The sequence below is a fragment of the Pseudomonas sp. RIT623 genome (genome assembly GCF_004519305.1).
In the GTDB taxonomy this organism is placed as follows: Bacteria; Pseudomonadota; Gammaproteobacteria; order Pseudomonadales; family Pseudomonadaceae; genus Aquipseudomonas.
In genome coordinates this window covers 1-106,651 of sequence record NZ_SOZA01000016.1, presented here as the reverse complement: position 1 = coordinate 106,651, position 106,651 = coordinate 1, and the positions used below count along the sequence as shown (strand labels likewise).

Sequence of the window (106,651 nt, the reverse complement as noted above, 5' to 3'; positions counted from 1 at the left end):
ACTTAGAAGCAAAAGCAACAGCAACAGCAACAGCAACAGCAACAGCAACAGCAACAGCAACAGCAACAGCAACAGCAACAGCAACAGCAACAGCAACAGCAACAGCAACAGCAACTTATATTTTCATGAAACTCGGAGTTGGCCGGGGGGCCGCCCAGGCAATAAAAATGAACGCTCGTATGCCCGCCAGCGTCTGCTGAATATCACCGACCTGAGGAGGCCCCGCCAATGCACGACTTCCACTCCACAACGGATGCACCGCAACCCAATGTCCACGGCCTGGAACGCATCAGCTCTCTGGCCGGGGGCGCGTTGATGATCAGCAAGGGCCTGCGCCATGGCGGCCTGCTGGGCATGCTGCAAGTGGCCGTGGGTGGCCTGGCCCTGGCCCGAGGCCTGAGCGGGCATTGCTCGACCAAGGCCTGGTGGCAACATCATCGCGCCGAGTACCTGCGCCTGCACCGCGACATCGAACGCGGGGCGCAGGAGCTCAAGGCCCTGCAGGCCAGCGCCGAAGCGGCGACCCGTACCGCGACGATAACAGGCGGTTGAATGCATCGCAGGCACAGGGGCTAACACGTGGGAGCGGGCTTGCCCCGCGAACAAAGACCCGCGCCTAGCGCAACACCTTGCCCTGCAACACCTCGGACTGGCGGCCAAGCACGTTCTCGCTGATCTGCACGAACTCTGCGGTGCTGACGCTGGACAGCCGCATCAGCGCCCTGGCGACATCGTCCAGCGAGCGCTTGTCGTGGTTGTGCAGGCGGATCTCGCGGTCCAGCGCCTGCAACAGCAGCACGCCACGAGCCACCTGCGCGGGGCTGGCCTTGGCGCCCTTGAGGTGGTTCACCTTGTCGCCCAGCTTGTGCAAACGCGCCTGCGCCGCCTCATAGCGGTCATCACTCATGCCGCCGGCACGGCGCAACAACTCGGTGGCGTAATAGTCGGCCAGGCTCTCGCCCAGCCAATCGCTGCCATCGCGGTCGTTGATCTGGGCGAACAACTGCACCAGCTCGCGCAGCACCGGGCTGCTGCCGTTCTCGCTGACCAGCGGCCGGCCACTATGCAGGTACAGCGAGTTGTTGCCTGGCAGCACGCCACGCCACATCTCGTCACGGGCACCAACCAGCAGCAACTTGGACGGATTGCGCGGGAACACCGCCTGCAACTGCGGCCAGACGAAAGTCAGCAAGGTCAGCGTGTCCATGCGCCGCATGCCCTGCCCTTGCGGCGCGGCGACGGTCACCTCGGTATCGCCCAGGCGCGCGCGGCGGCTGCCGAGGTTGCCGGCCAGCATCCAGCCGGTGGGGCGGTCGAACAGACGCGAGACATCATCGATGCGAAATTTTTGCCGGCCAATGCGCGGCCAGGCCGTCTCGACGCTCTTCCAGCCCGCCGGCAGGTCGAAGGCCAGGCGCGACACCAGCTCGGTGCCGTCCTGCTGGTCAAGGCGCGCCGGCGGCACCAACTGGTCGCCACGAAACAGTGCCCAGTGCGCGGTGATCCGCGCCTCGTGGGCGCCGCCTTTGGGTTGCTGGTCGAGCACTACCCGATAGCTGAGGCTGGTCTTGCCCGGTGCCGGACGCCAGACGCCACGGCCGTTGTGCACCTGCCACTGGCCGTCGGCGAGAAAATCGCTGTAGGCGCCGCTCTTGCCCAGGTCGAAGTCCAGGCTGCGCACCGCGCTGCCCTCGGCCAGGGTCATGCGCACCTCGGCCTGGCCACTCTGCGGCAGCAGTCGTACCTGGTAATCGAGGTCGACTTTCTTCGCCAGCGCCTGCGTACTGAGCAGCAGGACAAACACCATCAACAGCGGGCGACGCATAGCGAAACTCCTTGTAGCCGCGAGGCTCAACCCGCGCGAAAGATCAGGTGGTCTTCCCAGTCGTCTTCATCCACGTCCTTTTCACTGAGCATCCGCCCTGACCGGGAAATGCGTTGCTCATGCACCTGCTGGCGATCCCCGCACACCAGGTGATGCCAGGCCGGCAGGTCCTGGCCTTCGCTGACCAGGCGATAACCGCAGGTGGGCGGCAACCACTTGAACTGGTCGGCCTTGCCCGGGGTCAGCTGGATGCAGTCGGGCACCTGCTGGAAGCGGTTGGGGTAATCGCTGCACGCACAGGTGGTGAGGTCGAGCAGCTTGCAGGCGATGCTCGTGTAATAGACGCTGTTGTCCTCTTCGTCCTCGAGCTTCTGCAAACAGCACAGGCCACAGCCGTCACACAGCGACTCCCACTCCTGGGCGTCGAGCTGCTCGAGGGTCTTGCGCCGCCAGAAGGGCGCGGTATCGGCGATCATCACACGGTTTCCTGCAGTCAACTTCAATCCGCGGCACGCGGCGGCGCCAGTCTAGAGGCAGTCCGGCGGCAACGCCAGACCGCTTGTCAGTGCTCGCCGGACACAGTAGCGTGCGGTTTTTGACCCCGCCCTTGCAGGAGCAGCCATGAGCGCCACCCCACGCATCGCCGACTATGCCATCAACGAGCAGTTCATCAACCGCTGGTCGCCCCGCGCCTTCAGCGACGAGCCGATCAGCCAGCAGACCCTGCTGAGCTTCCTCGAGGCCGCGCGCTGGGCGCCTTCGGCCTACAACTCGCAGCCGTGGCGCTTCCTCTACGCGCGCCGTGACACGCCGAGCTGGGCGCGCTACCTGGATATCCTCAACGAATTCAACCGCAGCTGGGCGCAGCACGCCTCGGCGCTGGTGCTGATCCTCTCCAAGACCACCTTCGCCGCGCCCGGCTCCGATGAAGAAAAACCCGCCCTGTGGCACACCTTCGACACCGGCTCCGCCTGGGGCCACCTGGCGCTGCAAGCCAGCATCAGCGGTTGGCACACCCACGGCATGGCCGGCTTCGACCAGGACCTGGCCCGCCGCGAGCTGAAGATCCCCGAGGGCTACGCGCTGCACGCCATGGTGGCGATCGGCAAGCTGGGTGACAAGGCGACCCTGGCCGAAGCCCTGCAGGCTCGCGAAATGCCAAGCCCGCGCCGGCCGCTGAGCGAGCTGGCTGCTGAAGGCGAGTTCAGCTTGTAACGCGATCTCTGTAGGAGCCGGCAGCGCCACGGCCGAAGCCATCCAACACGGCGCTTGCTGCGCCAGCAACGCTGGCTCCTGCAGGTGGCGGCTTGCCCTCAATAACCGCGGGCGAAATCCACTTCGCCACGCAACCCCTGCCCCGCCGCGTACGCCTGCGCATTCTCGACGAACAACCGTGCCATCGCCACCGGCGAGGTCGGCGCCGAGCTGTGCCCGGTCAGCAGCAGCCCCCAGGCGGTCCAGAACGGATGGCGCTGCGGCAGCGGCTCCTGGCGGCAGACATCGATCACCGCCCCGGCCAGGTGCCCCTGCTTGAGCGCCTCGACCAGGTCGGCATCGACCACCGCCACGCCACGCCCGGCATTGATGAACAGCGCGCTGGGCTTGAAGCACTTGAACAGCGTCGCGTCATACAGATCGTGCGTGGCCGGGGTATCGGGCAGCAGGTTGAGCACGTAGTCGACTTCACCGACCAGACGCGGCAGTTGCTCGAGCCCGGCCACCTCGACGAACGGCGCCTGCTCGCGGGCGGTACTGGCCACGCCGTACAGCTCGACGCCGAAGGGTTGCAGGAACTCAGCCACCCGCTGGCCAATATCGCCGGTACCGACGATCAGCACCCGACGCCCTTCCAGGGTGCGCCCTGGGCGGTCATCCCAGCGCCGCTCGACCTGGCTGACCAGGCGCGACAGCACTTCGCGCTCATGGCTGAGCATATAGGTGAGCATGTATTCGGCCATCACCTGGCCGAAGATACCCACCGCGCGGGTCAGGCGATAATCACACGGCAAGCCATCGGCCAACAGCGGGGTGATACCGGCCCAGGTCGACTGCATCCAAACGGGCTTGTGGCCCTGGCGCAGCAGGCTGGCCAGCAGGTCCGGCTGGCCCAGCCAGACCGGGCATTCGGGGGCGAAGCGCGCCAGCTCGGCGGAATCGCCGCTGGTCAGGACCTCCAGGTCCGGTGCCAGCTCGCCCAGCAGGCGAGCATAGTGGGCATGATCCTGTTCAGCGATCAGAACACGCATGTGCAAACACAACCTTGGCAAACAACGAAAGCGGCCCGCCAGGCGGGCCGGGGGAGAGGCGCGAGGCCCGGCTCAGGCCGGGTCGTTGCGGCGCAGCAACTCTTCGGGCAGGTGCTCGATGTAGTCGTCTTCCGGCGGCGGCATCTGCAGGTGGTAGCCCTGGCTGTCGAGATTTTCCAGGACCTTGGCGATGTCCTCGCGGGCCAGCTTGCGCTCCGGGGTCAGCACCAGGTCGAAGGCGTGCAGCGGCGTGCCGAAGAACGGCAGCAACGCCTCGGGCACGCGGGCCAGGCCGTCTGCCTTGAGCACGTAGAGGTACATCTCGTTCTTGCGTGGGCTTTTATAGATGGAGCAAATGCGTTTCATCGGGAATCTCCGGCACCCGCCAGGTCGTCCAGCAGGGCCTGGCCCATGCGCTCGCGGCGCCAGCCGCGCAGGGCATCGGGCAGTTGATAGGGGCCGTTGGGGTAGCCGCTCTTGAGCAGCGCTTCGAGGGCTTTTTTACGCAGCATCAGCTCCGGGGCGATGCCCAGGCGCTCGCCTTCGGCCTGGCCGATGGCGCGCAGGCGCTTGAGGATGCCGGCGGCCTCGATCGGCAGCGGCTCGGGCAGCGGCGCTGGCCACTGTTCCTGCGGCAGCGCGGCGGCACGCTTGATCAGCTGGATGAGCTGTTCGCCGTCCTGGCGGATGGTTCGTGGATGCATCTCGTCGATTTTCGCCAGGGCCGACGGCGAATCGGGCTGGTTCTTGGCCATGGGCCACAGCGAGTGCTCCTTGAGGATACGGTTGCGGGGCACATCGCGGCTGCGGGCTTCACGCTCGCGCCAGGCACATAGCTCGCGCAGCACCGCCAACTGCTGGCGGCCCAGCTTCCAGGCCAGCTTGACATCGCGGTACAGGGTCTCGGGCTCGACTTCGCGACGCAGCGCAGCGACCAGTTCGGCTCCGTCCTCAAGGACCCAGGCGTACTTGTCATCGGACAATCGCGGGCGCAGGGCGTCGAACAGCTCGGCCAGGTGCACGGCATCCTCGGCGGCGTAGCTGACCTGGGTGTCCGACAGCGGGCGTTGCAGCCAGTCGGAGCGGGTCTCGCCCTTGGGCAGGTCGATGCCCAGCACGTCCTGGACCAGGCGCGAATAGCCCATCGAGAATCCGATGTTCAGGTAGCCTGCTGCCAGTTGCGTGTCGAACAGTGGTTGCGGCAGCTTGCCGGTCAGGCGCAGCAACACCTCGAGGTCTTCGCTGCAAGCGTGCAGCACCTTGACCACGCCGCTATCCTCAAGCAGCCCGGCCAGCGGTTGCCAGTCGCGGATCAGCAACGGGTCGATGAGGAAGGCCCGCTGGCCGTCGCCGATCTGGATCAGCCCGGCCTTCGGGTAAAAGGTATCGACCCGCATGAATTCGGTGTCGAGCGCCACGAAAGGCAGTTCGCGCCAGCTTTGGCAGTGCTCGGCCAGGGTCTGGTCGTCACGGATCCAGTGAATATCGATGGCCACGAGGCTCTCCCACTAACATTGGCGCGCAGTATATACGGCGCGGGCGCTCTGGGTGAAACCTCGCAAGCCACGCCATCCTTGGTACCGACCGCGGTGGCGGTCAGCGATCGACCGCCAGCCAGGGGCGGCAGCCGGCAAACATGTCCAGCGACTGCTGGTAGACCCCGGTGCGCACCTGCAACAGGCCGAGCATCGAGTGGAACAGGTTGTCCTGGGACAATGGCGCATCACGCAGCTTGGCCAGGCAACCGGTGTCGAGGCCGAAGTCCTGCTGATAACTGTCGGAGAACCAGGCCAGCAGCGGCACATGCTTCTGCTGGTCCGGCGCCATCATGTACGGCGTGCCGTGCAGGAACAGGTTGTATTCGCCCAGCGACTCGCCATGGTCGGACAGGTAGATCATCGCGGTGTCTACCTTGTCCTGCTTGTTGCGCAGGGTGTCGATCAGCGACGCCAGCACCTTGTCGGTATAGCTCAAGGTGTTGTCATAGCCATTGACGATTTCCTGTGTGCTGCACTGGTTCAGCGCATTGCTGCGACATACCGGGGTGAATGGCTCGGCACCAGCCGGGTAGCGCTTGAAATACTCGGGGCCGTGGCTGCCCATCTGGTGCAGCACCAGCACGGTGTCCTGGTCGAGGTTGTCGATCAGCTCGCCAAGGCCCTGCAGCAGGATCTCGTCATGGCATTCGCCGCTGGCGCACAGGGCCGGATCCTTGCGGTTGCTGACATCGATGAACTGCACGCGATCGCAGGTGCCCTTGCAGCCGCTCTGGTTGTCACGCCACTGCACGGCCAGGCCAGCGCGCTGGAGGATATCGAGCAGCCCCTCGCGGTTCTTCGCCACGCTCGGCACATAGTCCTTGCGGCCCATGCCGGAGAACATGCATGGCACCGACACCGCGGTCTCGGTGCCGCAGGAATGCACGTCGGTGAAGCTCAGCAAGCCCTGTTCCCTGGCCAGTCGCGGCGTGGTATCGCGGGCATAGCCAAGCACGCCGAAGTTATCCGCCCGGGCACTCTCGCCCACCACCAGCACAGTCAGCGACTTGCGCGCATGGTGCTGCCAGGCGGCATCGCGGCGAGCATCTTCGCCATAGGCCAGGAAGGGCTGGGCGGCGCTGCCGATCTGTTCACGAACGTAACCGAACGAAGCACCGACGATATTGCTCGGGGTGAGCATCAGGCGCAGTTCATGGTGGTTGCGCAACAACGAGGCAAGCCCCTGGTAATTGACCAGCGCCACCGAGCCCAACGCCACCACGCAGGCGCCGCTGACCACCAGCTTGCCCAGCAGCTCGCGGTGCCAGGGCCGATAGGCGATGTTGGCCTTCCATACCAGCAGCGACGGCAATACGCCGAGCAGCAGGATATACAGGACAAACTTCAACGACAGCAAGTCGCGGACTTCCGCGGCATTGGTTTCGGCGACATTGCGAAACATGCCGGCATCTATAAGCACGCCGTATTGGTTCATGAAGTACGCGACCGCCGCGCCGCCCATGAACAATACAATCAGCACCGGTTTCAATACATAACGAAATGCCAACAAGGTGAGAATAAGATTGAACGCGAACAGCATCATTACCGCGAATGCCAAGCTCAGCCACAGCCCCACCATGCCGGGTGGCACAATGGCTTCCAGGTGCTCCCAGAGAAACAGGTTCATGCCGATCAGCAGGTAAAGACTGGCCAGCAACGTGACCCATTCAGTCCGCAGGGGTTTAAGTGTGAGCATGGCGTTCGCATTAAGGGTTCAACAGCGGCCAACACGCCCGCATGGGCAGGTTGGAAAGTTGCGCGAACTTTAGGAATGCGAGCATCAATTTTTTGTGAAAAAGACGCCAACGAATCGCTGGATTGACGTCTTTCATGGATTAAACAACTTTCATTCAGCCGCCATTCAGCCAGGCAGGCGACGCTTGGCGTACGGCGCACGGTCGATATCCAGCACTTCCACGCACAGCTGAATGTCCAGCCCGACCTGGGCGGGGATCGCCTCGTGCAGCACCTCGAGCAGGCTGCTGGACAGCTGCTGCTTGACCTGCTCGGAACGGCCGCTAAGGATCGCCAGGCGCACATGGGCGAATGCCCGCTCGCCCGGCGCGGTGCCGACGCGATACTGGGCGAAAGCCTGGGCGCGGCTCTTGATGTCCAGTTCCTCGGCGAACTGGCCGCTACCGACCAGGGCGTGGTTGAGGCGCAGCAACAGCACGTCGACATTGAGGTCGCGCAGGTTGTCGCTGTATTCGAGGTTCAAGTGAGGCATGGCGCAGGTTCCAGTTACGCGAGGGATGTGCGACAGCCTACCCCAGTCCCGCAATGGGGCAAAGGCGGCTATCCTCAGGACTCAGGCTCGTTCGACAACCCGCCAGAGAGGTGAAGAAATGCCCGTCCCGCATGATTTGCTCGCAGACCTGCATGTGACCGCCGACCAGTTCCAGGCCCTGATCGACAAGGACCACGACCTGCACAAGTTGCACAAGGAATACAACGCCAAGGACAAGGAAGTGGTGGCCGCCGAAGGCAACGGCACCAATGACGACACAGTCAACCTGCTACGCAAGGAACGCTTGCTGCTCAAGGACAAGATCGAAAGGATCGTCCATCCGCCCAAATCCTGAATCGACTCCTGCAAGGGGCGCATCCCCCTGTAGGAGCCGGCCTTGCCGGCGAACGCCGGCAAGGCCGATGCCGCCCGACGATCACGCCTGGGCCGAGGCCTTCAGTGCCGTCTCCAGATCCTCGATCAGATCGCGGTAGTCCTCGATCCCCACCGACAACCGCAGCAGGTTCTCGCTGATTCCCATCACACCCTTCTGCTCCGGGCTCAGCGAATTGTGCGACATGCTCCAGGAGTGGTTGATCATGCTCTCCACCCCGCCCAACGAGTCGGCCAGCACGAAGATCGACAGCGCCTCGACCAAACGGTTGACCGCCGCCCGACCACCCTTGATGCGCAACGCCACCACCGCGCCGCCGGTGCGCATCTGGCGCTTGCTCAGCTCATGCTGCGGATGGCTTTCCAACCCCGGGTAGTAGACCTGCTCGACCTGCGGGTGCTGTTCGAGGAACTGCGCCACGCGCAGGGCATTGGCGCTCTGGCGCTCCATGCGCACATCGAGGGTCTTCAGCCCGCGCAATGCCAGGTAGCAGTCGAACGGCCCCTGGATGGCGCCGACCGCCATGCTGATCTTGCGCAGGCGCCCCAACAGCTCCGGGTTGGCCGCCACCACCACGCCACCGGTGAGGTCGGAGTGGCCGCCGATGTATTTGCTCGCCGAGTGCATCACCAGGTCCACGCCCAGGGTGATCGGCTGCTGGTTCCACGGCGAGCAGAAGGTGTTGTCGATGCAGGTCAGCACACCGCGAGCGCGGGCCAGGTCGCACACCGCCTTGATGTCCACCAGGTGCAGCAGCGGGTTGGTCGGCGATTCGATCCAGATCAGTTGAGTTTCGGGGCGGATCGCAGCGGCCACGGCGTCGATGTCATTGAGGTCGACATAGGTAGTGGTCAGGCCCGAGGTGCGTCCACGGTAGTCTTCCAGCAGGCGGAAGGTGCCACCGTAGACGCCGTTCATCACCACCACATGGGCATCCTTGGACAACAGCTCGAGCACCGTGGCGGTGGCACTGACGCCCGAGGCGCAGGCGACAGCGCCGACACCCTCCTCCAGTGCGGCCACGCAGGTTTCGTAGGCATGCCGGGTCGGGTTACTGACCCGGCTGTAGGCATATTCGGGGTTGTCGTCCAGACCGCGCTTGATGAACGAGCTGGAGGTGACGATGGCCGGGAAGATGGCATTGTCGGCGACGCTGGACTGCTCGCCGGCGTGGATGGTACGGGTGGCGAAATTGCGCGGCTTGTCGGACATGTTCGGGCCCATGGGCTAAGGGTGGAAAACCGCCACTATCGCATATCCGCCCCGGCCCGGCGCTATCGGAACGTTCCTGCCGCTCGGCATGGGATTACAGTTCCAATGATGTGTCCTAGCGACTACTCTCGGGAAACTTTTTCTCTTTTCAGGCCACAGCACACAATGGACAGTTTCGACCAGCATATTCTTACCCTGCTCCAACGTGACGCCTCGATCTCGCTCAAGGACCTGGCCGAAGCGGTCAACCTGTCGACCACGCCGTGCTGGAAACGGGTCAAGCGCCTGGAGGAAGACGGCTACATCAAGGGACGTGTCGCCTTGCTCGACCCTGTGCGCCTGGGCCTGGGGCTGACGGTGTTCGTCCAGCTCAAGACCCAGCGCCACGACAGTGACTGGCTGGCGCGGTTCGCCGCCACGGTGACGGCGTTCGAGGAGGTGATGGAGGTGTACCGCATGTCCGGCGACTGGGACTACATGCTGCGCGTGGTGGTGGGCGACATCGGCGCCTACGACCGCTTCTACAAGAAGCTGATCACCAGCACCGACGGGCTGTCGAACATCACTTCGAGCTTTGCCATGGAGCAGATGAAGTACACCACGGCGTATCCGGTGCATCGCTAACACCGTGCGGCGTGCCCCCCTGTGGGAGCGGGTTTACCCGCGAACGCCGGCATAACCGGTGCCAGGCAGCGCGTCACCTGGTTCGCCAGCAAGGCTGGCTCCTACAGTTTGTATACCGGCGCAGCTCCTCACTCCCCGGCGGCCATCACCTCGATACGATTGCCGGCCTGGGCCTTCTCCAGCTTGATCGCCACGAACTTCGAGGTTGGCGTGTAGGTGCCTTCGCCGTAACTGTCCAGCGGCACCAGCGGGTTGGTCTCTGGGTAGTACGCCGCCGCCTGCCCCTGCGGCACGTCATAGGCCACCAGGCGGAAGCCCGACACCCGGCGCTCGCGACCATCCTCCCACAACGACACCAGGTCCACCTGCTCGCCCGGCTCGAAGCCCAGGCGGCGGATATCGGCCTCATTGACGAAAACCACCTCGCGCAGGCCGAACACACCGCGGTAGCGGTCGTCCAGGCCGTACAGCGTGGTGTTGTACTGATCGTGGGAGCGCAAGGTCTGCAGGATCAGGTCCGGCGTGTCACCACGCGCCAGCACCGCTTCGTTGATCAGTTGCACCGGCAGCTCGCTGGCGCTGAACCGCGCCTTGCCAGTGGCCGTACGGAAGTTGCGGTCCGCGGCGTTGTTGCCCAGGTGGAAACCGCCTGGATGCTGCAGGCGCGCGTTGAAATCAGTGAAGCCCGGGATTACATCGGCGATCAGGTCGCGAATGCGGCCGTAGTCGGCGATCACATGGTCCCAGTCGATCGGCCGGTTGCCCAGGGTGGCCTGGGCCATGCCGGCGATGATCGCCGGCTCCGAGCGCAGGTGCGGCGAACGCGGCTGCAACTGGCCGTGGGAAATGTGCACCATGCTGAAGGTGTCTTCCACGGTGACGCCCTGCGGGCCTTCGGCCTGCAGGTCGATCTCGGTGCGGCCCAGGCACGGCAAGATCAATGCATCGCGTCCGGTCACCAGGTGCGAGCGGTTGAGCTTGGTGGAAATCTGTACGGTCAACTCGCAGTTGCGCAGCGCCGCGTGGGTGCGTGGGGTATCCGGCGTGGCCTGGGCAAAGTTGCCGCCCAGGCCGATGAACACCTTGGCCTGCCCCTGTTCCATGGCCTTGATCGCCAGCACCGCGTTGTGCCCGTGCTCGCGAGGCACGCTGAACTGGAAGCGCCGCTCGATGGCATCGAGCAACTGCGCCTTGGGCTTCTCGTCGATGCCCATGGTGCGGTCACCCTGCACGTTGCTGTGGCCACGTACCGGCGACAGGCCGGCGCCCGGCTTGCCGACGTTGCCGCGCAGCAACTGCAGGTTGACGATTTCCTGCACGGTCGGCACCGAGTGGCGGTGCTGGGTGATGCCCATGGCCCAGCACATGATCACCCGCTCGGCCTTGCGGTACATGCGCGCGGCCAGCTCGATCTCGGCCTTGCTCAGGCCGGACTGCTCGATGATATGGGGCCATGGCGTGGCATCCACCAGTGCCAGGTAATCCTCGACGCCGCTGGTGTGCTCGGCGATGAAGGCATGGTCGAGCACCGGCGGCTCGTTGTTCAGCTGTGCCTCGCGCTCCCACTGCAGGAGGAACTTGGCGATGCCGCGCATGGCCGCCATGTCGCCGCCCAGGGCTGGACGGAAGTAGGCGGTGTTGGTCGGTTCGGAGCCATTGCTGAGCATCTCGAACGGGTGCTGCGGATGCTGGAAACGCTCCAGGCCACGTTCCTTGAGCGGGTTGAAGCAGACCACCTGGGCGCCGCGCTTGACCGCCTCGCGCAGCGGTTCGAGCATGCGCGGATGGTTGGTGCCGGGGTTCTGGCCAATGACGAAGATCGCATCGGCCAGCTCCAGGTCGTGGAACACCACGGTGCCCTTGCCCACGCCAAGGGTCTCGGCCATGCCCACGCCGCTGGCCTCGTGGCACATGTTCGAGCAGTCGGGGAAGTTGTTGGTGCCGAAGGCGCGCACGAACAACTGGTAGAGGAACGCCGCCTCGTTGCTGGCCCGGCCAGAGGTGTAGAACTCGGCCTGGTCGGGCGACTCGAGACGGTTCAGGTGGCGGGCGACCAGGGCGAAGGCTTCTTCCCAACTGGTCTGGACGTAATGGTCGGTGGCCGCGTCATAGCGCATCGGATGGGTCAGCCGGCCCTGGTACTCGAGCCAGTAGTCGGTCTGTTCGCGCAACGCACTGACGCTGTACTTGGCGAAGAACGCCGGATCCACCGAGCGACCGGTGGCCTCCCAGTTCACCGCCTTGGCACCGTTCTCACAGAATTTGACCATGTCGCTTTCCGGCGACTCGCCCCAGGCGCAGCCCGGGCAGTCGAAGCCACCGTTCTGGTTGGTCTTGAGCATGGCCCGCAGGTTCTTGAAGGCGTTCTCGCTGCCCAGCCAGCTCTTGGTCACACTCTTGAGCGCGCCCCAGCCGGCGGCCGGCCCCTTGTAGTCCCTGATGTGTTCGTCCTGGCTCATGCTGTGAAAATCTCGCGCGGTGTTTTTTTCAGCCTAAGAAGTGCGCCCCAGACGCGTCCAATCGATATGAGTGAAAGCGTGATAAACGCCGTCGATCATGGCCTGCAGCCCTCGCCTGGCGGGGCCTTGAGCCGTGATAGAGGAGACTGATCGAATAGTCGGGCAAAGCAATTTGACGGCACTGGACGCAGGTTATAGCTTGAACCTTGTCTGCGGCCTTGCGCCGCCCCACCCTCTTCAATGTCGAGCGCGAACGTGGAAAAGAACCCCCAGGCCCTGATCGACGGTTTCAACCGCAAAGTCGACTACCTGCGGATGTCGGTCACCGACCGCTGCGACTTCCGCTGCGTCTATTGCATGGCCGAGGACATGCAGTTCCTGCCGCGCCAGCAGATCCTCAGCCTCGAGGAGCTGTACCAGGTTGCCGAGCGCTTCGTGGCCCTGGGCACCCGCAAGATCCGCCTGACCGGCGGCGAGCCGCTGGTACGCCAGGGCATCGTCGAGCTGTGCGGGCGCATCGCCGCCCTGCCCGGCCTGCGCGAACTGTGCCTGACCAGCAACGGCTCGCAGTTGGGCCGTCTGGCCCAGCCGCTGTTCGACGCCGGCGTGTCGCGCCTGAACATCAGCCTCGACAGCCTCGACCGCGAACGCTTCCGCGCCCTGACCCGCACCGGTGACCTCGACCAGGTGATCGCCGGCATCGATGCCGCCCGCGCCGCGGGCTTCCGTCGCACCAAGCTTAATGCCGTGGTCCTCAAGGGCCGCAACGACCATGAGATCGTCGACCTGGTGCGCTTCGCCATTGACCGAGAGCTGGACATCTCCTTCATCGAGGAAATGCCCCTGGGCGTGATCAGCGAGCACGAACGCGGCGAGTCGTTCTGCTCCAGCGACGATGTGCGCGCGCGCCTGGCCGAGCACTTCACCCTGGTCGAGTCGGCCGAGTCGTCCCAGGGCCCTGCGCGCTACTGGCGCCTGGCCGAGGCGCCGAACACCCGGGTCGGTTTCATTTCCCCGCACAGCCACAACTTCTGCGCCACCTGCAACCGCGTGCGGCTGACCGTCGAAGGCCGCCTGTTGTTGTGCCTGGGCAACGAGCACTCGGTGGACCTCAAGCAGGTCCTGCGCCAGCACCCGGGCGAGCGCGAGCGCCTGGAGCAGGCGATCCGCGACGCCATGCAGCTCAAGCCCTACCGCCACCACTTCGAGGTCGGTGGCGAGGTGCAGATCCTGCGTTTCATGAACATGACCGGCGGCTGATCGGCTGCCTCTGGAACCGCCTTGATCGTCCATCCACGCCCCGACATGCTGCGCGTGCTGTTCACCCTCAAGGGCTCGATTATCCAGCGCATCGCCTTGCGCTGCCTGGGGGTGACCCTGCTGGCGGCCTTGATCGTGCTGATCGAGCGGCACTACCCGGCGCTGTTCTACCCGGTCAGTGCCACGCCGTTCACCTTGCTCGGCCTGTCGTTGTCGATCTTCATGAGCTTTCGCAACAACGCCTGCTACGACCGCTGGTGGGAAGGTCGCAAGGCCTGGGGGCGGTTGATCATCGAGGTGCGTTCGTTCACCCGCGAAAGCGTGGTGATCAAGGACCCGCACCTGCGCACGCTGCTGCTGCGCAACCTGTGCGGCTTCGCCCACGCACTCAACGCCCGGTTGCGCAACGAGGACGAACTGCGCGCCGCCCGGCCCTGGCTGGGCGAGCAGGCGCTAATCGTCCGCCACAATGTGTGTGACGGCATCCTGCGCGAGGTGGGCGAACACTGTTCACGGCTGGCCGAACAGGGGGCGCTCAGCGAGTTCCGCTATACCAGCCTGGCGCAGCGCCTGGCGGGGCTCTCGGAGGTGCAGGCCACCTGCGAACGGATCAAGAGCACGCCATTGCCGTTCCCCTACACCCTGCTGCTGCACCGCACCATCTATATCTTCTGCCTGCTGCTGCCGTTCGCCCTGGCCGAACCCTTGGGCTGGCTGGCGCCGTTGTTCACCACCATCGTCAGCTACACCTTCTTCGGCCTGGATGCGATCGGCAACGAGCTGGAAGACCCGTTCGGGCGCGACGAGAACGATTTACCCACCGATGCGCTGGTGCGCAGCCTCGAACGCGATGTGCTGGCGGCGCTGGGGCACGAGCCGCTGCCGCCGGCGCTGGAGCCGGTGGATCATGTGCTGAGTTGAAGGCCCGTCGCGGGGCAAGTCGCAGCGGCGCACCGCCTCTGCGACTCGCCCCGCGATGGGGTTCCTGAGGTCAACCGCGGCTTGCGCAGGCCCCGATGGGTTTAAGGTGCGCGACGAAATTACACGGCCGATGCCGGGCATCCAGCTGTTCGGCCAAGATCCCCTCCCAGGCCGTGCGGCAGGCACCGGTCGAGCCCGGCAGGCAGCACACCAGGGTGCCATTGGCCATGCCGGCCAGCGCCCGGCTCTGCACCGTGGAGGTACCGATGTCGAGAATCGACAGGGCACGGAACAGCTCGCCGAAGCCATCGATGTGCTTGTCCAACAGGCAGTTCACCGCTTCCGGCGTGCTGTCACGTCCGGTGAAACCGGTGCCGCCGGTGATCAGCACCACCTGCACCTGCTCGTCGGCGATCCAGGTGGCGACCTGGGCGCGGATCTTGTACAGATCGTCCTTGAGCAACTCGCGCGCCACCAGGCGATGGCCGACGCCGACCGCGCGGCTGGCCAGCAGCTCGCCAGAGGTATCGTTGTCGAAGGAACGGGTGTCGCTGACGGTCAGCACGGCGATGTTCAGTGGCACGAACACCGCATCGGGTTTCACGCTCATGGGAACTGCTCCGGAAATGGGCTCGCGGCCACGTTAGAGGCAACCCCAGGCAGCGTCCAATCGATAGCGCATACCGCATGATCGACGCTTTCTATCGCCGGCAAGCACCTGCTGCAGGCGCGGGCTCGTGCGGCGAACCGCTGGCGCCAACAGCGCAGAGCACTTGCCGGCGAGCTGAAAAATGTGCACTATACTGCGCACTGTGAGGACGACCTTACGACGCTGTGCGTGACCATCCCGGGGACGGCCCCATCCTTGAAACGATGGAGAGACACCATGTCCTGGATCATCCTGTTCTTCGCCGGCCTGTTCGAGGTCGGCTGGGCTGTCGGCCTCAAGTACACCGACGGCTTCACCCGCCCCCTGCCCACCGTGCTCACCGTCGGCGCCATGGTCATCAGCCTCGGCCTGCTGGGCCTGGCCATGAAAGAGCTGCCGCTGGGCACCGCCTATGCCATCTGGACCGGCGTCGGCGCGGTCGGCACGGTCATCGCCGGCATCATCCTGTTCGGCGAATCCATGGCCCTGGTGCGTTTGGTCAGCGTTGCCCTGATCATCTGCGGCTTGGTCGGCCTGAAGGTCAGCGCCAGCTGACCTTCGCTTGCACCGCCTTAACGTAGCGCGCCGCGCAGCAGGCTCACCTGTTCGCGCAGCGCTTCAGGCTGCGCCGCCTCCGCCGGGATGGCGGCGCCAGCCACGATGGTCACCCGCGACCACAGGCGCTTGAAGAAGCCCTTGTTCGGATCGCGACTGAAGAAACTCCCCCACAGCCCCTGCAACGCCAACGGAATCACCGGCACTGGCGTTTGCTCCAGGATACGGCTGACCCCACCCTTGAACACATCGATCTCACCATCCGAACTCAGCTTGCCCTCGGGGAAGATGCACACCAGCTCGCCGTCAGCCAGGTACTGGGCGATGCGAACGAAGGCTCGCTCGTAGGTCGCCTCGTCTTCGCCACGCCCGGCGATCGGGATGGCTCCGGCGGTGCGGAACACGAAGTTGAGCACCGGCAGGTTGTAGATCTTGTAGTACATGACGAAACGGATCGGCCGGCGGATGGCGCCACCGAGCAATAGCGCATCGACGAACGAGACATGGTTGCACACCAGCAGCGCCGCGCCTTCGTCGGGAATACGCTGCAACTCGCGGTGCTCGACCCGGTACATCGAATGGCTGAGCAGCCAGATCAGGAAGCGCATGGTGAATTCCGGCACGATCCGGAAGATATAGGCGTTGACCGCGATATTGAGCAGCGACACCACCAGGAACAACTGCGGGATACTCAGCTTGGCCAGGCTCAACAGGACGATGGTGATGATCGCCGACACCACCATGAACAGCGCGTTGAGGATGTTGTTGGCGGCGATCACCCGGGCCCGCTCGCCCTCTGCGGTGCGGGCCTGGATCAAGGCGTACAGCGGCACGATGTAGAAGCCGCCGAATACCCCAAGGCCCACGATCGAGAGCATGATCCACCAGGCCTGGCTCATGCCCAGCAGGGCCAGCCAGTCATGGGGCGTCGCCGCAGCAGGAACGTCCCCGGAGTGCCACCACCAGAGCAGGCCGAACAGGGTCAGGCCGAACGAGCCGAACGGCACCAGGCCGATTTCCACCTTGCGCCCGCTGAGGCGCTCGCACAGCAGCGAACCGACGGCGATGCCCACCGAGAACAGGGTCAATACCAGGGTGACCACTGTCTCGTCGCCATGCAGCCAGTCCTTGGCATAGGCCGGGATCTGCGTGAGGTAGATGGCGCCGACGAACCAGAACCACGAGTTGCCGACAATCGAGCGCGACACCGCCGGGGTCTGCCCCAAGCCCAGGCGCAGGGTGGCCCAGGACTGCTTGAAGATGTTCCAGTCCAGCTTCATCTCGGGTGCGGCGGCGGCGGCGCGGGGGATCCAGCGGCTGGCCAGGTAGCCGAGCACGGCGGTACCGACCACGCCCGCCGCGGCCAGCGCCGCATAGCTGGATGACGACATCAGCACGCCAGCGCCGATGGTCCCGGCCAGGATCGCCAGGAAAGTCCCCATCTCCACCAGGCCGTTGCCGCCCACCAGTTCCTCCTCCCGCAGGGCCTGGGGCAGGATCGAATATTTCACCGGGCCGAACAGCGCCGAATGGGTGCCCATGGCGAACAACGCCAGCAGCATCAACTCCAGGTGATGGGTGACGAAACCGGTCGCGCCGATGGCCATGATGGCGATCTCGGCCAGCTTGATCGCGCGGATCAGCCGGTCCTTGGCGAATTTCTCGCCAAACTGCCCGGCCAATGCCGAGAACAGGAAGAACGGCAGGATGAACAGCAAGGCGCAGAGGTTGACCCAGATCGAGCGGTCGCCTTCCAGGCTCAGCTTGTAGAGGATCGCCAGGATCAGCGACTGCTTGAACAGGTTGTCGTTGAAGGCGCCCAGCGACTGGGTCATGAAGAACGGCAGGAAACGCCGTTTGCCGAGCAGGGTGAATTGCGAGGGGTGACTCATCGTCCGTGTACCTGATTGGGCTTTTTCATTGGAGGCGCGCACGGCGCGCCAAGCCACAAATCTGCACGGGAACAGGCCAGAAAGGCAACCCGCCGAGCAGGCTGCGCGCATAACAGCTCATCGGCGCACTTGCTCGCACAGCGCAACTTCAAGCTCAGGCGTCACGAAGGCCTGGCCGATCTCGGCATGCTGGACTGCCTGCACGCTCATGCCGAAGCGCGCAAACAGCGCGCTCAACCAGCCGGGATGGTAGGCATAGGTATGTAACCCCAGAGCGTCATGGAACAACTCGCCGCGTTCATCGCGGCTCAAGGTCAGAGGGTTGTAGCCACACGCGGCATAATAGGCAAAACGCGCCAGCAACGCCGCAGGTGTCGTCTGGTAGGAACTGAGCAACAGCGCACAACCGCTACGCGCGATACTACGCACCGCAGACTCGACCTCGGTGATGTTGCCAAAGCAGTTGAACGGAATGAACAGCAGTATGTCGCTGGGCGCAATGCCTGCCAGTTCGCGGGCGATGAGTTCATCGACCTGCTCCGCGCGTCCCACCACCAACGTGCAGCGTTGCTGGTCAGCCTCGGCGAGCCGGGCGCGGCCGCGCTGGATATAGCGTTCGACCGGGTCGATACCGAGGTAGCGCTTGCCTGCGGCGCGACACCAACCCGCATGGGTGCCCTCATGGCAGCCGATTTCGACGATCACCTGCCGAGACCGTGCCGCCACCGCTAGCAGCATCCGCTCAGAGTGCAGAAAGGCATTGATCGCAGGCGGAAAGTGCGCATCACTGAACAGTTGGTCGCCAGCGCCGCAGGCATAGAAGCCGGCAGCGGAATCATCATGTGCAAGGGATTGCGGCCCGGTCGTCATTGGCAAACTCCCATGTTGCAGGCAACCAGCGAGTACGAGTAGCAGTCATGCAGCAGTGCGCTGGCATCGCCCTGGACCGTCAGTGGATTGACCTCGTCACTGGCGTAGAAGAACAGCATCAACAGCGCCTGGCTTTGCGCACCCACGCAGGTTCGCCGGGAGTCGGCGTGCAGGCTACCGAAGTAGCCCTGCGTGTCGCGCACCGCCGGCATTCCCCCAAGCTTGATGGTCTTGTCGGCAATACCCTGGTAGCTCGCCTGCGGCTCACCCACGGTGCAGACGATCGGCCCCTCCAGGCAAGCCATGTCGTAGGACCCGACACAGACGCCGTAACGCAATGAAATGCAGTTGCCGATATCCACCACGGCGTTGACGCTTGCCAATGGCTTGCCCCCCGCCACCCGACGACTGAGCGCATCGCAGGAAGGCCGGTAGCGTGACGGGTCGGCACCGCATGCCTTGAACAGGCGCCGGGCACTGTCAATGTTCTGTTGCGCGACCGCATCAGGCTCGCCAGCCCCCAACGCTGGCAAGCGCCCATCGTCGACCGTGCCAGCCAGCTGACAGTAGAGAAAACCCACCCGCAGGGACGGCCAGGCGGTGGACAGCGCGGAAGCTACTTCGATCATGGAAGCTCAAGCCTCAGACAATGTTATTGAGTTGCTGGTAGAGCCCGTCCAGCTCCGTGAGCTCGGCCAGGCTGGCCATGCTCACCCCGGGCATGCAATAACGCGTGGAAGCCTCACCGAAGACCCGGGAGATGATCGGCGCACGGGGGTCGTCGGCATCGATGGCCCACTCCAGGTAGTGGTGCCGATTGCCCTGATCCTGGCGCAACGGATGCTGCACCGCCCAGTTCATGCTGATGCATTTGGGTTGCCCCAGCTCGCGCTGCCAAGCGCCTATCCGCTCGAGCAAGGCGATGCGCTGGGCATGCTTTTCACCAAGGCCGAACAGTAGCGACAACCCACAGTCGATGCCGACACCAGCCAGGAAACGCAGGGCCTGTTCGCTCCTGTGCACCCAGCCGCTGGATGCCGCGTCACTGCATAGCAGGTCGCCCTTGAGGCTGGCCTTGGCGGCCCCACGGTTCTTGTGCATGGTTGCCGCGAGCGCCTCGTCCGGCGTCTCCAGCCCCATGAAGAGATAGCGCAGACCATTGCCTGCCAGCCGTGCAATCTGCGCCTGGCGATTGGGATCGTTGACCATGTCCACGGTCAATTGCCCACCAAAGACCATGCCCAGCCCCTGTGCTTCGATCAGGTCGGACAAGCGCGCGAGCGAAATCGCGTTGCCCTGCAGCAGGATGGAGTCTTCGACGAAGGCGCTGACCGTCCCGCCACCCGGCAGCCCAGGCGCCAGGCTGGCGATAGCGCGCAATTGCCGATACAAGCGCTGGTGCGCGCTCGCCATGCCATGCAACTTGCCATTGATGGCCTGGGCTTCGCTGCAGAAGTCGCACGAATAGATGCAGCCCTTGCTGGTATCGCTATAGGCATGAGCCGTCAGTTTGGTAGCAAAGACCGGAAACGCCGAGGTGATCGGGAACAAGGTCGCGGGCACGGGCAGATGGTCATAATCCAAGGGCAACTGCGCACTGCCTAGATGCATGACACGGTCCTCCTCCAGCCAGGCGGCCGTCCAGTCGCCACGAACCTCATCGCGATCCGCCAGGAATGTGGCGATGCTGGAAGCGTTCAGCTCCGAGGCGGGCAGGCCGGCCACCGCAACGCCAATCTCGCGTATCAGTGCCTCGCCATCCCCGGAAATCACCAGGTCGAAGAGGCGCCCAATATCCCCCCGAAGCATGGCCGCGATTGGCGAACCGGGGTGCACCCGCAGCTTGCCGTTCACCAGGTAGGTGGTCTCTATCGCGTGCTTGCCGCCGATCACCACGATCGCCTGAGGCCCCAGCACCTGCTTGACACGCGCCGCCACAGCGACGGCGCCAGGAAAGGAAATCGACATCGCGCCGATCAATACAAGGTTGGGTCGAACACTGGCCAGCGCCCGGTCCAGCCAGGCCAGCGTCTCATGCAGGTAGTCCGACATGAACACCGCCTCGGCCAGCCCCTGCGTGCTGTGCCAATTGCTCCGCCCCCATGCACCGATACCCTCGCGGGCCTCATGGGCACAGACCCTGATCGCATTATGCAAACTGAAAGGCGTGCTGCTGTTCAGGTGTTGTTCGTGGCCTGCAGGAGCAAACTGCCAGTGGGGAGCACTGACTGCCAGCACTCTGAGCATAGAGATATCCTTATCAAGTGTATTACGGCCGAACACCCTGTTCAGGCCGTCAGCGAGCGCCGAAAGTGGCCACCAGGGTGCCTGCGACGATCAACCCAGCCGCGGCCATCAGCCGCAGATCGAGGGTCAGCACGCCTGCCAGCACCAGGAGCAAGGTCGAGATCAAGGGGGCCAGGTATGAAACCGCCCCCAGGAACTCGGCATTGCCGCTCTTGGTGGCGTAGTCCCAGGCGAAGAACGCCAGCCCGACCGGCCCGAGCCCCAGCAGCACGATCGCCAGGCAGCCTCGGGCGTCAGGGATCACCGTGTCTTCCAGCAGCAGGTGACAGATGAACCCGGCCAGCGCGACCAACCCGCAGATCCCGCCAATGACACCTACCGGCGCGCCTTCATGGCGCTTGTTGAACACCGAATAGCTCGACCACACCAACGCGCAACACAACGCAGCGGCATAGCCGAGCAAGGTGCGCGTGGTGAGCACACTGCTCTGTGGTTGCAAGATCAAGGCTGTGCCGGCCAGGCCCAGGCAGGCGCCCAGCAGGCACAGGCGGTTTAGGCGCCCCCCACCCTGCATGGCACTGAACAGCACGATCAACAGCGGCCACAGGTAGGCGATCATGCTGGCCTGCGCGGGCGGAGCGGCCTTGAGGGCAAAAAAGTAGAAGGCGTGGTACAGGAAGATCGCGGCGAATCCGGAACACCAGACCCCCACCGGCTGTCGCCAGGCCCGCAAGCCACCCCGCCAGCCACCCAGCGCGGCCAGGCAGGCAAGGCCGAAAGGAATGCAAAATGACAGAAACAGCAACTGAAAAGGCGGGATTCCCTGGGTCTGGGTGGTCAACAGCGCCAGCGCCGCCCACATCAGGATCGCCAGCAAGCCGCAGGCGTTGGCGGACTTCTTCAGGCTGGCGGGTGCAAGGGAGTTACCGTGCAACGCTTCGGACATGGGACGCTCGTAACCCGTCGAGGTGGTGAGCGAAACGTACGCCAGCCGTCATGGGCCCGGCTTGCAGGATCCGGCAATTTTTTTGTTGCCGCCTGCAAGGCCAGGCAGGTTGCGCCAGGGCGATCAGGCGCTGGCGCGTCGCAACCTGGCCGGGGTGATGTCACGGGCGCGCTTCAGCGCATGGGTCAACGCGCTCTGATCGGAAAAGCCGCAGGCCCGCGCAATGTCACTGATGGGCAGTCGGCTGCCGGAGAGCAGGCCAATCGCCCGTTCGATGCGCAGTTCCAGCAAGTAGGCATGGGGCGTCATCCGCAGTGACTGGTTGAACAGGTAGTTGAGCTTGCGTTCGCTGACGCCGGCAGCAACAGCCACATGCTTGCAGGTGATCGGCTGGTCAAGGTTGGCCCGCATGAACGTCGTGGCCTTGGCCAGCGGCGTGTACTTCGCGTCCGTGACCGACGCAGCCTGCCCGGAGATGGCGCTCAAGGCCAACCTGAGCCAGGCGCCGGTGTCGACGGCGCGCTGCTCCTGAACCGCCCCTCTGAGAAAGGCAATCAGGTGGCAGAACGACAAGGGCACGCTGAAGAAACGTTCGTCGAGCAGGCGCAGCGCCCCCACCTGACGGCCATCGGCCAGGCGGAAGTCGATGGGGATGTCGGCAACCACATACTGGCTACCCGAGGAAGCATTGAAGCGATGGTGGCTGGCGGCGGGGATCAATATGCCCCTGGCATTGGTCAGATGCCCTTGCGTGCCATCGACCTCTATTTCCATGGTGCCGTGGGTGGGAATGACCAACTGGTGGAAGTCGTGCACATGAAGGCTGACGCCTTCGGCATAGGACTTGAGCGAAACGATCGAATTCAGCTCCATTAAGGCGCTCCTTGCCCGCTTGTTCTTGTTGTCCGCGCCCTGCCCTCCAGACACAGATAACCGCATCCATGCGTCTTCGCCAAGCGAGCAAGCCCGACAGTACTGCCGGGCCTTCGTGCTGTCCAGCTACGCCTGTGCAATACACGGCGACACGAACAGCTCACCTCGCCACGCCCCACGCAGGGTGCGACTGGCCACCACCGCCCAGAGCAGGGCCAGCGCCACCACCAGCACCAGGCCGAACACGCTGAAGAAATCGAGCGACAACCAGGCAGCCAGCTTCAACGTCGCCAGGCAGTACACCCCCAACGGGAAGGTGAACCCCCACCAGCCCAGGTTGAACGGCATGCCCTGGCGCATGTAGCGCAAGGTGATCAGCACCGCGGTCAGCAGCCACCAGAGCCCCGCGCCCCACAGCACGATCCCGGCCACCAGCCCCAAGCCGCGCGCCACCTCACCCAACCCGCCCAGGCCATTGGCGGCGAACACTGCCGGCGCATCGCCACCCAGCACCAGCATGCCCAGCGCGCCAGTACCGATCGGGCCCAACGCCAACCAGCTGGAAGCGGCCATGTTGGCCGGCGGCAATTTGTGCAGGGCCATGCGCAGCATGAGGATGGTCAGGATGCTGAACGCCACCGGCAGCGACACCGCCCACATCACGTAGCTGGTCACCACCACCAGGAACTGCTGGTGGGCGTCGGCCAGGTGCGGGGCCAGCAGGCCACCACTGGCCGCGGCGACTTCCGCTGCCACCACCGGCAGCAGCCAGACCGCGGTCATCTGGTCGATGCTGTGTTCCTGGCGGGTGAACATCAGGTAGGGAATAGCCACCCCGCACAGCAGCGCCAGGCCCACGTCCAGCCACCACAAGGCCTCGACCCAGGGCACCACGGCCTCGCCCCAGCGCGCCATGCCGAACACCAGGGCGCCATTGAGAATGGTGGCCAGCCCCATGGGAATGGTGCCGAAGAACATCGACACGGTGGAATGGGCGAAGATGCGCCGGGCTTCGTCGAAGAACAGCAGCCAACGGGCGCCGTACAGGACACAGAACAGGGTGAACAGGCCAATGGTCAGCCACCACAGCCCTTCGGCCACGCGGTCCAGCACCGGCACCTGGAGCTGGTGAAACGCCAAGGCCAGCACGCCGGTGCCCATGGTTGCGGCGAACCAGTTGGGGGTGAACTGGCGAATCACCTCGCGCGGGTGCGCCAGATGGCTGAGCGGGCGCCAGCAGGGCGCGTGGGTCTGGGTGCATGGCATGAACGTTTCTCCTGGCCTTGGGTAAGGTAGGAATATCTTATGCCCGTGAAGAATATCTATATAACGGGTAATTTCTCTATCTGTTATCGATTTTACATATATAGCGTTCGATCAGCCGCCTGGCATATGCTTGGCCGCTAACAATGACAAGGACCCGTCGATGCTCCGTGCCCTGAAAAACTATCCATCCGCCGTGCGCCTGTTGCTGTTCACCACCTTCACCTTGACCATGGCCCGGGCGATCACCCTGCCCTATCTGGTGGTGTACCTGTCGGCGCACATGGGCCTATCGGTCGGCCACACCGGCCTGCTGGTGGGTGGCGCCATGCTTCTGGCCTCCATGCTCAGCCTCTACGGCGGGCACCTGGTCGACACCCTGCGCAGCCACACGCTGATCGTCGCCTGCACGCTGCTGTTCGCCCTGGCCTTCATTGGCATCGTGAGCAGCACCTCGGCGCTGCTATTCTTCTGCTTCCTGGTGGTGGCCTACCTGGCCCAGACCGTGGTCGACATTACCGCCAAGGCCGGGTTCTGCGCCCTGCTGCCCGAAGACCGGCGCGGCGAAGCGTTCGCCATCAAGTACACGTTCAACAACATCGCCTGGGCCGCAGGGCCGATGCTCGGAGTGCTGTTGATCGAGGCCGACGACCACCTGCCGTTTCTGCTATCGGCGCTGATCGGCAGCGGTTTGAGCCTGGCTTATTACTGGCTGGGCGAGCGCAACCTGCTGGGCCTGCGCGAGGACGGGCCCGCGGCGGGCTTCGCCCAGGTTGCCCTGGGCATGCTGCGCGACCGCCGGCTGGTCTGCTTTACCCTGGGCGGCGTGCTCAGCGCCGTGGTGTTCGGCCAGTTCACCGCCTACTTGTCGCAATACCTGGTGGTGACCCTGCAGGACCCGGCCCAGGTCGCGCGGCTGGCGGGCTACCTGGTGACCACCAACGCCGTCACGGTGATTGCCCTGCAGTACGTGATCGGCCGGCGCATCGGCCGCCAGCAGCTGATGCCCTGGCTGATGGCCGGCATGGCCATGTTCATCGCCGGTTTGCTGGGGTTTTCCGTGGCGGCTTCGGCGCCAGCCTGGTGCCTGGCGATGCTGGTGTTCACCCTGGGCGAGATCATCGTGATTCCGGCCGAATTCATGTTCATCGACCTGATCGCACCGGAACACCTGCGCGGGGTTTATTATGGCGCGCAGAACCTGTCCAACCTGGGCGGCGGGCTGGGGCCGATCCTGGTAGGCCTGGCACTGGGGTATCTGCTGCCGGCGGCGGTGTTCTACCTGCTCATCGGCTCGGTCATGTTGGCGGCGATGTTCTATTGGCTGGGCACGCGTCGGCGGGTGGAGTAGGCGCCGGCCCTGCGACGTCCTGCCACTGCGACCATGGTCTGCGCTGACGCGGCGCCCGCTGCGTGCCAGACTGATTGATCGGGACCGCGTTTTCTTTTTCTGCTCCGGAGTTTGCATGTCGTTGTCCAGCGGGCTGATCGCCGTGGTCGCCCTGGCCTATATGGCCATCATGTTCGCCATCGCCTTCTACGGCGACCGCCGCAGCACACCGTTGCCGCCGCGCCTGCGCGCCTGGGTGTACAGCCTGTCGTTGGCAGTGTATTGCACCAGCTGGACCTTCTTCGGCGCGGTCGGCCAGGCCGCCGAGCAGCTCTGGGCGTTCCTGCCCATCTACCTGGGCCCGGTGCTGCTGCTGATCTTCGCACCTTGGGTGGTGCAGAAGATGGTGCTGATCAGCAAGCAGCAGAACATCACCTCGATCGCCGACTTCATCGCCGCGCGCTACGGCAAGTCGCAGACCCTCGCCGTGGTGGTGGCGCTGATCTGCCTGGTCGGCGTGCTGCCTTATATCGCCCTGCAGCTCAAGGGCATCGTGCTGGGCGTCAACCTGTTGATCGGCGCCAGCGCCGATGCCACCGGCAGCCGGGTGCAGGACACCGCCCTGGTGGTATCGCTGGTGCTGGCGCTGTTCGCCATCGTGTTCGGCACCCGCAGCCTCGATGTCACCGAACACCACCGCGGCATGGTGCTGGCCATCGCCTTCGAATCGCTGGTCAAGTTGCTGGCCTTCCTCGCGGTAGGCGTGTTCGTGGTGTTCAACCTGTACGACGGCTTCGACGACCTGTTCACCCAGGCACGTCAGTCGGTGCACCTGGACAGCTATTGGCAGGAGACCATCAACTGGCCGTCGATGGTGGTGCAGACCGCCGTGGCGATGATGGCGATCATCTGCCTGCCGCGGCAGTTCCACGTTACCGTGGTGGAGAACATCGAACCCCAGGACATGCGCCTGGCACGCTGGGTGTTCCCGCTGTACCTGGCCTTGGCGGCGCTGTTCGTGGTGCCGATAGCCCTGGCCGGGCAGATGCTGCTGCCGGGCACGGTGATCTCCGACTCCTTCGTCATCAGCCTGCCATTGGCCGAGGCGCACCCGAGCCTGGCCCTGCTGGCCTTCATCGGCGGCGCCTCGGCGGCCACCGGCATGGTCATCGTCGAGGCCGTGGCATTGTCGACCATGGTCTCCAACGACATGCTGCTGCCCTGGCTGCTGCGGCGCAACAACGCCGAACGGCCGTTCGAGGTGTTCCGCCACTGGATGCTCTCGGTGCGTCGGGTGACCATCGTGGTGATCCTGCTGCTGGCCTACGTCAGCTACCGCCTGCTGGGCTCCACCGCGAGCCTGGCCACCATCGGCCAGATCGCCTTCGCCGCGGTCACCCAACTCACCCCGGCGATGCTCGGCGCGCTGTACTGGAAGCAGGCCAACCGCCGCGGCGTGTTCGCCGGCCTCGCCGCAGGCATCTTCCTGTGGTTCTACACCCTGGTGCTGCCGATCACCGCCCATAGCCTGGGCTGGTCGCTGCAGCTGTTCCCGGGCCTGGCCTGGCTGCACGGCAATCCGCTGAACCTGCCGATCACCCCACTGACCCAGGGCGTGGTGCTGTCGCTGGCCGGCAACTTCACCCTCTTTGCCTGGGTCTCGATCCTGTCGCGCACGCGGGTTTCCGAGCACTGGCAGGCCGGGCGCTTCATCGGGCAGCAGACCAGCGCCCGCCCCAGCAGCAAGCCGCTGCTGGCAGTGCAGATCGACGACCTGCTCAAGCTGGCCGCGCGCTTCGTCGGCGAGGAACGCGCCCGGCAGAGCTTCATCCGTTTCGCCTACCGCCAGGGCAAGGGCTTCAACCCCAACCAGAACGCCGACGGCGACTGGATCGAGCACACCGAACGGCTGCTGGCCGGCGTGCTCGGCAGCTCCTCGACCCGCGCGGTGGTCAAGGCCGCCATCGAAGGCCGCGACATGCAGCTCGAGGACGTGGTACGCATCGCCGATGAGGCCAGCGAGGTGCTGCAGTTCAACCGCGCGTTGCTGCAAGGCGCCATCGAGAACATCAACCAGGGCATCAGCGTAGTGGACCAGAACCTGCACCTGGTGGCCTGGAACCGTCGCTACCTTGAACTGTTCAACTACCCCGACGGGCTGATCAGCGTCGGCCGACCGATCGCCGACATCATCCGCTACAACGCCGACCGCGGCCTGTGCGGCCCGGGCGAGGCCCAGGTACATGTGGCGCGGCGCCTGCACTGGATGCGCCAGGGCCGCGCCCATTCCTCCGAACGGTTGTTCCCCAATGGCCGGGTGATCGAGCTGATCGGCAACCCGATGCCGGGCGGTGGTTTCGTCATGAGCTTCACCGACATCACCCCGTTCCGCGAGGCCGAGCAGGCCCTGCGCGACGCCAACGAAGGTCTCGAGCAGCGGGTCGCCGAACGCACCCGCGAACTGTCGCAGCTCAACCAGGCGTTGATCGAGGCGAAAAGCCGCGCCGAAGCCGTCAGCCAATCCAAGACGCGCTTCCTCGCCGCCGTCAGCCACGACCTGATGCAGCCGCTGAACGCCGCGCGGTTGTTCTCCGCGGCGTTGTCGCAACAGGCCGAAGGCATGAACGACGAAGCCCGCCAACTGGTCCAGCACATGGACAGCTCGCTACGCTCGGCCGAGGAGCTGATCAGCGACCTGCTGGATATCTCGCGCCTGGAAAACGGCCGGGTCACCCCGGACGTCAAGCCCTTCGCCCTCAACCAGTTGTTCGACACCCTTGGCGCCGAGTTCAAGCTGCTGGCTGCCGAAAAAGGCCTGGAATTCCGCTTGCGCGGCAGCCGCCTGCGGGTCGACAGCGACATGAAACTGTTGCGCCGGGTACTGCAGAACTTCCTCACCAATGCCCTGCGCTATGGCAAGGGGCCGATCCTGCTCGGCGTGCGCCGCCAGGGCGAACGCCTGTGGCTGGAGGTGTGGGACCGTGGCCCAGGTATCGCCGATGACAAGCTGGCGGTGATCTTCCAGGAGTTCAAGCGCCTCGACAGTCACCAGACCCGCGCCGAGAAAGGCCTGGGCCTGGGCCTGGCGATCGCCGACGGCCTGTGCCGGGTGCTCGGCCACCAACTGGAAGTCCGCTCCTGGCCGGGCAAGGGCAGCGTGTTCCGGGTGGGCGTGCCCGTCGCCCACAGCGCCGCCCCCGCCGCACCGGCGCCCGTGGAGCAGGCTGGTCAGCCGCTGGCCGGACTGCAGGTGCTGTGCGTGGACAACGAGGACAGCATCTTGATCGGCATGAACAGCCTGCTCAGCCGCTGGGGCTGCCAGGTATCCACCGCGCGCAACCAGGCCGAATGCGAGGCGCTGCTGGCCAAGGGCTTGCGCCCGCACCTGGCGCTGGTGGACTTCCACCTCGACGACGGCGAGACGGGTACCGGGCTGATGGGCTGGCTACGCGCGCGCCTGGGCGAACCGGTGCCGGGGGTGGTGATCAGCGCCGATGGTCGCAACGAGACCATCGCCATGGTCCATGCCGCCGGCCTGGACTACCTGGCCAAGCCGGTCAAGCCGGCGGCCCTGCGCGCCCTGCTCAACCGCCATCTGAGCCTGGTTCAGTAAGCGCTTCGTCGCTCAGCGCGCGCTCGATCAGCTCGGCCGGCAGGCTCTTGCTGGCCCGGGCGCCGAGCAGCTTGAGCTGCTCGCTGCGGCTGACCAGGTTGCCACGCCCCTCGCACAGCTTGTTGCGCGCCGCGGCATAGGCCTTGTCGACCTGGGCCAGGCGCGCGCCCAGTTCGTCCAGGTCCTGGATGAACAGCACGAACTTGTCGTACAGCCAGCCGGCGCGCTCGGCGATCTCCCGGGCGTTCTGGCCTTGGCGCTCCTGCTTCCACAGGCTGTCGATCACCCGCAGGGTGGCCAGCAAAGTGGTGGGGCTGACGATCACGATCTGCCGGTCGAAGGCCTCCTGGAACAGGTTCGGTTCGGCCTGCAACGCCGCCGAGAACGCCGCCTCGATAGGCACGAACAACAGTACGAAATCCAGGCTGTGCAGGCCTTCGAGGCGGTTGTAGTCCTTGCTGGACAGCCCTTTGACATGGTTGCGCAGCGACTGCACATGCTGCTTGAGCGCCGCCTCGTCGTTGTTGCCGACGAACTGCTGGTAGGCGGTGAGGCTGACCTTGGCATCGACCACCACCTGCTTGTCGCCCGGCAGCATGATCAGCACATCGGGCTGGAAACGCTCGCCATCGGCGCTCTTGAGGCTGACCTGGGTCTGGTATTCGCGGCCCTTCTCCAGGCCCGCGTGCTCCAGCACCCGCTCGAGGATCAACTCGCCCCAGTTGCCCTGGGTTTTCTGGCCCTTGAGCGCCTGGGTGAGGTTGGTGGCTTCGTCGGACAGGCGCAGGTTGAGCTGCTGCAGGCGCTCGAGTTCCTTGCCCAGCGAGAAGCGCTCGCGGGCCTCTTGCTGGTAGCTTTCCTCGACGCGTTTTTCGAAGGCCTGGATGCGCTCCTTGAGCGGGTCGAGCAACTGGCCCAGGTGCTGCTGGCTGGTCTGGGCAAAGCGTTGCTCGCGCTCGTCGAAGATCTTCGTGGCCATGTCGGCGAACTGCGCGCGCAGGGTCTCGCGAGCCTCCTGCAGGTCTTCCAGGCGTTGCTGGTGGCTTTCCTGCTGTTCACGCAGCTCGGCTTCCAGACGCGCGGTCTGGGCCTCCAGGCGGCGCAGCTCGGCTTCGCGATTGGCCCGCTCCAGGCTCCAGGCATGGGCGGCGTCGCGGGCGTTGTCGCGGTCGATCTGCAGCAGTTCCAACTCACGGCCCTGGGCCGCCAGTTGGGTCTGCTTGACGGTGTTGGCCTCGCCAAGGTCGCTGATTTCATCGCGACTGGCCTCCAGCTGCGCCTGCAAGCCGGCCTGGGCCAGTTGCGCGGCATTCAGACGCTCTTGCAGCAAGGCCTGCTCGGCCTTGCGCGCGCCCTGCCCGCGCTGCACCTGCATGACCCAGCCCAGGCAAGGCACCGCGCCTGCCACCACGCCCAGCAGGACGCTGGTCAGATCCACTGTCATGCTAACCCCGAACGAACATTGACGATTGCCGTGCAGCTTATCAGTTCAACTGCCCGCCACCACGTCTGCCTGTAGCAACCAGCCTTGCTGGCGAACCGCCCAGCGCGTAGTAAAGGGCCAGAACCGGACTATAACTGCCGCAGCAACCGCCGAGCCTCCTGCGACCCCTGCCCCGCCGCCAGCTCCAGCCAGTAGCGGGCCTGCTCTGGCTCCGGGCATAGGCGGCCATATTCCAACTGCGCCCGCCGATCGCCGGCACGGGCAGCCTGGCGCAACAGCTCATGGCCGATGCGCCGGTCCCGGGCATTGCCGCAGTCGCGGCAGAGCATCTGCCCCAAGCGGCTCTGGGCCACCACCACGCCTTGGCGCGCCGGCTGCTTGAGCATGCGCCCAGCCAGATGCTTGACGCTGGGCTTGTCGCCCAGACGCGGGCTGTCGAGCAGCCACAGGGCCACTTTCAGGGAGAACCGTTTGGAGGAGGGCAACGAGGGGGCTGCAACCGGGGGAGCGAGGTGTTTACCGCGAAGCTTCATGACCGACAGCGTTGGTGACTCGAAAGGCGCGCCACTCTACTCCTTTTTGTCGCCAATGACCCCTTCGACTTACGGCTTAGGGGAAAAAAATTCGATGTTTTTTTCTTGACGTTTCACACCTGAAAATGCCGGCCACCCTATTGCCATCTGATTGTCGGACACGAGATGAAACAGCTGGCACGCCCGTCCTAGAGCAAGCCCTAGGGACAATCCACAGAAGCTGTGGATAACTCGGTGGACAACCCCTTCACGCAGGCTGCAAACCCCTGTGAAATGGGGGCTTCAGTCAAACTGTCGATTTTTTCACCAGCAAATATTAGTGTTTTTTTTCATTGACTTAAGCGTTCAGTCAAGTCATTGGCGAAGCGTCCACAGGATGTTGCAAGAGGGTTACAAGTCCCCATGCGAATGTGTACAAGTGCCCAGGCGCTGCACGAAAACGGCACAGGCCGGGGCGTCTTGGAGCAGTCTACCCTCTTCACAGCAGCCACGATTGCCGCCATAATGTTCGGCTTCGCGCAAACAAACCAAATACTTGCCAACCCACGATTGTTCGTGTAGGTTGTGCAGCGTTAGTACCCAGCTGAAAGTCAATTCTGGCCATCTACGTCCTCGCAGCCCACACTCGCATACGAGCAGGCACTGCCTCTTCGGACCGGCCCATTCGATGATTCACTTGGCAATCCCTGCCCTGCGCGAATCACGATTTCAGATTGATCAGGATCTTCCCCGGCGCCTAGAACCCAGGACCCGGTGTGCTGCCTGCCTTCTGTCGTACCTACCAGTCAGCCCAGCGCCCACTTATGCATGCGCCCTTCTGGCTGCCCTGTTCCAGTCAGGTTCTGCGTCTCCTTAATAAAGATGTCACTGGAACGTTTCTATTGTGCACGGATCGAATACCGTGTCTTACGCAGGAACATCCAACAATATGAGTAACCATCAGCAAATCCAGGCTGCCTTCGGCACCCTTTCCCAGGCCTTCGCCCCACTGAAGTGCCTGATCGTCGCGCCGCGCAAGGGCAGCTTCAGCTTCACCCTGGTCGACGAACACGGCATCGCCTGCCATAGCGAGCGTCTCTACCCGGACCAATACAACCGGGCAGAACCCTTGCAAGCAGTGATCGATCGTACCCGCCAGTCGCTGACCGCATGAATGAATGGCGGGTAATTCACGCCATGAATAGGTCACGCAACAGCCTGTCTGAAGGTAATTGGCTTAATTGCCAGCGGGCATATAGCCCGCGCCCTCAGACAGCAATCGATTTAAAAACAGCCTTTTACAGCACGCTTATCACACTACACTTCAACTCGAGCGGCGCTTGCCGCTTCCGGCGGGCCTGACCACTCACCAGCTGCCAAGCTCCAGCGCCCGTCGGTCCTTCTTAGCCAGAGGCCATCATGGGCATCGCTGCGAACGAGTTGAGTCAATATGTGATCCGGCCGACCCTGCTTTACCTGGATCGTCACTGCGACAGCGCCGAAGCTTTGTTACTGGGCGTTGCCGCCAGCCAATCAGCCTTGGGCTCGGCCCTGCACGACCGACGCGGCCATGGCTTGTACCGTATTGGTGAACAGCGCCACCGCTGCCTGTGGGATCACTTCCTGGCCCGCGACCCCGAGCTGGCCAGCCTGGTCCGTGGCCTGGCCAGCCAGCACGCCTTCCTGGGCGGCCCACACCTGGAACTGACGGTTAACCTGCGCTACGCCACCGCCATCGCCTGGATGCTCATCGAGGAACAAGCCATGCCATTACCGGCCGCCAACGACCTGCTGGGCCTGGCGCGCATCTGGCGGCAAACCTTCCAGCCACAGGGCCGCCTGCGCGATTTCACCCAGGCCTGGCAGCACTGCATCGAGCCGGCTCAGGTTCTGGCGTCCTGAAAGCCACCTCTACCGCGAAAAAAAGGAATTTTGGTCGGATTGTCCTACAAAACCGCTCTATCTCCAGTGTTTGCGCCTATAGCGTGGAGCGGCATTTGTTGGTAGCTTTTCGCCCCGGAGATCCCAAGGAGTTTCTAATAATGAAAAAAGTAATGCTCAAAACCTCTCTCGGCATTGCCGTTGCCCTCGCTTCCAGCCAATTGCTCGCCAGTGGTTTCGCCCTTAACGAGCAAAGCGTCAGCGGTATGGGGACAGGTTTCGCGGGTCGTTCTTCTTCTGCCGAAGATGCCAGCACCGTGTACGGCAACCCGGCGGGCATGTCGCGCCTCAAGCGCGATCAGATGACCGTCGGTGGTGCCGCTGTGATTGCCAAGTCCGATATTTCGGGCCCAGGCAGCAGCAAGGGGGGGGAAACAGACGGTGACATGGTGCCTGTGGTCGGTGTACCGATGGGTTACTACGTCAAGTCGATCGATGACCACTGGAGCGTCGGTTTCGGCGTTTACGTGCCATTCGGCCTGGTCACCGATTACGGTAGCAACGATGCCGCACGCTACTGGGGTAAAAAGAGCCATGTCGAGGTCGTGACCTTCCAGCCGACCGTGAGCTATGCGTTCAACGACAAGGTTTCGATCGGTTTCGGTCCAACCATCAACCGCATCAAGGGCGAACTGAGCTCGAACCTGGCCAGTCTCTCGCCACTGAATCCTGCTGACGGCGAAATCAAGATCAAGGGCGACGACACCGCCGTGGGCTACAACATCGGTATCCTGGTCCAGGCCACTGATCGCACCCGCGTCGGCCTGACCTACCACTCGATGGTCGACTACAAGCTCGAAGGCAAGACCAAGGTCAGCTATGGCGTGCCTCGTCTAGGTGCCCTCAACGACAAGTACGATGCCAAGCTGAATATCAAGACCCCCGAGTCGGTGGACTTCTCGGTCACCCATGAGCTCGACGACCAGTGGACCCTTTATGCCGGTAGCACCTGGACCCGTTGGAGCCGCCTGAAAGACATCACCGTCAACAACAAGCTGCCAGCCGCCCTGGCAGGCAACCCGCTGACTGCCGCGTTCGGCACCATCACCGAGGAGCAGAACTGGCACGATACCTGGGCCCACGCCATTGGCGCCTCCTACAAGGTGAACAAGGAGTGGACCCTGCGTACCGGCTTCTCGGTTGACCAGTCGCCGACCAACAACACCAACCGCTCCCCGCGCATTCCCACTGGCGATCGCAAGATCTTCAGCGTGGGTGCAGGCTGGAGCCCGACCGACGACATGACCATCGACGTGGCCTACTCCTACCTGTGGGAAGAGGACACCAAGGTCAACAACCAGCCGCACAGCCTGCAGGAAGGCGCGCTCAAGGGCAGCTACAAGGCCAAGTACGAAAACAGCGCCCACGGCGTTGGTGCTTCGTTGACCTACCGCTTCTGAGTGACACTTGCCGCATGAAAAAACCGCCCTCGTGGCGGTTTTTTCATGCCTGCGTGGCAAACGGGCTCAGGGCTGGGAGGCAATGGCCTTGTCGATCGCCGCCGTGAACGCCGGATCATCCGGCTTGGTCAGGCTGGAGAAACTGCCGATCACCTTGCCCTTGCGGTCCACCACGTACTTGTAGAAGTTCCACTTCGGCGCGCTGCTCTGGCGGGCCAGCTCGACGAACAGCGGGATCGCGTCCCTGCCCCGCACCGGCTGGGCCTTGGTCATGCTGAAGGTCACGCCGTAGTTGGCATAGCAGACCTTGGCGGTCTTCTCGCTGTCGGCGTCTTCCTGCTTGAAGTCGTTGGACGGCACGCCGAGCATTTCCAGCCCTTGCCCGTGATAGTTCTGGTAGGTGGTCTCGAGCCCTTCGAACTGAGGGGCGAAGCCGCAGTAGCTGGCAGTATTAATTACCACCAGGGGCTTGCCGGCGAAGCGCTGGCACAGGTCGATCTGCTCCTTGCCGCGCAGTTCGGGCAGGCTGCCCTGGAGCAAGGCCGGGCAATCCGCCGCCCAGCTCGAGGTGACGGCCAGGGCCAGGATGGGTAGCATTAGCCAGCGTGCGTGCATTGTCGGTCTCCTGCGAATCATGCATTCAGGTGCAGGGTAGCCCTAACACAGGCTCATGCCCAACTGCAGCAGCGCCAACCCGCTCGCCTGCCAGCCCCACCACACCAAAGCCAGCACCAGCAATGCCGCCACGGCTAACAGCAAGCGCTTCATGCGGCCTGGGCCTGCAATCGCGCGACCGGACGCTCGCGTACCGGCCAGTTGAGCGCGGCGGCCAGCAGGCTGAGCAGGATCGACAACTGCCAGACCAGCTCGTAACTGCCGGTGCGATCATACACCTCGCCACCCAACCAGCCGCCCAGGAAAGCCCCCAGCTGGTGGAACAGGAACACGATGCCGCCAAGCATGGACAGGTTGCGCACGCCGAACAGAGTGGCCACGGTGCCATTGGTCAGCGGTACCGTGGACAACCACAGCAGCCCCATGGCGATACCGAACAGGTAGGCGCTGTATTGCGTCACCGGTGCCCACAGGAACAGCACGATCACCACCGCCCGTAGCAAGTAAAGGCCGGTCAACAGGCGTGGCTTGGACATCCGTCCACCCAGCCAGCCTGCGGTGTAGGTGCCGACGATATTGAACAACCCGACCAGCGCCAGCACCGTGGTGCCGGTGGTCGCCGGCAAATGCTGGTCGACCAGGTAAGCCGGCAGGTGCACGCCAATGAACACCACCTGGAAGCCGCAGACGAAAAAGCCCAGGGCCAGTAGCCAGAAGCCGGAATGCGAACAGGCCTCGCGCAGGGCCTGGCCAAGGCTTTGTTCGACACCATGGCTAGGCAGCGGACGGTCGCGCAGCAGGCCGACGAACGGCACGATCAGCGCCACCAGCAGGCCCAGTACCAGCAACGCCGACGACCAACCCAGCCACTGGATCAGGCCCTGGGTACCCGGCAGCATGGCGAACTGGCCGAACGACCCCGCCGCGCTGGCGATGCCCATGGCCATGCTGCGTTTTTCCGGCGCCACCGCGCGGCCAACCACGCCGAGGATCACCGAGAACGAGGTGCCGGAAAGGCCGATGCCAATCAACAGCCCGGCGCTCAGCGACAGCGACCAAGGTGAATCGGCCAGGGCCATCAGCACCAGCCCAGCGGTATAGAGCATGCCGCCAATGATCACGACCTTGGCCGCACCGAGCCGGTCGGCCAGGGCCCCGGAAAACGGCTGGGCCAAGCCCCAAATCAGGTTCTGAAAGGCGATGGCGAAGGCGAATACCCCTCGCCCCCAGCCGAACTCGCCGCTCATCGGCGCCAGGAACAGGCCAAAGCCATGCCGCACACCCAGGGATAACGCCAGGATCAGCGCCGCCCCCAGTAACACCCACCCGCTGCTCCGCCATAGGGAAGTCATTGTCGTTGTCTCCGGCACATCGCAAGGTTTATACGGGTATATACCCGCTTATAGTCGTGGTGATTCAGGCCAAGCGTTCCAACAAGCGCACCAGTTCATCCCGCTGCCCCTCGCCCAGGCGCGTCACCATCTGCTCCTGAGCCTGTTTCCAGGCAGGATGGGCTGCCTCCAGCCGGGCCTTGCCGGCGGCGCTCAGCAGCACCAGGCGGTTGCGCTGATCATCGCCCTCGGCCAGTTGCACCAAGCCTTCGGCTTCCAATACCCGCAGGTTGCGCCCCAGGGTGCTGCGCTCCAGGCCCATGGCCTCGGCCAGGCTGGTGATGCTCGGCCGGTCCAGACGCTGCACGTGACGCAGCAAGGAAAATTGCGCGACATTGATCCCGAAACCGGCCAGGGCTTCGTCATAGTGCCGGCTCACGCCACGGGCGGCGCGACGCAGGTGGGTGCAGATACATTCACTGGTCAGCATGGATACGTGTATATACCCGCATATCGACTGTTGCAAGAGGTTTCACGGCTGCAGCCGGCGCCGAATGGGCTCGAATGCCGGGGTCGCCTGGCGCGGCAAAGGGTCCGCCTGGCCGTTGTCGATGGCCTGCCAATAGCGCCACGGCACCTTGGCGGTGCCCAGTTCGTAATCCATGCCATCCCAGCTGTCCTCGCGAAAGCTGTAGAAGGCCCAATGCATCTGATGCTGGTCCAGTACCCTGAGCACATCCTCCAGGTACTGCCGGCACCCCGGCAGGCGCCGCATGCAGCCGAACTCCCCGACCACCAGGCGCGAGCGCGACAACTTCATTGCCTGGGCCCAGTCCAGGGGGCGCCGCAGGTAGTCGGCAACCCGCTGCGCGTCCCAAGGCTGCACCTGCCCGGCAAAAGGCACTGGCCCCGGATAGGCGTAGGGCCGCTTGCGGGCCAGGTTCGGCGCACTGGTGGCCGCATAGGGCTCGTACATGTGCACGCTGTACAGCACCCGGGCGTCCGCCAGTGGCGCGGGCCAATAACTGAAGGCATCGGCGGCGGCGTACCAGCCGGCATCGAGCATGACCGGGGTCTTGCCATCGACTTCGCGGATTGCCGCCAGCAATTGCCGGTACAGCGCCGGCAGGTCACGTGCACCGCCCTGCTGGCGGGCATACCACTGCTGCATCTGCCCGGGCGACGCATGCTCGGTCAGCCCGCCGAGTTTCTCGGGTGCAGGCTCGTTGATCAGGTTGTAGGCGGCGATCGCCGGGTGATCCTTGAGCGCCTGGGCGACATCGCGCCAGAAGCGCGCGGACTGCGCCCAGAAGCGCTTGTCCTGCCACAGGCGGTCGTCGAACTGGCCCTGGTTGTTCTGGCTCCAGCGCATGCCGGGCAGCGACAGCGGGGTGATCACTACCTTCAGACCCGCGGCATGGGCCCGGTCGAGCACCGCGATGAGCTGCTTCAGGTCGGTAGCCGCCAGGCCCTGGTAATCATCGGCGTTGCCCAACAGAAAGTCGCGCCCGGCTGGGCGCCACTTGTCATAGGACAACCGCACCCAACTGGCCCCGTAGCCTTTGAGCGCATCGAAATAGGCCTGGTCCGGCGGCAGGCGGTTGAAGCTGTTGCCACCATGGCGCGGGGTGTCCCAGAAATCGATCAGGTCGGCGGCGCTGGCGGGGATGGCGGCAAGGGCCAGCAGGCTGGCGAGGATCCAGTGGTGCATGAGGGGCGTTCCAGGTGTTTGAGAGGGTCGAGGATAGCCGCAGTGGCCAAGACAGGGCTCCGAGTTACCGGTGGGATATGTCCGGCATAAACACCCCCTTGGCTGCTTCGCGCTGCCGCTCTTACAACGCCAATCCCAGCAGCACCACCAATTCCAGCAATTCCAGCAGTGCGCCCGCGGTATCACCCGTGGTGCCCCCCAGGCGCTGGCACATCAACCGCCGCAACCAGGCGAACGCCACGCCAGCCAGCAGCAGCACCCACAGTCCCGGCCAGCCCCCCAGCGCCGCGCAGAGCACCGCACAGCCCAGCAACACAGCAGCGCCCGCGCGACGTGGCAAATGCTCGGCCAAGGCCGCGCCAAGCCCACCCGGACGCACGTAAGGCGTCCCCAGGAACAGTCCGAGCAGCGCCGCGCGGCCCACCACCGGTGCCAGCACCAGCAGGCCGCCGGCATTGCGCTCGACCAGCACCCAGAGCGCGCAGAACTTCAACAATAGCACCAGCATCAGCGTGACCACGGCAATCGGCCCGCTGCGCGGGTCCTTCATGATCTGCAGGGTCCGCTCGCGGTCGCCAAAACCACCGAGCCAGGCATCGGCGCTGTCGGCCAGGCCATCCAGGTGCAGCGCGCCACTGAGCAACACCCACAGCGCCAGCAGCAAGGCCGCGTGCAGAGGGGCCGCCACGCCATGCAGCAGCTGGCTGGCCAGCCACAGCAATAGACCGAACAGCAGCCCCACCACGGGATAGAACAGCAGCGAACGCCCCATTTCCTGTGGCGCCGGCATACCCGGCAGGCGCACCGGCAGGCTGCTGAGAAACTGCAGGGCGATCCAGAACGGCAGCATCTCAACGCACCTCGCGCAACTGACCGTCTTCAGCCACGGCCAGGCGTACCAGCGCGCCATGGCCGACCTCGACCTGCAACAATTGCTCACGTGGCAGCCCGCGCGCGCGCGCCAGCAGCAAGCGCATCACCCCGCCATGGGTCACCACCAGCACCCGCTTGCCGGCATGCTCGCGGTGCAGACGCTCGACCGCGACCAGCACCCGTTCGGCAAAGGCCAGCACCGGCTCGCCCGCAGGCGGGGTGAACGCATAAGGATCACGCCAGAACAGCCCCAGGGCATCGGCGTCGGCCTGCATGATCTGGGCGGCGCTCTGCCCTTCCCAGTCGCCAAAATGCAGCTCGCGCACACCGGCCTCGCGCTGCACCGACAGGTTGATCCGTGCTCCCAGCTCTTCGGCAAACGCCGCGCAACGCTGCAACGGCGAGCTCACCAGCACATCCCAGGGGCCGGCAGCGGCGGTGGCCTGACGCATCTGCGCCCAGCCGTTTTCGGTAAGGGCATCGTCGAGACTGCCGCGCAAGCCGCCGCCGAGCTCGGTCTCACCATGGCGCAACAGCTCGAGGATCATGCCGGACGATCCGCCACCGCGGCCTCGGCAAAGGTCGCCATCTGCCCGTGCAGGGCGCAGGCCAGGCGAATCAGCGGCACCGCCAGCGCCGCGCCGCTGCCCTCGCCCAGGCGCAGCCCCAGGGCCAGCAGCGGCTCGGCTTCCAGCGCCGCCAGCAGGGCCTTGTGGCCTGGCTCGGCGCCCTGGTGGGCGAACAGCAGCCACGGGCGGCATTGCGGATTGAGGCGCACCGCCACCAGGGCGGCGACACTGCAGATGAAGCCGTCGACCAGCACCGCCACGCCGTGCTGGGCACAGGCCAGGTAGGCACCTGCCAGCGCGGCGATTTCGAAGCCGCCGACACAGGCCAATGCCTGCAGCGGCTGGTCGGCGCGCAAGCCGTGCAGCACCAGGGCACGCTCGATCACCTCGGCCTTGTGGCGCACGCCGGCGCTGTCCAGGCCGGTGCCCGGGCCGCTCAGCTCACGCGCCGGGCAGCCCAGCAAGGTACTGGCCAGCGCGGCCGCGGCAGTGGTGTTGCCAATGCCCATTTCACCGCCGATGAACAGCTGGGCGCCGTTGTCGAGCGCGCGCAGGGCACTGTCGCGGCCGGCCTGCAACGCCGCCGCCAGCTGCGCGTCGGTCATCGCCGGCTGGCGGGCGAAGTTGGCGGTACCGGCCCCCAGGCGCAGGTGGTGCACACCTGGCAGTTGCAGGTCCGCGTCGATGGTGCCGAGGTCAACCACCCGCAGTTCGGCGCCCAGCTCGCGCGCCAGCACGCTGATCGCCGCGCCACCGCCGACGAAGTTGCGCAGCATCTGCCCGGTCACCGCTTGCGGATAGGCGGAGATGCCCTCCTCCACCACGCCATGGTCGCCGGCGAAGATGGTGATGGCGACCCGTTCCAGGCTGGGACGCTCGCGCCCCTGCAAGCCAGCCAGGCGTACCGCCAGGCCTTCGAGCTGGCCGAGTGAGCCGGCCGGTTTGGTCAGCTGTTGCTGACGGGCGCGGGCCTGGTCCATGGCGGCGCTATCGAGGGGTTGGCAGGCGTCACGCCACCACATCGGGGTCATAAGGCTGGTCCTTTGAGCATGAGAGGGAGGCCGGCGACGGTCAGCACCACGCGCTGGCAGCGTTCGGCCACGGCCTGGTGCAACGTGCCTGCCAGGTCGACATAACGGCGGGTCAGTTCGCCCATGGGCACCACGCCCAGGCCGGTTTCGTTGCTGACCAGGATGATCGTGCCCGGCAGTTGCGCCAGGCTGGCGAGCAGCGCGTCGCGCTCCTGCGCCAGGCGCTGGTCATCCTCGAGCATCAGCAGGTTGGTCAGCCACAGGGTCAGGCAGTCCACCAGCAGGCAGCGCCCCTCACCGGCTTCGGCGTGCAGCACGGCGGCCAGCGCCACGGGTTCCTCCACCAACCCCCAATGGGCCGGACGCCGTTCACGGTGCAAGCGCACGCGTTCATTCATCTCGCCGTCCAGCGGCTGGCTGGTGGCGATATAGGTCACCGGCAGGCCGCTGGCTTCGGCCAGTTGTTCGGCCAGGCGGCTCTTGCCCGAACGGGCGCCGCCGAGGATTAGGCTGTGCATTTCAGGCGACTCCACACAGTTCGCACAGGCGCGCGGTGTCCAGGTGCTGCTCGACCAGGTCGGCCAGGCGCTCGATATCGCGCTCGCGCAGGGCCTCGTAGTCGATGGTCTGCGCATCGGCCAGCCCGGCCCAGCGCAGCAGCGCGGCGCACGACTGGCTACCCTCGAACAGGCCATGCAGGTAGGTGGCGAGGATCTGCCCGTCGGCGCTGATGGCGCCATCGGCACGGCCATCGGCCAGTTGCACTGCGGGGCGCTCCAGCGCCAGCCCGCTGGTGACGCCGGCATGGATTTCATACCCCGCCACCGGGGCCTGCTCGAGATCGAGCGTGCCCGCCACGTTACGCAACTGCTTCTCGGATTCCAGCACGGTGCTGTACGCCAGCAGGCCCAGGCCATCACTGGAGCCAGCCGGCCCCTCCAGGCCCAGTGGATCATGCACCTGCTCGCCAAGCATCTGCAGGCCGCCGCAGATACCGATGAGCTTGCCGCCATAACGCAGGTGCCGGGCGATGGCCGTGTCCCAGCCGCGCTCGCGCAGTTGCGCCAGGTCGCCGCGCACGCTCTTGGAGCCGGGCAGGATGATCAGGTCGGCAGGCGGAATCGGCTGGCCCGGGCCGATGAACTGCAGGTCCACCTGAGGGTGCAGGCGCAGCGGATCGAAGTCGGTGTGGTTGCTGATGCGCGGCAACACCGGGACGATCACCTTCAGCAGGCGCTCACTTTTTTCGCCCTGGCGCGTATCGATACCATCCTCGGCCTCCAGGTGCAGGTCGGTGACGTAGGGCAGCACGCCCAGCACCGGCTTGCCAGTGCGCTGCTCCAGCCAGTCCAGGCCAGGCTGCAGCAGGGCGATGTCGCCACGGAAACGGTTGATGACGAAGCCCTTGACCCGCGCCTGCTCGCTCGCCGACAGCAACTCCAGAGTGCCGACCAGATGGGCGAACACGCCGCCCCGGTTGATATCGGCCACCAGGATCACCGGACAGTCGACGGCCTCGGCGAAGCCCATGTTGGCGATATCACCAGCCCGTAGGTTGATCTCCGCCGGGGAACCAGCACCTTCGACCATCACCACCGGATAGGCTTCGCTCAGGCGCTCGTGGGAGGCCAACACCGCCTGCATGGCGATGGTCTTGTAGTCGTGATAGGCCACGGCGTTCATGCTGGTCACCGCCCGGCCATGGACGATCACCTGGGCGCCGGTGTCGCTGTTGGGCTTGAGCAGCACCGGGTTCATGTCGGTGTGTGGCGCCAGCCGGCAGGCCTGGGCCTGCACCGCCTGGGCGCGACCGATCTCGCCGCCATCGGCGGTCACGGCGCTGTTGAGCGCCATGTTCTGTGGCTTGAACGGCACCACGGCGATGCCCTGGCGCAGCAACCAGCGGCACAGGGCGGTGACCAGCGTGCTCTTGCCGGCATCGGAGGTGGTGCCTTGCACCATGAGGGTGGTCATGCCGATTCCTTGTGGTAGTCCGCCAGGGCCTGGGCCAGGCGTTGTTCGTCCGCCGCCGTGGCGGGCAGGCCGAAACGCAGCGCCGACGGCCGCTCGAACAGCCGCACCAGGATGCCCCGGCGAGCGAGATAGTCATGCAGATGCGCGGCACGTTCGTCACGCACGTACTGGAACAGGTCGCAGCCACCGCTGGGTGGCAGGCCTGCGCCTTCGAGCGTCGTGGCCAGGCGCTGGCTGGCCTGGGCGCAACGGGCAATCTGCGCCAGGTGCGTCGCCTCCTCGGCGAAGCACGCCTGCCCCAGCACGCGGGTCGGTCCACTGACGGTCCAGGGCCCGAGCGCCTCGGCCAGTTGCCACAACACATCCGCCTCGGCGACGACGAAGCCCAGCCGCACGCCGGCCAAGCCGAAGAACTTGCCGAACGAGCGCAGCACGATCAGCCCGGGTTGTCCGGCCTGATCGACCACGCTGTATGCCGGTGTGTTGTCCATGAAGGCTTCGTCCACCAGCAACCAGCCACCCCGCGCAGCCAGACGCGCATGCCAGGCCAGCAGGCGTTCGCGGGGCACACGGCGGCCGGTGGGGTTGTTGGGATTGACCAGCACCAGGACATCCAGGATGTCGAGTGCGTCCTCGACCTGGGCCTCATCCAGCTCGACCAGCGCATGCCCCGCCCGCGCCCAGGCATGCGGATGTTCGGCATAGCATGGCGTCAGTACCCCGACCCGAGCGGTCGGGCGCAGGTACGGCAAGGCCTGGATCGCCGCCTGCGAGCCGGCCACCGCCAGCAGCGGCTGCGCGCCATAGTAGCGCCGTGCAGCCGCCTCCAGGCCGTCCTCGGTCTCGGGCAGACGAGCCCAGGCGTCCACGGGAATCGGCGGTATCGGGTAGGGCCAGGGTGCGATACCACTGGACAGGTCGAGCCACTGGTGCCGAGGGATCGCGTACTGTTTCACCGCCCGCAGCAGGCGGCCACCGTGCTCAAGCATTCAGGTAGGCTCCCACGCAGATCAATAGCACCCACAGCCACACGCCACGCTGCACCAGGCTCCAGCCACGCTCGATGGCATCAGCGTCGGCCATCGGCCCCTCGCCCAGGCGCGGGCGTTCGTGCAGCTCGCCGTGATACACCGCCGGGCCACCCAGCTCCACCCCCAGGGCACCGGCCCCCGCCGCCATCACCGGGCCGGCGTTGGGGCTGTCCCACAGCGGCGCCTGCTTGCGCCAACAGGCCAGGGCCAGGCGGGTCTTGCCCAGCAGCGCATAGGTCAGCGCTACCAGCCTGGCGGGAATATAGTTCAGCCCATCGTCGATGCGTGCCGCGCACCAGCCGAAGCGCTCGAAACGTTCGTTGCGATAGCCCCACATGGCATCCAGGGTATTGCTCAGGCGGTACAGCACCACCCCCGGCGCCCCGGCCACGACGAACCAGAACAGCGCGGCGAATACCGCATCGCTGCCGTTCTCCAGCACCGACTCAGTGGCCGCCCGGGCCACGGCGGGTTCGTCCAGTTCGCGAGTCTCGCGGCTGACCAGGTAACCGACGCGCCGCCGCGCCTGCTCCAGGTCGCCCTGGCGCAGCGCCTGGGCCACCGGCAGCACATGCTCGCCCAGGCTGCGCAGGCCCAGGGCGCAGTACAGCGCCAGCACGTCCACCAGCCAGCCAATAACAGGTAGCCAGGAAAGAATCAGCGCCAGCAAGGTCAGCGGCACGACAGCCAGGAACCAGGCCGTGACACCGTGGCTGCGCCAGCCCCGGCCACCGGCGTTGAAGCGCTGCTCCAGGCGCACGGCGAGGTTGCCGAAACCGACCAGGGGATGGCGCCGCCTCGGCTCACCCAGCAGTGCATCCAGGGCCACGCCGGCCACGGTCAGCAAAGCCACACTCATGACCGCTCTCCCCACTGGTTCTCGTAGAGCATGTCACTCAACGGCCGTTGCTCGGCCCAGTCTTCGAGCACCAGCATCGGCGCCGGATAGAATTCGGTCACCGGCCCCAGGCACAGCACCGCCATGGGCTTGGCACCTACGGGCATGCCCAGCAGCTCGGCCAGGGCCTGCGGCTCGAACAGCGACACCCAGCCCATGCCCAGCCCTTCGGCCCGCGCCGCCAGCCACAGGTTCTGGATGGCGCAGGCCAGCGAAGCCAGGTCCATCTCCGGCAGGGTGCGGCGGCCGAAGACATGCGCCTCGCGCTTGTCCATCAGCGCGGCGACCAGCACCTCGGCACAGTCGTTGATGCCTTCGACCTTGAGCTTCATGAACTCATCGGAGCGCTCGCCCAGGGCTTCGGCGGTGCGCACCCGCTCCTGCTCCACCAACGCCTGGATACGTTCGCGCAAACCGCGCTGGCTGATACGAATGAAGCGCCAGGGCTGCATCAGGCCCACGCTGGGGGCCTGGTGAGCGGCGGCCAGCAGACGCCCGAGCAACTCGGGGGCCACCTCGCCGCCGGCGAAATGGCGCATGTCGCGGCGCTCGCCGATGGCCCGGTAGATGGCCGCGCGCTCAACGGCGCTGTACGCGTGTTCGCTCATGGTCGCAACAGCGCCGCCGCCGCGTCGGGGTTGGACGGAAAATAGAAGTGCACGTAGGAAGCGGTCAGCCGCCCCAGGCGATAGACCGCCTCGTTGCCGCGTCCGCCGTTGGGGCTCAGGCCCCGGGCAATCGGTTCCAGCTCGGTGCTGGTCAGTGAATGGTGATAGGTGTGGCCGCGCAGGATGCCTTCGGGCAACTCGACGGCCTGCAGGGCCAGGGCCGCCAGGCGCTTCTGCATGGTCGCCTCGCCCGGCAGCAGGCCTGCCAGCGGCGCACGCACACCGGCCACATCGGTCAGGGCGTCGAGCAGGTAGAGCATGCCGCCACATTCGGCCAGCAGCGGCTTGCCCTCGGCGTGGTGGCCACGGATCGCCTCCAGCATCGGTGCGTTGGCGGCCAGGGCCTGATGGTGCAGCTCCGGGTAGCCGCCTGGCAGGTACAGGCTGTCTACATCAGGCAACTCCCGATCATGCAACGGCGAGAAGAATTCGAGCTGCGCGCCGAGGCTGCGCAGCAGATCCAGGTTGGCGCCATAGGTGAAGGCGAAGGCTTCGTCATGGGCCACCCCGATGCGCACCCCGGCAAGCGGTGTGGTCACGCCCAGTGGCTCAGGTCGGGCAAAACCGACCGGTGGCGGCAATGCTGCATCGCAGCTGGCACCCAGCGCTTCGGCGGCGGCATCCAGGCGCGCATCCAGGTCATTGAGTTCACTGGCCTGGACCAGGCCCAGGTGGCGGCTGGGCAGCTCGATGCCACGCTCGCGGGACAACCCGCCGTACCAGCGCAGGCCTTCGGTGAGGCTGCCTTCGAGCAACTGCGCGTGGCGCAGGCTGCCAACCCGGTTGGCCAGCACCCCGGCGAACGGCAGGTCGGGCTGGTAACGCGCCAGGCCCAGGGCCAGGGCGCCGAAGGTCTGGGCCATGGCCGTGCCATCGATCACCGCCAGCACCGGCACGCCGAAATGACGGGCCAGGTCGGCGCTCGACGGCGTGCCGTCGAACAGCCCCATCACGCCTTCGATCAGGATCAGGTCGGCCTCGCCCGCCGCTTCCCACAGCAGGCGACGACTCTCCTCGGCACCGATCATCCACAGGTCCAGCTGGTAGACCGGCGCGCCACTGGCACGCTCGAGGATCATCGGGTCGAGAAAGTCAGGCCCGCACTTGAACACCCGCACCTTGCGCCCGAGGTTGCGGTGCAGGCGGGCCAGGGCGGCGGTGACCGTGGTCTTGCCCTGGCCCGAGGCCGGGGCCGCGATCAGCACGGCGGGACATTGGCGCGAGTCACTCACAGCTCGACGCCCTTCTGTGCGCGGATACCGGCCTGGAAGGCGTGCTTGAGCATGCCCATCTCGGTGACGGTGTCGGCCAGTTCGATCATTTCTGGCTTGGCCGCACGGCCGGTGACGATCACATGCTGCATCGGTGGGCGGGCCTGGATGTCCGAGAGCACCTGGTCGAGGTCGAGGTAGCCATGCTTGAGGGCGATGTTCAGCTCATCGAGCACCACGAACTGGATCGACGGATCCTGCAGCAACTGGCGCGATACCGCCCACGCGGCCTCGGCGGCGGCGATGTCGCGCTGGCGGTCCTGGGTCTCCCAGGTGAAGCCCTCACCCATCACGTGATAGCGCACCTGCTCGGGGAAGCGGCGGAAGAACAGCTCTTCGCCTGTGCTGTTGCGACCCTTGATGAACTGCACCACGCCGCACTGCATGCCGTGGCCCAAGGCGCGGGCCAGCATGCCGAAAGCTGAGCTGCTCTTGCCCTTGCCGTTGCCGGTCAGCACCAGCAACAGACCGCATTCGTTGGGGGAATTGGCGATGCGCTCGTCGATGATCGCCTTCTTGCGCTGCATGCGCGCCAGGTGACGTTCGTCGCGTTCGGTGGATTCGCTCATCAGGGGTCTCCGCGGGCTGTCGCAGGGGCAGCGACAGAAAAAGGGCGGGCAGACGGAGAACGCGCAGGGGCCGTGGCGCAGGCCACATCGCTGGCGCATCACCCTCCGTGATGCCGTTGGCAGTTGCAGGCCGGTCTCCGGGCTTGTGAGCGGGCCTGGCCCGGGCTGCGCGCCTTCCCGGGCGATACACCCAGTGGCCTTGCGCAGCGTTGACTCACCTACCGTTGCGGGGGCAGCGCCGGACTCGCACCTTGACTGGCGCTCACCGGCTTCCCAGTTTCACCCTGCCGAGCCACGGCTCGCAGGGCACCTGAAACACGCCGCGAAGGTTAGAGGGTTGCATCAGGAGCGTCAATCGAGCATGGACCGATCTGGCCTGGATCAATGGCCGATCCGCCAGCTTGTGCCACACTCAAAGCAGTGATATCACATAGCCATCACCGCAACCGACCGCGACCACAATGACAAGGAGCGCGCAGCATGCAAGGCCTGATCATCAACAACCCCCGCCTGGAGTTCCTGCGCCCGGCCCTGGAACGCTGGGTCGACTGTATCAACCGCTTCAACCAGTTCCAAGGCGATAACGAGGCCCCGTATTGGCACGGCGCCGCCGCCAACACCGGGATGCTCGCGGCGGCGGCCTGGCAGGCCGAGCTGGTGGCGCTGGAGCAATACACCAGCAAGAAACAACGCGACGAAGGCGAGCGCGAGGCGCGCGGCGACCTGTTCATCGGCAATGCCGAGGACTCGATCCACCTGCACGCCAGCCAGCGCTGGCCACGCATCGCCCGCCTCGACCTGGCAGCGGCCTTGCAGGAAAGCGCCAGCCAGGCCAAGGCGATCGCCTACGCCAGCCAGTTCAAGGCCGGGGCGTTGTTCGTCACCCCGTGGAAGGCCGGGCAGCACGCCAGCCCCGAAGAACTGCAGGACCTGGTCGACGACCTGCAAAAACACACCGCCTGCGCGATCGCCTGGTACTTCCCCTATGCCTACCGCAAGCTGCATAACGAACTGGGGCAGTACTTCCCTGGGGTGGCATTGCTGCTCAAGCAGGCCTGATCAAGGCCGCCCCCTCTCAGCGCCGGCCACCGTCGGCGGGAAAGAACCGGTCCGCCACCGCCGGGTTCCTGAAGCGCGCTCGGTAAACCTCTCGATCGAAAGGCTGACCGGTACGCAGGTCATACACGGCCGCCGTGCCGGGCTCGCCCACCCGGGCAAGCTGCACATGGATGAACCGATAGCCCTCCCCGTAGACCTGCTGCAACCCCTCGATGCGCAAGTAGTGCCCCGGCAGGAACAGGGTTTCAGCCTCCATCGGGTAGATCGAGAACGGGCTGATCGGCCTCCCCCCTTGGTAACGCTGCGCCGGCAACTCGAAAATCACCGAGCTGTCATCATAGCTACGCAGTGCGCCATCCTCTTCCTCTCCGCTGCCGGTGGAGGCAAATTCGCAAGCCTTGTAGGGATTCTCGGTGAAGGAGCTCAGGTCGGTGTTGACCAGTATGTCGCCCACTTGTAGACGGCCGCTGCGATAGCCTTCGCCTCCCGTGCCGCGGCTAGCGTTACCACCGCGATACAAGGTGACGGCGTTGTTCTCGGGCAACGCCGCCAAGGTGTCGGCGAGACGCCCGATGTAGTCGTCCATGTCCGGGTGCACGTAGGTGCCATAGCGGAACACATCGTTGACGTTCGACGCCTTGTGGGTGTAGTCCTCGATCAAGGCGTTGAAGAACTGCCGCCCCTTGCGGTAGGAATACATCGGCTTGCCCTCGACCAGCAGGCAAGGCAAACCATGGGTATCCAGGTCAAAGCCCTTTCCGGCCGCAAGCTCGACAACACCCGCGCCAATCAGCACATCCTTCTGCCGCACGATGGCCTTGGTCGACAGCTTGGCGCTCGCCCACTGGCCGGTCCGGCTGTAGGTATCCCAAAGTTCCGAACGCAGGCTGGACAGCTGCGCAGGTGCAGGGGGGGCACCCCCCAGCAGGCGCGGCGGCTCCAACAGCACCCACTCGCCCTGGTCGTTCAGGCGCACAGGATGCAAGGCGGCGAATGCAAAGGGATTGTCCGACGGCACAATCAGCCAACAGGACAAGTCAGGGCTGTAGCGCACCCGATAGACCAAGCCGTTGAGGGTGATCCAGCAACTGCCGTCATTCGCTACCCGCACGCCTCGCAAGCGGCCAGTTTGCATCAGCTCGCCGGCCACCAGCGTATTGGTCTCCTGCCCCTCCACCGGCAGGGTGGCACTGCGCACCTCCTGCCAACGTCCGAGCGATGCCTTGAACTCGTGGGGCGGCGCGTCGTAAGTCAACGAGGCGAAACTGGAGGTGAAGCTGATATCGATCATGTTCAAGGCCGTATACAGGCTGTCGAGCATGGCTTCACGCAGCGCCCCCTGACGGGCCTGCGCGTCCACTGCAGTGGCCGCGGCATCCACATCCAGGCCCACCTTGCCAAGGCCAGCCCCCAACAGTGTGAGGCTCATGGGCCAACCCAAGGGCGCGAAGCCACCGAACACCTTGAGAAACGCCGACAGGTAACCGCGCCACATCGCCTTGCGCAGGTCGGCATTGCTTTGCATGAGCTGGGCGGCCTGGTGCATCTCGATCGACACTTGGTCGACAAGCACGTCGAACAACGGCTTGCTCGACTCACGCCTGAACAGCGTGAGCGCGACCACAGCCATCGCATCGGAGCGACTGGCGGCAATACCTTGCAGGTGTACCTTGATCAGCTGTCTGCCGGCGTCATCTCGCGGATTGACATGCGCCCCTTCGACAAATGCTTGCAGCGCCTCGGCGGATTGCAGATGCTCACGCAGCCAGCGCGCCATGGCCAATTCGGAATCGAACCCACGCACGGCCTCCGACGACCAAGGCATGTACAACACGACGCGCCCATCCGCCGCTGTCAGCCGGTACAGGCTACCCCGGTCGGCTTCGCCAAAGGCATAGCGGCTGACGGTCAATGGCGGGCGGGTCGCGTCTTGCTGCAACAGCGCCAGGGTCGGCAGCACCCCTGTCGTCAAGCCATCCGCCGCCACCGCTTGCAGGCGCTGCCAATCGAGCTGGCTGATCAAATCGCGGCTCAAGGCTGCAGCGGCCTTGCCGAGCAGATTGACCTTGGCCACGATGCGAAAATTCTGCCCATGGCTGGACCAGAAACGCTGGATCGCCACCCGGTAGACCTCGGCGAAATCCAGTGCCCACAGGTCCTTCTGCACCTCGCGAGCCAACAAGCGAACTTCATTGCGCTCATCGAACCGACCAACCCGCGCGCCTTGCCTATAAAAGCCACCAACCTGGTCCAGTTGGTCCGGCGCATCCTGGAACTGCGCATCGAAACGCTCGATGAGCAACTCGATCAGCTGCATCGACTTGGCCGGTACCCCTGAGTGTTTCCAACCATTGAATGTGCGCGGGCTGCTACTGCCACTGTCGAACTGATGCCACCAAACGAAACGAGGGTCCATCGCCTTGCCGGTGTGCTTCACCAACAGCCGCGCGGCCTCGCGATTGGCCAATACGTAGGGGTCTGGGTATTCACGGATGATCTCATCCACCAGGGCTGCCAGCGGCCGCCCTGCGTCGAGCGCGTCGAGACTGCGCTCGACGCGTTCCTTGATGGTGCTCATGAAGCGCTCCAGGAATGTCTTTATCGGACAGACATCCTGATCGGCGCAACGCGCGTAAGCGCGGTAGAAGGATAGTGCGGTCAGCCCAGATCAGGGGGCACCGCCATCTGTTTAGGGGTTTTGCGCCAGATGGCCCGGGGGCAGGACGCGCTTGGCTTGCAGATAAGCGCGAGACCAGTAGTTGCTCGACAGGTAATCCAGACGCACGGTCCCGCCGCTGGACGGCGCATGCACGAAGCGCCCCTCGCCCACATAGATACCGGCATGGCTGACCTGCGAGCCGCCACCGGTGGCGAAGAACACCAGGTCGCCCGACTGCAGGGCATTGATATCCACGTTCGGCGCGCGCATCACGATCATGTCGCGGGTGGTACGCGGCAGGCTGATACCGGCGGCGTCCCGGTAGACATAGCCGATCAAGCCGCTGCAATCGAAGCCGGAGTCCGGGGTATTGCCACCCCAGCGGTAGGGCGTGCCCACCAGGCCGATGGCGCGAAACAGCACATCGTCAGCTGCCGGCGAAGAAGCCGGTTGCTGGCTGAACGACACAGGCGGTTTGGCCGCTGGAGCCGGCGCCGGAACACGGCTCGAACAGGCAGCGAGCAGTGCCGCGAGAGAAAGGAGTGCGAAGCGCGCCAACATCGCCATGATGGTAACGTCCTGTCGAAGACCGTCCGGCCACAGCCGAAGCCAAAAGAGTTGAGAAATTAGATTAGACGCTTTCTGTAAATGCGCACGGCGGCGAGCTTTTTCAGCTACGCCGCCGTGGCAGGGTACAGCATTTTGATATCAAATCAATTGCGCGAGATCGTGGTCGGCGCCATGGCGAGCGCGCGTTTGGCCTCGATGAAGGTCTTGCTCCAGTAGCGATCGCCCAGGCTGTCGATGCGCACGCCACCGCTGCGGCGGCTGCTGGAGTGGATGAACTGGTTGTCACCCAGGTAGATACCGGCATGGCTGACCCGGCCCCGACCGTTGGTGCTGAAGAACAACAGGTCGCCCGGCTTGAGCTTGTTGCGCGCGACTTTAGGCGCGTCGACGTTGATCATCTCGCGGGTCGAGCGTGGCAGGTTCATTCCGGCTTCTTCGCGGAACAGGTAGCCGATGAAACCGCTGCAATCGAAACCGGACTTCTCCGAGGTACCGCCAAAGCGATAGCGGGTACCGATCAGTGACATGCCACGCTCGAGGATGCTGTCGGCCAGTACCGGCAGCTGGTAAGGCTTGCTGTTGCTGGAGAAGGCCTCGAGATCATCTTCGTTGGCCAGTTCTTCCTCTGTGAATACGGAAGAAGCCGACGCCTTGGCCTTGACCGATTGTTCGGTGGCCAGCGGACGATCCTGCGAGGTTGCGACCGGGCCGGTGGAGGCGCAGCCGAAAAGAAGAGTGGCAAGTGCAAGTGGCACGAGGGGTGCGAAGCGCTTCAGCATGGGCACGACCGTGTCTGTAGTCCTTTAGAAGGGGGAAACTATGCCTTCTATCGGAGCCATTTGCAAATTTTATCGAAAAAGATGTGACTTTTCCGTTTCGAGGCTCTGGCCCCGTGCTTTCAGGCCACTACCAGCCGAGGGTTTCCTTGAGAAACGGAATAGTCAACTTGCGCTGAGCTTGCAGCGAGGCCTGGTCGAGACGCTCGAGCAGGTCGAACAGCGCGCTCATGCTACGGGTACCACGGGTGAGGATGAAGTGGCCGACTTCGTCGGTCAGGTGCAGGCCGCGGCGCGAGGCCCGCAGTTGCAAGGCTCGCAGCTTGTCTTCGTCGGACATGCCGCGCATCTGGAAGATCAGCGCCAGGGTCAGCCGCGACTTGAGGTCGGCCAGCTTGATCGGCAATTCGCGTGGCGAGCTGGAGGCCGCCAGCAACAAGCGCCGACCACTGTCGCGCAGGCGGTTGAACAGGTGGAACATCGCCTCTTCCCAGTCCGCCTTGCCGGCAATCACGTGCAGGTCATCGATGCACACCAGCTCGTATTGCTCCAAGTGGTCGAGCAGCTCGACACCGCGCTCGAGCAATTGCGCCAGGGGCAGGTAGACGGCGGGCTCGCCAAGTTGCTGGAAACGGTGGGTGGCGGCTTGCAGCAGGTGGGTACGGCCAACACCCTGCTTGCCCCACAGGTAGATGAGGCTCTCGGTCCAGCCGGCGTCGGCTTCGCATAGCCGCTCGACGTAGCCCAATGCCGCGGCATTGGCGCCCGGATAGTAGTTGATGAAGGTGGCATCGTCGCGCAGACGCACACCCAGGGGCAACTGGATCGGTTTCATGCTGGCTGGCGGTCGCGGGGACCACAGGGGGCCTTTGGTGAACAGTGTTGCAAAGTCTATACCCGCAACGCGGGCGGCACAATCGGCGAGGGAAATAGCACAAGTAAAATCAAGCAGTTGCGCTATTTCGACAAGCCCGCTCCAACAACCGTGACAGCGGGCTTGTCTCGATCGGTCATAGATCCGGGTCGATCTCCCCGGCATACATGTCCGACTCCTTGTACAGGTCATGCACATGCCGCAGCAGCACCATGATCACCGCCGCCACCGGCAACGCCAGCAGCACGCCGGTAAAGCCGAACAACTCGCCACCGGCGAGGATCGCGAAGATCACCGCCACCGGGTGCAGGCCGATGCGATCACCCACCAGCAACGGCGTCAGCACCATGCCTTCGAGGGCCTGGCCGACCAGGAACACCGCGACGATGCCCAGCATCGGGTACAGGTCGCCGCCAAACTGGAACAAGCCGGCGATCAGCGCCGCGCCAATGCCGATGATGAAGCCCATGTACGGCACGATCGCCGCCAGCCCCGCCAGCATGCCGATCAACAGGCCCAGCTCCAGCCCCAGCAGCATCAACCCGCTGGAATAGATGACGCCCAATGCCAGCATCACCAACAACTGCCCACGCACGAAGGCGCCCAGCACTTCATGGCACTCTCCGGCCAGCCCCACCACCTGCGGTTCACGCTGGCGCGGCAGCAGGCTGCGCAGCTTGGCCATCATCAGGTCCCAGTCGCGCAGCAGGTAGAAGCCCACCACCGGGATCAGCACCAGGTTGGCCAACCAGCCGATCAGCGCCAGGCTCGAGGCGGTGGCCTGGGACAGCAGCACGCCAACGATGTCGGTGGTCTGGCCCATGTGCTCGGTGATGGCCGACTTGATCTTGTCGAACTTCCAGAAACCATCGGCCAGGCCCAGGCGGCTTTGCACCCAGGGCAATGCCACGTGCTGCAACCAGTCGAGCATCTGCGGCGCCAACTCGTACAAGCGCACCAGTTGCTTGGCCAGCATCGGCACCAACACCAGCAGCAGCGCCAGGAAAATCAGGGTAAACAGGCTGAATACCACCACCACGCCCCAGGTGCGCGACAGCCCGAGGCGCTCCAGGCGGTCGACCAGCGGGTCGGCCAAGTAAGCCAGCAGGATGCCGACCAGGAATGGCGAGAGGATGTTGTGCAGAAAATACAGCAGCACGGCAATCACCAGTGCCGCGCCGAGCCAGATCCAGCGACGCATGTCAGTCATTCGTGGCACTCCTTACCAGCGAAAACGCAGGCCGTCGAACGGCTTTGGCGCGATAGGTGGCGGCGTGCCGGGTTCGCCCTGCGCGGCTGGCGTGGCGGGTACCGGCTCGGTCGGCAACTCCTGGAGCTTGGCCAGGCTCAGTTGGGCGCGCAGTTGCTCACGGTTCGCCGTGACGCCGTAGGTCAAGGTAGCACCATCGGCCATTTGCAGGCGCGCGCCGTAAGGCTCGAGCACACGGCTCAGCTCGGCGTAGCGCTGCAGGCTCATGCCCTGAACCTGCACCTGCACATCGCTGCTGGCCCCTGGCCGCGTCACATAGCGGGGCGCCAGGCGATTGCTCACCGCCAGCAGCAGCGCATCGGCCAATGCCGCCTGGTCGGCCCCTTCGGCACTGCCCTGCTCGCGCTGGTCGCCCAGCCACAACTGCCACTTGCCCTGCCACTTGCCGTCCACCTCACGCGCATGCACGGCCAGCAGCGCATCGGCGCCATAGCGCTCGGACGCCTCGCGCAGGGGGGCCGGATCGCTGCCATCGATATGCTGCGGGTTGCCTACCAGTTGTTCCTGCAGGTCGGCCAGCGGCAAGCGCAGCGGCAGGCCACGGTGCTGGGCGGCGCGGCGCAATGGCTCGGCGGCGGCCTGACCGTCGCCGACCAGGCTGCTGCCCTCGACGCTGTCGTTCAACCACCAGCCGAGAATCGACGGCCGATTGCTGCCCCACAGGGCCAGGCCCGCCTGGCGCAACACCCGCTCGGTGCTGCCTGGATCGAACTCGACCAGCACCGCCTCGGGTGGCCCGGCCTCGGTGCCGACCTGGTTGATGATCTGCTGCGGATCCTTGCGCAGGTTGGCCAGTGCCGCGCCCTGCGGTGCCCTGGGATCGCCCGTCAGGCGCAGCACCAGGGTGTCCAGGGCCTTGGCGGTAGCCTGGGAGCGGGCCTCGCCGCCCTGCCCGTCTAGGGGCTCGCGCACCTGGTACAGGCCAGAGACTGTTTCGGCCTGAGCCGCGCTGGCGGCCGCTAGCAAACAGGCACCCGCGAGGTAATTGAAAAGACGCATTGAGGATTCCTGTCCAGATAACCATGGGGCGACGCGCCCGAACCTGTCGGCTGTGACCGCGCGGAGCGAACAAATACTCCGCCAGTGCGGCCATTTGCCTGCGTCGCCATGCCTATACCTTATACAGGCACTGGCGCGGCAACCAGCCACAGGCGCTGAAAGCGTTTTTTTAGCGACATTTGCCGCCTGCCCGTCGGCCTGAGGATGGCCGCTTGGGGGCAACCCTGATAAAATCGCGCGCCTTCGCAGACCAGTGACGTACAGGCAGCCGCACGCGTTCCCGTCGGCCTTGGCCGTCATGGTCGTTTTCTAGAATCCCTCCCTCTTAAAGGCCTGGATCAATGAGCAAGCAACCCTCCCTGAGCTACAAAGACGCCGGTGTAGACATCGACGCCGGCGAAGCACTGGTCGAACGCATCAAGGGCGTCGCCAAGCGCACCGCACGCCCTGAAGTCATGGGTGGCCTGGGCGGCTTCGGCGCCCTCTGCGAGATCCCGGCCGGCTACAAGCAGCCGGTGCTGGTCTCCGGCACCGACGGCGTCGGCACCAAGCTGCGCCTGGCGCTGAACCTGAACAAGCACGACAGCATCGGCCAGGACCTGGTCGCCATGTGCGTCAACGACCTGGTGGTGTGCGGTGCCGAGCCGCTGTTCTTCCTCGACTACTACGCCACCGGCAAGCTCAACGTCGACGTGGCCGCCACAGTGGTCACCGGCATTGGCGCTGGTTGCGAGCTGGCCGGCTGCTCGCTGGTCGGTGGTGAAACCGCCGAAATGCCGGGCATGTACGAAGGCGAAGACTACGACCTGGCCGGCTTCTGCGTCGGCGTGGTGGAAAAGGCCGAGATCATCGACGGCTCGAAAGTGGTCACCGGCGACGCGCTGATCGCCCTGCCGTCCTCCGGCCCACACTCCAACGGCTACTCGCTGATCCGCAAGATCCTCGAAGTGTCCGGCACCGACATCGACAACACCCAACTCGACGGCAAGCCACTGGCCGACCTGCTGATGGCGCCGACCCGCATCTACGTCAAGCCCCTGCTGCAACTGATCAAGCAGACCGGCGCGGTCAAGGCCATGGCCCACATCACTGGCGGCGGCCTGCTGGACAACATTCCGCGCGTGCTGCCAAAAGGCGCCCAGGCCGTGGTCGACGTAGCCAGCTGGCAGCGCCCGGTGGTGTTCGACTTCCTGCAGGAAAAAGGCAACGTCGACGAACACGAGATGCACCGCGTACTGAACTGCGGCGTCGGCATGGTCATCTGTGTCGCCCAGGATCAGGTCGAAGCCGCCCTGAACGAACTGCGCGCCGCCGGTGAGCAGCCTTGGGTCATCGGCCACATCGCCGAAGCCGCCGAAGGCGCCGCCCAGGTCGAGCTGCAGAACCTCAAGGCACACTGATGCCGAGCAAGACCTGCAACGTAGTGGTATTGCTGTCGGGCTCCGGCAGCAACCTGCAAGCGCTGATCGACAACACCAGCGCCAGTGACAGCCCGGTACGCATTCGCGCGGTGATTTCCAACCGCGCCGATGCCTACGGCCTGGAACGTGCCAAGGCAGCCGGTGTCGACACCGCGCTGCTGGAGCACCAGGGTTTCGACGGTCGCGAAGCCTTCGACGCGGCGCTGATGGCGCTGATCGACGGCTTCGAGCCTGACCTGGTGGTACTGGCCGGCTTCATGCGCATCCTCAGTGGCGGCTTCGTGCGCCACTACCAGGGCCGCCTGCTGAATATCCACCCGTCACTACTGCCCAAGTACAAAGGCCTGCACACGCACCAACGCGCGCTGGACGCCGGTGATGCGGAACATGGCTGCAGCGTGCATTTCGTCACCGAGGAACTCGATGGCGGGCCTCTGGTCGTACAGGCTGTGGTCCCGGTTGCAATGGATGACACCCCGGAGTCACTCGCCCAGCGGGTGCACCGGCAGGAACACCAGATCTACCCGCTGGCGGTGCGCTGGTTTGCCGAAGGACGCTTGCGTCTGGGCGAACAGGGTGCATTACTGGATGGCCAGCCGCTGGCGGCCAGCGGTCACTTGATTCGATCCTAGGAGAATTTATGCGTCGTGCCCTGCTCTTGGCTCTCGCCGTGCTTGCCCTGCCGCTCCAGGCAGCTGATCTGAAGCCTTTCGCGGCCAGCTACACCGCCGACTGGAAACAGCTGCCCATGAGCGGCACTGCCGAGCGCAGCCTGGAAAAGAACGCCAACGGTACCTGGAGCCTGAATTTCAAGGCGTCCATGATGATCGCCAGCCTCACCGAGCAAAGCACCCTGCGCATGGACAACGACACCCTGCTGCCGCAGAAGTACCACTTCGAGCGTGGCGGCCTGGGCAAGGCCAAGAAGGTCGACCTGACGTTCGACTGGACCGGCAAGAAAGTCACCGGCAGCGACCGTGGCGATGCCGTCAGCCTGCCGCTCAACCGTGGCGTGCTGGACAAGTCGTCGTACCAGCTGGCGCTGCAGCATGATGTGGCCGCTGGCAAGAAGAGCATGACCTATCAGGTGGTCGACGGTGACGAGATCGACACCTACGACTTCCGCGTGCTGGGTGCCGAGAAAGTCGCCACCAAGACCGGTCAGGTCGAGGCGATCAAGGTCGAGCGCGTGCGCGACCCGAGCCAGAGCAAGCGTATCACCGAACTGTGGTTCGCCAAGGACTGGGACTACCTGCTGGTGCAATTGCGCCAGGTCGAGACCGACGGCAAGGAATACGTGATCGTGCTGCAAGATGGCACGGTGGACGGCAAGGCGGTCAAGGGCAACTGATACCGCTGCCAGCAATGCCCGGAGCCCCGCCTAGTGCGGGGTTTCTTTTTTGCTGCACACCGCTCCTACATGAAACTTGTTTCATCGCTGTTTTATTTACTTAGCCTGCTAACAAATTCTATAAAGGAGTCCTGCGACAGAGTGCCGCAGCCAACCGAAGAAGTGGAGTTTAACGATGACAGTCCAAGTAACCGAACGCGACGAATCGAAAATGTCCCACGAAAGCCAAGCCTCTGGCTTGCGGATCTGGGAGGTGCGCCAGCAGGGCCAGCTGGTCGGTATGTTCCACGAAGAACACCTGGCTCAGAAATACCGCATGGAACTGGAATACCTCGAGAATCAGCGCGCGTCGCAATGACCCAGTCTTCAATAAGAAAACCCCGCCTAGGCGGGGTTTTTCATGCTTACCACATCAGATCGTCAGGGATCTTGTAGGCGGCGTACGGGTCGTCCTCGTCCGCTTCCTCGACATGGGTGTTGAGCAGCAGGATACGATTCGGGTCGCGCTCCTGGATCTTCACCGCCGCCTCGCGCGGGATCACTTCGTAGCCGCCGCCGTGGGCGACGATCGCCAGCGCGCCGTTGCTCAGCTTGCTGCGCATCAGGGCGTTGACGGCGATGCGCTTGACCTTCTTGTCGTCGACGAAGTTGTAATAGTCCTCGGTGTTCAGCTTGGGCAGGCGGGTCGCCTCGATCAATTGCTTGACCTGCGCGGCGCGGGCCTTCTGCTCGGCCTTCTCCTGGACCTGGCGGTTCAGCTCCTGGTCTTTCTTGGCCTTCTCGGCCTGGGCTTGCTTGGCCAGGCGCTGCTGGCTGTCGTCCACCTCGACCTGGCCTTTATGTTCCAGGCGTTTCTGTTTTTTCTCGGCCTTGTTGGCCTGAGAAACCTGTTTCTGGTTGACCAGACCGGCTTTGAGCAATTGGTCGCGAAGGGAAAGGCTCATCGTGTTCACTCACTTATGCATCAGCTCAGCCGCAGCTGGGCAGGTTCTTTTCCTGACGCTTGGCCTCGCCCCACAGGGCGTCCAGCTCGTCGAGGGTACGATCTTGGATGTTCAGGCCCTGCTCGCGCAATGCCTGTTCGATGAATCGGAAGCGCCGCTCGAACTTGCGGTTGGCGCGGCGCAGGGCGTTTTCCGGGTCGTGCTTGAGGTGACGGGCCAGGTTGACGGTGGCGAACAACAGGTCGCCCAGCTCATCCTCCAACGCATCGCTGTCGCCATCGGCCATGGCCTGCAGCACTTCGTCGAGTTCCTCGCGCACCTTGTCCAGTACCGGCAGGGCCTCGGGCCAGTCGAAACCGACCGTGGCAGCGCGCTTCTGCAGCTTGGCCGCCCGTGACAGCGCAGGCAAGGCCGCCGGCACATCGTCGAGCAGCGAGAGCTGTTCAGGCTCGCTCTTCTCGGCGCGTTCCTCGGCCTTGATCTCTTCCCAGCGCGACTTGACCTGGGCCTCGTTCAACATGGGGGTGTCCAGCGGCGCATAGAGCTCGCCAGTGGGGAATACATGGGGGTGGCGGCGGATAAGCTTGCGGGTGATCGCATCGACCACGCCGTCGAACTCGAAGCGCCCTTCTTCCCGTGCCAGCTGGCTGTAGTAGACCACCTGGAACAACAGGTCGCCCAGCTCGCCCTGCAGGTGCTCGAAGTCACCGCGCTCGATGGTGTCGGCCACTTCGTAGGCCTCTTCGATCGTGTGCGGGACGATGCTGGCGTAGTCCTGCTTGAGATCCCAGGGGCAACCGTACTGCGGGTCGCGCAGGCGGGCCATCAGGTGCAGCAGGTCTTCGAGGGTATAGGTCATGGGTTGTCCTTACCGGGCTCAGCGCGGGGCAAGTCGCATCGGCGGTGCGACTTGCCCGCCAATGGCAGTATCACGGGGTACGGTTACGCCGCGTCTCGATGATGTTGGGCAACTGCGAAATCCTGCCGAGCAGGCGCCCAAGCGCGTCCAGGCCGGGAATCTCGATGGTCAGCGACATCAGCGCGGTGTTGTCTTCCTTGTTCGAGCGGGTGTTGACCGCCAGTACGTTGATCTTCTCGTTGAGCAGCACCTGCGACACGTCGCGCAGCAGCCCCGGGCGGTCGTAGGCGCGGATGACGATGTCCACCGGATAGGTCTGCACCGGGATCGGCCCCCAGCTGACCTGGATCATCCGCTCCGGCTCCTTGCCCGCCAGTTGCAGTACCGAGGCACAGTCCTGGCGGTGGATACTCACCCCGCGGCCCTGGGTGATGTAGCCGACGATGGCATCACCCGGCAACGGCTGGCAGCAGCCGGCCATCTGCGTGAGCAGGTTGCCGACGCCCTGGATCTGGATATCGCTACGCTTGCCCGCACGGATGCCACGGGCCTGGCGCGGAATCAACTCGACCGGTTCCAGGCGCTCGGGCTCGAGCAGCTGCTGCGCGGCATTGACCATGTGCGCCAGGCGCAGGTCGCCAGCGCCGAGGGCGGCGAACATGTCCTCGGCGGTCTTGACATTGGCCTTCTCGGCCAGGCGCTCGAAGTCCACCTGGGGCAGGCCCAGGCGGCTCAACTCGCGCTCGAGCAGGGTCTTGCCGGCGGCCACGTTCTGGTCGCGGGCCTGCAGTTTGAACCAGTGGACGATCTTGGCCCGGGCCCGCGAGGTGGTGACGTAGCCCAGGTTGGAGTTCAACCAGTCGCGGCTCGGGCTGCCATGCTTGCTGGTGATGATCTCCACCTGCTCGCCGGTCTGCAGGCTGTAGTTGAGCGGCACGATGCGCCCGTTGATCTTGGCGCCACGGCAGTTGTGGCCGATCTCGGTGTGCACCCGGTAGGCGAAGTCCAGTGGCGTGGCGCCCTTGGGCAGGTCGATGGCGTGGCCGTCGGGGGTGAATACATAGACCCGGTCCGGCTCGATATCGACGCGCAGCTGTTCAGCCAGGCCGCCGATATCGCCCAGCTCCTCGTGCCACTCGAGCACCTGGCGCAGCCAGGAGATCTTCTCTTCGTAATGGTTGGAACTGGGCTTGACGTCGGTGCCCTTGTAGCGCCAATGCGCGCAGACACCGAGCTCGGCTTCCTCGTGCATGGCATGGGTGCGGATCTGCACCTCGAGGACCTTGCCCTCAGGGCCGATCACCGCGGTGTGCAGCGAGCGGTAGCCGTTCTCCTTGGGGTTGGCGATGTAGTCGTCGAACTCCTTGGGGATATGCCGCCACAGGGTGTGGACGATCCCCAGCGCGGTGTAGCAGTCGCGCACCTCCGGCACCAGCACACGCACTGCGCGCACGTCATAGATCTGGCTGAACTCCAGGCCCTTGCGCTGCATCTTGCGCCAAATCGAATAGATATGTTTCGCCCGGCCACTGATATCGGCGTTGACCCCAGTGGCCAGCAATTCGTTCTGCAGCTGGTTCATCACGTCGCTGATGAAACGCTCGCGGTCCAGCCGGCGCTCGTGCAGTAGCTTGGCGATCTGCTTGTACTGGTCGGGCTCGAGGTAGCGGAACGAGAGGTCTTCCAGTTCCCACTTGATATGGCCGATGCCCAGGCGGTGGGCCAGCGGCGCATAGATGTCGAACACCTCGCGGGCTACCCGCAGGCGTTTCTCGTCATCGGCAGCCTTGACCGCGCGAATGGCGCAGGTGCGTTCAGCCAGCTTGATCAGCGCCACGCGCACATCGTCGACCATGGCCACCAGCATCTTGCGCAGGTTCTCCACCTGCGCCTGGGAGCCGAGCACCAGCGACTGGCGCGGACTGAGACTGGCACTGATGGCGGCCATGCGCAACACGCCGTCGATCAGCTTGGACACCACCGGGCCGAAACGCTGGCCGACTTCGGCCAAGGTCACCTTGCCTTCACGCACCGAGCGGTAGATCACCGCGGCGACCAGCGAGTCCTGATCGAGCTTGAGGTCGGCGAGGATCTCGGCGATCTCCAGCCCCGCCTGGAAACTGGACGTCCCGTCCGCCCAGGAATGCTTGGCCGGGTTGCCCTTCTTCTCGACTTCCTGGGCGAACTCGCAGGCCTCTTTGAGCGCCGGGCGATCGAGCTGCGAATCGACGCTCACCACATGATCGAGCCATGCTTCGAGATTGATACTGCCGTCGTTGTTGACCGGCTGGTGCACTCTCACCTGTACCATCTTTGCTTTACCTTTCCATACAGCGCGCCACACGGGCACGCTGACTATCACCTGTGCCGCCTTCGTTCCTTGAACGCGACACCAAGGGGCCAGCCGCGCTAGCCCGCTTCGAATAACGCCATGGCCTCGACATGTGCCGTCTGAGGAAACATGTCGAGAATCCCGGCCCTTTTTAACCGGTACCCCTGCCCCGCCAGCACCTGGGCGTCTCGCGCCAGCGTGGCCGGGTTGCACGATACATAGACCATCCGCTGCGCACCCAGCCGGGCGATGCCTTGCACCACCTCGAAAGCGCCGTCGCGCGGTGGGTCCAAGAGTACCGCAGAAAAACCTTCGGCGACCCATCCGGCGTCCGCCAAAGGCTGCGATAAATCGGCCTGAAAAAACCGTGCGTTATGCACATTGTTGTTTCGGGCATTGGCCTCGGCGCGCTCGACCATGGCCTGCACGCCTTCCACCGCCACCACCTCGCGCGCCTGGCGCGCCAGGGGCAAGGCGAAATTACCCAGGCCGCAGAACAGGTCCAGCACCCGCTCGTCGGCCTGCGGCGCCAGCCAGGCCAAGGCCTGCTGGATCATCAGGCTATTGACTTGGGCGTTGACCTGGACGAAATCTCCAGGCCGCCAGGCCAGCTCCAGGCCCCAGGGCTCGAGGGCAAAGCCCAACTGCGCCGCGGCGTCCATCGGAGCCGGCTGACCTTCGCCCTGCAACCAAAGCTGGGCGCCGGCTTCGGCACAGAATGCCGCAAGGCGCGCCAGGTCTTCAGCAGGCAACGCTGCCACGTGACGCACCAGCAGCGCTTGCGCCGTGCCGCTGAACAGTTCTACATGCCCCAGCGCCTGTGGCTTGCTCAAGCTGCGCAGCACGGTGGGCAAGTGGCGGAAAATGGACTGCAAGGGTTGTACCAGCACCGGGCAGTCGTCGATGGCGACAATGTCCTGGCTGGCCTCGGCGCGAAAGCCCACGTCCAGATGGCGTGCCTTGACATCCCAGCGCACCGCCACCCGCGCCCGGCGTCGGTAGCCGAACTCCGGCCCGCTCAGGGGCGCGGCCCACTCTTCTGGCTGCAGCCCAGCAACCCGCTGCAACTGCTCGGCCAGCAGGCGCTGCTTGAGGGCCAACTGGTCGGCATGGGGGACATGTTGCAGGTTGCAACCGCCGCAGCGGACGTAATGCCGGCAGGGCGCTTCGCGCCGTTGCGCGCTGGCCTGGAACACACGCTCCAGGCGCGCCTCGACCACCTTGCCGCGCGCCGCGAGCACGCGCGCCTCGACGTCCTCGCCGTCCAGCGCGCCGCTGACGAACCAGGTACGCCCTTCGACGAAGGCAATGCCCCGGCCATCGCCGGACACGCGCTCGATCAGCAGACGCTGTTTCTTGCCCACGGGAACCTGTGGGGTACGGTTGCCGCCGGCCGGCTGGAAGCGCAGGCCGCCGTTGCTTTTCTTTCTGGACATCAGGTCGCGTCGAACAAGCCGGTGGACAGGTAACGGTCGCCACGATCGCAGATGATGGCGACCATCACCGCGTTCTCGACCTCCAGGGACAGGCGTAGCATCGCCGCCACTGCACCGCCGGAGGACACGCCGCAGAAAATGCCCTCTTCGCGGGCAAGGCGGCGCGTGGTGTCCTCGGCCTCCTGCTGGGACATGTCGACCACCCGGTCGACACGGCTGGCGTCGAAGATCTTCGGCAGGTATTCGTGGGGCCAGCGGCGTATGCCGGGGATGGCCGAGCCTTCCATCGGCTGCAAACCAATGATCTGCACCGCTGGATTCTGCTCCTTGAGGTACTGCGAGCAGCCCATGATGGTACCGGTGGTGCCCATGGAGCTGACGAAATGGGTGATGGTGCCCTGGGTCTGCTGCCAGATTTCCGGGCCGGTGCTGTTGTAGTGGGCGATCGGGTTGTCGCCGTTGGCGAACTGGTCCAGCACCAACCCGCGGCCTTCGGCCTGCAGCTTCTCGGCAAGGTCGCGCGCGCCCTCCATGCCCTCCTCCTTGGTCACCAGGATCAACTCGGCGCCATAGGCGGTCATCGCCGCCTTGCGTTCGGTGGTGGAGTTGTCGGGCATGATCAGGATCATCTTGTAGCCCTTGATCGCCGCGGCCATGGCCAGGGCGATGCCGGTGTTGCCCGAGGTGGCTTCGATCAGCGTGTCGCCTGGCTTGATCTGCCCGCGCAGTTCAGCGCGGGTGATCATCGACAACGCCGGACGGTCCTTGACCGAACCCGCCGGGTTGTTGCCTTCGAGCTTGAGCAGCAGGGTGTTGCTGGTGGCCCCGGCAATGCGCTGCAGGCGAACCAGAGGCGTGTGGCCGACGCAATCGGCAATGGTTGGGTACTGCAGGGTCATGGGCGTTTTCGCAATCCGGACGGCAGGGGCGCCTATCATACCGGCAAACCCAGCGCGGCCATATCACGCAATCGTCGGACACTATAACCGCTGGCTATAAGTTGATGGATGATCAGCCTGTAAGCGCCAGCCTTGCTGGCGAACCAGGCGGCACGCTGCCTGGCGTCGCCGCCAGGCGCAGGCACACCCGCAACCCCTGCGCGCCATTGACCGCCCACACCCGTCCGCCCTGACGCTCGATGGCACTGCGGGCAATGCTCAACCCCAGGCCGAAGCCGCCATCCCCCGGCCGCGAGCCATCAAGCCGCGAAAACGGCGCGAAGATCCGCTCCAGGTCGGCCTCGGCCACGCCACCACCGTCGTCTTCCAATTCGATATGCCAGTAATGGCCATGGCGCCGCCCGCTGAGCCTGACCAGGCCCTGGGCAGGGGAATGGCGGATGGCATTACGCAGCACGTTCTCCAGAGCCTGGGCCAAGTGGTTGAGATTGCCTTGCACCCAACAGTCAGCCGGCAGCTCGCAATGCAACCGCGCCGGAGCCCAGCCACTTTCATAGCAGGCGTTCTCGCTGAGCATGTCCCACAGCGCCTGCAGCTGGATCGGTTCGAGGTTCATCGGCGCCCGCTCGGCGTCCTGCCAGGCCAGTTGCAGGGTGTCCTCGACCAGTTGCTGCATGGCGTCCACCTCACGGTGCAGGCGTTCGCGCAGGCGTTGCAGATCGGTCTCGCCATCGCAGGCCACCCGCAGGCGGCTGAGTGGGGTGCGCATTTCATGGGACAGGTCGCGCAGCAACTGCTGCTGCAAGGTCACGGTGCCCTGCAGGCGTTCGGCCATCTGGTCGAAGGCGCGGGCCAGCTCGCCCAGTTCGTCGCGCCGCTGGGTGGTGCGCGCGTCCAGGCGCGCGGCCAACTGGTCGGCGCGCCAGGCATTGGCCTGCTCGCGCAGCTGGTTCAGCGGCACGATCAGCATGCGGTAAAGGCCCACGCACAGCAGCAAGGTGAACAGCCCGGGGATAACGCCGTTGGTGACGACGCGCCAGAACAAGCGATACTGGCCGGGGTTGAAGCGCTCGGGCAGCTCGATCACCAGCATGCCCTGCTCCGACGCCAGGGGGAACGGCAGGCGCAACCAGGGTTGGCCGATGCTGCGCCGGCTCATGGGCCAGTCGACGCCGCGCAGGCGGGTCAGGCGCTGGGTCTGGCTGCTGCTCAGGTTGGCGCTGCCCAGTGGTTGCAGGTCGCCATCGAGCACCCCCACCCACCCCTGCTCGCGCTCATGCATGCCGCTCAACCATGCATCGACGCCGACCTGCCCGCCGCTGCGCCAGGCCTGTTCGGCCTCTGCGGCGTAGCCGCGCAGCACCTGGCGAGCCGGCTCGGAGAGAAAGGCATCCTGGGTTTCCATGTGCCGACCCCAGCTGTAGCTCAGGCCAATCATCAGCAGGCAGAACCCCACCAGCAGGACAGCCAGCCTCCAGAACAACGAATGACGATCGAGCACGCCTCAGTCCGCCTCGCCCGCGCCGAACACATAGCCCTTGCCCCACACCGTGCGCACCTGGCGCTCGTGGTAACCGATGGCCTTGAGCTTGCGGCGGATCTGGCTGACGTGCATGTCCAGGCTGCGGTCATGTCGCGAATAGCCACGCTGCAAGACCTGCTGGTAAAGGAAGGGTTTGCTCAGCACCTCGTCGCTACTGCGGTGCAAGGTATCGAGCAGACGGTATTCGCTGGGGGTGAGGCAGGCGCGTGTGCCGGCCAGGCTGACATCACAAGCCTGTTCATCGAATTGCAACTGTCCGGCCTCGGCCTCCCGCGGCGCCTGGGTCCGCCGCTCGAACGCCACCCGGCGCAGGATCGCCTCGATGCGCACGCGCAGTTCGGCGAAGCTGAACGGCTTGGGCAGGTAATCGTCGGCGCCACGCTCGAAACCACTGATGCGGTCGGCCTCGGCCCCCAGCGCCGACATCAGGATCACCGGCGTGGCACTGTGTCGGCGCAGGCTGGCCAGGGCGTCGAGGCCGTTGAGCCCCGGCAGCAGGATATCCATCAAGACCAGGTCGAAGGCTTGCCGGGCGGCGACCTCCAGGCCCTCGAGGCCATTGCGGCACCAGGTGACGTGGAAGCCGCCGCGCTGTAGTTCCTCGTGCAGGTAGGCGCCCAGCACGGGGTCGTCCTCGATGGCGAGGATATGGGTGGCGCGGATAGATACAGGATGCATTGGCAACTGCCATCAATTCTCAATTACGCGATTATTCGACAAGCGCCAACGGCAAGCAACCACAGTACGACCGGCGCCACGTAGGACACATCCGGCGCACACGTGAGAAACAGGCCCACACCAGGCCTTCTTGAAACAAAATCAAACACAAATGGGTGCATTGCCCCCCTACCCGGAGTAACGTTCCGCCTGAAGCGCGAACCGCGCCCTTAAGCACATGACAGGAGAGAGGTGTGCTCGACCGTTTGGGAATCCGCAGCCGCGTGTTACTGCTGGCTTTGCTGCCCGCCAGCCTGATGGCCCTGGTGCTGGGCTGCTACTTCACCTGGCTGCAGCAGAGCGACCTGCGCACGCAGTTGCTGCAACGCGGCAAGATGATCGCCGAGCAACTGGCCCCGCTGGCGGCCCCGGCCCTGGCCCGCCAGGCTCCGGCGCAGCTGGAGCGCATCGCCGCCCAGGCCCTGGAGCAATCCGACGTGCGCGCTGTGGCCTTCCTCGCCGCCGACCGCACCCGCCTGGCCCACGCCGGCCCGAGCATGCTCAATCAGCCGCCCAGCGGTGGCACCGGCACGCAACTGCTGCAGCGCACCGGCAACGATGCCACCCGCTACCTGATGCCGGTGTTCGGCCATCACCGCGACCTGGCCACCGACGCCGTGCCCGCCGAGGCCGAGCGGCTGCTGGGTTGGGTCGAAATCGAGCTGTCCCATGACGGCACCTTGCTGCGCGGCTACCGCAACCTGTTCACCAGCCTGCTGCTGATTCTCGCCTGCCTGAGCCTGACCGCCCTGCTCGCCCTGCGCATGAGCCGCACCATCAACGGCCCGATCAACCGCATCAAGCACGCGGTCAACCAGCTCAAGGACGGCCATCTCGACGAACGCCTGCCGGCCATGGGCAGCCATGAGCTCGATGAGCTTGCCGGCGGCATCAACCGCATGGCCGAAACCCTGCACAGCGCCCACGAAGAGCTGCAGCACAGCATCGACCAGGCCACCGAGGACGTGCGCCAGAACCTGGAAACCATCGAGATCCAGAACATCGAGCTGGACATGGCGCGCAAGGAGGCCCTGGAAGCCAGCCGCATCAAGTCGGAGTTCCTGGCCAACATGAGCCATGAAATCCGCACCCCGCTCAACGGCATTCTCGGCTTCACCCACCTGTTGCAGAAAAGCGAGCTGAGCCCGCGCCAGCTCGACTACCTGGGCACCATCGAAAAGTCCGCCGACAACCTGCTGGGGATCATCAACGAGATCCTCGACTTCTCCAAGATCGAGGCCGGCAAGCTGGTGCTCGACAGCATTCCGTTCAACCTGCGCGACCTGATCCAGGACACTTTGACCATCCTCGCCCCGGCAGCCCACGCCAAGCAGCTCGAACTGCTCAGCCTGGTGTATCGCGACACCCCGCTGTCGCTGGTCGGCGACCCGCTGCGACTCAAGCAGATCCTCACCAACCTGGTGAGCAACGCCATCAAGTTCACCCGCGAAGGCACCATCGTCGTGCGCGCCATGCTCGACGACGAACAGGAAGACAGCGTGCAACTGCGCATCAGTGTGCAGGACACCGGCATCGGCCTGTCGCCGCAGGACGTGCGCACCCTGTTCCAGGCCTTCAGCCAGGCCGACAACTCGCTGTCGCGCCAACCCGGCGGCACCGGCCTGGGGCTGGTGATCTCCAAGCGCCTGATCGAACAGATGGGTGGTGAGATCGGCGTCGACAGCACCCCCGGTGAAGGCTCGCAGTTCTGGATCAGCCTCAACCTGCCCAAGGCCCACGACGACGGCGAGGAGCAACCGCTGCCGGCCCTGCTCGGCCGCCGCGTGGCCATCGTCGACAGCCACGACCTGGCCCGCCAGGCGCTGGAACACCAGCTCGAGGACTGCGGCCTGTCGGTGACCCTGTTCTCCTCCTGCGAGCAACTGTTGCAGGCGGTCCAGGCGGCCAACCAGGCCGGCAAGCCGTTCGACTTCGCCGTGCTCGGGGTCAACCTCGGCAGCCTCGGCCCGGAACAGCTCAGCCAGTACCTGCAGCAACTCGAAGGCCTGGGCTGCCAGTGCGTGGCGCTGTGCCCGACCACCGAGCAGCCACTCTACCTGCCGTACTTGCCCAACGCCCATGGCCAACTGCTGGCCAAGCCCACCTGTACCCGCAAGATCCGCCGGCTGTTGCTGGAGCTGGTGCAACCGCGCCGACCCTTGAGCGAACAACGGGTGAACACCGGGCAACGCATGCCGAAGATCCTCTGCGTCGACGACAACCCGGCCAACCTGCTGCTGGTGCAGACCTTGCTCGAAGGCATGGGTGCCGAGGTGCTGGCGGTGGACAGCGGCTACACCGCGGTACAGGTGGTGCAGGACGAACCCTTCGACCTGGTGCTGATGGACGTGCAGATGCCTGGCATGGACGGGCGCGCCTGCACCGAGCAGATCCGCCGCTGGGAAAGCAGCCAGAGCGGCCAGCCGCTGCCGATCGTCGCCCTGACCGCCCATGCGATGGCCAACGAGAAACGCGCCCTGTTGCACAGCGGCATGGATGACTACCTGACCAAGCCGATCAGCGAACGCCAGCTGGCCCAGGTGGTAATGAAGTGGACCGGTCTGAGCCTCGGCGCGCCGCCCCCGGAGCGCAGCCCTGAACGGCTGCCGGACAGCGGCGAACTGAAGGTGCTCGACCCGGAGGAAGGCCTGCGCCTGGCCGCCGGCAAGCCGGACCTGGCAGCGGACATGCTGAGCATGTTGCTGGCTTCGCTGGCTGCCGACCGCGAAGCCATCCTGGCAGCGCGCAATGCCACCGATCGCACGGCGATCATCGAGCGCGTGCACCGCCTCAACGGCGCCTCGCGCTATTGCGGCGTACCGCAGTTGCGCGCGGCTTGCCAGCGCAGCGAAACCTTGCTCAAACAGGGCAGCCCACAGGCCCAGGCAGCGCTCGACGACCTCGATCTGGCCATCGAGCGGCTGGCGGAACAAGCGCGCCAGCATGCCTGACCGCCGTCGTCTGGGTCCGTGGGAGCCGGCCTTGCCGGCGAAGCAGGCGAGGCGAATACCTGATCAGACAGCTTCGCCAGCACAGCGGGCTCCTACACTGGAACGCCAACACCACAAAGCCGCGCAGATCAATACCGAGCCGGCCCACTGGCCTAGACTGGCAACGGTCTCATGAAAGGAACACAACCATGCGCGCCCTGTTGTTCAGCAGCCAGCACTACGATCAGGAAAGCTTCACCCACGCCGCCCAGAGCGGCACCCTGGAGCTGCACTACCAGGCAGCCCGCCTGACCCTCGACACCGCCGCCCTGGCCAAGGGCTTCGAGGTGGTCTGCGCCTTCATCAACGACGAACTCGACGCCCCAGTGCTCGAGCGCCTGGCCGCCGGCGGCACGCGCCTGGTGGCGTTGCGCTCGGCCGGCTACAACCATGTCGACCTGGCCGCGGCGCAGCGCCTGAAACTGTCCGTGGTACGGGTGCCGGCCTACTCGCCGCACGCGGTCGCCGAGCACGCCGTGGCCCTGATCCTGGCCCTCAACCGGCGCCTGCACCGGGCCTACAACCGCACCCGCGAAGGCGACTTCACCCTGCACGGGCTGACCGGCTTCGACCTGCATGGCAAGACCGTCGGCGTGGTCGGCACCGGCCAGATCGGCGCCGCCTTCGCCCGTATCATGGCCGGTTTCGGCTGCCAGCTGCTGGCCTACGACCCCTGCCCCAACCCCGAACTGCTGGCCCTCGGCGCCCGCTACCTGGCGCTGCCCGAGCTGCTGCGCGAAGCGCGGATCATCAGCCTGCACTGCCCGCTGACCGAGCACACCCGCCACCTGATCAACACCCAGAGCCTGGCCCAGCTGCAACCCGGCGCCATGCTCATCAACACCGGTCGCGGCGCGCTGGTCGACACCCCGGCGCTGATCGACGCGCTCAAGAGCGGCCAGCTCGGCTACCTGGGACTGGATGTGTATGAAGAAGAGGCGCAACTGTTTTTCGAGGACCGCTCCGACCAGCCGTTGCAGGACGACGTGCTGGCGCGGCTGCTGACCTTCCCCAACGTGATCGTCACCGCGCACCAAGCATTTCTCACCCGCGAGGCACTGGATGCCATCGCCACCACCACCCTGGACAACATCGCCCGCTGGGCGGCAGGCAATCCGCAGAATCTGGTCACGGGATGATGCTAGGATACGCGGCATTTCTGGAGGACCCATGGTCGAACACGATTTCCGCTACACCCTTTTCAATCCGCAACACACCTTGATCGAGTGCCGCGCCCTGGTACCGGGCCGCTACCAGGTCACCGGCAACGGCGGCTCGATCCAGAAGGGCGACGCGCTGCTGGTTTCGCTCAAAGGCAGCAAAACCCTGTCCATGCGACTGACCGTGGACAGCGTGCGCCACCTGATCAACCCCACCGGGCAGTGGGTGGCCGTGGCCCAGGGGCCGGTGTTCAACGAGCTGGAAATCCACCAGTGGCAGGTCAAGTGCGACGGCTGCGACGCGGTGCTGGACTTCGAGTTCGCCGCCGAGGCCAAGCTCGGCAAGAAGGGCCACGCCCCGGCAGCCGCCGCCCGTATCCAGGAGCTGGGCTGGGCCATCCAGGGCGACAAGCACCTGTGCCCGCAGTGCCAGGAGCGCGCCTGAGTGAAACAACTGCTGACCGGCGTGCTGATCGCCACCGGCCTGATAGGCTGCGCGTCACAACCTTCAAAGCTGCAGCAGGAGCAAAGCTACCTATTGGAGTGGATCGGTGAACGCCCGCTGATCGACTACAGCCACCTGACCCTGACCCTGGCCAGCGATGGCCGTGCCTATGGCAATGCCGGCTGCAACCACTGGTTCGCGCCCTATACGCTGGACGGCGAGCACTTAAGCTTCGGCAAGGTCGGCAAGACCCGCAAGCTGTGCGCGCCAGCGCTGATGGACCAGGAAAAACGCTTCCTGCAGGCGCTGGAGACGGTGCAGCGCTGGGATGTGTCGCCAATCGAGCAGATCCGCTTCTGGCCGGCCGAGGGCAAGCCACTGCGGTTCTGGCCAGAGGAAGGCTGACAAGTGCCGGGGCCGCTTTGCGGCCCTTTCCGGCCGGTCCGACGCCTCGGCAAGTCCGCTCCTACCGGTGAATGCGAACCCCTGTAGGAGCGGCCTTGTGTCGCGATAGGGCTGCAAGGCAGCCCCAAGATCGATCAGGCGCCGCCTTTCAAAGCCTTGATCTTCGCCTGCAACCCCTCGAGCGTCTGCTCACCCATCAACTGCTCACGCACCTTGCCCTTGTCGTCGATGATGTAGGTCACCGGCAACGCCTCGCTGCGCGGCAGCTCGTAACGCTCGGCCGGGTCTTGCGCCAGCACGGTGAAGCCAATCCCGAGGGTCTCGGCGGCGGCCTTGAGGTCCGCGCCTTGCAAGCCATCGAAGTTCACCCCCAGCACCTTGATGCCCTGGGCATCCCACTGCTTCGCCGCCGCATTGAGCTCGGGGATTTCGGTACGGCACGGGCCGCACCATTCGGCCCAGTAGTTGAGCACCAGCCAGTGCCCCTCGACCTGTTCGGCCTTCACCGTATTGCCGTGCTGGTCCACGCCGTAGTCCGCACCGCAGCCGCCGAGCAGCAGGCTCGCGGTGATGGCCAGTGCAGCTGCCAAACGCCTTGCCATGGGTCAATCCTTCTCGAAGTTTTCAAGCATTGAAGTCGGTCGCTGCGGTTAGAATAGCCGCCACACCCAGCTGGATGCGACCCGTCATGACCGATCTGACCCTCTATCATAACCCGCGCTGCTCGAAATCCCGCGGCGCCCTGGAACTGCTCGAGGCACGCGGCCTGGCGCCGACCATCGTGCGCTACCTCGAGACCCCGCCGGACGCCACCGCGCTCAAGCAACTGCTGGGCAAGCTGGGGATCGGTGCGCGGCAACTGCTGCGCACCGGCGAAGATGAATACAAGGCGCTCGACCTGGCCAACCCGGCCCTGACCGACGCCCAGCTGATCGACGCCATGGCGCAACATCCCAAGCTGATCGAACGCCCGATCCTGGTCGCAGGCGACAAGGCCGTGATCGGGCGCCCACCCGAGAAGGTCCTGGAGATCCTGCCGTGAGCGAACCCTACATCCTGGTGCTGTACTACAGCCGCCACGGCTCGACCAGCGAGATGGCCCGGCACATTGCCCGCGGCGTCGAGATGGCCGGCCTGGAGGCGCGCCTGCGCACGGTGCCGGCGATCTCCACCGAGTGCGAAGCCGTGGCTCCGGACATCCCGGCCAGCGGCGCGCTGTACGCCACCCTCGACGACTTGCGCCACTGCGCGGGCCTGGCCCTGGGCAGCCCGACCCGCTTCGGCAACATGGCCGCGCCGCTCAAGTACTTCCTCGACGGCACCAGCAGCCTGTGGCTGGGCGGCGAGCTGGTGGGCAAGCCGGCGGCAGTGTTCACGTCCACCGCCAGCCTGCACGGCGGCCAGGAAACCACCTTGCTGTCGATGCTGCTGCCGCTGATGCACCACGGCATGCTGGTCACCGGCCTGCCCTACAGCGAGTCGGCGCTGCTCGAAACCAGCGGCGGTGGCACTCCGTATGGTGCCAGCCACCATGCCGGCGCCGACGGCAAGCGCGAGCTGGACCAGCACGAGATCGCCCTGTGCCGCGCCCTCGGCCAACGCCTGGCCAATACGGCCAAGGCCCTGGGTGGCCAGCGTGGCTAGAAAACCCAAGGTGCTGCCGCCGCTGGAGTGGCTCGCCCCACGCGTACGGCTGACCCGCGCCCTGAGCCTGGCCTGCTTCTTCGGCCTGATCGCCCTGCTGGTGGTGAACAACCTGTGGTTCGCCAACCTGCATGGGGCGCGGGTCGAGGTGATCCTGGCCATCGAGCTGATCCCTCTGCTGTTACTGCTGCCGGGCATGCTGATGGGCAGCGCCCGGGCGCATGCCTGGACCTGCTTCGTGGTCAATATCTACTTCATCAAGGGCGTGCTGGCGGCGTTCGATCCGGCACGGGCGGTGTTTGGCTGGGTCGAGGTGCTGGTCAGCCTGGGGCTGTTCGTCAGTGGGCTGCTGTTCGTGCGCTGGAAGTTCCAGCAGGATCGACGCCTGGCCGGCGAAGGTGCCTGAACGTATCGGGGCCGCGTTGCGGCCCCGGCGATCTCAATGGTTGACGGTATGCGCCAGCATCACCGACAGCTGGCACAGCGGCCGCCCGCTTTCGGCATGCCACTGGTTGAACGCCTGCTGCACCAGTGCCAGGTCGCGCAGGCTGGTCGGTGGCTTGTCGATGATCTTCTGCGCGATCAACGCGGCGGCCATGTCGTCGGTGGGGATGAAGGTGTCCTTGCCGACCATGCGCAGGAAACGCGGAGCCGATAGTCCGCCCAGCTGGTTGCCATGCTTGGCCAGGTATTTCCACAGCCCGACGATATCGGTCTCGGGCCAGTCGGCGATGAGCGCGCCGAAACTGCCCTTCTCCTTCGCCACGTCGAGGATCATTTGCGCATTGCGCGGCACGCTCTTGAGCTTGCCCAGGTGGCGGATGATGCGCTCGTCCTGCATCAGCCGCTCCAGGTGCTCGGCGCCCATCAGCACCACTTTCTCCGGGTCGAAGCCAAAGAACACCTGCTCGAACGCCGGCCACTTGGCATCCACCAGGCTGTGCTTGAGCCCGGCGCGGAAAACGCGCAGGGCCAGGGTCGACAGGTAGCGGTCGTCGGTGATGTCGCGCAGCTGCGCGGCTGTGCGCGGCTGCGGCAGGAAGGCTTCCAGCGCCTGGGCCGAACCGAAGCGGTTCAGGCAGTACTCATGCAACCACTGGTAGTCGCGCATAAGGTCAGATGTTCAACACGTCGAGGAAGCGCGGGGTGGCGCTCTCGTCGATCTTCAGGCTGGTGAAGTCGAACAGGTTGCGGTCGGCCAACTGCGACGGCGCGACGTTCTGCAGGGCGCGGAAGATGCTCTCGGTGCGGCCTGGGTGCTTGCGCTCCCACTCCACCAGCATGTCCTTGACCACCTGGCGCTGCAGGTTTTCCTGCGAGCCGCACAGGTTGCACGGGATGATCGGGAACTCCTTCATGTCCGAATAGGCCTGGATGTCCTTCTCGCTGCAGTAGGCCAGCGGGCGGATCACCACGTTGCGCCCGTCGTCGGCGCGCAGCTTCGGCGGCATGCCCTTGAGCGCGCCGTTGAAGAACATGTTGAGGAAGAAGGTCTCGACGATGTCGTCGCGGTGGTGCCCCAGGGCCATCTTGGTCGCGCCGATCTCGTCGGCGAAGGTGTACAGGGTGCCGCGGCGCAGGCGCGAGCACAGCGAGCAGGTGGTCTTGCCCTCGGGCACCAGCTCCTTGACCACCGAGTAGGTGTCCTTCTCGACGATGTGGTACTCGACGCCCAGTTCCTTGAGGTAGGCCGGCAGCACGTGCTCGGGGAAACCCGGCTGCTTCTGGTCCATGTTCACCGCGACGATGTCGAACTTGATCGGCGCAACCTTCTGCAGGTGCAACAGAACGTCGAGCATGGTGTAGCTGTCCTTGCCGCCGGACAGGCAGACCATGACCTTGTCGCCATCCTCGATCATGTTGAAGTCGGTGATGGCTTCGCCGGCGAGGCGACGCAGGCGTTTTTGCAGTTTGTTCTGGTTGACCGAGAGGGTGCCCATAGCGCTTGAATCCGCGAGGTGTGACAAAAGGCGGCTATTTTACGCACAAACCAGGCGGGGCAGTAGACCAATCCGATAAAGACTTCAAGGGAATCAGCACCGGGCCTGACAGCGCAATTTGCTCTAAAAAGCTGGTTTTATGCGGGGAACGGCTTCCTATACTGCGACATAAGGCCACATTACCGCTTGCATCGGTGTTCGGCCTCGGGCCGCAGGCGCTCCATCTGGGGGGCGTTTGGCAACCAATAGGAGTGACCGGCATGATTCATCACGTTGTGGGGCTGTTTACCCATCCCGACCAGGAGTGGCGGGAAATCCGTGGCGAAGAAGAAAGTATCAGCCACATGTACCTGACGCACACGCTGATCCTCGCGGCGATTCCCGCCGTCTCGGCATTCATCGGCACCACCCAGGTCGGCTGGGTGATCGGTGACCGGCCGGCGGTGATGCTGACCATGGAAAGCGCGATCTGGATGAGCATCATGTCGTACCTGGCGATGCTCGCCGGGGTGGCGGTGATGGGCGCCTTCATCCACTGGATGGCCCGCACCTACGACGCCAATCCGAGCATGGCGCAGTGCATCGCCTTTGCCACCTACACCGCCACCCCGCTGTTCATCGGCGGCCTTGCGGCGCTGTACCCGCACCTGTGGCTGGGCATGCTGATCGGCACGGCGGCGATCTGCTACACCGTGTACCTGCTGTATGTCGGCTTGCCGACCTTCATGAACATACCGTCGGATGAAGGCTTCCTGTTCTCCAGCTCCGTGCTGGCGGTGGGCCTCGTGGTTCTGGTGGCGATCATGGCCGCGACCGTGATCATCTGGGGACTGGGCGTGGGGCCCGTGTACACCAACTAGATCGAACCAACACTGGGGCATCAAGCCGAGGCCGCCGCAAGGCGGCCTCGTTTCGTGTTGACCAGCGGTTCGGCGCCTGGGTCGCGCTTGCGGCATAATGCCCGGTCAGGAGAATTGCCCCGCCATGCCCGAGCTGCTCAAACAACGCGTCGAAACCTGTTACCAGCAAGCCGAAGCCTTCTTCAAACGCCCCTTCCCGCGCCCGCAAGTCAGCTTCAAGTTGCGCGGGCAGAAAGCCGGCGTCGCCCACCTGCACGAGAACCTGCTGCGCTTCAACCTGCAGTTGTACCGCGAAAACGCCGAAGACTTCCTGCGCCAGACCGTGGCCCACGAGGTCGCCCACCTGGTTGCCCACCAGCTGTTTGGTGAGCGTATCCAGGCCCATGGCGAGGAATGGCAGTTGATCATGCGCGGGGTGTACGAGCTGCCGCCGAACCGCTGCCACAACTACGAAGTGCAGCGGCGCGTGGCGACACGCTACATCTACCGCTGTCCGTGCCCGCAAAGCGATTTCCCGTTCACTGCCCAGCGCCACAAGCTGGTGCGCCAGGGGCGGCGCTACCTGTGCCGGCGCTGTCGGGAGATTCTGGTGTACAGCGGCGAGACCCGGGTCGAGTAGTCATAGGGCAGCCACGATCGTCGTAGAAGCCGGCCTTGCTGGCGAACACCGGCACAGCCGGTGCCATCCATCGCGGCGCCTGGTTCGCCAGCAAGGCTGGCTCCTACGGATCGCGGGACAGCGGTACAAAAAAGGCGACCCGCAGGTCGCCTTTGTGCATTTCACACGTCGCTCAACGCGCCGGGCCTTCGGCCACGCCCAGGTCGTCGGTCGGACGGGTGTCGATCAGCGGCGAGCCGCCAGACGCCAGTTCGGCCTGCAGGGTGTCGGTGTCCAGCTCCTTGACCCACTTGGCCACGACCACGGTGGCCACGGCGTTGCCGATCAGGTTGGTCAGGGCGCGGGCTTCGGACATGAAGCGGTCGATACCCAGGATCAGCGCCAGGCCGGCAACCGGCAGGTGGCCGACGGCCGACAGGGTGGCGGCGAGGACGATGAAGCCCGAGCCGGTGACACCCGCGGCCCCCTTGGACGCGACCAGCAGCACCAGCAGCAGGGTGATCTGGTGGGTGATGTCCATGGTGGTGTCGGTGGCCTGGGCGATGAACACCGCGGCCATGGTCAGGTAGATCGAGGTACCGTCAAGGTTGAACGAGTACCCGGTAGGGATCACCAGGCCAACCACGGATTTCTTCGCGCCCAGGCGCTCCATCTTGGCCAGCATGCGTGGCAGGGCCGACTCGGAGGACGAGGTGCCCAGCACGATCAGCAGCTCTTCACGGATGTAGCGGATCAACTTGATGACGCTGAAGCCGTGGGCGCGGCAGATACCGCCCAGCACCACCAGGATGAACAGCAGGCAGGTGATGTAGAAGCAGGCCATCAGGTAGCCCAGCTGCACCAGCGAGCCCACGCCATACTGGCCGATGGTGAAGGCCATGGCACCGAAGGCACCGACCGGGGCCAGCTTCATGATCATGTTGATGATGTTGAACATGACATGGGCGAAGCGGTCGATCATGTCCAGCACCGGCTTGCCGTAGCTGCCCAGGCGATGCAAAGCGAAGCCGAACAGCACCGAGAACATCAGCACTTGCAGGATGTCGCCGTTGGCGAAAGCGCCGACCACGGTGTTGGGGATGATATTGAGCAGGAAGCCGACGGTAGTCTGCTGCGCCCCGGCGGCGGCATAGGCGGCCACGCTGCTGGCGTTCAGGGTGCTGACATCGACGTGCATGCCGGCGCCAGGCTGGACCACGTTGACCACGACCAGGCCGATGATCAGGGCGATGGTGGAGACGATTTCGAAGTACAGCAGCGCATAGCCGCCAGTCTTGCCGACCGACTTCATGCTCTGCATGCCAGCGATGCCGCTGACCACGGTGCAGAAGATGATCGGGGCGATGACCATCTTGATCAGTTTGACGAAGCCGTCACCCAGCGGTTTGAGGGCAACCCCGGTTTCCGGGTAGTAGTGGCCGAGCAGGATACCGATGGTGATGGCGACGATCACCTGGACATACAGCGATTTGTACAGCGGCTGACGAGTCGTCATGGCTAATTTTTCCTCAAGTGGGCCGGCGCATCCTTCCCAGGATGTCGGGGCACCTGAATCGCGAACCCTCCTGCACCCGGAGGGATTTGTCGTTGTGTTTGAGCGCCTGGGCAGGCGTCTGCCAGGTGAATAGCAAGGGCGATGCCAAAGTGCCCGCTCGCGGTGCATGGCCAATGATTACAGGGTATGAATGCCCCGGGACGGGGCGCAAAAGCCGGTAGGAAATGGCGGATTCCCGCCTGATGGCGGAAATCGTACAGGGCAGGTTGGCGGATTTCCGCCCAGCGCGCATCCTGTAGGGGCCGCTTCAGCCGCGAAGCCAGCGACGCGGTGCATGGCCCCGGCTGGGCCGGTGATCGCGGCTAAAGCCGCTCCTACAAGTCTTGCGCGATTTCAATCGAGCCGGAAAGCGATGCGGAACGCAGCCCCGCCCAATTCGGAGTCGCCCAGGCTCAACTCGGCGTCATAGCTGTCGATGATGTCCTTGACCACCGCCAGGCCGATCCCTTGTCCGGGGTGCTGGCGGTCCAGCCGCTCGCCGCGTTCGAGAATGCGCTCGCGCTGGTCAAGCGGCACGCCCGGGCCATCGTCCTCGATCCACAGCGCCAGCTGCCCCGGCGCCTCATGCAGGCGCACCCGCACCTGCCCCAGGCATAGCCGGTAGGCGTTCTCCAGCAGGTTGCCAAGCAGCTCCAGCAAGGCCCCCTGCTCCATCGGCACCCGCGCCTGATCCGCTACCTCGAGGCTGACCAGCACCTGCTTGTCGCGGTACACCTTGGCCAAGGTGCTGCACAGGCTGTCGAGCAGTGGCTTGAGCTCGACCTGGTGGCGCACCAGGCCACTCTTGCGCAGGCTGGCGCGCTGCAACTGGTAGTCGATCTGCTGGCTCATGCGTTCGATCTGGCTCTGCAGCACCCGCGCCTGCTCGCGATCACCGTGCTCCAGGCTCTCGCCCACCCCCTGCAACACGGCCAGTGGGGTCTTCAGGCTGTGGGCCAGGTCATCGAGCGAATCGCGGTAACGCTGACGTTGCTCGCGCTCGCTGTGCAGCAAGCGGTTGAGCGAGCCGGTCAGGCGCAGCAGCTCGCGCGGGTGTTCGCGGCTCAGATCGTCACGGGCGCCGCTTTCCACCTCATCCAGCTCGGAACTGAGCCGGCGCAGCGAGCGCAGGCCCCAGGTCAGGCCGGCCCACAGCAGCACCATCAACGCCAGCAACGCCGCGCCAAAACCGAAATAGAGCTTTTCGCGCAGGCCATTGAGGGTGTCCTGGTACTCGCGCAACGGCTGCAGGGCAACGATGCTGAACGCCGCGCTCTTGCCGCCCAGCAGCTTGACCTCGACGTCATAGACGAAGAACTCCTCGCCATCGTCCTGGTGGATGCGCGCGAATTCGTTGCCGCGCCCGTCATAGCGCGGGTGGTAGTTGATGTTGCGGTTGCGCGTGGCCCGCGACTGCCACACCAAGGTGCCCTGGCGGTCGAAGATGTAGCCGAGCAGGCCGGTATAGGGCAGGTTGTAGCGCTCGTCCGGCAGCAGCGCCGGCATCTGCAACTGGCCGTTTTCGATGCGCGCGGCTGAGATCAAGGTGGTCACGTCCGAGGCCAGGCGCTGCTCGATCGACTCCTGCAACGCCAGGCTGAAGGCCTTCTGCAACGCCGGCAGCAGCGCCAGCATGAACAGCAACGCCAGCAGCGCCGCCGCCAGCATCAGGCGCACCCGCAGGGAGCGGATCACCGGCAGCGCTCGGTGAACAGGTAACCCAGGCCACGCACGGTGTCGATCGGCTTGAAGCCATTGTCGCCCTCGAGCTTGCGCCGCAGGCGACCGACCAGCACTTCGATGACGTTGGGGTCGCGCTCCTCGTCATCCGGGTACAGTTGCTCCATCAAGCGGTCCTTGGCTACCACCTGCTGGTGGTGACGCATGAGGTATTCGAGAATGCGGTATTCGTAGGCGGTTAGCGCCAGTGGCTGCTCGTCCAGCGTCGCCTGCTTGCGGTTGAGGTCGAGCACCAGCGGGCCGGCGGCGATGGTCGACTGGGTGAAACCGCTGGAACGACGGAGCAAGGCGTTCAGGCGCGCCTCCAGCTCTTCGAACTGAAACGGCTTGACCACATAGTCGTCGGCACCAGCGGCCAGGCCTTCGACCTTGTCCTGCCAGTTGCCGCGGGCGGTGAGAATCAGGATGGGGAAAGTCTGCCCAAGGTTGCGCAACTGGCGAATCAGGTCGAGCCCGCTCATGCCCGGCAGGCCCAAGTCGATCACCGCCAGGTCGTGGTTGTACTGTTCGGCCTGGTACAAGGCTTCTTCGGCATTGGCCACCGCCTGCACCACATGGCCGCCTTCGCCGAGGCGGGTATATAGGTGATGCCGCAGCAGCGCCTCATCCTCGACCACCAGCAATTTCATGCAGATCTCCTTAACGTGGATACGCCTGTTCGATTGTCATCGCGGGGCAAGCCCACTCCCACGGGGATACGTGGGAGCGAGCTTGCCCCGCGATGAGGCCAGGACAGGATAACAGCGGCCTCAGAACTTGTAGGTAGCCGCCAGGTAGGTTTGCGCGCTGCTTTTCAGGCGCAGGGTGCCGTCCTTGGGCCCACCATGGGCACCGATTTCGGTGGAAGCGTTGCTGCGTAGGTAACGGTAGCCCAGCTCCACCGCGGTATTGTCGGTAACTTCCTGGATCACCCCGGCCTGCAGGCCAACGGCGTAGCCGTAGTCGGTGTCGCGACGAGCGCCTGGCGAGTCCTGGGTCAGCTTGGTCATGCCCAGGCTGCCACCACCGAACAGCTTGGTGGTATCGCCCACCGGCAGGAACAAGTCGTAGCTGCCGAGCAGGTTTTCCTGGCGCAGCTTGACACCGCCATGATCACCCGAGACGTTGTCGTAGGTCAGGTAGTAGCGGCCCTGGTCGTTGATCTTGCCCAGGCGCGCGCCCCAGGTGCTGTCCTTGCCGATGATGCCGTCGGCATTCAGGCCATTGGTGTTGCTCTGCAGCATGCCGGACTTGCGCACTTTGTCGCTGGTCTGGCCGTAGGTCAGGCTGGCGAAGTTGTCGTCGGCCTGGGCGGCGGTGGTGAGGCCGGCGGCGCAAACGGCCATGGCGGCGATCAGGGTGTTGAGCGTTTTCATGGTTAGGTACTCCAGTTGGATGCGTTGTTTCTGTCTGGGGGCTAGAGTAGGGAGGTCGCCCTGAACCCTGGCTGAACCCGGCCTGAACCCTGGCTGAACGAACCGAACGAGGAGCCTGACCATGCGTACCCTGCTTGCCCTGGCGCTGCTGTGCAGCGCCACCCTCGCCCAGGCGGCGGTGCAGACTCGCGAGATCCCCTACCAGGACGCCGACGGCAATCGCCTGGTCGGCTACTACGCCTACGACGACGCCCTCGCGGGCAAACGCCCCGGCATCGTCGTGGTGCATGAGTGGTGGGGCCTGAACGACTACGCCAAGCGCCGTGCCCGCGACCTCGCGGCGCTGGGCTACAACGCCCTGGCCATCGACATGTACGGCGATGGCAAGCACACCGAGCACCCCGCCGACGCCCAGGCGTTCATGGCGGCGGCGATGAAAGACCCGAAAGCGGCGGCGCGGCGCTTCGACGCAGGGCTGGAGCTGCTGAAGATCCAGCCCAACACCAACAAGCACCAGCTGGCGGCCATCGGCTACTGCTTCGGCGGCAAGGTGGTGCTGGACGCGGCGCGCCGCGGTGAAAAGCTCGATGGCGTGGTGAGCTTCCATGGCGCGCTGGTGACCCAGACGCCGGCCAAACCCGAAGTGATCCGGGCGAAGATCCTGGTGGAACACGGCGAGGCCGACAGCATGGTCACCCCGGAGCAGGTGGCGGCGTTCAAGGCTGAGATGGATGCGGCCAAGGCCGACTACAAGTTCGTCGGGATCCCGGGGGCCAAGCATGGGTTTACCAACCCGGATGCGGATCGGTTGGGGCATGGTGGACATGGCGGGCCGGATATCGGCTATGACAAGGCGGCTGACGAAAGCTCCTGGAGGGATATGCAGGCGTTCCTCAAGACGGCGTTTGACTGAGGATTGCCGGGGCTGCTTTGCAGCCCCAAATATCTGCTCCACCACCAGCCAACAGGCTGGCACAATATCGCCCATGAACAGACTCCCCACCTGCTGCGCCCCGCTCCAGCACCACTGGCCCCTGCCCCACCCGGTCCCCGGCGCGGTGCTGGTCAGCTGCGCCTTCGACCCTGCCCACCTGGCAGCCGACGATTTCCAGCGCGCCGGCATCGTTCCGACCGCCAGCCTGCAACGCTCGGTGGCCAAGCGCCAGGCCGAATACCTGGCCGGCCGGGTATGCGCCCGCGAGGCGCTGCGGCGGCTGGATGGTCGTGACTATGTGCCGGCCACCCACGAGGACCGCTCGCCCATCTGGCCGACGGGGATCCATGGTTCGATCACCCATGGCCAGGGCTGGGCGGCAGCCGTGGTGGCGGCCCAGGGCACAGGGCTTGGGTTGGACCAGGAAACCCTGCTGAGCGAAGCGCGCGCCGAACGCCTGGCAGGGGAAATCCTCACCCCCGCCGAGCTCGAACGCCTGGATCGAAGCCAGCAGGCACTGGCTGTGACCCTGACCTTCTCGCTGAAGGAAAGCCTGTTCAAGGCGCTGTACCCCATCACCGGCCAGCGCTTCTATTTTGAGCACGCCGAACTGCTGGGCTGGTCCGCCGACGGCCATGCCCGCCTACGCCTGCTCACCGACCTGTCGAGCGACTGGCGTCACGGCGCCGAGCTGGACGGCCAGTTCTGCGTACAGGGCAGTCATCTGCTGAGCCTGGTCAGCGTTTAATCCCGTGGCTGCTCCCGCGGCCAGCTCAGGCTGAAGCAGGCGCCACCCAGCGTGGTGCTGCGCCCGACCAGCGCTCGGCCGCCGTGCCAGTAGATGATCCGCCGCACGATCGACAGGCCCAGTCCATGCCCGCCCGAGGCGCGGGTGCGGCTGTCGTCCAGGCGCGTGAAGGGGGTGAAGATGCGGTCCCACACCCCTTGCGGAATACCCGGGCCGTCGTCCTCGACGTCGATCCGGCAGCGCTCCTGCCCCAGCTGGTAGCTCAGGCGCACCTCCCCCTCGGCATGGCGCATGGCGTTGCGCACCAGGTTCTGCAAGGCTCGGTGCAGGTAGCGCGGCTCGGCTTCGACCCAGGCGCCGCCGTCCAGGCCGTGGCATTCCCCCCGCAGCACGCGCACCTCGGCGCGCAACGGCGCCAGCTCGTCGATCACCCGCGCCAGCAAGGCGTCCAGGTCCACAGCCTGGAAGTTCAACGCCGGCGCGCCCTGCTCCAGGCGCGCGTAGGTGAGCATCTCGTCGACCAACTTGTCCAGGTCCTGGATATCGCCGTCCATGCCCGCCAGGTGCTTGGCCCGGGCCTCGTCGCTGCCGGCGCTCTCGATCATCTCCAGGCCGAAGCGCAGCCGCGCCACCGGGGTGCGCAGCTCGTGGGACACCGCCCGCACCAGCTCGCGCTGCATGGTCAGCGAGCGTTGCAGGTGCTCGGCCATACCGTTGAAGGCCTCGGCCAGACGCCCTACCGAGTCGGCGTCGCCGGCTGGCACCCTGGTGTCGAGGCTGCCCTGGGCGATGCGCGTGGCCGCCACTTCCAGGCCCGACACCCGGCGCTCCAGTTGGCGCACCAGCAGGTAGACCACCAGGCCGATCAGGCACAAGCCGAGAAAGGCGATCAGGATCAGCAACTGCGGCGGATAGGGGTTGAGCTGGTACAACGGGCCGATCTCCAGCACCCAGGGCGACCCGGGCAACCCCGAGAACACGCGGATCGAGTCGCCATCGCGGCCCAGGGCCATGACCGTGTCCCCCTCCTCCACCCGCCGCCGCTGGTCGTCATCCAACCCGGCGCGCTCGATACGTTGCAAGGCGACGGCGAAACCAAAGCCTTTCTCCTGGCGTATTTGCGCCAGTCGATTCTGCTGCTCGGTCACCGGATAACGCACCAGTTCATCGGCCAGCAGGTAGAGGGTAGCGCGGGCCAACTGCTCGCTGATCTGCTTGACCTCGGCCACCAGCAGCAGGTCTTCGTGACCGATCCGGCGCAGCACCCGGGCGGCATGCGGGCCGGTCTTCTCCACCACCACCAGGTCACGGTACAGGCGCGCCCGCTGTCCACCGTCGAGGGTAAAGGCCGACAGCGGCTGCAGGTCCAGCGGCACGCCGAGCAGGCGCTCCCAGATCACCAGCGAACGGGTGCGCTCCACCGCGTTCTGCTGCGCCAGGTTGTCGGCCATCAGGCTGAAGGTGCCCTGGGCCAGGCGCTCGCGGTGCTGGCCGGCGCGGATCTCGTTGAGCAGGTGCAGGCTGAGCACACCGAGCACGGCCACCAGCACCAGCACCGCGAGCATGCCGCCATAGATACGCAGGAAGATCGAGTTCATGGCACCTCGCCGACGAACAGGTAGCCCTTGCTGCGCAGGGTCTTGATCAGCCGCGGGGTGATCGGGTCGTCGCCGATCTTGGGGCGGATCTTGGAGATGCGCACATCGATGGAGCGGTCCTGGCCGTCGTAGCCGACGCCGCGCAGCGAGGTGAAGATCTCCTCGCGCGACAGCACCCGCCCGGCGTTGCTGGCCAGCAGCCAGAGCAGGTCGAATTCGGCGCCGGTCAGCTCGATCAACTGGCCGTTCAGGCGCGCCTCGCGTTGGCGACTGTCTATATGCAGCGGGCCGAAGCTCAGATCCGAGCGACGTTCCGGGGCCTCGCTGCGGCGCAGCAGGGCATTGATGCGCGCCAGCAGCAAGCGCGGACGCACCGGCTTGCACACATAGTCGTCGGCGCCCAGGTCCAGGCCCTGGACCTGGTCGAGCTCATCGCTGCGGGCGGTGAGCATGAGGATCGGCCCGGGGTACTGGCCACGTACCCGGCGGCAGATGCTCAGGCCGTCTTCGCCGGGCAGCATCAGGTCGAGGATCACCAGGTCTGGCTGGCTGTCGATGATACGCCGCGCGGCGCGGCCACCGTCGCCCTCCACCGCCACTTCGAAGCCGTTGACCTGGAGGTATTCGGCAGTCAGTTCGGCCAGGCGCTGGTCGTCCTCGACGATCAGGATGCGGTTGATTGGCTGGTCCATGGCCTTTCCTTCTTCTGGTTATTGTCTGGCCTTGCGTTGTCCGTGCCGGCCTTTGATTGCAGCGCTAATCCGCCTTCACCAAAGCGCAACATCAGCCCCGGATACTACGTCCCGCCCCCACCCCTGCCAACCACCGCAAACAGCCCTCGACTGAACCGTTTTTTGTGATAGGGTGCGCGCCCTAAAAAATCTTCGCGGCGGCGTAGCACAGGCAAAAAATAGTGCAAACCACTTGGGACAAGGCCTACAGCGAATACCCACGGATGACTCACAAAGTACCCACAAGTTATCCACAGGTGCCGACCTTGCAAAGCCCCCTGGACCGCATTATCTTGTATCCCTATCGCAGCGAACCACTAGATATTGGGTTTTGCGCAAAATCACAAACACAAGTCAACAGGCAAATTCAAGCGAATTTTCTGTCTGAACTTAAGGTGATTTCAACAGCCAAACCGCTCCTGCGGAGGGCGACCGAGGCAAGCCGCAGACGGCCTTGTTCGGGTATGAGTGTTGCAGGCAAGGCCCGCACTCATCAGCAACAGATTTTGGGTACGCCCAGAACCTTTGACTTCGGCCAGGGAGCGGCAGGTTACTGCCCCTAATTCCTGAGTCTGTCCCGAAGTCGGTAAGCCCGAGCGGGCGGATGCGTGTGCTTCACGCGCATCCCCGCCCGGGCCATCGAGCAAGTGGACGGAACGGTGGCGCCCGACAACGGCGCCTGAACAAACTAGAAACTGTGGAGACACCCACCCATGCAAACCGACACAACTCGCGAGAACCCGCAGGCCAAGGCGCCTCAGGCCGCCGATTCGAACCAGGATCTGGCCGCCACCGCCCCTGGTCAACTGCGCGTGATCAAGCGTAACGGCACTGTCGTCCCCTACACCGACGACAAGATCACCGTTGCCATCACCAAGGCGTTCCTCGCAGTTGAAGGCGGCACCGCCGCCGCCTCGTCGCGCATCCACGACACCGTCGCGCGCCTGACCGAGCAGGTCACCGCCACGTTCAAGCGTCGCATGCCATCGGGTGGCACCATCCACATCGAAGAAATCCAGGACCAGGTCGAACTGGCCCTGATGCGCGCCGGCGAGCAGAAAGTCGCCCGTGACTACGTGATCTACCGCGACCAGCGTGCCAAGGAGCGTGCTACCCGCTCCAACGCCGACAGCGTGGTCGAGCCGCACCCAAGCATCCGCATCACCCTGGCCGACGGCAGCCTGGCGCCGCTGGACATGGCGCGCCTGAACACCATCATCAGCGAAGCCTGCGAAGGCCTGGCCGAAGTCGATGGCGAGCTGATCCAGCGCGAAACCCTGAAGAACCTGTACGACGGCGTCGCCCTGAAGGACGTCAACACCGCCCTGGTGATGACCGCCCGTACCCTGGTCGAGCGCGAGCCGAACTACTCGTTCGTCACCGCCCGCCTGCTGATGGACACCCTGCGCGCCGAAGGCCTGGGCTTCCTGAACGTCGCCGACAGCGCCACCCACCACGAGATGGCCGACCTGTACGCCAAGGCCCTGCCGGCCTACGTCGAGAAAGGCGTCGAGTTCGAACTGCTCGACCCGGCGCTCAAAGGCTACGACCTGGAGCGCATGGGCAAGGCGATCAACCACGAGCGCGACCAGCAGTTCACCTACCTGGGCCTGCAGACCCTGTACGACCGCTACTTCATCCACAAGGATGGCGTGCGCTTCGAGCTGCCGCAGGTGTTCTTCATGCGCGTGGCCATGGGCCTGGCGCTGGAAGAGAAAGACAAAGAAGCCCGTGCGATCGAGTTCTACAACCTGCTGTCGTCCTTCGACTACATGGCCTCGACCCCGACCCTGTTCAACGCCGGCACCCTGCGTCCGCAGCTGTCGAGCTGCTACCTGACCACCGTGCCGGACGACCTGTCGGGCATCTACCACGCGATCCACGACAACGCCATGCTGTCGAAATTCGCCGGTGGCCTGGGTAACGACTGGACCCCGGTGCGCGCCTTGGGCTCGTACATCAAGGGCACCAACGGCAAGTCGCAAGGCGTCGTGCCGTTCCTGAAAGTGGTCAACGACACCGCCGTGGCCGTGAACCAGGGTGGCAAGCGCAAGGGCGCCGTATGCGCCTACCTGGAAACCTGGCACCTCGACATCGAAGAATTCATCGAGCTGCGCAAGAACACCGGTGATGACCGTCGTCGTACCCACGACATGAACACCGCCAACTGGATCCCTGACCTGTTCATGAAGCGCGTCTTCGATGACGGCAAGTGGACCCTGTTCTCGCCATCGGAAGTGCCTGATCTGCACGACCTGACCGGCAAGGCCTTCGAAGAGCGCTACGAGTACTACGAAGCCCTGACCGAGTACAACAAGATCAAGGTGTTCAAGACCATCCAGGCCAAAGACCTGTGGCGCAAGATGCTGTCGATGCTGTTCGAGACCGGCCACCCATGGCTGACCTTCAAGGACCCGTGCAACCTGCGCAGCCCGCAGCAGCACGTGGGCGTGGTCCACAGCTCGAACCTGTGCACCGAGATCACCCTGAACACCAACAAGGACGAGATCGCGGTCTGCAACCTGGGCTCGATCAACCTGCCGAACCACATCGTCGACGGCAAGCTGGACACCGCCAAGCTGCAACGCACCGTGAACACCGCCGTGCGCATGCTCGACAACGTGATCGACATCAACTACTACTCGGTGCCGCAAGCGCGTAACTCGAACTTCAAGCACCGCCCGGTCGGCCTGGGCATCATGGGCTTCCAGGACGCGCTGTACCTGCAGCACATCCCGTACGGCTCGGACGCTGCGGTCGAGTTCGCCGACAAGTCGATGGAAGCGGTCAGCTACTACGCGATCCAGGCTTCCTGCGACCTGGCCGACGAGCGCGGCGCCTACGAGACCTTCCAGGGTTCGCTGTGGTCCAAGGGCATCCTGCCGCTGGATTCGCAACAGATCCTGATCGAGGCCCGTGGCCAGAAGTACATCGACGTCGACCTGACCGAAAGCCTGGACTGGGCACCGGTGCGCGAGCGTGTACAAAAAGGTATTCGTAACTCGAACATCATGGCCATCGCGCCGACCGCGACCATCGCCAACATCACCGGCGTGTCGCAGTCCATCGAGCCGACCTACCAGAACCTGTACGTGAAATCGAACCTGTCGGGCGAGTTCACCGTGATCAACCCGTACCTGGTCCGCGACCTCAAGGCCCGTGGCCTGTGGGACTCGGTGATGATCAACGACCTGAAGTACTACGATGGTTCCGTGCAGCAGATCGAGCGTATCCCGCAAGAGCTGAAAGACCTGTACGCCACCGCGTTCGAAGTCGAGACCAAGTGGATCGTCGATGCCGCCTCGCGTCGCCAGAAGTGGATCGACCAGGCCCAGTCGCTGAACCTGTACATCGCCGGCGCTTCGGGCAAGAAGCTGGACGTGACCTACCGCATGGCCTGGTACCGTGGTCTGAAGACCACCTACTACCTCCGTGCCCTGGCCGCGACCAGCACCGAGAAGTCGACCATCAACACCGGCAAGCTCAACGCCGTGTCGAGCGGCGGCGACAGCGCCCCGGTCCAGGCCGCGGGCCCAGCCCCGGTACCGAAGGCCTGCGCCATCGACGAGCCGGATTGCGAAGCCTGCCAATAAGGGCTGCGCAGAGGCTACCCCCGGGTAGCCTCTTTTCTGCGCCACGGCGCAGAACCCTGTGGGAGCTGGCTTGCCAGCGATGAGGCCGGCACTGCCAGCACCTCCCCCACAGCCAGACATAACAAGCCGGGGCCCAACGCCCCGGTCAGCCCTCCCCCGGGCATTCCAGATTTGCGTGCACCGCACCGCAACCAAGATCCACCGGCCATACTCATTGATGGCCCTCAAGCAGGAGATCTCACCATGCTGAGCTGGGACGAATTCGACAAAGAAGACGGCGAAGTCGCCGCCAAAGGCAACACCGCCGCACAGGCCGCTGCCACCACCACCTTGGACAAGCTCGACAGCGCCGGCGGTGCCGCCGCCCTGGAAGCCCGCGCCGCCACCGCCGCCGACTCCGACGCCGTCAAGCGCGCCAAGGCTGCCCTGGACGCCCTGGACATCGCCGAAGGCCTGGCCGAGCTGGAAGGCTCCTCGGCCCGCGTCGCCGTTGACGAAAAGCGCATGATCAACTGCCGCGCCGACCTCAACCAGCTGGTCCCGTTCAAGTACGACTGGGCCTGGCAGAAGTACCTCGACGGCTGCGCCAACCACTGGATGCCGCAAGAGGTCAACATGACCGCCGACATCGCCCTGTGGAAGAGCATGGACGGCCTGACCGAAGACGAGCGCCGCATCGTGATGCGCAACCTCGGCTTCTTCTCCACCGCCGACTCGCTGGTTGCCAACAACCTGGCCCTGGCCGTGTACCGCCTGATCACCAACCCGGAGTGCCGCCAGTACATCCTGCGCCAGGCCTTCGAAGAGGCGATCCACACCCACGCCTACCAGTACTGCATCGAGTCGCTGGGCATGGATGAAGGCGAGATCTTCAACATGTACCACGAGATCCCATCGGTCGCTAAGAAAGCTGCCTGGGGCCTGAAGTACACCCGCGCCATCTCGGACCCGGAGTTCAATACCGGCACCGTCGAGACCGACAAAGAGCTGCTGCGCAACCTGATCGCCTACTACTGCGTACTGGAAGGCATCTTCTTCTACTGCGGCTTCACCCAGATCCTGTCCATGGGCCGCCGCAACAAGATGACCGGCGTCGCCGAGCAGTTCCAGTACATCCTGCGTGACGAGTCCATGCACCTGAACTTCGGCATCGACGTGATCAACCAGATCAAGATCGAGAACCCGCACCTGTGGGATGCCGCGATGAAGGAAGAGGCTACCCAGATGATCCTGCAGGGTACCCAGCTGGAGATCGAATACGCCCGTGACACCATGCCACGCGGCGTGCTGGGCATGAACGCGGCGATGATGGAGGATTACCTCAAGTTCATTGCCAACCGTCGACTGACTCAGATTGGCCTGAAGGAAGAGTATCCGGGGACTACCAACCCGTTCCCATGGATGAGCGAGATCATGGACTTGAAGAAGGAGAAGAACTTCTTTGAGACTCGGGTGATTGAGTATCAGACTGGTGGTGCTCTGAGCTGGGACTAATAGTCCATCGATCCAGAAAGGCTGCCTTCGGGCAGCCTTTTTTATGGCTTTGAATTCAGCGTTTTCAAGTGTTTGCGTGAAGGCCGACAGGTGTTCGACATGGTTTTTGTAGCGCCTATCAGATCGAGCGCCGCGCGGGCGGCGCTCGATCTGATAGGCGCCAAAAGGCTTTCGGCGAACACTTGGTGGCCCTCACGCTATAGCACTCAAAATACCCCTCAAACATCTGATATCAAATCAAGAAACACCCTACAGATTTGCCTCTATTTAACCCCAGCAAACCACGCTAGTTTCTCCAAGCGCTAAGAACGCTCACGCAGCGGAATCCCGTTCCCGTTAGTAACGGCTCTCCTGATTTTGGAAGGCCAATTATGGACAACCACTACTCCTCCACCCTCTTCACCCGCCACAACCGCCCCCTCCACACCCTCTGGCTCGAATCCCAAGCCTGGTTCTGCGCCCTCGAACTCGGTCGGATGGCCGGGCACTTCTTCGGCGAACCCAGCATCCGCAAGCTCGACCCGGATCAGCATCGCAGCGTGCAGTTGCTGCGCTACGGCCGCTACAGCGACACCGTCATGGTCAGCGAGTCCGGGGCCTATACCCTGCTGGCCCATCATCACATTCCGGAAAACAGAGACCTTCGCCACTGGCTGACCCATGAGGTGGTGGCGGTGCTGCGCGATAGGCAGGACTCGGCGCTGGAAGACCTGCCGCGCCTGGGCAGGATGTGCTGGCCGGGTGGGCATACGGCGAGTCTGTTGTATTGGCAGAGTGAGCCTTGGGTACGGATGCGGGATATGCCAATGATGATGGCGGCGGAGGTGCCCGTGGTTGTACCCGAGCGGCGCAAGCTGAGCTGGAAAGAATGTGCACAGCGGGCATTTCGGCTGCACGGGGTTGGAGATTGAAGAATCGTGGGGCCGCTCTGCGGCCCTTCGCGGGTAAACCCGCTCCCACAAAGCACTCATGGCAGAAGAAGGACTTGCCCTCACCACAAAGGACATCGATGTGCCGGACTGGAACATGCCAGTCACGTGGTCGAAGGCAAGACCGCTGATGAATTTAGCGCGGATCATGAGTATTGCAGCATCGAAGGCATGCGCCATTGTCACGACTCGATGCAGAGCGATGCGCTCGTAGTAGCTTGTACCAAGAAGACACCTCGCGCCCCTGTTTGGTAATGCCAGGCAGCGCTACAATGGCACACATCGCGTCTTCGCACCTGACTGGCCCAGGAGACCCCATGGCAACCGTTCAGAAAAAACAGCTCAGCGACGCAACACTCGAAAATCTGGAAAGCCAGATTCCAGAAATGGCAGCGGCTGCGACGCGTCTTGCCTACTACCGCGCCGTCGCAGCAGGGCACACCGTGGTTACCGTCGAGCAGGATCGAATCGTCGCAACCCACGCTGACGGGCAGGTTGAGGTGTTGGTCGAGCCCAGGCCGCGCCGCAAGGTCCAAAAAGGTCAGGTCCTTACCGTTCGCAAGATCGATGGGCGCGCCTAAGCTGCGGGTTTTTGCCGGGCCCAACGGCTCCGGCAAAAGCACCATCAAGGACCAGATCCCGGCAGGCCTGATAAATACCTACATCAATGCAGATGACTTGGAAAAAGCTGCACGTGCAACCGGCTTTATCAATCTGGCCGAATTCAATATCAACCCGTCCCTCCAGAAGCTGACGACCTTCCTGGCTGATCACCCCTTGCTGATCAAGGCACAGCTGCAGCACACCGTAGGGGCAATGGGGTTTAGTGAGCAGCGCATAGACCTTCGCGCTATCACCATGAACTCCTACCATGCCTCGGTCATTGCGGACTTCATCCGGCATGAGCTACTCGAACGTAGAGCCAGTTTCACTTTCGAGACCGTCATGTCGTCGGCTGAAAAGGTGAGGTTCATCAATGAGGCCCAACAACTGGGTTATCGAACCTACCTGTACTTCGTCGCCACCAACTCACCTCAGATTAATATCCTAAGGGTGGCTAACAGGGTCGAAGACGGCGGACACGACGTACCTACGGACAAAATCGTCCAGCGCTATGCCCGCACCCTGGCACTCCTGCCCGAGGCCATCGCGGCCACCAACCGCGCCTACATTTTCGATAACACCGGTGAGGAATCGATTTTTTTGGCTGAGATAACCGATGGCACGGCACTCGAATTCCATCAGGACGAAATGCCGGATTGGTTCCTGGATGCCTATGTGAGCAAAGTGCTGGAAGCGTGAAGCCAGCGTAGAAACAACCCCTTCCACCCATCCCAACTGTCGTGGGAGATGCAGGATCCGCCCCAAGAGGTCTGCGGCATGATGGGGGTGTGAGCGGCGATGCGCCCCAGGGGCTTACACCGCAGAGTCGGTGCCACCCTTCTCGGGACCAGCCCGCTCCCACACCCTCATCTGCTCACAATGGACTTAGTGAGCAACATCCAACGGCATCCGGTACTCGATCACCCCCGGCTTCTCGGCAATCCAGTCATACAACCGCTGCGCAGTCTTGTTGGTCTCTTGGGTATGCCAGTACAACCGGTCGCACCGCTGCTGCCGGGCTTGGTCCTGGACGAACTCGATCAGCCGCTTGCCGATCATCCTCCCCCGCGCATTTGGGCACACGTACAGGTCTTCCAGGTAACAGAAATCATTGCGCCCCCAGGTCGAGCGGTGGAACACGTAGTGAACGAAGCCGAAGATTTGCTCGCCGTCCGTGGCCACGGCGCAATGCATGGGCTCGGCCGGGTCGAAGAAGCGCGCCCAGGTACGCTCGGTGATGGTTGGGCCCAAGTCCACTTGGTAGAAGGCCTGGTATTGCGCCCAGTAGTCGGACCATGGCTGCAGGTCGGTTTGCTTCACTTCGCGTACGAAAACGGGCAGTTGGGTGGTGGTCATTGGTGGAACCCCTTTTGGGTAAAGCTGTGTGAATGAGTGAGGAGGCCGGCCTGTCCGCAGCGCTTGCCTTCCTTGGTGGTTGCTTGCGGGTTTGGGTTTTATAGCGGATAAATGGCTGGTATTTACCTGCCAATTGATCGATAGCGGCCAGACCATTGTGCGACTAGATGCGCGTAAGGCTTGAGATTGCTGGGGCTGCTTTGCAGCCCTTTCGCGACACAAGGCCGCTCCTACAGGGGCGCGCGGTCGCCTGTGGGAGCGCCCTTGTGTCGCGAAAGGGGCGCGAAGCGGCCCCGGCATTGGCAGCCATTAATCAGATCCATCAGCCAGGGACCCAGGCCAATGTTCAAACACGCCCAGCTGGAATCGGTAAAAGCCTGGCTAACGGATCCCGCCCATGGCGCACTGGCGCGGCATGTGCGCATCCAGCGAGCCATCCGCCAGTTGATCCTTGAGGGTGCCCTGCCGGTCGGCAAGCCGTTGCCGGCATCGCGGTCGCTGGCAAGTTCCCTCGGCGTCTCGCGGGATACGGTGGAGTCGGCCTACAGCCAGTTGCACGCCGAGGGCTTTATCGAGCGACGCGTGGGCAGCGGCAGCTTCGTGTCGCAACGAGCCCGCTGCCTGCCGTCGCGCAAGCGCCAGCGACCAGCACACAGCGAGGTCCCGGTGCAGTTGAGCCGCCGAGGTGAAGCGCTATTGCACAGCGGTGGCGTCCACAACTTCCAGTCGCCCCGCCCCTTCGCTCCGGGCGTGGCCGAAACCCGGCACTTCCCCCTGGCCATCTGGGAGAAGCTGGAGCGGCAGGTGTACAAGGAATACGGCACCCGTGCCCTGGAACACAGCGAGCCACAGGGCATGCTCGCCTTGCGCAGTGCAATCGCCGACTACCTCAACCTCGAACGCGGCGCGCAGGCATCCGCCGACCGCATCCTGATCCTCACCAGCTCGCAGCAGGCCCTGGGCCTGTGCGCCCAGGTACTCATGGACGCAGGCGACCGGGTGCTGGTCGAGGACCCGCTGTACCAGGGCACCCGCAAGGCCATCAGCGCCGCCGGGCTGCAAGGCGTGCCGGTGCCGGTGGACGCGCACGGCCTGCAGGTGGACGGCATGGCCCAGCTAGCGCCGGATGCCCGGGCGCTGTTCCTCACGCCTTCGCACCAATACCCGACCGGCGCCACCCTGTCGCTGGACCGACGCCTGCGTGCCATCGAATGGGCGCGCCAGCAGCAAGCGTGGATTATCGAGGACGACTACGACAGCGAGTTCCACTACGCCGGCCGCCCCACCGCCTGCGTGCAGGGCCTGGATTCGCATGCGCGCACGCTGTACATCGGCACCTTCACCAAGTCGCTGGGCGCCGGGCTGCGCATCGGCTACCTGCTGCTGCCACCCCAGCTTGTCGCACCGATGACCGCCGCGCGAACGCTGCAGGATGGCCACAACGCATCCATCGCCCAGCTGACCCTGGCCCGGTTCATGGAAGACGGGCACTTCAACGCCCATGTACGGGCTATGCGCAGCCTCTATGCCGAGCGACGCGACGTACTGGCGGACCTGGTACAGCGGCACCTGGGGGCGTTCCTGCGCCCGCAAGTGCCGGTGGGTGGGCTGCAGATGCCTTGCCACTTCGTTCAGGACTTGGCGGAAGACGCAGTGGTCAGGGCGGCACGTGGAGCGGGGATTGATCTGTTGGGGCTGGGCAGTTTGCACGCGGTGCCGAGGAACGATGCCGGCTTGCTGATGGGGTTTGCGGCACTGACGCCCGCTGAGATGAGGGAGGCGGTGATGAAACTGGAGAAGGTGCTGGCAGGTTTGGTCACTTCGGGACGTTCGATTCGGTAGCCAGTTCTGCGCGAAACGAAATGTGGTAAACCAAACGCTGAAAACCGCCGCGAAAACCAAGATCGGACAACGCCTATAATTCTTGGCAAAAACCCTTAAATACACACTTAACGCCTATAAATTTAGGCTTTATTAAGTAGCGAATTATCCTTTCAAGCGCACTATACAAAGCCTAGAATCATAGGCATTCAGGTCAATAACGGCGTTTTAAGCATAGGATCCCAGGCGTTATGAAAGCCATATCAATGACTGACGACGCTATCGCCAACGAGATCGGCCAACGCATTGAGGCTATCCGCCTGAAGCGTAATATTGGCCAGGACATCGTCGCCCATGAAGCCGGGATTTCCCGGGAGACCTACCGCAAGCTCACGGCAGGCAAAGGCACCCTGGTGAACGTGATTGCCGTCTTGCGAGTGCTGGGAGAGCTTGATCGTCTCGCCTCGCTCATCGAGGACGTCAGGACCAGCCCCGTGCAACTGGCAAAAATGCAGGGCAAGCAGCGGATGCGGGCGAGAGTCACACGGGCTACACCGCCGGCGCCTGAACACGGAATCAGGACGCCTATCGGCAAGCCCACGCTCATTGGTGGCCCGAAACCCGACAAGGATGACAGCTGGTGATTGCACGGATCTATCTCTGGGATGTGTATGTAGGCGCGCTCAACTGGAACACGCAGACCCAGACCGGGGAGTTCGAATACACCCCCGAGTTCGTCAGGACGGGCCTTGAGATCTCGCCGGTTCATATGCCGTTGCGCCAGGACTACACCTACGTGTTCCAGGGGCTGGACCGCGAAACCTTCAAGGGCCTGCCCTCGATCCTCGCCGACTCCCTGCCCGATGATTTCGGCAACGCGCTGATCGATGCCTGGCTGGCCCAGCAGGGGCGTGACAAGGCAACCTTTACCCCGGTCGAACGCCTGCTTTACCAGGGCAAGCGCGGCATGGGCGCTCTGGAATATCGTCCGGCGATGGCCACCGAGCGGGACAAGGGGGAGAGCATCCATATCGATGCACTGGTGCGCCTGGCCAGCGAGGTGTTGTCCGAACGCGAGTCGATCGCCGAGCGCCTGGATGCCAAGGACCCATCGCTGGACGACAGCGCCCTGCAGCACCTCATCCAGATCGGTACCAGCGCGGGCGGCGCCCGGGCCAAGGCGGTGATCGCCATGAATGCCGAAGGCGAGATCCGTTCGGGCCAGGTCACCGCGCCGCCGGGCTTCGAGTACTGGTTGCTCAAGTTCGACGTAGCCAAGGATTCGACCGTGCTGGCTGACTCGCAAGGCTACGGGCGCATCGAGTACGCCTACCACCTCATGGCCAAGGCGGCCGGCATCACCATGACCGAGTGCCGATTGCTGGAGGAAGGTGGACGCGCTCACTTCATGACCCGGCGCTTCGACCGCACGACCGAAGGTGAAAAGATCCACGTCGCCACCTTGTGCGCACTCGACCACGCCGACTTCCGCAAGCCTGGCCAATACTCCTATGCCGAGGCCTTCGGAGTGATGCGCGCGCTGCGGATTTCCCGCGACGGCGCCGAACAGTTCTACCGCCGCATGGTGTTCAACCTGGTGGCACGTAACCAGGACGACCACACCAAGAACACGGCCTTCATGATGGACACCGACGGCACCTGGTACCTCACGCCGGCGTATGACGTGTCCTATTCCTACCTGCCTGGCAGCTTCTGGGTCGATAGCCACCAGATGACCGTCAACGGCAAACGCGACGACTTCACCCTCGACGATTTGTTGAGCGTGGCCAGCCAGGTTCGGGGGATGGATGCACGAGGGATCATCAAGGAGGTCTGTGAAGCCGTCGCACAGTGGCCGCGTTTTGCCAGAGAGGCTGGTGTGCCCGCCGCCGCCAGTAAGCGTATCGGCGAAGTTCATCGCCTGTACCTTGGAGAGGGGCTGTGAACGAAGATCGTCTGCGATCCCTTAAGACATGAAGCAGGTAGGCTCGCCCACGCCACAAATCGGCATCTAAAGTGCCAGACAGGAAATCCTGTCGAACGTGGTCATGGGCGAGTTAATGATTAAGCGTAGCGCGGATTTCCATCGCTGCAAACGCAGGACCGAGTGCCGCTCCTCGCTAGCCGCCAGAGCTGTATTGAAAAACCCTGCCCCCCTGTATCTATTGCAGACTCGCCCTTCCCTCCACCATCCCTTCCACACTCCCCCGGATGGCTGAAGGAACCCGCATCATGGCTGCCCTGCTGCTGCAAATGTCCCCCATAGGCCTGGTGATCGCCCTGATCCTGCTGCTGCGCCGTCCGCCCGTACAGGCCGCGCTGGCCGGCGTGGCCGGTGTCTTGCTGCTGTGGGGCCTGGGCGCCGCGCAGCCGCTGTCGACGGAGGTGTCCGGCGCGATCCTGCAAGACACGCTGATCCTGTTCCTCAGTACCGCCTGTGTGATCGTCCCGGGCCTGGCCTTCGTCATCCTGGTCGAGCGGGCCGGCGCGCCGCAGGCGATTGGCGCCTGGGTGCGCGAGCTGGGCTGGACGCCGCCGATGCAGGTGATCTTCATCGTGCTGGGCCTGGCGCCGCTGCTGGAGGCGATGACCGGGTTCGGGGTGTCGCTGATCGCTACCGTGCCGCTGTTGATGGGGCTGTTCTCGCGCCAGGTGGGCATGAAGATGGCGTTGGCCGGCATGGTGGTGATGCCTTGGGGCACGCTCGGGCTGGCGACGGTAATCGGCGCGTTGCTGGCGCATGTGCCGGCGCAGGAGCTGGGCAGCCATTCGGCATTGATGAGCGCTCCGGTGTTCCTCTGCCTGGCCGCCGTGGCGTTGGGCCTGGCGGGTGTTCGCAGTGTACGGGCATGGCTCGGGCTGGGATTGATCTCGCTGCTGTTCAGCACAGTGCTGTATGCGGTCAACCGCTGGATCGGGCCGGAGGCCTCGGGTGTGCTGGCCGGGCTGGCGGTGGCCGCGGTCGGCCTGGGTATCTCCTGGGCGCGGCGCGGGGCACTGGTGCGCTGGCCGCAGGCCGCGTGGCCTTACCTGGCCCTGTTGGCGGTGATCATCGCGTCGCGGGCGTTGTTCCTGTCGTCGGGCTGGGACGGGCTGTGGGTGGTGCACGGCGCCAATGTGTCGTGGAAGCCGCTGGCTTCGCCGGGGCTGGCCTTGCTGCTGGTGGTGCTGATGATGGCCGGCCGCCAGGGCGCGGGCTTCCCGTGGCAGGCGCTGGTCACTCGGGCACGGTTCCCGGTGGCGACGATCTTCCTGTTCCTGCTGCTGTCCCAGGTGATGGTCAAGGCCGGCTTCCTGGTCGAGGCACAGCGGGCGTTGCAGGCGCTGTCCGGGGTGTCGCTGGCCTCGACGGTGTCGCTGCTGGCGGGGTTGGCCGGCTATGTCACAGGCTCCAATGTCGGCGGCAACACCCTGGTGATGCCCTCCATCGCGGCGCTGTCCACGGTCCACGGCCCGTGGCTGGCGGCGATGGTCAACAGCGCCGCCGGGCATGGCGCGCTGGGCTCGCTGTCGATCCTGTCGCTGATCATCGGGCTGGCCGGGGCCAACCGCGAGGAAGAGCACGGGCTGATCCGCTTCGGCTTCGCCCTGGTGCTGGTGAACATCGTCATCGTGGCTGCAACCGGCGTGGTTTTGCTCTACCTTTGCGGAGCCCCCGCCTGACACGACACACGGCCCCCATGAACAGCACCCCCAAGCCCGACAAACGCTGGCACACCGTCAACACCTGGCTGCTGCGCCAGATCGACAGCGGCGAATGGCCCACCGGCACGCAACTGCCGTCGGTGCGCGAGCTGGCGCGGCTGTTCGACAGCAGCCTGGCCACGGTGCAACGGGCCCTGGCGGAGCTGGAGGCCAATGCCTATGTGCAGGCCACGCCCCGGGTGGGCTATTTCGTCGCCAAGGGCGCGGCCCAGGTGCAGGGCTTTGATCTCGCCAGTGTCAGCGTCAACGTCAACCACGCGGTGGTCACCATGCTCGCCCAGGCGGCCAGCAACGGCGGGTTGTCGTTGAGCTCGGCGGTGCTGCATGACGAACTCACGCCCCAGGTGCTGCTGAACAAATGCCTGACGACCCTGGCCAGCAAGGCCGATCAGCCGCTGGCCGGCTTGATCGCCCCGCCTGGCCTGGCCTCGCTGCGCCGACGTATCGCCGGGTTGATGCTGCAGCGCGGCGTGGCCTGCGGCCCGGATGAAATCCTGGTGACCTCGGGCGACACCGTGGCCCTGGAGCTTGCACTCGAGGCCGTGGCCCGGCCGGGCGCTACGGTGGCCATCGAGACCCCCACCTACTACGGCATCCTGCAGACCATCGAACGCCTGGGGATGCGCGCCCTGCCCATGCGTACCCACGCAGGCAGCGGCATGGACCTCGACCACCTGGCATGGGCGCTGAAACGCAAGAAGGTCGATGTGGTCTTCCTCAACCCGACGCTGCAGAACCCTCGCGGCTTCATCATGCCCGACGCGGCGCGGGCCGAGCTTTCGCGCCTGGCGCAGGCGGCGGATGTGCCGATCATCGAGGACGATATCTTCTTCGACCTGGTGGACGAGGCGCAGCGCCCGAAGGCGATCAAGCACTACGACGCGACCGGGCAGACGATCTACTGCTCGTCGTTCTCCAAGACCGTGGCGCCGGGCTACCGGGTGGGCTGGTGCGTGGCCGGGCGTTATCGGGACGCGATCCTGGCCCAGCTGTTCTCGCGTAACCTGGCGGTGTCGAGCCTGGCCCAGCGGGTGCTGGACGAGTTCATCGCGCGCGGGTACATGGAGGCGCACTGCGCGAAGCTGCGTGGGCGGCTGGCGGCGCAGGCCGAGGTGATGGAAACGCTGGTGCGCTCGGAGTTTGCGCCGGGGACGCGGTATGTAGCGCCCGATGGAGGATTCATCCACTGGCTCGAATTGCCGGAAGGGACGGATATGGCGGCGCTGCGAGGGCTTGCCGCCGAGCGCGGATGCAAGGTGGGCGACAGCGGGATGTTCTTTGCCGATGGGGAATGTGGCACGGGGTTGCGGGTGTGTCTTGGGCGGGTGATTACGCCGGAGGTGATGGGCGGTTTGAGAGCGCTGGCGGAATGCGCACAGCAGGCGGGACAAGGCTGATATCAGTCAGTTTACGTCAATGGGGCTGCTACGCAGCCCATCGCCGGCAAGCCGGCTCCTACAGGCACCGCGCAATTCCTCAAGCCTGCACATTACCTGTAGGAGCCGGCTTGCCGGCGATGGGCCGCAAAGCGGCCCCTGTCACGTTATCTGACTGACATTATCGAGTCAGCTCAGGTGCGCATGGCTGCGCAGATGCTCGGCCAGCATGTCGATGAAAGTGCGCACCTTGGTCGAGCCGTACTTGCTCTCGCGATGCAGGATATGGATCGGCCAAGGCGCCTCCTCGTACTCGGCCAGGATCACCTGCAAGCGCCCGGCCGCGACCTCATCCGCCACCTGGTACGACAGCAGCCGGGCGATCCCCAGCCCGGCACTGGCCGCGGCGATGGCGGCGTCGTTGCTGGTCACGGTCAGGCGCGGCTTCATGCGGATCAGCGTCGGGTCGTCGATGGCGCCGAAACGCCAGTCGGTGCGAGGTGACAGCGTCCCGGCGGCAATGACCTCGTGCTTCTGCAACTCCGAGGGATGCCGCGGCGTGCCATGACGCTCCAGGTATTCGGGCGAGGCGCACAGCAGCCGGCGCATCTTGCCCACCCGCAGCGCCTTCAGGCCCGAGTCGGGCAACTGGCCGATGCGCACGGCCACGTCCATGCCCTCCTCCACCAGGTTCACCACGCGGTCGAGGAAGAACGCCGAGACGTCCACCTCGGGGTACTGCTGCAGGTAGCGCACGATGCAGGGCATGACGAACTTCTTGCCGAACAGGATCGGCGCGGTCACCGCCAGGTCGCCCTTGGGCGCGGCATTGATGCCGGCGGCGGCTTCGTTGGCTTCGATAATGCTGGCGAGGATATGCCGGGTGTCTTCCAGATAGCGCCCGCCGGCCTCGGTCAGGCGCACGCTGCGGGTGGTGCGCTGCAGCAGCTTGACCCCGAGCTGCTCCTCCAGGGCGCTGACAGCGCGAGTCACCGCCGCTGGCGAGATGGCCAGGCGGCGGGCGGCGGCGGCGAAGCTTTCCAGCTCGCCGACGGCCACGAACACTTTCATCAGGTGGATCTGGTCCATGCCGCGCCCCACGCGTTGTCGTGGCGCGATTATCCCTGTGCGCACGCTAGAGCTCCAGCACCACGGCTTGCGCGCCGTCCTCGGCCTGGGCCGGAATCGCGCAGCAGATCAGCACGCTACCGGCCTCGGGCAGTTCGGCGGGCGGATTCGGGTAGTGGACCTGGCCGCTGACCAGCTTGGTCTTGCAGGTGCCGCAGGAGCCACCGCGGCAACTGAAATCCGGCGACAGGCCACGGCTTTCCGCCAGTTCCAGTAAGGTGCCGCCACCGGGCGCCCAGCGTGCCTCCTTGGCGGAGCTGGCGAAGTACACCGGCACCGGCTCGCTGGCGGGCGGCGGTTGCTGCAGCGTGGGCTGGTTGTCGTCGGTATGGCGGCGCAGGGTCGAAGGGCCGAAGGCTTCGGCATGGATGCGGGCGTCGGGTACATGCACCGTGCGCAGCCCCTCGTAGAGATCCTGGGTGAAGCTGGCCGGGCCACACAGGTAGAAGTCATAGTCGTCCAATGGCAGAGTGGCCTTGATCTGTTCGATGCCCAGGCGGCTGGCGAACGCATAGTCGCGGCCCTGCACGGCTTGGGGTTCGGGCAGGCTCAGGGCGCGGTGAATGCTCAGCAGGCCACCGGCGTGTTGCTGGAGTTCAGCAAGCTCGTGCTGGAACGGCAGGTCGGCCAGCGTACGGCCACCGTGGAACAGGTAGATGCGCCGCCCCAGCCCCAAGGCCAATTGTTCGCGCAGCATGGCGATCAACGGGGTGATACCGACGCCCGCCCCAACCAGCACGAGGGGGCGGTCGCTGGTGTGATCGAGGGTGAAGCTGCCCATGGGCAGGCGCACCTGCAAAGGGTCGCCCACCTTCAGTTGCTGGTGCAGGTAGCGTGAGGCAGGCCCCTGCGCCTTGACGCTGATGCGCAGGTGGCCATCGGACGGCGCGCTGGACAGGCTGTAGGTGCGGATCAGCGGTGCCTCTCCATCAACCTGCAGACGCACGGGAATATGCTGGCCGGGCGCGAAGGCCACCGCCGTACCCTCCTCGGGTTGCAGGTAGAACGAACGGATATCACGGCTTTCCTGCTCGATACGCAGCACACGCCAGGTCAGCCATTGGCGCTGGCGCTCACGCTGTTGCAGGCGCTCTTGGGCTTCACTCCAGGTGCCGGTCATCAGGCTGGTGGGGGCGTACTCCTGGAAGGCCCAGCGCAGCGACACCGCAGCCGGGCGGACCACCACCTGCTCGATGTCCAGGGTCCAGATGCGCTCGGCCCCCTCGAAAGCGCTGATCAGCGGGCTGTCGAGAATCACCTCGGTGCGCCCTGAAACCTGCAGCACATCGCCCGTGGTGAAGTCGACGAACAACAGGCCGGCAACCGGGTTGACCAGCAGGTTGCCGAGGGTATTGAAATGCAGGTTGCCGGCATAGTCGGGAATGGTCAGGTGATTGCCTTCGACCCTGACGAAACCGGGGCGGCCACCGCGGTGGGACACGTCCACGGCACGTTGGCCGTTTTCCTGTTCGACGTAACTGGCGACAAAGAAGGTGTCGGCGTTTTCGATCATGGCGCGGGACGCGGCATCGAGTGCCGATGAATCCCGACGCGCTTGCGGCGGTTCATCGACGCGGGTGTATTCGCGCAGCTGGATGTACTGGGGGCAGTTGCCGAACGACTGCTCGACCAGCACCGCCAGCTGACCGGCGCCTGCCCGACGGATCAGGCCATTGAGCCGGTTGCGTCGCCGGGTATGCAGCTCGATCCCCAGCAAGCCAATGGCACCGCCATCCACCAGGCCCGGCGTGGCCGGGTCATCAGCGGCAGGTTCGGCGCCTATCAGCAGTTGCCGGGGATCGGGCGAGCTGACGAAGCCTTCCGCGCCTTCGAGCAGCGTCGCCCAAGGGGTGCCAGCGGCATCCACGGCAGCGGTCACCAGGAACGGCAACTGCTGGTAGAACGCGCGATGCTGGTCGGGCATGAAGTCGCGGATGACCTTCTGGCCGAACACCTCCATGCGCTCTGCAACACCGACTTGCTCCTGCAGCCGTTTTTCACCTGCATGCCAGGGCGATCGCATGGCGGCATTCCTCTGGGTTCAGAGCGTGGTCTGCAAACCGATGACGGTGCGGGGCATCGGCACGAAGCCCGGCAGCGCCTCGATCCGGGCCAGCCAGGCGCGCACATTGGCGTACGGCTCCAGCGACACGTTGCCCTCGGGGGCGTGGGCGATGTACGAGTAGTTGGCGATATCGGCGATGGTCGCCTGGTCACCGACCAGGAACGGGCCCTTGGCCAGTTCGGCGTCGATCACCTTGAGCAGGGTATGGGCGCGGCCAATCACTTCGTCGGTGTTGAACGAGGCACCGAATACAGTCACCAGGCGTGCGGCGGCCGGGCCGAAGGCCAGCGGGCCTGCCGCCACCGACAACCAGCGCTGCACACGGGCGGCGCCGACCGGATCCTCGGGCAACCAGCGCTTGCCGCCATAGGCCTTGGCCAGATAGACGAGGATGGCGTTGGAGTCAGCGATGACGATGCCGTTGTCATCGATCACCGGCACCTGGCCGAAGGGGTTGATGGCCAGGAACTCGGGCTGCTTGTGTTCACCCTTGGCCAGGTCGACGAGTACCAGCTCGGTAGGCAGTTCGAGCAGTGACAGCATCAGCTCGATACGGTGGGCGTGGCCGGACTTGGGGAAGTTGTAGAGCTTGATCGGGCTTGGCATGTGCGGGGCTCCAGGTCAGCGCCGGGAGTGGCGCTGCTGGAGGACATGCTGCACTGGATCGAATGGCAGCAGAATCAGTGCTGGGAGCAATCCAGTATTTCGGCAAGTGGAATAATCACAATCACAGGCTTGCCCCCGATGACACCATCAATGCCGATGCTGTTTCTGGTACTGGTACAACCCCCGCGCCGCCTCGATCACCAGCGGTACACAGGCCTGGCGCTCATCGAAGCTCATCGAGTCGAGCAGCTCGAAGTTGTCTTCCAGCCCATGCAGCGAAATGGCCTTGAGCAAACGATCCTGCTCTGGCGGCAGCTCGCTCCACTCGGCTACCTGCGTGCCGCGCATGTAGCCGAAGCACCACTCCTCGAGAATGATCGTCGGGCCCTCTTCACTCTCGCCCTCTTCGAACATCGGTTCGAAGCCCTCGAGATCGGTGGCCAACTCTTCGGCCACCTGGCTGGCATAACGCAGCATCAGCGCGGTATAGGCTTCTTCATGGGCGGGCTTCTTGAACTTGGGCACCTTGCCACCGGCGACAGAAGGCAGCCACTGCTCAGGGTTGACCTTGTTGGGGGAGCTGGCCAGTGCAGTGAAGAAACCGTTGAGCTCGGCGAGGTTGAGTACCGAATAATCGTTGCCGTAGGTGATCAGCAGGTCTTCGAGGCGGTCGAGTTCTTTTTCGCTGAGCGCGGGGAGCATGGGCGGGTGTCCTGAGGAAACAAAATATGGGTGCACCCTAACACATGGGCAAAGCGGCGCAGGCATACACCGCGCCAATAAAACGATCGCGGGGCAAGCCCACTCCCACGTTGATCTTGCACAACGTGGGAGCAGGCTTGCCCCGCGATGAGGGTGCTACGGTTTAGACCGCCAGCGCGCGCTCACGCAGCTCGCTGTTGAGGATGCGGTCGTTCTCGCTGTAGTCGACCGGGCAGTCGATCACGTGCACGCCCGGAGTCTTGATGCAGTGCTCGAGCAGCGGCAGGAAGGCTTCTGCGCTCTCCACGCGGTGGCCATTGGCACCGTAGGCTTCGGCGTACTTGACGAAGTCCGGGTTGCCGTAGTCCAGGCCGAAATCGGTGAAGCCCATGTTGGCCTGCTTCCAGCGGATCATGCCGTAGCCGTCGTCACGCAGGATCACCACGGTGATGTGCATCCCTAAGCGTACCGCCGTTTCCAGCTCCTGGCTGTTCATCATGAAACCGCCGTCGCCGCAGACCGAGATCACCGGGCGATCCGGGTAGACCAGGTGCGAGGCCATGGCCGATGGCAGGCCGGCGCCCATGGTCGCCAGCGCGTTGTCCAGCAGCACGGTGTTGGGCTTGTGCGCCTTGTAGTTGCGGGCGAACCAGATCTTGTAGATGCCGTTGTCCAGGGCGACGATGCCTTCGGACGGCAGGGCGCGACGGATGTCGGCAACCATGCGCTGCGGGTAGACCGGGAAGCGGTCGTCGTCGGCGCCTTCGGCGATCTGCGCTTCGTTGGCTTCACGGATGGCCATCAGGCGGGTGAAGTCCCAGTGGCTGGTGTCGGTCAGCGCTTCGCTGATCTGCCAGACGGCGTTGGCGATGTCGCCGATCACTTCCACCTGCGGGAAGTACACGGCATCTACCTCAGCCGAGCGGAAGCTCACATGGATCACTTCGGTGCCGCCACGAACCATGAAGAATGGTGGCTTCTCGATGACGTCGTGACCGATGTTTACGATCAGGTCTGCGGCTTCAACAGCGCGGTGGACGAAGTCACCCGAGGACAGCGCGGCGTTGCCCAGGAAGCGCGGGTGACGCTCATCGACCACGCCTTTACCCATCTGGGTGGTGATGAACGGGATGCCGGTCTTGTCGATCAGTTGCTTGAGGACCTTGGCGGTCATCTTGCGGTTGGCACCGGCACCGATCACCAAGATCGGGTTACGGGCGTTCTTCAACTTCTCGACGGCTGCTTCGATGGCTACGTGCTCGGCCAGCGGGCGACGGTGCAGGCTGCGCGGGATCGGCAGGGCGTCGGTCTGCTCGGCAGCGATGTCTTCCGGCAGTTCCAAGTGCACGGCACCCGGCTTCTCTTCTTCGGCCAGACGGAAGGCTTCACGCATGCGTGCCGGGATGTTGTCGGCCGAAGCGAACTGGTGGGTGTACTTGGTGATGGGGTCCATCATGCCGCACACATCGATGATCTGGAAGCGGCCTTGCTTGGACTTCTTGATCGGCTTCTGGCCGGTAATCATCATCATCGGCATGCCGCCCAAGTAGGCATAGGCGCTGGCGGTCACCAGGTTGGTCGCGCCGGGGCCGAGGGTCGACAGACTGACGCCGGTCTTGCCGGTCAGGCGACCATAGGTGGCTGCCATGAAGCCCGCGGACTGCTCGTGGCGGGTCAGTACCAGCTTGATCTTCGATTTGCGCAGGGACTCGAGCAGGTCGAGGTTTTCCTCGCCGGGGATGCCGAATACATATTCGACACCTTCGTTTTCCAGGCATTGCACAACGACATCGGCGGCCTTGGCCATCTTGCTTCTTACCTCAAGTAATAGGACGGTTGAAAGTCCAGAAATGCGCAGCACGGTACGCTGGCATCGCGCTGTTCGGGGGCCAGGATTGCCCCGAACCTAAGTCTTGACGCAGGGTGGGTGTGGGGAAGTCACGTCAACGAACGGTAATAATTGTCGCACCCTTGGCGGGTGGGCGGTGAGATAGCCGACGAGCAAAAAGCCCGGTGTGGACGCGGGGCTGAAAGTCACGACGCGCCCCTCTGTAGGAGCGCACAGTATTTTTGCGCCGC

General features: G+C 64.7%; 99 protein-coding genes and 1 riboswitch. Of the genes, 38 read left to right on the top strand and 61 right to left on the bottom strand.

The window, feature by feature from the left end; all coding sequences use genetic code 11:
* The first annotated feature begins 228 nt into the window (after positions 1–228).
* Positions 229–552, top strand: coding sequence for a YgaP-like transmembrane domain (locus tag E3U47_RS13305; protein ID WP_134691899.1), 324 nt, complete (start codon positions 229–231; stop codon positions 550–552).
* Between the two features lie 64 nt (positions 553–616).
* Here the strand turns inward: E3U47_RS13305 and E3U47_RS13300 are convergent, their stop codons facing one another.
* Both E3U47_RS13300 and E3U47_RS13295 read right to left on the bottom strand, forming a co-directional pair.
* Positions 617–1,825, bottom strand: coding sequence for a hypothetical protein (locus tag E3U47_RS13300; protein WP_134691898.1), 1,209 nt, complete (start codon positions 1,823–1,825; stop codon positions 617–619).
* Positions 1,826–1,851: 26 nt separating this feature from the next.
* Positions 1,852–2,301, bottom strand: coding sequence for a YcgN family cysteine cluster protein (locus tag E3U47_RS13295; protein ID WP_134691897.1), 450 nt, complete (start codon positions 2,299–2,301; stop codon positions 1,852–1,854).
* A gap of 145 nt (positions 2,302–2,446) precedes the next feature.
* Here E3U47_RS13295 and E3U47_RS13290 point away from each other — a divergent pair, with 145 nt between their 5' ends.
* Positions 2,447–3,040 (top strand): nitroreductase family protein, encoded by a 594-nt coding sequence (locus tag E3U47_RS13290; protein ID WP_134691896.1) that lies wholly within the window; start codon positions 2,447–2,449, stop codon positions 3,038–3,040.
* 98 nt (positions 3,041–3,138) lie between these two features.
* On the opposite strand, the gene E3U47_RS13285 is transcribed toward E3U47_RS13290, so the two are convergent.
* The 5 genes from E3U47_RS13285 to E3U47_RS13265 form a co-directional block, all read right to left on the bottom strand.
* Positions 3,139–4,071, bottom strand: coding sequence for a D-2-hydroxyacid dehydrogenase (locus tag E3U47_RS13285; RefSeq protein WP_134691895.1), 933 nt, complete (start codon positions 4,069–4,071; stop codon positions 3,139–3,141).
* A 72-nt stretch (positions 4,072–4,143) separates the two neighbouring features.
* On the bottom strand, positions 4,144–4,437 hold the full coding sequence (locus tag E3U47_RS13280; protein ID WP_134691894.1) for a YcgL domain-containing protein: 294 nt from the start codon (positions 4,435–4,437) through the stop codon (positions 4,144–4,146).
* Positions 4,434–5,567 (bottom strand): ribonuclease D, encoded by a 1,134-nt coding sequence (rnd, locus tag E3U47_RS13275; protein WP_134691893.1) that lies wholly within the window; start codon positions 5,565–5,567, stop codon positions 4,434–4,436. The genes E3U47_RS13280 and rnd overlap by 4 nt, the downstream gene beginning before the upstream one ends.
* 100 nt (positions 5,568–5,667) lie before the next feature.
* Complete coding sequence (locus E3U47_RS13270; protein ID WP_134691892.1) at positions 5,668–7,305, bottom strand: phosphoethanolamine transferase; 1,638 nt, start codon at positions 7,303–7,305, stop codon at positions 5,668–5,670.
* Positions 7,306–7,470: 165 nt separating this feature from the next.
* Positions 7,471–7,836 (bottom strand): 5-carboxymethyl-2-hydroxymuconate Delta-isomerase, encoded by a 366-nt coding sequence (locus tag E3U47_RS13265; RefSeq protein ID WP_134691891.1) that lies wholly within the window; start codon positions 7,834–7,836, stop codon positions 7,471–7,473.
* Between the two features lie 118 nt (positions 7,837–7,954).
* Between E3U47_RS13265 and E3U47_RS13260 the strand changes: the two genes are divergently transcribed.
* The gene (locus E3U47_RS13260) at positions 7,955–8,191 is read left to right on the top strand and encodes a DUF465 domain-containing protein (protein ID WP_134691890.1); all 237 of its coding nucleotides are present in this window, start codon (positions 7,955–7,957) and stop codon (positions 8,189–8,191) included.
* Between the two features lie 81 nt (positions 8,192–8,272).
* Here the strand turns inward: E3U47_RS13260 and E3U47_RS13255 are convergent, their stop codons facing one another.
* Entirely contained in the window at positions 8,273–9,454 is a 1,182-nt protein-coding gene (locus E3U47_RS13255) for a PLP-dependent aspartate aminotransferase family protein (RefSeq protein ID WP_134691889.1), read from the bottom strand.
* 153 nt (positions 9,455–9,607) lie between these two features.
* On the opposite strand from E3U47_RS13255, the gene E3U47_RS13250 reads away from it, so the two are divergent.
* Positions 9,608–10,066: an Lrp/AsnC family transcriptional regulator gene (locus tag E3U47_RS13250; protein WP_134691888.1), complete on the top strand. Its 459-nt coding sequence runs from the start codon at positions 9,608–9,610 to the stop codon at positions 10,064–10,066.
* Positions 10,067–10,194: 128 nt separating this feature from the next.
* Here the strand turns inward: E3U47_RS13250 and E3U47_RS13240 are convergent, their stop codons facing one another.
* Entirely contained in the window at positions 10,195–12,525 is a 2,331-nt protein-coding gene (locus E3U47_RS13240) for an FdhF/YdeP family oxidoreductase (RefSeq protein ID WP_134691886.1), read from the bottom strand.
* Positions 12,526–12,780: 255 nt separating this feature from the next.
* Between E3U47_RS13240 and moaA the strand changes: the two genes are divergently transcribed.
* Positions 12,781–13,785 (top strand): GTP 3',8-cyclase MoaA, encoded by a 1,005-nt coding sequence (gene moaA, locus E3U47_RS13235; RefSeq protein WP_134691885.1) that lies wholly within the window; start codon positions 12,781–12,783, stop codon positions 13,783–13,785.
* Between the two features lie 21 nt (positions 13,786–13,806).
* Positions 13,807–14,706, top strand: a complete 900-nt coding sequence (locus tag E3U47_RS13230; RefSeq protein WP_134691884.1) for a bestrophin family protein — start codon at positions 13,807–13,809, stop codon at positions 14,704–14,706.
* A gap of 70 nt (positions 14,707–14,776) precedes the next feature.
* On the opposite strand, the gene moaB is transcribed toward E3U47_RS13230, so the two are convergent.
* Complete coding sequence (gene moaB, locus E3U47_RS13225; protein WP_134691883.1) at positions 14,777–15,316, bottom strand: molybdenum cofactor biosynthesis protein B; 540 nt, start codon at positions 15,314–15,316, stop codon at positions 14,777–14,779.
* Positions 15,317–15,592: 276 nt separating this feature from the next.
* On the opposite strand from moaB, the gene sugE reads away from it, so the two are divergent.
* Entirely contained in the window at positions 15,593–15,910 is a 318-nt protein-coding gene (gene sugE / locus E3U47_RS13220; protein WP_134691882.1) for a quaternary ammonium compound efflux SMR transporter SugE, read from the top strand.
* A gap of 17 nt (positions 15,911–15,927) precedes the next feature.
* On the opposite strand, the gene E3U47_RS13215 is transcribed toward sugE, so the two are convergent.
* The 7 genes from E3U47_RS13215 to E3U47_RS13185 form a co-directional block, all read right to left on the bottom strand.
* A complete protein-coding gene (locus tag E3U47_RS13215; RefSeq protein WP_134691881.1) occupies positions 15,928–17,802 on the bottom strand; it encodes an MFS transporter in 1,875 nt (624 codons plus the stop codon).
* Between the two features lie 117 nt (positions 17,803–17,919).
* Positions 17,920–18,672 carry a class I SAM-dependent methyltransferase gene (locus E3U47_RS13210; protein WP_134691880.1) on the bottom strand — a complete coding sequence of 251 codons (753 nt, stop codon included), beginning with the start codon at positions 18,670–18,672 and terminating at the stop codon, positions 17,920–17,922.
* On the bottom strand, positions 18,669–19,301 hold the full coding sequence (locus tag E3U47_RS13205) for a B3/4 domain-containing protein (protein WP_134691879.1): 633 nt from the start codon (positions 19,299–19,301) through the stop codon (positions 18,669–18,671). The genes E3U47_RS13210 and E3U47_RS13205 overlap by 4 nt, the downstream gene beginning before the upstream one ends.
* Before the next feature lie 13 nt (positions 19,302–19,314).
* Positions 19,315–20,919: a B12-binding domain/radical SAM domain-containing protein gene (locus E3U47_RS13200; protein ID WP_134691878.1), complete on the bottom strand. Its 1,605-nt coding sequence runs from the start codon at positions 20,917–20,919 to the stop codon at positions 19,315–19,317.
* 49 nt (positions 20,920–20,968) lie between these two features.
* Positions 20,969–21,865: a DMT family transporter gene (locus E3U47_RS13195; RefSeq protein WP_134691877.1), complete on the bottom strand. Its 897-nt coding sequence runs from the start codon at positions 21,863–21,865 to the stop codon at positions 20,969–20,971.
* A gap of 123 nt (positions 21,866–21,988) precedes the next feature.
* On the bottom strand, positions 21,989–22,738 hold the full coding sequence (locus tag E3U47_RS13190; RefSeq protein ID WP_167659478.1) for an AraC family transcriptional regulator: 750 nt from the start codon (positions 22,736–22,738) through the stop codon (positions 21,989–21,991).
* A 126-nt stretch (positions 22,739–22,864) separates the two neighbouring features.
* Positions 22,865–24,004: a TDT family transporter gene (locus tag E3U47_RS13185; protein ID WP_134691875.1), complete on the bottom strand. Its 1,140-nt coding sequence runs from the start codon at positions 24,002–24,004 to the stop codon at positions 22,865–22,867.
* A gap of 160 nt (positions 24,005–24,164) precedes the next feature.
* On the opposite strand from E3U47_RS13185, the gene E3U47_RS13180 reads away from it, so the two are divergent.
* Together E3U47_RS13180 and E3U47_RS13175 are read left to right on the top strand one after the other, a co-directional pair.
* Positions 24,165–25,352: an MFS transporter gene (locus tag E3U47_RS13180; protein ID WP_134691874.1), complete on the top strand. Its 1,188-nt coding sequence runs from the start codon at positions 24,165–24,167 to the stop codon at positions 25,350–25,352.
* A gap of 115 nt (positions 25,353–25,467) precedes the next feature.
* Positions 25,468–28,944, top strand: coding sequence for a PAS domain-containing hybrid sensor histidine kinase/response regulator (locus E3U47_RS13175; protein WP_134691873.1), 3,477 nt, complete (start codon positions 25,468–25,470; stop codon positions 28,942–28,944).
* On the opposite strand, the gene rmuC is transcribed toward E3U47_RS13175, so the two are convergent.
* The gene (rmuC, locus tag E3U47_RS13170) at positions 28,916–30,274 is read right to left on the bottom strand and encodes a DNA recombination protein RmuC (protein ID WP_167659480.1); all 1,359 of its coding nucleotides are present in this window, start codon (positions 30,272–30,274) and stop codon (positions 28,916–28,918) included. The genes E3U47_RS13175 and rmuC overlap by 29 nt on opposite strands.
* Positions 30,275–30,516: 242 nt before the next feature.
* Positions 30,517–30,921, bottom strand: coding sequence for a tetratricopeptide repeat protein (locus E3U47_RS13165; protein ID WP_134691871.1), 405 nt, complete (start codon positions 30,919–30,921; stop codon positions 30,517–30,519).
* Positions 30,922–31,849: 928 nt separating this feature from the next.
* Here E3U47_RS13165 and E3U47_RS13160 point away from each other — a divergent pair.
* From E3U47_RS13160 to E3U47_RS13150, 3 genes are all read left to right on the top strand, one after another.
* Entirely contained in the window at positions 31,850–32,074 is a 225-nt protein-coding gene (locus E3U47_RS13160; RefSeq protein ID WP_134691870.1) for a hypothetical protein, read from the top strand.
* Positions 32,075–32,319: 245 nt separating this feature from the next.
* Positions 32,320–32,802, top strand: coding sequence for a hypothetical protein (locus tag E3U47_RS13155; protein ID WP_134691869.1), 483 nt, complete (start codon positions 32,320–32,322; stop codon positions 32,800–32,802).
* 140 nt (positions 32,803–32,942) lie between these two features.
* Positions 32,943–34,241 (top strand): OmpP1/FadL family transporter, encoded by a 1,299-nt coding sequence (locus E3U47_RS13150; RefSeq protein WP_134691868.1) that lies wholly within the window; start codon positions 32,943–32,945, stop codon positions 34,239–34,241.
* A gap of 66 nt (positions 34,242–34,307) precedes the next feature.
* Here E3U47_RS13150 and E3U47_RS13145 read toward each other — a convergent pair whose 3' ends face one another.
* The 14 genes from E3U47_RS13145 to cobO all read right to left on the bottom strand — a co-directional run bounded on the left by E3U47_RS13145 (position 34,308) and on the right by cobO (position 46,782).
* Complete coding sequence (locus tag E3U47_RS13145) at positions 34,308–34,856, bottom strand: glutathione peroxidase (protein ID WP_134691867.1); 549 nt, start codon at positions 34,854–34,856, stop codon at positions 34,308–34,310.
* A 149-nt stretch (positions 34,857–35,005) separates the two neighbouring features.
* A complete protein-coding gene (locus E3U47_RS13140) occupies positions 35,006–36,208 on the bottom strand; it encodes an MFS transporter (RefSeq protein WP_134691866.1) in 1,203 nt (400 codons plus the stop codon).
* Positions 36,209–36,272: 64 nt separating this feature from the next.
* Positions 36,273–36,677 (bottom strand): MarR family winged helix-turn-helix transcriptional regulator, encoded by a 405-nt coding sequence (locus E3U47_RS13135; protein WP_134691865.1) that lies wholly within the window; start codon positions 36,675–36,677, stop codon positions 36,273–36,275.
* 42 nt (positions 36,678–36,719) lie between these two features.
* Positions 36,720–37,898, bottom strand: coding sequence for a glycoside hydrolase family 5 protein (locus tag E3U47_RS13130; protein ID WP_134691864.1), 1,179 nt, complete (start codon positions 37,896–37,898; stop codon positions 36,720–36,722).
* A 121-nt stretch (positions 37,899–38,019) separates the two neighbouring features.
* Positions 38,020–38,748 (bottom strand): adenosylcobinamide-GDP ribazoletransferase, encoded by a 729-nt coding sequence (locus E3U47_RS13125; RefSeq protein WP_134691863.1) that lies wholly within the window; start codon positions 38,746–38,748, stop codon positions 38,020–38,022.
* A gap of 1 nt (position 38,749) precedes the next feature.
* Positions 38,750–39,319: an alpha-ribazole phosphatase family protein gene (gene cobC / locus E3U47_RS13120; protein WP_134691862.1), complete on the bottom strand. Its 570-nt coding sequence runs from the start codon at positions 39,317–39,319 to the stop codon at positions 38,750–38,752.
* Positions 39,316–40,371, bottom strand: coding sequence for a nicotinate-nucleotide--dimethylbenzimidazole phosphoribosyltransferase (cobT, locus tag E3U47_RS13115; RefSeq protein WP_134691861.1), 1,056 nt, complete (start codon positions 40,369–40,371; stop codon positions 39,316–39,318). Before cobT ends, cobC begins: the two co-directional genes overlap by 4 nt.
* Positions 40,368–40,889 carry a bifunctional adenosylcobinamide kinase/adenosylcobinamide-phosphate guanylyltransferase gene (gene cobU / locus E3U47_RS13110; RefSeq protein WP_134691860.1) on the bottom strand — a complete coding sequence of 174 codons (522 nt, stop codon included), beginning with the start codon at positions 40,887–40,889 and terminating at the stop codon, positions 40,368–40,370. Before cobU ends, cobT begins: the two co-directional genes overlap by 4 nt.
* Position 40,890: 1 nt before the next feature.
* On the bottom strand, positions 40,891–42,345 hold the full coding sequence (locus tag E3U47_RS13105) for a cobyric acid synthase (RefSeq protein ID WP_134691859.1): 1,455 nt from the start codon (positions 42,343–42,345) through the stop codon (positions 40,891–40,893).
* A complete protein-coding gene (gene cobD, locus E3U47_RS13100; RefSeq protein ID WP_134691858.1) occupies positions 42,342–43,334 on the bottom strand; it encodes a threonine-phosphate decarboxylase CobD in 993 nt (330 codons plus the stop codon). The genes E3U47_RS13105 and cobD overlap by 4 nt, the downstream gene beginning before the upstream one ends.
* Positions 43,327–44,235 (bottom strand): adenosylcobinamide-phosphate synthase CbiB, encoded by a 909-nt coding sequence (gene cbiB, locus E3U47_RS13095; protein WP_134691857.1) that lies wholly within the window; start codon positions 44,233–44,235, stop codon positions 43,327–43,329. The genes cobD and cbiB overlap by 8 nt, the downstream gene beginning before the upstream one ends.
* Positions 44,232–44,882, bottom strand: a complete 651-nt coding sequence (bluB, locus tag E3U47_RS13090; RefSeq protein ID WP_134691856.1) for a 5,6-dimethylbenzimidazole synthase — start codon at positions 44,880–44,882, stop codon at positions 44,232–44,234. Before bluB ends, cbiB begins: the two co-directional genes overlap by 4 nt.
* Complete coding sequence (locus tag E3U47_RS13085; RefSeq protein ID WP_134691855.1) at positions 44,879–46,174, bottom strand: cobyrinate a,c-diamide synthase; 1,296 nt, start codon at positions 46,172–46,174, stop codon at positions 44,879–44,881. The genes bluB and E3U47_RS13085 overlap by 4 nt, the downstream gene beginning before the upstream one ends.
* Complete coding sequence (gene cobO / locus E3U47_RS13080) at positions 46,171–46,782, bottom strand: cob(I)yrinic acid a,c-diamide adenosyltransferase (protein ID WP_134691854.1); 612 nt, start codon at positions 46,780–46,782, stop codon at positions 46,171–46,173. Before cobO ends, E3U47_RS13085 begins: the two co-directional genes overlap by 4 nt.
* Before the next feature lie 110 nt (positions 46,783–46,892).
* Positions 46,893–47,111: riboswitch (cobalamin riboswitch) on the bottom strand.
* A gap of 151 nt (positions 47,112–47,262) precedes the next feature.
* Between cobO and E3U47_RS13075 the strand changes: the two genes are divergently transcribed.
* Entirely contained in the window at positions 47,263–47,841 is a 579-nt protein-coding gene (locus E3U47_RS13075) for a hypothetical protein (protein ID WP_134691853.1), read from the top strand.
* A 16-nt stretch (positions 47,842–47,857) separates the two neighbouring features.
* Here the strand turns inward: E3U47_RS13075 and E3U47_RS13070 are convergent, their stop codons facing one another.
* From E3U47_RS13070 to E3U47_RS13045, 6 genes are all read right to left on the bottom strand, one after another.
* On the bottom strand, positions 47,858–50,419 hold the full coding sequence (locus tag E3U47_RS13070) for a dermonecrotic toxin domain-containing protein (RefSeq protein ID WP_134691852.1): 2,562 nt from the start codon (positions 50,417–50,419) through the stop codon (positions 47,858–47,860).
* Between the two features lie 111 nt (positions 50,420–50,530).
* A complete protein-coding gene (locus E3U47_RS13065; protein ID WP_134691851.1) occupies positions 50,531–51,067 on the bottom strand; it encodes a C40 family peptidase in 537 nt (178 codons plus the stop codon).
* Positions 51,068–51,213: 146 nt separating this feature from the next.
* Positions 51,214–51,849, bottom strand: a complete 636-nt coding sequence (locus tag E3U47_RS13060; protein WP_134691850.1) for a C40 family peptidase — start codon at positions 51,847–51,849, stop codon at positions 51,214–51,216.
* A 127-nt stretch (positions 51,850–51,976) separates the two neighbouring features.
* On the bottom strand, positions 51,977–52,681 hold the full coding sequence (gene hda / locus E3U47_RS13055; RefSeq protein ID WP_031314897.1) for a DnaA regulatory inactivator Hda: 705 nt from the start codon (positions 52,679–52,681) through the stop codon (positions 51,977–51,979).
* Positions 52,682–52,856: 175 nt separating this feature from the next.
* Positions 52,857–53,930: an AI-2E family transporter gene (locus tag E3U47_RS13050; protein WP_134691849.1), complete on the bottom strand. Its 1,074-nt coding sequence runs from the start codon at positions 53,928–53,930 to the stop codon at positions 52,857–52,859.
* A 12-nt stretch (positions 53,931–53,942) separates the two neighbouring features.
* Positions 53,943–54,989, bottom strand: coding sequence for a DUF2066 domain-containing protein (locus E3U47_RS13045; RefSeq protein WP_134691848.1), 1,047 nt, complete (start codon positions 54,987–54,989; stop codon positions 53,943–53,945).
* Between the two features lie 341 nt (positions 54,990–55,330).
* Between E3U47_RS13045 and purM the strand changes: the two genes are divergently transcribed.
* The 4 genes from purM to E3U47_RS13025 all read left to right on the top strand — a co-directional run bounded on the left by purM (position 55,331) and on the right by E3U47_RS13025 (position 58,119).
* A complete protein-coding gene (purM, locus tag E3U47_RS13040) occupies positions 55,331–56,389 on the top strand; it encodes a phosphoribosylformylglycinamidine cyclo-ligase (protein ID WP_134691847.1) in 1,059 nt (352 codons plus the stop codon).
* Positions 56,389–57,042 carry a phosphoribosylglycinamide formyltransferase gene (gene purN / locus E3U47_RS13035; RefSeq protein WP_134691846.1) on the top strand — a complete coding sequence of 218 codons (654 nt, stop codon included), beginning with the start codon at positions 56,389–56,391 and terminating at the stop codon, positions 57,040–57,042. The genes purM and purN overlap by 1 nt, the downstream gene beginning before the upstream one ends.
* An 8-nt stretch (positions 57,043–57,050) precedes the next feature.
* Entirely contained in the window at positions 57,051–57,761 is a 711-nt protein-coding gene (locus tag E3U47_RS13030; RefSeq protein ID WP_134691845.1) for a DUF3108 domain-containing protein, read from the top strand.
* Positions 57,762–57,936: 175 nt separating this feature from the next.
* Positions 57,937–58,119: a hypothetical protein gene (locus E3U47_RS13025; protein WP_134691844.1), complete on the top strand. Its 183-nt coding sequence runs from the start codon at positions 57,937–57,939 to the stop codon at positions 58,117–58,119.
* Positions 58,120–58,165: 46 nt separating this feature from the next.
* On the opposite strand, the gene E3U47_RS13020 is transcribed toward E3U47_RS13025, so the two are convergent.
* The 7 genes from E3U47_RS13020 to E3U47_RS12990 all read right to left on the bottom strand — a co-directional run bounded on the left by E3U47_RS13020 (position 58,166) and on the right by E3U47_RS12990 (position 66,452).
* Positions 58,166–58,705 carry a DUF2058 domain-containing protein gene (locus E3U47_RS13020; protein WP_134691843.1) on the bottom strand — a complete coding sequence of 180 codons (540 nt, stop codon included), beginning with the start codon at positions 58,703–58,705 and terminating at the stop codon, positions 58,166–58,168.
* A gap of 25 nt (positions 58,706–58,730) precedes the next feature.
* On the bottom strand, positions 58,731–59,564 hold the full coding sequence (gene mazG, locus E3U47_RS13015) for a nucleoside triphosphate pyrophosphohydrolase (RefSeq protein WP_134691842.1): 834 nt from the start codon (positions 59,562–59,564) through the stop codon (positions 58,731–58,733).
* A gap of 70 nt (positions 59,565–59,634) precedes the next feature.
* Entirely contained in the window at positions 59,635–61,875 is a 2,241-nt protein-coding gene (gene relA / locus E3U47_RS13010) for a GTP diphosphokinase (RefSeq protein ID WP_134691841.1), read from the bottom strand.
* Between the two features lie 98 nt (positions 61,876–61,973).
* On the bottom strand, positions 61,974–63,332 hold the full coding sequence (gene rlmD, locus E3U47_RS13005; protein ID WP_134691840.1) for a 23S rRNA (uracil(1939)-C(5))-methyltransferase RlmD: 1,359 nt from the start codon (positions 63,330–63,332) through the stop codon (positions 61,974–61,976).
* Entirely contained in the window at positions 63,332–64,231 is a 900-nt protein-coding gene (gene cysM, locus E3U47_RS13000; RefSeq protein ID WP_167659477.1) for a cysteine synthase CysM, read from the bottom strand. Before cysM ends, rlmD begins: the two co-directional genes overlap by 1 nt.
* Before the next feature lie 112 nt (positions 64,232–64,343).
* A complete protein-coding gene (locus tag E3U47_RS12995) occupies positions 64,344–65,732 on the bottom strand; it encodes a sensor histidine kinase (protein ID WP_134691838.1) in 1,389 nt (462 codons plus the stop codon).
* 3 nt (positions 65,733–65,735) lie between these two features.
* A complete protein-coding gene (locus tag E3U47_RS12990; protein ID WP_134691837.1) occupies positions 65,736–66,452 on the bottom strand; it encodes a response regulator transcription factor in 717 nt (238 codons plus the stop codon).
* A gap of 233 nt (positions 66,453–66,685) precedes the next feature.
* Between E3U47_RS12990 and E3U47_RS12985 the strand changes: the two genes are divergently transcribed.
* From E3U47_RS12985 to E3U47_RS12970, 4 genes are all read left to right on the top strand, one after another.
* A complete protein-coding gene (locus tag E3U47_RS12985) occupies positions 66,686–69,442 on the top strand; it encodes a response regulator (RefSeq protein ID WP_134691836.1) in 2,757 nt (918 codons plus the stop codon).
* 188 nt (positions 69,443–69,630) lie between these two features.
* Positions 69,631–70,620 carry a 2-hydroxyacid dehydrogenase gene (locus E3U47_RS12980; RefSeq protein ID WP_134691835.1) on the top strand — a complete coding sequence of 330 codons (990 nt, stop codon included), beginning with the start codon at positions 69,631–69,633 and terminating at the stop codon, positions 70,618–70,620.
* Positions 70,621–70,651: 31 nt separating this feature from the next.
* Positions 70,652–71,086, top strand: a complete 435-nt coding sequence (locus E3U47_RS12975) for a hypothetical protein (protein WP_134691834.1) — start codon at positions 70,652–70,654, stop codon at positions 71,084–71,086.
* Positions 71,087–71,491 carry an META domain-containing protein gene (locus E3U47_RS12970; protein ID WP_134691833.1) on the top strand — a complete coding sequence of 135 codons (405 nt, stop codon included), beginning with the start codon at positions 71,087–71,089 and terminating at the stop codon, positions 71,489–71,491. It abuts the gene before it with no gap.
* 134 nt (positions 71,492–71,625) lie between these two features.
* Here the strand turns inward: E3U47_RS12970 and E3U47_RS12965 are convergent, their stop codons facing one another.
* Positions 71,626–72,093 (bottom strand): peroxiredoxin family protein, encoded by a 468-nt coding sequence (locus tag E3U47_RS12965; RefSeq protein ID WP_134691832.1) that lies wholly within the window; start codon positions 72,091–72,093, stop codon positions 71,626–71,628.
* A gap of 86 nt (positions 72,094–72,179) precedes the next feature.
* Between E3U47_RS12965 and arsC the strand changes: the two genes are divergently transcribed.
* The 3 genes from arsC to E3U47_RS12950 are packed head-to-tail and all read left to right on the top strand — an operon-like array spanning position 72,180 to position 73,541.
* Positions 72,180–72,533: an arsenate reductase (glutaredoxin) gene (arsC, locus tag E3U47_RS12960; protein WP_134691831.1), complete on the top strand. Its 354-nt coding sequence runs from the start codon at positions 72,180–72,182 to the stop codon at positions 72,531–72,533.
* Positions 72,530–73,135, top strand: a complete 606-nt coding sequence (wrbA, locus tag E3U47_RS12955) for an NAD(P)H:quinone oxidoreductase (RefSeq protein WP_134691830.1) — start codon at positions 72,530–72,532, stop codon at positions 73,133–73,135. Before arsC ends, wrbA begins: the two co-directional genes overlap by 4 nt.
* The gene (locus E3U47_RS12950; protein ID WP_134691829.1) at positions 73,128–73,541 is read left to right on the top strand and encodes a DUF2069 domain-containing protein; all 414 of its coding nucleotides are present in this window, start codon (positions 73,128–73,130) and stop codon (positions 73,539–73,541) included. Before wrbA ends, E3U47_RS12950 begins: the two co-directional genes overlap by 8 nt.
* 33 nt (positions 73,542–73,574) lie before the next feature.
* On the opposite strand, the gene E3U47_RS12945 is transcribed toward E3U47_RS12950, so the two are convergent.
* Positions 73,575–74,246 (bottom strand): DNA-3-methyladenine glycosylase I, encoded by a 672-nt coding sequence (locus E3U47_RS12945; protein ID WP_134691828.1) that lies wholly within the window; start codon positions 74,244–74,246, stop codon positions 73,575–73,577.
* A 4-nt stretch (positions 74,247–74,250) separates the two neighbouring features.
* Complete coding sequence (gene ttcA, locus E3U47_RS12940; RefSeq protein ID WP_134691827.1) at positions 74,251–75,075, bottom strand: tRNA 2-thiocytidine(32) synthetase TtcA; 825 nt, start codon at positions 75,073–75,075, stop codon at positions 74,251–74,253.
* A 260-nt stretch (positions 75,076–75,335) separates the two neighbouring features.
* Between ttcA and E3U47_RS12935 the strand changes: the two genes are divergently transcribed.
* Both E3U47_RS12935 and E3U47_RS12930 read left to right on the top strand, forming a co-directional pair.
* Positions 75,336–75,935 carry a Yip1 family protein gene (locus E3U47_RS12935; protein WP_134691826.1) on the top strand — a complete coding sequence of 200 codons (600 nt, stop codon included), beginning with the start codon at positions 75,336–75,338 and terminating at the stop codon, positions 75,933–75,935.
* A 124-nt stretch (positions 75,936–76,059) separates the two neighbouring features.
* Entirely contained in the window at positions 76,060–76,554 is a 495-nt protein-coding gene (locus tag E3U47_RS12930) for a SprT family zinc-dependent metalloprotease (protein ID WP_134691825.1), read from the top strand.
* 172 nt (positions 76,555–76,726) lie between these two features.
* Here the strand turns inward: E3U47_RS12930 and E3U47_RS12925 are convergent, their stop codons facing one another.
* The 4 genes from E3U47_RS12925 to E3U47_RS12905 form a co-directional block, all read right to left on the bottom strand.
* Complete coding sequence (locus E3U47_RS12925; RefSeq protein WP_134691824.1) at positions 76,727–78,049, bottom strand: dicarboxylate/amino acid:cation symporter; 1,323 nt, start codon at positions 78,047–78,049, stop codon at positions 76,727–76,729.
* Between the two features lie 393 nt (positions 78,050–78,442).
* Complete coding sequence (locus E3U47_RS12915) at positions 78,443–79,783, bottom strand: ATP-binding protein (RefSeq protein WP_134691822.1); 1,341 nt, start codon at positions 79,781–79,783, stop codon at positions 78,443–78,445.
* Positions 79,780–80,457, bottom strand: a complete 678-nt coding sequence (locus E3U47_RS12910; protein WP_134691821.1) for a response regulator — start codon at positions 80,455–80,457, stop codon at positions 79,780–79,782. The genes E3U47_RS12915 and E3U47_RS12910 overlap by 4 nt, the downstream gene beginning before the upstream one ends.
* A gap of 120 nt (positions 80,458–80,577) precedes the next feature.
* Positions 80,578–81,183 carry an outer membrane protein gene (locus E3U47_RS12905; protein WP_134691820.1) on the bottom strand — a complete coding sequence of 202 codons (606 nt, stop codon included), beginning with the start codon at positions 81,181–81,183 and terminating at the stop codon, positions 80,578–80,580.
* 121 nt (positions 81,184–81,304) lie between these two features.
* Here E3U47_RS12905 and E3U47_RS12900 point away from each other — a divergent pair, with 121 nt between their 5' ends.
* Together E3U47_RS12900 and E3U47_RS12895 are read left to right on the top strand one after the other, a co-directional pair.
* Positions 81,305–82,096 carry a dienelactone hydrolase family protein gene (locus tag E3U47_RS12900; protein ID WP_134691819.1) on the top strand — a complete coding sequence of 264 codons (792 nt, stop codon included), beginning with the start codon at positions 81,305–81,307 and terminating at the stop codon, positions 82,094–82,096.
* A 73-nt stretch (positions 82,097–82,169) separates the two neighbouring features.
* Positions 82,170–82,865 (top strand): 4'-phosphopantetheinyl transferase, encoded by a 696-nt coding sequence (locus E3U47_RS12895; RefSeq protein ID WP_134691818.1) that lies wholly within the window; start codon positions 82,170–82,172, stop codon positions 82,863–82,865.
* Here the strand turns inward: E3U47_RS12895 and E3U47_RS12890 are convergent.
* Positions 82,862–84,463: an ATP-binding protein gene (locus tag E3U47_RS12890; protein ID WP_134691817.1), complete on the bottom strand. Its 1,602-nt coding sequence runs from the start codon at positions 84,461–84,463 to the stop codon at positions 82,862–82,864. The two genes, E3U47_RS12895 and E3U47_RS12890, sit on opposite strands and share 4 nt — an antisense overlap.
* Positions 84,460–85,155: a response regulator transcription factor gene (locus tag E3U47_RS12885; RefSeq protein ID WP_134691816.1), complete on the bottom strand. Its 696-nt coding sequence runs from the start codon at positions 85,153–85,155 to the stop codon at positions 84,460–84,462. Before E3U47_RS12885 ends, E3U47_RS12890 begins: the two co-directional genes overlap by 4 nt.
* Positions 85,156–85,907: 752 nt before the next feature.
* Between E3U47_RS12885 and E3U47_RS12875 the strand changes: the two genes are divergently transcribed.
* From E3U47_RS12875 to E3U47_RS12855, 5 genes are all read left to right on the top strand, one after another.
* Positions 85,908–88,787 (top strand): ribonucleoside-diphosphate reductase subunit alpha, encoded by a 2,880-nt coding sequence (locus tag E3U47_RS12875; RefSeq protein WP_038706633.1) that lies wholly within the window; start codon positions 85,908–85,910, stop codon positions 88,785–88,787.
* Between the two features lie 243 nt (positions 88,788–89,030).
* Positions 89,031–90,281: a ribonucleotide-diphosphate reductase subunit beta gene (locus E3U47_RS12870; RefSeq protein WP_038706634.1), complete on the top strand. Its 1,251-nt coding sequence runs from the start codon at positions 89,031–89,033 to the stop codon at positions 90,279–90,281.
* Positions 90,282–90,652: 371 nt separating this feature from the next.
* Positions 90,653–91,192, top strand: coding sequence for a Bro-N domain-containing protein (locus tag E3U47_RS12865; RefSeq protein ID WP_134691815.1), 540 nt, complete (start codon positions 90,653–90,655; stop codon positions 91,190–91,192).
* Between the two features lie 335 nt (positions 91,193–91,527).
* Complete coding sequence (locus tag E3U47_RS12860; RefSeq protein WP_134691814.1) at positions 91,528–91,791, top strand: hypothetical protein; 264 nt, start codon at positions 91,528–91,530, stop codon at positions 91,789–91,791.
* Positions 91,778–92,512: a zeta toxin family protein gene (locus E3U47_RS12855; protein WP_134691813.1), complete on the top strand. Its 735-nt coding sequence runs from the start codon at positions 91,778–91,780 to the stop codon at positions 92,510–92,512. Before E3U47_RS12860 ends, E3U47_RS12855 begins: the two co-directional genes overlap by 14 nt.
* Positions 92,513–92,698: 186 nt before the next feature.
* Here E3U47_RS12855 and E3U47_RS12850 read toward each other — a convergent pair whose 3' ends face one another.
* Positions 92,699–93,169, bottom strand: a complete 471-nt coding sequence (locus tag E3U47_RS12850) for a GNAT family N-acetyltransferase (RefSeq protein WP_134691812.1) — start codon at positions 93,167–93,169, stop codon at positions 92,699–92,701.
* A 342-nt stretch (positions 93,170–93,511) separates the two neighbouring features.
* On the opposite strand from E3U47_RS12850, the gene E3U47_RS12840 reads away from it, so the two are divergent.
* From E3U47_RS12840 to E3U47_RS12820, 5 genes are all read left to right on the top strand, one after another.
* Positions 93,512–95,011, top strand: a complete 1,500-nt coding sequence (locus tag E3U47_RS12840) for a PLP-dependent aminotransferase family protein (RefSeq protein ID WP_134691810.1) — start codon at positions 93,512–93,514, stop codon at positions 95,009–95,011.
* Between the two features lie 245 nt (positions 95,012–95,256).
* Positions 95,257–95,634, top strand: a complete 378-nt coding sequence (locus E3U47_RS12835; protein ID WP_177414230.1) for a helix-turn-helix domain-containing protein — start codon at positions 95,257–95,259, stop codon at positions 95,632–95,634.
* Positions 95,631–96,935 (top strand): type II toxin-antitoxin system HipA family toxin, encoded by a 1,305-nt coding sequence (locus E3U47_RS12830; RefSeq protein ID WP_134691809.1) that lies wholly within the window; start codon positions 95,631–95,633, stop codon positions 96,933–96,935. Before E3U47_RS12835 ends, E3U47_RS12830 begins: the two co-directional genes overlap by 4 nt.
* Before the next feature lie 287 nt (positions 96,936–97,222).
* The gene (locus E3U47_RS12825; RefSeq protein ID WP_134691808.1) at positions 97,223–98,653 is read left to right on the top strand and encodes an L-lactate permease; all 1,431 of its coding nucleotides are present in this window, start codon (positions 97,223–97,225) and stop codon (positions 98,651–98,653) included.
* 17 nt (positions 98,654–98,670) lie between these two features.
* Positions 98,671–100,092 carry a PLP-dependent aminotransferase family protein gene (locus tag E3U47_RS12820; protein ID WP_134691807.1) on the top strand — a complete coding sequence of 474 codons (1,422 nt, stop codon included), beginning with the start codon at positions 98,671–98,673 and terminating at the stop codon, positions 100,090–100,092.
* A gap of 168 nt (positions 100,093–100,260) precedes the next feature.
* Here E3U47_RS12820 and E3U47_RS12815 read toward each other — a convergent pair whose 3' ends face one another.
* The 5 genes from E3U47_RS12815 to E3U47_RS12795 form a co-directional block, all read right to left on the bottom strand.
* Positions 100,261–101,160, bottom strand: coding sequence for a LysR family transcriptional regulator (locus E3U47_RS12815; RefSeq protein ID WP_134691806.1), 900 nt, complete (start codon positions 101,158–101,160; stop codon positions 100,261–100,263).
* Between the two features lie 46 nt (positions 101,161–101,206).
* Entirely contained in the window at positions 101,207–103,222 is a 2,016-nt protein-coding gene (locus tag E3U47_RS12810; RefSeq protein ID WP_134691805.1) for a pyridoxamine 5'-phosphate oxidase family protein, read from the bottom strand.
* A gap of 18 nt (positions 103,223–103,240) precedes the next feature.
* Positions 103,241–103,870, bottom strand: coding sequence for a glutathione S-transferase family protein (locus tag E3U47_RS12805; RefSeq protein ID WP_134691804.1), 630 nt, complete (start codon positions 103,868–103,870; stop codon positions 103,241–103,243).
* A 147-nt stretch (positions 103,871–104,017) separates the two neighbouring features.
* Entirely contained in the window at positions 104,018–104,572 is a 555-nt protein-coding gene (locus E3U47_RS12800; protein WP_134691803.1) for a UPF0149 family protein, read from the bottom strand.
* A gap of 163 nt (positions 104,573–104,735) precedes the next feature.
* Complete coding sequence (locus tag E3U47_RS12795) at positions 104,736–106,379, bottom strand: acetolactate synthase large subunit (RefSeq protein ID WP_134691802.1); 1,644 nt, start codon at positions 106,377–106,379, stop codon at positions 104,736–104,738.
* Positions 106,380–106,651 lie beyond the last annotated feature (272 nt).

Bases quoted from the DNA above. Each gene is read 5' to 3' on its own strand.
- E3U47_RS13305 (WP_134691899.1), top strand. From the start codon at position 229: ATGCACGACTTCCACTCCACAACGGATGCACCGCAACCCAATGTCCAC.
- E3U47_RS13300 (WP_134691898.1), bottom strand. From the start codon at position 1,825: ATGCGTCGCCCGCTGTTGATGGTGTTTGTCCTGCTGCTCAGTACGCAG.
- E3U47_RS13295 (WP_134691897.1), bottom strand. From the start codon at position 2,301: ATGATCGCCGATACCGCGCCCTTCTGGCGGCGCAAGACCCTCGAGCAG.
- E3U47_RS13290 (WP_134691896.1), top strand. From the start codon at position 2,447: ATGAGCGCCACCCCACGCATCGCCGACTATGCCATCAACGAGCAGTTC.
- E3U47_RS13285 (WP_134691895.1), bottom strand. From the start codon at position 4,071: ATGCGTGTTCTGATCGCTGAACAGGATCATGCCCACTATGCTCGCCTG.
- E3U47_RS13280 (WP_134691894.1), bottom strand. From the start codon at position 4,437: ATGAAACGCATTTGCTCCATCTATAAAAGCCCACGCAAGAACGAGATG.
- E3U47_RS13270 (WP_134691892.1), bottom strand. From the start codon at position 7,305: ATGCTCACACTTAAACCCCTGCGGACTGAATGGGTCACGTTGCTGGCC.
- E3U47_RS13265 (WP_134691891.1), bottom strand. From the start codon at position 7,836: ATGCCTCACTTGAACCTCGAATACAGCGACAACCTGCGCGACCTCAAT.
- E3U47_RS13260 (WP_134691890.1), top strand. From the start codon at position 7,955: ATGCCCGTCCCGCATGATTTGCTCGCAGACCTGCATGTGACCGCCGAC.
- E3U47_RS13255 (WP_134691889.1), bottom strand. From the start codon at position 9,454: ATGGGCCCGAACATGTCCGACAAGCCGCGCAATTTCGCCACCCGTACC.
- E3U47_RS13250 (WP_134691888.1), top strand. From the start codon at position 9,608: ATGGACAGTTTCGACCAGCATATTCTTACCCTGCTCCAACGTGACGCC.
- E3U47_RS13240 (WP_134691886.1), bottom strand. From the start codon at position 12,525: ATGAGCCAGGACGAACACATCAGGGACTACAAGGGGCCGGCCGCCGGC.
- moaB (WP_134691883.1), bottom strand. From the start codon at position 15,316: ATGAGCGTGAAACCCGATGCGGTGTTCGTGCCACTGAACATCGCCGTG.
- sugE (WP_134691882.1), top strand. From the start codon at position 15,593: ATGTCCTGGATCATCCTGTTCTTCGCCGGCCTGTTCGAGGTCGGCTGG.
- E3U47_RS13215 (WP_134691881.1), bottom strand. From the start codon at position 17,802: ATGAGTCACCCCTCGCAATTCACCCTGCTCGGCAAACGGCGTTTCCTG.
- E3U47_RS13210 (WP_134691880.1), bottom strand. From the start codon at position 18,672: ATGACGACCGGGCCGCAATCCCTTGCACATGATGATTCCGCTGCCGGC.
- E3U47_RS13205 (WP_134691879.1), bottom strand. From the start codon at position 19,301: ATGATCGAAGTAGCTTCCGCGCTGTCCACCGCCTGGCCGTCCCTGCGG.
- E3U47_RS13200 (WP_134691878.1), bottom strand. From the start codon at position 20,919: ATGCTCAGAGTGCTGGCAGTCAGTGCTCCCCACTGGCAGTTTGCTCCT.
- E3U47_RS13195 (WP_134691877.1), bottom strand. From the start codon at position 21,865: ATGTCCGAAGCGTTGCACGGTAACTCCCTTGCACCCGCCAGCCTGAAG.
- E3U47_RS13190 (WP_167659478.1), bottom strand. From the start codon at position 22,738: ATGGAGCTGAATTCGATCGTTTCGCTCAAGTCCTATGCCGAAGGCGTC.
- E3U47_RS13185 (WP_134691875.1), bottom strand. From the start codon at position 24,004: ATGCCATGCACCCAGACCCACGCGCCCTGCTGGCGCCCGCTCAGCCAT.
- E3U47_RS13180 (WP_134691874.1), top strand. From the start codon at position 24,165: ATGCTCCGTGCCCTGAAAAACTATCCATCCGCCGTGCGCCTGTTGCTG.
- E3U47_RS13175 (WP_134691873.1), top strand. From the start codon at position 25,468: ATGTCGTTGTCCAGCGGGCTGATCGCCGTGGTCGCCCTGGCCTATATG.
- E3U47_RS13165 (WP_134691871.1), bottom strand. From the start codon at position 30,921: ATGAAGCTTCGCGGTAAACACCTCGCTCCCCCGGTTGCAGCCCCCTCG.
- E3U47_RS13160 (WP_134691870.1), top strand. From the start codon at position 31,850: ATGAGTAACCATCAGCAAATCCAGGCTGCCTTCGGCACCCTTTCCCAG.
- E3U47_RS13155 (WP_134691869.1), top strand. From the start codon at position 32,320: ATGGGCATCGCTGCGAACGAGTTGAGTCAATATGTGATCCGGCCGACC.
- E3U47_RS13150 (WP_134691868.1), top strand. From the start codon at position 32,943: ATGAAAAAAGTAATGCTCAAAACCTCTCTCGGCATTGCCGTTGCCCTC.
- E3U47_RS13145 (WP_134691867.1), bottom strand. From the start codon at position 34,856: ATGCACGCACGCTGGCTAATGCTACCCATCCTGGCCCTGGCCGTCACC.
- E3U47_RS13140 (WP_134691866.1), bottom strand. From the start codon at position 36,208: ATGACTTCCCTATGGCGGAGCAGCGGGTGGGTGTTACTGGGGGCGGCG.
- E3U47_RS13135 (WP_134691865.1), bottom strand. From the start codon at position 36,677: ATGCTGACCAGTGAATGTATCTGCACCCACCTGCGTCGCGCCGCCCGT.
- E3U47_RS13130 (WP_134691864.1), bottom strand. From the start codon at position 37,898: ATGCACCACTGGATCCTCGCCAGCCTGCTGGCCCTTGCCGCCATCCCC.
- E3U47_RS13125 (WP_134691863.1), bottom strand. From the start codon at position 38,748: ATGCTGCCGTTCTGGATCGCCCTGCAGTTTCTCAGCAGCCTGCCGGTG.
- cobC (WP_134691862.1), bottom strand. From the start codon at position 39,319: ATGATCCTCGAGCTGTTGCGCCATGGTGAGACCGAGCTCGGCGGCGGC.
- cobT (WP_134691861.1), bottom strand. From the start codon at position 40,371: ATGACCCCGATGTGGTGGCGTGACGCCTGCCAACCCCTCGATAGCGCC.
- cobU (WP_134691860.1), bottom strand. From the start codon at position 40,889: ATGCACAGCCTAATCCTCGGCGGCGCCCGTTCGGGCAAGAGCCGCCTG.
- E3U47_RS13105 (WP_134691859.1), bottom strand. From the start codon at position 42,345: ATGACCACCCTCATGGTGCAAGGCACCACCTCCGATGCCGGCAAGAGC.
- cobD (WP_134691858.1), bottom strand. From the start codon at position 43,334: ATGCTTGAGCACGGTGGCCGCCTGCTGCGGGCGGTGAAACAGTACGCG.
- cbiB (WP_134691857.1), bottom strand. From the start codon at position 44,235: ATGAGTGTGGCTTTGCTGACCGTGGCCGGCGTGGCCCTGGATGCACTG.
- bluB (WP_134691856.1), bottom strand. From the start codon at position 44,882: ATGAGCGAACACGCGTACAGCGCCGTTGAGCGCGCGGCCATCTACCGG.
- cobO (WP_134691854.1), bottom strand. From the start codon at position 46,782: ATGAGCGAATCCACCGAACGCGACGAACGTCACCTGGCGCGCATGCAG.
- E3U47_RS13075 (WP_134691853.1), top strand. From the start codon at position 47,263: ATGCAAGGCCTGATCATCAACAACCCCCGCCTGGAGTTCCTGCGCCCG.
- E3U47_RS13070 (WP_134691852.1), bottom strand. From the start codon at position 50,419: ATGAGCACCATCAAGGAACGCGTCGAGCGCAGTCTCGACGCGCTCGAC.
- E3U47_RS13065 (WP_134691851.1), bottom strand. From the start codon at position 51,067: ATGGCGATGTTGGCGCGCTTCGCACTCCTTTCTCTCGCGGCACTGCTC.
- E3U47_RS13060 (WP_134691850.1), bottom strand. From the start codon at position 51,849: ATGCTGAAGCGCTTCGCACCCCTCGTGCCACTTGCACTTGCCACTCTT.
- hda (WP_031314897.1), bottom strand. From the start codon at position 52,681: ATGAAACCGATCCAGTTGCCCCTGGGTGTGCGTCTGCGCGACGATGCC.
- E3U47_RS13050 (WP_134691849.1), bottom strand. From the start codon at position 53,930: ATGACTGACATGCGTCGCTGGATCTGGCTCGGCGCGGCACTGGTGATT.
- E3U47_RS13045 (WP_134691848.1), bottom strand. From the start codon at position 54,989: ATGCGTCTTTTCAATTACCTCGCGGGTGCCTGTTTGCTAGCGGCCGCC.
- purM (WP_134691847.1), top strand. From the start codon at position 55,331: ATGAGCAAGCAACCCTCCCTGAGCTACAAAGACGCCGGTGTAGACATC.
- purN (WP_134691846.1), top strand. From the start codon at position 56,389: ATGCCGAGCAAGACCTGCAACGTAGTGGTATTGCTGTCGGGCTCCGGC.
- E3U47_RS13030 (WP_134691845.1), top strand. From the start codon at position 57,051: ATGCGTCGTGCCCTGCTCTTGGCTCTCGCCGTGCTTGCCCTGCCGCTC.
- E3U47_RS13025 (WP_134691844.1), top strand. From the start codon at position 57,937: ATGACAGTCCAAGTAACCGAACGCGACGAATCGAAAATGTCCCACGAA.
- E3U47_RS13020 (WP_134691843.1), bottom strand. From the start codon at position 58,705: ATGAGCCTTTCCCTTCGCGACCAATTGCTCAAAGCCGGTCTGGTCAAC.
- mazG (WP_134691842.1), bottom strand. From the start codon at position 59,564: ATGACCTATACCCTCGAAGACCTGCTGCACCTGATGGCCCGCCTGCGC.
- relA (WP_134691841.1), bottom strand. From the start codon at position 61,875: ATGGTACAGGTGAGAGTGCACCAGCCGGTCAACAACGACGGCAGTATC.
- rlmD (WP_134691840.1), bottom strand. From the start codon at position 63,332: ATGTCCAGAAAGAAAAGCAACGGCGGCCTGCGCTTCCAGCCGGCCGGC.
- cysM (WP_167659477.1), bottom strand. From the start codon at position 64,231: ATGACCCTGCAGTACCCAACCATTGCCGATTGCGTCGGCCACACGCCT.
- E3U47_RS12990 (WP_134691837.1), bottom strand. From the start codon at position 66,452: ATGCATCCTGTATCTATCCGCGCCACCCATATCCTCGCCATCGAGGAC.
- E3U47_RS12980 (WP_134691835.1), top strand. From the start codon at position 69,631: ATGCGCGCCCTGTTGTTCAGCAGCCAGCACTACGATCAGGAAAGCTTC.
- E3U47_RS12975 (WP_134691834.1), top strand. From the start codon at position 70,652: ATGGTCGAACACGATTTCCGCTACACCCTTTTCAATCCGCAACACACC.
- E3U47_RS12965 (WP_134691832.1), bottom strand. From the start codon at position 72,093: ATGGCAAGGCGTTTGGCAGCTGCACTGGCCATCACCGCGAGCCTGCTG.
- arsC (WP_134691831.1), top strand. From the start codon at position 72,180: ATGACCGATCTGACCCTCTATCATAACCCGCGCTGCTCGAAATCCCGC.
- E3U47_RS12945 (WP_134691828.1), bottom strand. From the start codon at position 74,246: ATGCGCGACTACCAGTGGTTGCATGAGTACTGCCTGAACCGCTTCGGT.
- ttcA (WP_134691827.1), bottom strand. From the start codon at position 75,075: ATGGGCACCCTCTCGGTCAACCAGAACAAACTGCAAAAACGCCTGCGT.
- E3U47_RS12935 (WP_134691826.1), top strand. From the start codon at position 75,336: ATGATTCATCACGTTGTGGGGCTGTTTACCCATCCCGACCAGGAGTGG.
- E3U47_RS12930 (WP_134691825.1), top strand. From the start codon at position 76,060: ATGCCCGAGCTGCTCAAACAACGCGTCGAAACCTGTTACCAGCAAGCC.
- E3U47_RS12925 (WP_134691824.1), bottom strand. From the start codon at position 78,049: ATGACGACTCGTCAGCCGCTGTACAAATCGCTGTATGTCCAGGTGATC.
- E3U47_RS12910 (WP_134691821.1), bottom strand. From the start codon at position 80,457: ATGAAATTGCTGGTGGTCGAGGATGAGGCGCTGCTGCGGCATCACCTA.
- E3U47_RS12905 (WP_134691820.1), bottom strand. From the start codon at position 81,183: ATGAAAACGCTCAACACCCTGATCGCCGCCATGGCCGTTTGCGCCGCC.
- E3U47_RS12900 (WP_134691819.1), top strand. From the start codon at position 81,305: ATGCGTACCCTGCTTGCCCTGGCGCTGCTGTGCAGCGCCACCCTCGCC.
- E3U47_RS12895 (WP_134691818.1), top strand. From the start codon at position 82,170: ATGAACAGACTCCCCACCTGCTGCGCCCCGCTCCAGCACCACTGGCCC.
- E3U47_RS12890 (WP_134691817.1), bottom strand. From the start codon at position 84,463: ATGAACTCGATCTTCCTGCGTATCTATGGCGGCATGCTCGCGGTGCTG.
- E3U47_RS12885 (WP_134691816.1), bottom strand. From the start codon at position 85,155: ATGGACCAGCCAATCAACCGCATCCTGATCGTCGAGGACGACCAGCGC.
- E3U47_RS12875 (WP_038706633.1), top strand. From the start codon at position 85,908: ATGCAAACCGACACAACTCGCGAGAACCCGCAGGCCAAGGCGCCTCAG.
- E3U47_RS12870 (WP_038706634.1), top strand. From the start codon at position 89,031: ATGCTGAGCTGGGACGAATTCGACAAAGAAGACGGCGAAGTCGCCGCC.
- E3U47_RS12865 (WP_134691815.1), top strand. From the start codon at position 90,653: ATGGACAACCACTACTCCTCCACCCTCTTCACCCGCCACAACCGCCCC.
- E3U47_RS12860 (WP_134691814.1), top strand. From the start codon at position 91,528: ATGGCAACCGTTCAGAAAAAACAGCTCAGCGACGCAACACTCGAAAAT.
- E3U47_RS12855 (WP_134691813.1), top strand. From the start codon at position 91,778: ATGGGCGCGCCTAAGCTGCGGGTTTTTGCCGGGCCCAACGGCTCCGGC.
- E3U47_RS12850 (WP_134691812.1), bottom strand. From the start codon at position 93,169: ATGACCACCACCCAACTGCCCGTTTTCGTACGCGAAGTGAAGCAAACC.
- E3U47_RS12840 (WP_134691810.1), top strand. From the start codon at position 93,512: ATGTTCAAACACGCCCAGCTGGAATCGGTAAAAGCCTGGCTAACGGAT.
- E3U47_RS12835 (WP_177414230.1), top strand. From the start codon at position 95,257: ATGACTGACGACGCTATCGCCAACGAGATCGGCCAACGCATTGAGGCT.
- E3U47_RS12825 (WP_134691808.1), top strand. From the start codon at position 97,223: ATGGCTGCCCTGCTGCTGCAAATGTCCCCCATAGGCCTGGTGATCGCC.
- E3U47_RS12820 (WP_134691807.1), top strand. From the start codon at position 98,671: ATGAACAGCACCCCCAAGCCCGACAAACGCTGGCACACCGTCAACACC.
- E3U47_RS12815 (WP_134691806.1), bottom strand. From the start codon at position 101,160: ATGGACCAGATCCACCTGATGAAAGTGTTCGTGGCCGTCGGCGAGCTG.
- E3U47_RS12810 (WP_134691805.1), bottom strand. From the start codon at position 103,222: ATGCGATCGCCCTGGCATGCAGGTGAAAAACGGCTGCAGGAGCAAGTC.
- E3U47_RS12805 (WP_134691804.1), bottom strand. From the start codon at position 103,870: ATGCCAAGCCCGATCAAGCTCTACAACTTCCCCAAGTCCGGCCACGCC.
- E3U47_RS12800 (WP_134691803.1), bottom strand. From the start codon at position 104,572: ATGCTCCCCGCGCTCAGCGAAAAAGAACTCGACCGCCTCGAAGACCTG.
- E3U47_RS12795 (WP_134691802.1), bottom strand. From the start codon at position 106,379: ATGGCCAAGGCCGCCGATGTCGTTGTGCAATGCCTGGAAAACGAAGGT.